Below are 83,217 nucleotides of genomic sequence, written 5' to 3' on the forward strand. Positions count from 1 at the left end.
GCGTGGGCCGCGCGCGGCCCAGGTAGCAGGGGCGCGGGCCGCAGGGGCACGGGGGTCACCGGCTGGCTCTTCGTGTCCCCGGCGGTCGTCGTCCTGACGGTCTTCATGCTCCTGCCGGTGCTCATGGCCCTGTGGGTGAGCGTGTCGGACTGGAGCGGGGTCGGCTCCCCCCTGTCGGGGGAGGTGGGATTCGTGGGGGCCAGCAACTACACCGACCTCGTCGGCGGGGGTCTGGCCGAGCGCGACCTCGGCATCGCCCTGCGCAACAACCTGTGGTACGTCCTGCTCGTCGTGCCGTTGCAGACCCTCCTGGCGCTGACGCTGGCAGTCCTGGTCAACCAGCGGGTCATCGCCCGCGGGGTCTTCCGCACCGCCTTCTACTTCCCCTCCGTCACGAGCTCGGTGGCGATCACCGTGCTGTGGCTGTTCCTCTTCAGCGCCTCGGGCGCCGTCAACACGCTGCTGTCGATCATCGGGATCCACGGCCCGAACTGGTTCAACGACCCGCGCGGCATCGTGGCGAGCCTGCTGGGTCTGGTGGGGATCGACGGCTCGGACACCCTGACCGCCGAGCTGCTGGGCGTCAGCGCCTGGGAGTGGCTGTCCGGCCCGTCCTTCGCGATGACCGCCTTCATCGTCATGGCGGTCTTCACGACCTCGGGGACCTTCATGCTCATCTTCCTGTCGGCGCTGCAGTCCCTCAACCCGTCGGTCGACGAGGCCGCCATGATCGACGGGGCGGGGACATGGACCCGGTTCTGGCGGGTGACCGTCCCCCAGCTCAAGCCGACGCTGTTCACCGTCATCACCCTGGGCCTCGTGGGCTGCTGGCAGGTCTTCGACCAGATCTACACCGGCACGCAGGGCGACCCGGGCAAGACGACGCTGACACCCGCCTACCTGTCCTATGACGCCGCCTTCCTCAAGCAGGACTGGGGGCGGGGCTCGGCCATCGCCTTCGTCCTGTTCGGGATCATCGTCCTGATGACCCTGCTCCAGCGCTGGGTCCTGCGCGACCGCGACGCCTCGCGCCGTGCGGGCCGCCGCCGCACCCCGGCCCGTGTGGGGGTGGCCCGGTGAGCGCCACGACCACCCCCTCGCCCCGCCGTGGCGGGGCGCCGGGAGGGCGGCGCCGCCGGCCCCGCCCCGGCACGATCGCCCTCCACGTCGTTCTCGTCGTTCTCGCGCTGGGCTACGTCCTGCCCTTCCTCATCAACGTCGCCACCTCCTTCAAGACCGAGGCCGAGGCCACGGCCGACCCGCTCGGGCTCATCCCGCAGACCTGGTCGACGGCGGCCTACACGACGCTCTTCGGGGCATCGGACTTCCCCCTGTGGATGCGCAACTCGGTCCTCGTCACCGTCGTCGTGACCCTCGGCAGGGTCCTGTTCGACTCGATGGCCGGCTACGCCCTGGCGCGCATCCCCTTCCGGGGCCGCGGCCTCGTCTACGCCCTGCTCGTGGCGATCATGGCCGTGCCCGGGGTGGTCCTGCTCATCCCCAAGTTCCTCGTCATCAACCAGCTGGGGATGTACGACTCCTGGGCGGGCCTCATCGTGCCGCTGCTGTGCGACGCGGCGGGAATCTTCATCATGAAGGGCTTCTTCGAGTCCGTGCCGACCAGCATCGAGGAGCAGGCTCGAGTCGACGGCGCGGGCACCTGGCGGATCTTCGTCTCCATCGTCCTGCCAATGAGTGTGCCGAGCATCGTGACGATCACGATCCTGTCCTTCCAGGGCTCGTGGAACGAGCTGAGCCACTTCATCGTCGCCTCCCGCTCCCCCGAGCTCGTCACCCTCACCAAGGGGGTCGCCCAACTGAGCGCCGGCAGCCTCGGCCAGGGCAACCAGTACCCGCTCAAGCTGGGCGCGGCGCTCATCATGACGATCCCGGTGGCCCTGCTGTTCTTCGTCTTCCAGCGCCGGATCATGGACTCGACCTCCGGGTCGGTCAAGGAGTAGGCCCCGGGGCGCTCCAACGGGCCGGGGCCGGGCCGAGGCGGGGCCAGCGACACGATCCCCCGACTCACGTCACCGCCCCCGGGAACACCCCCTCGCCGAGATCGGGACATATGGCACCTCGAGATCGGTAGATATGACACGTCGGGGCGCAGGAGCTTCCCAGATGACTGATTCCAAAGGGGGTCGGCGGTTGTGTGCGGTCGGTGAGCGGCTGGTGGAGGCGCCGACGGGGCCGGCCGGTGAGACGGCGGTGGGCCTGGCGGCATGTCGCGCGGGACCTCGTCGTCGTTGGTGGGTGACTCCGGGGCTCGGTCAGTGAGTCCGGGGCTGGGTGAGTCATTCCGGGGCTCGGTGGGTGAGTCCGGGGCCGACACCCCCGGAATCACCGCAGATCCCCGCTTTGACCGACCCAGCCCCGGACCCACGCCGTCGACCCTTGGAATCAAACATCTCAGTGCCATTGAGCCAGTCTCACCAGGGTGTGAAGGTTGCAGGGCATGGATCGTTGGAGTGGTGCGGGAAGGCGGGCGTGTCGTAGGCGGGGCTCCACTGCGCCCCAGTCGAGGACCGGCGTGTGGGACCTCGCGTTCGTACCTTGTGCCTCCAGGTCGCACGATCAACCTCCGGTCTGGAGGCAAAAGGTACGAACCCGGCGGGGAACGTCCCGGCGAAGGTACGGTCCGACGACGCAAGGTACGAACCCGGCGGCCGAGCGCCTGGTGCGAACGGCTCGATGCACCGAACTCGAGGTGCCATATGTCCCGATCTCGGGGTGTCATATGTCCCGATCTCGGCGACGGAGCGGGCCCGGGCTCAAGCACCGGTCCCGGACCTGTGCGCCCAGCCCGTGCCTCCCACCCGAGCCCTTGGATCTCCTCATCTAGGCTCACCCCATGAGCCCGCACACCGACGCACGTTCCGTCGCAGCCCTGGTCAGCGTGGCAATGGATGAGGAGGCCCGGCCCTTCCTCGAGGCGCTTCCCCCGGCTCGGCGGCAGAATCCACCCGCCCTTGCCGGCGGCGCCGAGGCCTGGTCGCTCGGGCTGCCGGACCCGGCCACAGTCTCAGGCACCTCCGTGACGGCGGCCCCGCGCGAGCTGATCCTCGTGCGCACGGGCATCGGACTGGTGGCGGCGGCCAGCGCGCTGGCGACGGTCCTGGCCCGTGTGCGCCCCGGGCTCGTCGTCTCGGCGGGGACCACCGGGGGGCTGGGCCGGCAAGTGGCGGTCGGGGACGTGTGCGCCTCGACGACCCTGGCCCTGACCGACGCCGACGCGACGGCCTTCGGTTACGCCCTGGGGCAGACGCCGGGGCAGCCCGAGCGCTTCGAGGCCGATGCCGCTGCGCTTGAGCGCCTCTCGCGCCTGGGGGCCGGGGCGCTGCAGGCCGCGACGCCCTCCTCGGCACGGGCCCGCCTCCACACCGGCCTCATGCTCGCCGGCAACTCCTTCGTCACCGCCGCCAACGTCGCCGACACCCGCGAGCGCTTCCCGGCCGCGCTGAGCACGGACATGGAGTCCACGGCGCTGGCCCAGGTCTGCGCGGCCGCCGGGATCCCCTTCATCGCGGTCCGCGGGGTCTCCGACCTGTGCGGCCCCGAGGCGGGCCAGGACTTCCACATCGGTGCCGCCGAGGCCGCCGCCCGGTCGGCTGCCGTGGTCCTGGCGCTCCTGGCCGCCTCCTGAGCCGGGGGAGCCGGGGGAGCCGGGGGCGTAGTGTCGCACGTATGCCACCATCGATCCCGTCCGGCGCCGGCTCGGAGGCGACGATGACCGACGAGCAGAAGCACATCCTCTCGCTCCTGCTCATCCCCGCCTTCGCCTCGCTGCTCGCAGTGTCGTCAGTCAACGTCATCCTGCCCGTGCTGCGCGAGGACCTGGCCGCCTCGACCTCGGCGATCCAGTGGGTCGTGTCCGGCTACGCCCTCGTCTTCGGCGTCCTGCTCGTGGCCGCCGGTCGGGCGGGGGACGTCTTCGGGCGCGGGCACCTGTTCGTCGCCGGTCTCATCCTGTTCGGGCTGGGATCGCTGGGCTCGGGCCTGGCCCCGACGATCGCGGGGGTCAATGCGGCCCGCGTGCTCATGGGGGTCGGCTCGGGATTGCTCAACCCGCAGGTCTCTGGGACCATCCAGCAGTACTTCACCGGCAACACCCGCGGCCGCGCCTTCGGCATCTTCGGCGGCATCATCGGGGTGTCGGTGGCCGTGGGACCGGTCATGGCCGGTGCCTTCGTCACCCTCCTGGGCCCCTCGTGGGGGTGGAGGGCATCCTTCCTCGTCAATGTCCCCATCACACTGGTGGTCGTGTGTGCCGCCCGCCGCATCCTGCCCGAGTCCGCCTGGCACGGCACGGCCGGCCGCACCGGAGCGGACCGTCCCGCCGACCCGGGCCGCGAGCGCCCGCACCGCCGGTGGGCCGGGGTCGACCTCGACCCGGTGGGCATAGTCCTCCTGGCCGGCTCGACCCTGCTCGTCATGGCGCCCTTCGTGACGACCGGCACCTCCTCGAGACGCTGGCTCATGCTGCCCGCCGCGGGTCTGACCCTCGCCGCCTGGGCGGTGTGGGAGGCCGTGTACAAGCGGCGCGGGCGTGCGCCGATGGTCGACCTGGCCCTGTTCGCCCACCGCTCCTTCGCCAACGGCTGCCTCATCATCGCCCTGTACTTCCTGGGCTCGGCGGCGGTGTGGCTCATCATCGCCCAGTACCTGCAGGCAGGCCTGGGCGTGTCGGCCATGGCCTCGGGCTCCATCGGGATCCTGGCCGCCCTGACCAGCGCCGTCGTCGCCCCGCTCGTGGGACGCCACGTCCTGCGCGTGGGGCGTGCCATGGTCGTCGTCGGCCTGCTCGTGTCGCTGTCGGGCCTGGCCGCCACGATGCTCATCGTCCACCTCAACGCCACGGCCGGGCTGAGCCACTGGTGGATGATGGGCACGCTCAGCCTCCTGGGCCTCGGTCAGGGCCTCATCGTCTCACCCAACCAGACCCTCACCCTCGTCGAGGTGCCGCTGCGCTACGCGGGCACGGCCGGAGGAGTCGTCCAGACCGGCCAGCGCATCGGCACATCGATCGGCGTGACGGCGATCAGCTCCATCGCCTTCACCGTCTCGGCGCGCTCGGGCTGGGACCGCGCCTTCCAGCTCAGCTTCCTGGCGATCATGCTCACCGTCGTCGCGGCCCTGCTCGTCGCCGTGGTCGACATGCTCGTGGCGCGCCGGGCCGCCCCACCGCCTGCGGGACGCGGGCCGGTACGATCGGGAGGGTGACTGACGCACAGCGCACGACCACGCCCTTCGACGACGGCGCCTCCTCCACCGTCGCCCCCGACCGCGAGATCCTCACCTGGGAGCTGTTCGGCACCGCCGAGCGCGAGCTGTCGGCCCAGATCGTCGCCTCCGGCTGGTTCCCCGACCTCATCATCGCCATCGCCCGCGGCGGCCTCATCCCCGCCGGTGCCATCGGCTACGCCATCGGCGTCAAGGCCATGGGCGCCATGAACGTCGAGTTCTACACCGATATCGGCCAGACCCTCGACGAGCCGGTCATCCTGCCCCCGCTCATGGATGCCTCGGGCCTGCCGGGCAAGCGGGTCCTTGTCGTCGACGACGTGGCCGACTCGGGCAAGACCCTCAAGATGGTCATGGAGCTGCTCGGCCACCAGGGCCTCGAGCTGGGTGGGCGCACGGTGCAGGTCGACGCCCGCTCGGCGGTCATCTACCGCAAGCCCCGCTCGATCGTCGAGCCCGACTACTACTGGAGGGTGACCGACAAGTGGATCAACTTCCCCTGGTCGGTTCTGCCCGTCATCACCCCTGAGCTCCTGGCCGCCGACCGCCCCGCCCACACCCCGGCATGACCGGTGCCGACGCCCGCCCCGGCACCCAGGGCCCCGGCCTCATCCAGACCGGGCGCCGCCCGTCGGGCTCGTCAGGGTCGCCGTCAGGCCGGCCGGTGGACCGGCCGCCGGGCGGCACCCCCGCCCCCAGGCGCGCCGCCCGCCTGGGGGCGGTGACCTGTCTGGTCCTCGTGCTCCTCGCCGTCACCTGGCCGTCGGGCTCCCAGATCGCCGGCCTCAAGGACGGCCTGGGCCCCTGGTTCCTGTCGGAGCAGGACAAGGACGTCGTCCTCAACCTCGTCATGCTCGCGCCCCCGACCTTCCTGGCCACCATCGGCTGGCAGCGCGTGCCCTGGTGGGCGTGGGCGCTGGCGGGCTGCGCCCTGGGCTGCTGCGCCGAACTCGCCCAGCTCCTGGCCCCGCTGGACCGTCGCCCCTCGCTGGACAACGTCGTCCAGAACGCGGTGGGCGCCTGGGCCGGGGCGCTGGCCGCACTGGTCCTCCTGCGCCGGCCGTGGTCGGCGCGCCGCACCGGGGCGGGCGCGGGCCACTGAGCCCCCACCTGCCCCCGGGCGGGTCCGGCTCCCGGCCGCGCCCCAGGCCAGGGGCACCGGCCCACCCGGGCACGCGGCACAGACATGACACAGACATGACACGGCACGGGACTTGACCGGCGCCCCGCCCGGAGGCAGGCCGGAGGCAGGCCGGAGACACGAATCAGGCCCGGACCTGCTGAGCATGTCCGGGCCTGTGCCGTGCGTGGCCGTGTGTACGGCTGCTTGTTCCGTGCGCGGGGGGGGACTCGAACCCCCATGATCGTAAGATCACACGGACCTGAACCGTGCGCGTCTACCAATTCCGCCACTCGCGCGAGAAGCGAGGATGACGATAGCCCTCCGCACACCCCCTCGTCCAATCGATCTCCGCCACCAGATCCGTGAGACCGCTCACCTCGGGTAGCGATCCACACGATCGGCACGCCTGAGGGCCCGATCGGCCTGCCGTGCCGTTACGATGGACGTGGCCACCCCTGGTACCCGCTTCGGGCCGTCCGCCCTGAGCTCCGGTCCCGGGCGTGGCACCACCAGGCTGCTCCGGGTAACCTCCCGGAACACGCAGCCGCCGCGGTCCCCGGGGACCGCCCGACACACGGGGGAGGAAGTCCATGGGCATCCTGGACAGGTTCGAGAAGGGCGTCGAGTCCGTCACCAACCGCGCCATGACCCGCTTCTCGGACGACGTCGAGCCCATCGAGATCGCCTCGAAGCTGCGGGAGACGATGGACAAGCGGGCGGCCTCCTTCGCCCGCGACCGCTCAGTGGTCCCCAACGTCTTCAGGATCCACCTCGCCCCCTCCGACGTCGCACGGGTCGAGGCGTGGGGCAAGGACGAGATGGTCCGCCAGATGGAGGAGGTCGCCTCCGTGCACGCCGCGGAGCAGGGCTACTCCTTCGTCGGACCCATCGAGGTCTCCTTCATCGCCGACCCGGCCCTGACCGCTCCGGCCATCGAGATCGACTCCTCGACGCGCCGGGGCGCGGCCGCGCCGGCGGCGGCCGCGGCGGCCACGCCCTCCCACCCCATTCTCGACATCGACGGCCAGCGCTACCTACTTACCGGCCCGGTCACCGTCATCGGGCGCGGCTCGGACGCCGACATCATCGTCGACGACTCCGGCGTCTCCCGGCGCCACCTGGAGATCCGCCTCACACAGGGGCACACGATCGCCTCGGACATGGGCTCGACCAACGGCACCTTCGTCGAGGGCCACCGGGTCGACGCGGCCACCCTCCTGGACGGCAACACACTGACGATCGGCCGGACCAAGATCATGTTCTGGGACGGCTCGCAGGGCACCGGGGCGAACGGGTGAGCCAGCTCGCCTTCACCCTGGCACGGCTGGGCTTCCTCGTCTTGCTGTGGGTCTTCGTCCTGTTCGTCGTCCGGGCGCTGCGCACCGACATGGCCGACACCTCGGCGCCCTCCTCCCCGCGACGGCGCTCCACCCGCGACCCCGGCTCCTCCTCGTCCGGCCGCCGCCGGGGAGCCACCCGCCTCGTCATCACCGAGGGGCCCCTGGCCGGCTCCATGGTGCCACTGACCCCCACGTCCCTGATGATCGGCCGTGACCAGAACTGCACGCTGGTCCTCAACGACTCCTACGCCTCCTCGAGACACGCCCGCGTCTTCCCCAAGGACGGCACGTGGTGGCTGGAGGACCTCGAGTCGACCAACGGCACGATCCTGGCCGGACGCCCCGTCCACGGGGCCGTCGAGCTGCCGATCGGCGTGCCGGTCAAGATCGGCCAGACCACCCTGGAGCTGCGCCCATGACGACCTCCCTCCGCTACGCCGCCCGCAGTGACGTGGGCATGGTGCGCGCCTCCAACCAGGACTCCGGCTACGCCGGACCGCACCTCATGGTCCTGTGCGACGGCATGGGCGGGCCCGCCGGCGGGGACATCGCCTCGGCGGTCGCGGTGGAGCACCTCATGCCCCTGGACGCCGACTCCCACCAGGCCGGCGAGCTGCTCGGCCTCCTGCGGGACGCCGTCCAGGAGGCCCACACCTCCCTGGTCAGCCTCTCGGCCCAGGACCCCGACCTCGCAGGGCTGGGGACCACCTGCATCGCGGTCATGCGCAGCGGCAACAAGCTCGCCATGGTCCATGTCGGGGACTCGCGCGCCTATCTCCTGCGCGACGGCGAGCTCACCCAGGTCACCACCGACCACACCTTCGTCGAGTACCTCGTCGAGACCGGCCGCCTCACCCGTGAGCAGGCGCGCCGCCACCCCCAGCGCTCCGTGCTCCTGCGGGTCCTGGGCGACGCCGAGGGCGAGGTCCAGCTCGACGAGTCCATCCGCGAGGCCGTCCCCGGTGACCGCTGGCTGCTGTGCTCCGACGGCCTGAGCGGGCCGGTGTCGGCCGAGACCATCGGCGAGGTCCTCGCCGGGGTCGATGACCCCGGCCTGGCCGGGGACCAGCTGGTCGACCTGGCCCTGCGCGCCGGGGGCCCGGACAACGTGACCGCCGTCGTCTTCGATGTCGTCGACGACGACGCCCAGCCCCAGACCGACGCCCAGATCGTGGGCTCGGCAGCCAACCGCCGCAACCGTCTGACCCGGGCGGCCTCCGGGGAGTCGGCGGGCTCGCCCGACTCCCCGGTCGAGGCCCTTGCTGGCCAGACCGCCACGACCCCGGCCGCCAAGGCGGCGGCGCTCGTGGCCGCCCTCGACGAGAACGGGACGCCCCTGAGCACCGACGAGGAGGAGGCGGTGGCCGCCGAGGCCCGCCTCCAGGCCGAGCGTCGTCGGCGCATGCGCCGGCGGTCCCTGGCCTCGGTGATCATCCTCATCGTGGCCGTCGTCGGCGCGGGCTTCCTGGGCTACCACTGGACCCAGACGCAGTACTACGTCACGGTCTCGGAGGGCAAGATCGCCATCTTCCGCGGCATCCCCCAGCAGGTGGGGCCGATCAGCCTGGGCAACCTGGTCGAGACCTACGACGAGCCCGCCGTCGAGGACCTCGACGAGCGCATGCGCACGCGCCTGGCCGCCACTGTCAGCCAGCCCTCCCTCGAGGCGGCCCGGGAGTACGTCGACCGCACCGTCGTGTCCTACGCCGAGCCGACCCCCACACCGAGCCCGGCGCGCACCACCTCCCCGACCGACCCGGCGAGCGCCCCGGCCTCGCCGAGCCAGTGACGGCGGCGCCGTGAGCACCACCCACAGCGCGCCCTCGGCGACCTCCTTCCGACCCACGCCCGCCCGCAGCTCCGGGCGCTGGGCCGAGGCCGGCCTGCTCATCATCGCCCTCCTGCTCGGGCTGGGCGGTTTCGTCCTGACGGCCCTCAACCGCACCGGATCCTCCCCGGCCCAGGTGCTCCAGCTCGGCGGGGCACTCGTGGTCGTGGCCGTCGTCGTCCACCTGTGGGTGCGGCGCACCGCCCCCTGGGCCGACCCCGTGCTCCTGCCGGTGGCGGTCACCCTCAACGGCATCGGCCTGGCGATGATCTACCGCCTCGACATGTCCTACAAGATCCTGGGGCGGACCTCTGACTACGGCCCCAAGCAGGCCCTGTGGACCGGCCTGGGCGTGCTCCTGTTCTGCCTCGTGCTGCTGCTGCGCGACCATCGCCTGCTGCGCCGCTGGGACCGGTGGGCGATGTGGAGCGGGCTGGTGTTCCTCGTCCTGCCCTTTCTGCCCTTCGTGGGCAGGACGGTCAACGGGGCGCGCATCTGGGTCCGGCTGGGTCCGATGAGCCTGCAGCCCGCGGAGTTCACCAAGGTGCTCCTGGCGATCTTCTTCGCCTCTTTCCTCGTGTCCAACCGCGACAACCTCGCCCTGGCCGGCAAGCGCGTCCTGTGGATGAACCTGCCGCGCGCCCGTCACCTGGGCCCGCTGATCATCGTGTGGGTCGTGAGCATTCTCGTGCTCGTCCTCCAGCGCGACCTGGGCTCCTCAGTGCTGCTCTTCGGGCTGTTCGTCGTCACCCTGTACGTGGCCACCGACCGGATCAGCTGGCTGGTCCTGGGCGGCATGCTCTTCCTGCCGGCCGCCTGGCTCGCCGCGACCCACCTGTCCCATGTCCAGCAGCGCATCACCGGCTGGCTCGACGCCATGGACAGCTCGGTCTACAACGCCGAGTACGGCAGCTCCTTCCAGCTGGTCACCGCGCTGTTCGGCATGGCCTCGGGAGGCCTGCTCGGCTCGGGCTGGGGGGAGGGCTACCCCAACCTCGTGCCCTTCGCCAACTCCGACTTCATCTTCTCTTCCCTGGGCGAGGAACTGGGCCTGACGGGGTCCCTGGCGATCCTCATGCTCTACCTCATCCTCGTCCAGCGAGGGCTGCGCACCGCCATGACGCTGCGCGACGGCTTCGGCAAGCTTCTCGCGGTGGGGCTGTCCTTCACCATCGCCCTCCAGGTCTTCGTCGTCGTCGGGGGGGTCACCCGGCTCATCCCGCTGACGGGTCTGACCACGCCGTTCCTGGCCTACGGCGGATCCTCGCTCCTGGCCAACTGGATGATCCTGGCCCTGCTCATCCGGCTCTCCGACGCCGCCAGGCGACCGGCGTCGACGGCGCCGCGCATCATCGACACCGCCGAGCTGCCCGTCGCGCTGCGTCGCCACGTCCAGGACGCGACCACCCCCGACGAGGCCGGGGAGGATCCGCCGCCGCCCCCGCCCACCCCGGGCGCCTCACCCATCCAAGCCGCGCCGCCCACCCCGGGCGCCTCACCCGCCCGGGCCGGCGCCCCCGGCGGGACGCCGGCGCCGGCACCGCCACCCACCCCGCCCGTGGTCCCGGTCGAGCCTTCGAGGGCGCCGGTCGCGCCCGTCAGACCCGAGGAGGGCCGCGCATGAACCGGCAGATCCACCAGGTCACGGTCCTGGTCGTCATCATGATCCTCGCCCTGTCGGCGTCGGTCACCTCGGTGCAGGGCCTGGCCCGTCCGGCGCTGTGGCAGTCCTCCTCGGAGTACGGCACGCTCACCTCCGACCCGCGCAACGCCCGCACGGTCTTCGCCGAGTTCGGCTCGGACCGCGGACAGATCATGGTGGGGGACACCGCTGTCGCCGACTCGGTGCCGATCGAGGACGCCTACGCCTTCCAGCGCACCTACCCGGGCGGGGAGCTCTACGCCCCCCTGACCGGTTACTTCTCGACCTCCTCGGCATCGATGACCGGACTGGAGCTGGCGGAGAACTCCGTGCTCAGCGGCGACGACCCGTCCCTGTTCTCCAGCCGCGTCAAGGCGCTCGTGACCGGCTCGACCCAGCAGGGCGGCGCCGTCGAGCTGACGATCGACCCCGATGTCCAGCAGGCCGCCTGGAACGCCCTGGGAGGGCGGCGCGGTGCGGTCGTGGCCCTCGACCCCTCGACCGGTGCGGTTCTGGCCATGGTCTCCTCACCGTCCTTCGACCCCAACCTCCTGGCCTCCCACGACTCGGCCGCGGCCAGCCAGGCCTGGCAGACCTATGACGCCGACGCCGGCAAGCCCCTCATCAACCGGGCGATCGGCGGCGACCTGTACCCTCCGGGCTCGACCTTCAAGGTCCTGACCGTGGCCGCGGCCATGCGCGCGGGCATGGTCACGCCCGACACCCAGCTCGCGGCGCCCGACACCCTGACGCTGCCGGGCACCAACCACGCCCTGTCCAACTATGCCGGCGAGACCTGCGGCTCGGGCACGGTGACCCTGTCCTACGCCTTCGCCGAGTCCTGCAACACGCCCTTCGCCCAGCTGGCCATCGACGTCGGTGACGCGCGCCTGAGCGAGGAGGCCTCCGCCTGGGGCTTCGACACCGACCTGTCGATCCCCCTGCGGGTGACCCCCTCGGTCTACCCGTCGAACTCCTCGGCGGCCGAGACCGCCATGGCGGGCATCGGCCAGGCCTCTGTGCGCTCGACGCCGCTCATGATGGCGATGGTCGCCTCGACCATCGCCAACGGCGGCGACCAGATGCAGCCCTACCTCGTGGCCCAGACCCTGGACTCCGACCTCAATGTCGTGGCCACGACCTCTCCCTCGGTGCTGCGCACCCCCATCGACTCCTCGACCGCCGACACCCTGTCCCAGCTCATGCAGCAGGCGGTGGCCGAGGGCACGGGCACGACGGCGCAGGTCGCCGGCGTCACCGTGGCCGGCAAGACGGGCACCTCCGAGACCGGCTCCGACGAGGGCGGCCCGGTCACCTGGTTCATCGGTTTCGCCGGCACCGACATCTCCAAGCCCTCGATCGCCCTGGCGGTCGTCCTGGACGGGGGCGAGCAGACCGCCTCCACCGGCACGGGCGGCTCCGAGGCCGGGCCGATCGCAGCGAGCGTCATCGACGCGGCGGTGGACCAGTGAAACCAGAGGTCGGCCTCGACCTGCAGCACCGCTACCGGCTTGTCGAGCGCATCGCCCTGGGCGGCATGGGCGAGGTCTGGCGGGCCACCGACCTGCGCTCGGGCCGCGCCGTGGCCGCCAAGATCCTGCGCCCCGAGCTGGCTGGCGACGAGATCTTCCTGTCGCGCCTGCGCGCCGAGGCGGTCAACTCCCGCGGACTGCGCCACCCCAACCTTGCCGTCGTCCTGGACTCCGGGGAGAAGGAGGGGTCGGGCTGGATCATCATGGAGCTCGTCCAGGGCCGGGCGCTGTCCGACATCCTGGAGGACAAGGGCACGATGAAGCCCGCCGAGATCCTGCCCACCCTGGCCCAGGTCGCCCGCGCCCTCCAGGTGGTCCACGACTCCGGCGTCGTCCACCGCGACGTCAAGCCCTCCAACATCCTCATCAACCGGGAGGGCCTGGCCAAGCTGACCGACTTCGGCATCTCGACCGGCGCCAACCAGCGCCCGATGACCGCCTCCGGCATGGTCATGGGCACCGCCCAGTACCTGGCCCCCGAGCAGGCCATGGGCAACGTGGCCACGGGCGCGGGGGACCTCTACGCCCTGGGCATCATCGCCTACGAGGCACTTGTGGGGCACCGGCCCTTCACCGGGTCGACCCAGGTCGATATCGCCTTCGCCCACGTCAACGAGACCGTCCCGCCCCTGCCCGACACGGTGCCCCCGGAGGTGCGGGAGGTCGTCATGGACCTGCTGGCCAAGCGTCCGGCCGACCGCCCCCGCTCGGCGCGCGAGCTCGCCCGGCGCCTCGACCGGATCGTGGTCAACCTGCCCGCGGACTCCTGGGACCCCGACCAGGCCCCGACCTGGGCGGCCACCGGCCGCCACGCCAGCCCCACCCTGGCCGAGGTCGTCGACCCCGCCGCCCCGCCACGCGAGAGGCGGCGTCGGCAGGGCACCCAGGGCAAGCCCCGCCCCTGGACGCGCCAGCTGCCCGCCGCCCGTGCCGACGGGGAGGCCGGCTCCCGGCGCCACAGGCGCGACCCGGGACAGGCGCCCCTGGCCGGGCCGGGCGGACGCCGGCTCCTCGTCCTGGCCGCGGCGGTCATCGCCGTCATCGTCCTCATCGTCGGCGTAGGTACCCTTGCGTCAGCGCAACCGAGCGCGACCGAGCCCCCCATAGTCGCGGCCGACACCCACAGGAAGGAGGCACCGTGACCACCCAGTCACCTCAGGTCCTCGCTGGTCGTTACGAGATCCGGGACCTCATCGGTCGCGGCGGCATGGCCGAGGTCCACCTCGGCTACGACACCCGCCTGTCCCGGATCATCGCCATCAAGCTGCTGCGCTCCGACATCGCGGGTGACCCCACCTTCCAGGCCCGCTTCCGCCGGGAGGCGCAGTCGGCCGCCGCCCTCAACCACCCCTCGATCGTGGCGGTCTACGACTCGGGCGAGGAGCAGCTGGCCCAGCCCGACGGATCGGTCAAGGTCGTCCCCTTCATCGTCATGGAGTACGTCGAGGGGCACACGGTGCGCGAGCTGCTCGGCGAGGGGGACGCGGTGCCGATCCCCGAGGCCGTCGAGATCACCGCCGGGGTCCTCGACGCCCTCGAGTTCTCCCACCGCTCGGGCATCATCCACCGGGACATCAAGCCCGGAAACATCATGCTCACCTCCACCGGGGTGGTCAAGGTCATGGACTTCGGCATCGCCCGTGCCGTGGAGGACTCGGCGGCCACCGTCACCCAGACCCATGCGGTGGTCGGCACCGCCCAGTACCTGTCGCCCGAGCAGGCGCGCGGGGAGGTCGTCGATGCCCGCTCCGACCTGTACTCCACCGGCTGCCTCCTCTACGAGCTGCTCACCGGCAAGCCGCCCTTCTCCGGTGACTCGGCGGTGGCGATCGCCTACCAGCACGTGCGGGAGATCCCCAAGCCCCCCTCCTCCCTGGCCGCCGACATCCCCGAGTCCGTCGACCGGGTCGTGCTCAAGGCGCTGGCCAAGAACCGCGACGACCGCTATCAGGACGCCGCCCACATGCGCGCCGAGCTGGCCGCCGCCGCCCAGGGCATGTCGGTCTCGGCGCCCGCCCTCGAGGCCTGGCAGTCGACCTCGGTCCTGCCCAGCGCGACGACGCCGACCCCGGCCGCCACCCCCGCCCCGGCCCCGCCGGGCTCGACCTCGGCGGGGGCCGAGGAGGCCGAGCCCGCCAAGCGGCGCCGCTGGTGGGTGTGGGCCCTCATCCTGCTCATGCTCATCGGCCTGGGCATCCTCCTGGGACTCCTGGCCTCGGGCAGCCTGGGTGGCTCCGACCCCGAGCCGACGCCGACACAGACGGTGACCGCCGCCGCCGTGCCCTCCGTGTCGGGGATGACCGAGGCGGAGGCACGGGCCGCCATCGAGTCCGCCGGCCTGGTCTTCGTGCGCGGGGAGGACGTCGCCTCCGACACCGTCAGCTCCGGCCTGGCCGTGTCCTCTGAGCCCGGCGAGGGCACCTCGGCGCTCCTGGGCACCGAGGTCACCGTGCACTTCTCCTCGGGCTCGGCCATGGTCTCGGTCCCCGACGTGTCGGGCATGAGCCAGGCCGACGCCAAGGAGGCGATCGAGGCGGCCGGGCTGACGCTGGGCAGCGCGACGACCGAGGACTCGACGACGGTGACCAAGGACCACGTCATCCGCACCGACCCGGTGTCGGGCACCTCGGTGCAGCGCGGCTCGACGGTCTCCCTCGTCCTGTCCACCGGACAGGCCTCGATCCCGGACACCATCGTCGGCATGACCGAGGACGAGGCGAAGGCCGAGCTCAACGCCCTGGGCCTCAACGTCAACACCGAGCGCCAGACGACGACCGACCAGTCCCAGGACGGGCGGGTCATCTCTACCGATCCCTCCGCCGGGGCCTCGGTGTCCCAGGGCGATTCCGTGACGATCGTCGTGGGCACCTACCAGGCGGCCACCCCGACCCCGACGGCGACCACGACCTCCGTCTCCGGTGTTGTCGGCGACTCGGTGGAGGAGGCCACGGCGGAGCTGGAGGCGGCCGGGTTCAAGGTCTCAGTGGTGCCAGTCCAGGACAGTGACAAGGACCCCGGCACCGTCGTGTCGGTCTCGCCGACTCAGGCCTCGCCCGGCGAGACGATCACGCTGAATGTCGCCCAGTAGACGGGGAGACGGGGCGGCGGGAGGGCGCGACGGCTTGAGGCTGTCGCGCCCTCCCGCCGTCACCGCCCTCGATGAGGACTGTCAGACCGTGGCCTCGCCGGTCAGGTGGAAGGTCTCGTTGGCCCAGGGGAAGACGAACTCGAACAGGCCCAGGACGACCAGTGCCGTCAGGGCGAGGGCCTCGATGAGCTTGAACCACGTGGGCCCGGGCAGGTGGCGCCAGATCCAGCCGTACATCAGTTGACCCCCGGGTCGTTGAGGACAGAGGCGGGGCGGCCCTCGGCGCGGGGCATCCAGTAGGAGAAGGTGGCGTGGGTGATCCACCGGTGGTCATTGCCCCACTCGCCGGTGGTCAGGGAGTGACAGGTGGTCATCGTCAGCATCCTCTCGATCGGGGCGGCCGAGGGGTCACCGGGGACGGGGGCGATGACGTCGACGTCGGTGGGCTCGACGATCTCGTGCCCGGTGACGACGTAGACATACCACGTGTCCTTCGTGGCGATGATCACCTCATCGCCCTCCTCGAGCCGGTCGACGCGCAGGAAGGAGTTGCCGTTCGTGCGCCGGTGCCCGGCGACGGCGAAGTTGCCGAGCTCACCGACCTGCTGCGTCTCCCGGTAGTGGCCGGCGGCCGCCTGGTCGAGGACGTCATTGCCCGTGCCCTCGAGGACCGGCATGTTGTTGTTCGTCACGCCGTACCATGCCGGCACGATGAGCATGCCGATGGTCTCCCCGTATCCCACCGGTGTGAAGGCCGGAGGGTTGTCGGTGTACTTGGGCCCCTCGATCTGGGGGGAGTCGACCTGCGTCTGCTCGAAGGCGCTCGCGTGGACATCGGCCTTGGCGGTCGCGTCGATGCCCGTCCACCACAGCTGCCAGACCAGGAAGAGGGCAACGATGAGCCCGGCCGTGATGAGCAGCTCCCCGACCGAGGTGACGACGACGTCGATGCCGCGTCTGCGCCGTCGACCGCCGACTGCGTGACGGTTTGCCATCGGTCCTCCTGATCGTCACCGGTTGTGCGGGCACCAGTCTAGGGCCCGGTGCGGGCCCGCCGGATGGGGGACCATCGGCCGTGGACGGCCACCCATGCCCTAGGCTAGGCGCAGTGCACGTCAAGTCACGAGTCGGACAGCCCGGCCCGTGCCGACCATGAGGAGTCTCCCGTGGCCCTGTCCAAGAAGTCCGTCAAGCCGGCCTCGTCCGCATCCCGGCGCTCGGGCAACCCGGCGAAGGCCGCCGCGGAGAGGAAGCGCATCGAGGAGTCCCGCGCCTCGGCCAACCGCGTCTCGCGCGTGCCCCGCAAGGTCAAGGCGACCGGCTCCCCCCGCTGGTACGCCCCGAGCATGGTGGCGATCATGGTCATCGGCCTGCTGTGGGTGGTCGTCACCTACCTGTTCAAGGGCGAGTACCCGCTTCCCTACTTTGTGGAGCACCACGCCAGCGACTGGCTCGTCAACGGCAACCTCTACCTCGGTTTCGTCATCATGATGCTCGGCTTCCTGGGGCTGCTGCGCTGGAGGTGACCGGCCGGTCCTCGATGATCGATCCCAAGGGGCGCGTTGGGTGAGACGGGTCCCGGACTCCTGCCGCCCTGCCCGTGTCTCCCACCCCTGGGACTCACTCATCCAGTGTCAGACCCCGCGTTGGACCCGGTCGGGGTGTGATCCGGTCCGCAGGCCCCGGTCCAGGCCGTCCAGCGCGCTCATCGCGGACCGGTCGAGCTCGATGGACCACACCTCGGCGTTGAGGCGCGCCCTGTGGGGGTCGACGGTCTTGGGGATGACGACCAGCCCGTGCTCGATGTGCCAGCGGATGATGACCTGGGCGGGGGTGACCCCGAGATCGGCGGCCACGGCGGCGACGACCGGGTCCGCAAGGAGGCGGCCGCGCCCCAGGGGCGACCAGGACTGCGTGATGATGCCGAGCTCGGCGTGCAGCTCGCGCAGAGGAATCTGGGTGAGGTAGGGGTGGAGCTCGATCTGGTTGACCGCCGGCCGCACGCCCGTGGCGGCGATGATCGTGCGCAGGTGCTCGGCCTGGAAGTTGGACACACCGATGGCCCGCACCCGGCCCGACTCGAGGATCTCGATCATCGTGCGCCACGTGTCGACCAGGTCGATGCCCGGGGAGTCCGCCAGCGGCCAGTGGATGAGGAACAGGTCGAGCACCTCGAGGCCCAAGGCCTCCATCGAGGTCTCGAAACTGCGCAGGGCGTCGTCACGCCGGTGGTTGGGGTTGTCGAGCTTCGAGGTGATCCACAGCTGCTCCCGGGGGATGCCGCTGGCCCTCAGGGCGCGCCCGACTCCGGCCTCGTTGCCGTACATCTGAGCGGTGTCGATGTGCCGGTAGCCGACCTCGAGAGCCTGGCCGACGGCCCGCTCCACCTCGTCATCGCCGATCTTGTAGGTCCCGAATCCGAGCTGCGGGATCGACACGAGGCCGGCGGTTGACGTGCCGTGGGTGATGCGCAGCGCGGGCCAGGGGTGCGGGCTCATGTCCTCAGCCTAAAGGACCGATTCCACGGGGTGGGGCACACGGGCCGGCAACACCGGCCAGCAACATGACCCCGGACCCACTGCCTCGCCGAGATCGGGACATATGACACCCCGAGATCGGTACATACGACACATATGACACGGCGGGGCGCAGAGCCGACCCCGGGGCGCGGCCCGGCAGGCGGTCATGCCGACGGCACCCCGCTCCTGTCCGTGCGGAAGCGGGGTCGCCGACGGGTGTGGCGGCGCGGCGAGGACCGCGCCGCCGTGGCTCACTGAGCGGCGGGGGGCTCGGGGGCGGGGGGGACCCCGTCGACTCCTCGGGGGCGGGGGCCTCCGAGGACTCCTCGGGGGTGTCGGCCCAGTACTCCTCGGCCCACGGGTCCTCCACGGGCTGGCTGCGGCGCCACACGACGTAGGCGGCACCGGCGGCGGCGCCGGCCAGCGTGAGCCAGCCGAGGGTCTTGAGGACGGTGTGCTTCTTCTTCACGGGTACCTCCGGGATCTCGAGCGCCGCGTTCCTCGCGGCGACGGCGATGCGCTGGGCGCGCTCGGTCAGCGTGCCCTCGGTGGTGGCAGCGGCCTGGGCGGCGACGGCGGCGCGCTGCGCGGCGGGGACATAGTCCTCCACGACTCGGCTGCGCGCCTCGTCGACGACCGGCTGAGCGCGCAGCTGGGCCTCCCGGGCCGCCTTGGCGACCTCCTCGCGGGCCCGTACGACACGTGGAGCAGCCCAGTTCGCGGCGCGCTCGGCGCGCACGACGAGGCTGTCGGCGAGGGCTGCGGCCTCGTCGCGGAGCTGCTCCGCGGGAATCGTCTTCTCAAGGGTCTTACAGGACACCATGGCTGTCTCCCTGCTCAGGACGGTGCGTGTGCTTGGGTGCAATGGTCGCACCCCCGACACGATCCCACACACTTGGCGCCGTGCCGTTTTGCCTGGGGTGAACACGGTCGCGCGCCTGAGCGCGTCGCCGACCATTGGCCGATGACGTGCAACGATGACGCCTATGGAAGCCACACTGCACACCACCCTCGGCGACATTCGACTCGAGCTCTACCCCGACCAGGCCCCCGTGACCGTCTCGAACTTCGTGGACCTGGCCACCGGCGCCAAGACCTGGACGGACCCGCGCACGGGTGAGGAGTCCACCGCCCCTCTCTACGACGGCGTCGTCTTCCACCGTGTCATCCCCGGCTTCATGATCCAGGGCGGCGACCCGCTGGGCACCGGCACCGGCGGCCCGGGCTACCAGTTCGACGACGAGATCGACCCGTCCCTGACCTTCACCTCCCCGTACGTCCTGGCCATGGCCAACGCCGGGCGCCGTCTGGGCAAGGGCACGAACGGCTCCCAGTTCTTCATCACGACCTCGCCCACCGAGTGGCTCCAGGGCAAGCACACGATCTTCGGGGCGGTCGCCGACGAGGCCTCGCGCAAGGTCGTCGATGCCATCTCGGCGGTGTCGACCGACCCCCGCGACCGCCCGCTGGAGGATGTCGTCATCACGTCGGTGTCCGTCACGCCCTGAGCCCGGTGCGCCACGCGCGCACGGCCGTCCACCGACGACGGCGGGACACAATGACGCCGTCGGCCGACACGGACCGGCGGCGTCGCCGTCCCGAGAGGAGACCGACATGACCGAGCAGAACGGTTCCGAGCTCCCGGTGTGCCCGCGGCACCCGGAGCGGGTGGCCTACGTGCGCTGCCAACGCTGCTCGCGCCCGACCTGCCCGTCCTGCCAGGTGCCCAGCGCCGTGGGGGTGCACTGCGTCGACTGTGCGGCCTCCGCCCGCGCCCAGCGCCGCGGGGTGCGCACCGTCCTGGGGGGCACGGTCGTCAACGACGCGCTCGTCACCAAGATCCTCGTCGGCGTCTGCGTGGTGTCCTATGTCGTACAGCTCGCGATGCCGGGCCTGGCCGGCAACTTCCACTTCGTGCCGGCGCTGGCGGTCGCCCAGCCCTGGCGCTTCCTGACCACGGCACTGCTCCACGGCTCCCTCATGCACCTGGCTTTCAACATGTGGGCGCTGTGGGTGCTGGGCCACTCCCTGGAGCAGGTGCTGGGCCGGTGGCGCTTCGCCGCTCTGACCGCACTGAGCGCGGTCGGGGGATCGGTGGCGATCTACTGGCTGGCCTCCCCGGCCTCGCCCACCGCGTGGTACGGCGGCACCGTGGGCGCCTCCGGGGCGGTCTTCGGGCTGTTCGCCGCCCTGTTCATCATTGAGCGCCGTCTCGGCCGGGACACCTCGGCGATCGTCGGGCTGGTCGCGGTCAACGTCGTCGTGTCCTTCATCGGCGCCAACATCTCCTGGCAGGGCCACCTCGGGGGACTGCTGACCGGCGGGCTCCTCGCCGCGGTCTACGCCTGGGCCCCCCGCCCACGCCGCACCCTGTACGGCGTCGGCGGCACCGTGGCCGTCGGCGCCGTGCTGCTGGCCCTCATCGCCGTGCGCGCCGCCCTCCTCTGAGGCGCTCGGGCACCCCAAGCCCGTCGGGGCCAAGGACCGGCCATGGAGGGGCGACCCGTGGGTCGCCGATCCATGGCCGGTCTGGTGCGCCTCCGGGGGCGCAGGAGCGTGCCGCCCCACAGCCTCGAACACTTATCCACAGGGTTGTCCCCGCTTGTGGAAGCTGGGGAAGCACAGTGGTGTCATTCCTCCACAGCTGTGCACACACCTGTGGAACAACACCTCTGTCATTCTCCACAGGCCAGTCCACAGGTGGGGACAATCGGCGCGAGAAGCCACATCCTTACCCACAGCTGGGGACACACATGATGGGGACGCCGACCTCCACTGCCTGTGCATGCCCAGGGCGGGCGGCCTGTGGGTTGAGGCCGGTCGCCCGCGCCGGGACTCAGGCGCCGGCGACCTTGTGGAACACCTGGAAGGCCACGGCGATGGCGAAGGCGTTGTAGAAGAATGAGATGACCGAGTGGATGATCGTGATCTGCCGGGCACGGCGGCTGAGGACCGATACGTCGCTGGCCGCGAAGGAGGTACCGATACTCACCGCGAAGTAGAGGTACTTGAGGCTGGTCTCGTCGGGCTCGCCGGGGAAGGCCAGGCTTGTGCCTGCCGAGCGCTGGTCGATGGCCCGGTAGATGTCGGCGAAGCCGGTGTGGATGAGCATCCAGGACAGAATGACGCTGAAGGCCGCCGCGCCCGCCTCCAGGGCGGCCGTCAGGTCGTGGGTGATGTGACGTCCCAGGTCCAGGGCGGCGATGGCCGAGTCCAGACCGATGAACGCGGCCACGAAGGGAAGGATCCACGCCCAGGCGACCCCGCGTCCCAGAAGGCGGGACCTGTCCTGGCAGGGCATCGGCATGATGAGCTCGACGGCGATGTAGAGGATTGTGAAGATCTGCCAGATCAACAGCGAGGCCCAGCTCGCCCCTACGATGTAGTAGCCGACGGACATCCCCAGCGCCATGCCGAGGGCGACCTCAAGGCCGGAGCGTAAACCACGGCGGTCCGGCCATCTCATTCGTCGTGGGTGGCGCGTCATGGATCCCATCCCCCATCGTCGTACGTGGTGGGATGAGCATACTGAGGAGGGCGGAACCAGAGCGGGGCGGTGGAGCACTGGTGCGGGAACGGCCCAGGAGACCGACACTGCCCGCCCTACGGCGGGCACCAGTGGTGGGGGTCAAGTGGTGGAGCCAACGGGACTCGAACCCGTAACCCCCTGCTTGCAAAGCAGGTGCGCTACCAATTGCGCCATGGCCCCTCAAGGGTTGGTCTGCCCGGCGGAGCAGGAGTCCGCGGACCGGATCAGTCGACCGGGTCGGTGACCTCGGCCCACGCGGTCCGCTGCGCACGGGCTGCCTCGATCCTCAGCCATGCGGTGTAACCCGTCACGGCCAGAAACGAGAAAGCCGCGGCTGCGACGATCATCCGGCTCCTCATGAACCCTCCTCACGTCCCACCGCGGACCGTGGGCCTAGCTGGACTCGAACCAGCGACCTCATCCTTATCAGGGATGCGCTCTAACCAACTGAGCTATAGGCCCGGGCGACCCGAAGAGGTTAACCCCTGCGATGACGGCGCACCAAATCGGATCAGTCGTCGGCCAGTGTGAGATGAACCCCACCGACGAGCGCCGCAGTCACGTTGTAGAGGAAGGCCCCGATCGTGGCCAGAGCGGTGGTGAGAATGATGTTGACGACGGCGATGACGGTGGCCATCGAGATGGCCCGCGTGAACTTCATGTACTCGAGCAGCGCCGAGTAGGCGTTGGACTCGGAGTCCATGACGGTGCCGACGAGCTCCTGGATGGTGGAGAACACGTGCATGGCGTCGAGCATGAACCACACGAATGCGGCGGCGACGACGAGCATGATCCCCGCCGCGACGCTCAGCAGGAAGGAGACCTTCATCACCGACCACGGGTCGACACGGGTCAGCGACAGGCGCACGCGCCGCGGGCCGGCGATCGTCTTCTTGGGGGCGCTGCCCGCGGCCGCCTCGGCCGCGGGGGTCTCGCCGCCTGCGTGCGGGAAGGACATCGGCTGGCTCATGCCTGGACCTCACTCTCGTCGTCGCCCGACGATACCGCGTCCGGGAGCGACGGCGCAGCGTCAACGGGACCCTCGTGCACCGGGGAGCCCTCGACCGCGGCCTCCGGGGCACCGCCGCCGGCCGGCTCGTCGCCGTCGAGTTCACGTTCGGCGTTGCGCGCCACGGCAATGATCCGGTCGCCCTCGTCGGGCTTGGCGAAGGTGACCCCCTGGGTCGCGCGCCCGGTGCGGGAGACCTCGGCGACCGAGGAGCGCACCACCTTGCCCGAGGCCATGATGCACAGCACCTCGTCGCTCGAGGCGGTCACGAGGGCGCCGACGAGGTCCCCCCGGGCCTCGACGAGGTTGGCGACCTTGACGCCCAGGCCCCCGCGCCCCTTGACCGGGTAGTCGGCCACGTTGGTGCGCTTGGCGTAGCCGCCCTCGGTGACGACGAACAGGTCGGCGTCGTGCCAGCCGGGGTCGACCACGTCCATGGCCAGCAGGCTGTCGCCGTCGCGGAATCGCATGCCCGTCACGCCGCTGGTTGCCCGGCCGGTGGGGCGCAGGGCCTCGTCGGAGGCGGTGAAGCGCAGCGACTGGCCACGGTGCGACACGAGCAGGAGGTCCTGCCCGGCCGACAGCAGGCGGGCGGAGACGAGCTCGTCGGCCAGGCCCTCCTCGTCCTGCCGCAGGTTGATGGCGATGACGCCGCCGGAGCGGTTGGAGTCGTACTCGCCCAGGCGGGTCTTCTTGACCAGGCCCCGCCGCGTGGCCAGAACGAGGTAGTCGGCCTGCGTGTAGTCCTTGAGCTCCATGACCTGGGCGATCTCCTCACCGGGCTGGAAGGCCAGGAGGTTGGCCACGTGCTGGCCCTTGGCGTCGCGGCCGCCCTCGGGCAACTCGTAGGCCTTGGCGCGGTAGACCCGCCCCAGGTTGGTGAAGAACAGGAGCCAGTGGTGGGTGGTCGTGACGAAGAAGTGGTCGACGATGTCGTCCTCGCGCAGGGCGGCGCCCTTGACCCCCTTGCCGCCGCGGTGCTGGGAGCGGTAGGCGTCGGTGCGGGTCCGCTTGGCGTAGCCCGAGCGGGTGATGGTGACGACGACCTCTTCTTCGGGGATGAGGTCCTCCATGCTCATCTCCCCGTCGAAGGGGACGATGCGGGTGCGGCGCTCGTCGCCGAACTTCTCGACGATCTCGGCCAGCTCCTCGGAGACGATGCTGCGCTGGCGCCCCGGTGAGGCGATGATGTCGCGCAGGTCGGCCACCCGCGCCTCGAGCTCCTCGGCCTCCTTCTGGATCTTGAGCCGCTCGAGGGCCGCCAGGCGGCGTAGCTGGAGGGACAGAATCGCCTCGGCCTGGGCCTCGTCGACGCCGAGCAGCCCCATGAGGCCGCTGCGCGCCTCCTCGGTCGTGGGCGAGCGGCGGATGAGGGCGATGACCGCGTCGAGGGCGTCGATGGCCGCCAGGAGCCCGGCCAGGATGTGCAGTCGCTCCTCGGCCTTGCGCAGCCGGAAGCGCGAGCGGCGCACGATGACCTCGATCTGGTGGTCGACCCAGTGCCGCACGAATCCGTCCAGGCTCAGGGTGCGGGGCACGCCGTCGACCAGGGCGAGCATGTTGGCCGGGAAGTTGTCCTGCAGGGGGGTGCGCTTGTACAGGTTGTTGAGGACCACCTTGGCCACGGCGTCGCGCTTGAGCACGATGACCAGGCGCTGGCCGGTGCGCCCGGAGGTCTCGTCACGGATGTCGGCGATGCCCCCCACCTGTCCGTCGCGGACGAGCTGGGCGATCTTGTCGGCCAGGTTGTCGGGGTTGACCTGGTAGGGCAGCTCGGTGACGACAAGGCACTGACGGCCCTGGATCTCCTCGACGTTGACGACCGCGCGCTGGGTGATCGAGCCGCGCCCGGTGCGGTAGGCCTCCTCGATCCCGCGCCGGCCCAGGATCGTCGCGCCGGTGGGGAAGTCGGGGCCCGGGATGCGCTCGATGAGCGCCTCGAGGAGCTCCTCGCGGCTGGCCTGGGGGTGGTCGAGGAACCACTGGACGCCGGCCGCCACCTCGCGCAGGTTGTGCGGGGGGATGCGGGTGGCCATGCCCACGGCGATGCCCTCGGAGCCGTTGACCAGGAGGTTGGGGAAGCGCGCCGGCAGGATGGTCGGCTCCTGGTTCTTCCCGTCGTAGTTGTCCTGGAAGTCGACCGCGTCCTCGTCGATGTCGCGGACCATCTCCATGGCCAGCGGTGCCATCTTGCACTCGGTGTACCGGGGGGCGGCCGGGCCCAGGTTGCCCGGGGTCCCGAAGTTGCCCTGCCCGGCCACGAGCGGGTAGCGCAGGGACCACCACTGGACGAGCCGGGCGAGGGCGTCGTAAATCGCGTCGTTGCCGTGGGGGTGGTAGTTGCCCATGACGTCGCCGACGATGCGCGAGGACTTGGAGAAGGAGGCCGTGGGCCGGTAGCCCCCGTCGTACATGGCGTACAGGACCCGGCGGTGGACCGGCTTGAGGCCGTCGCGCACGTCGGGCAGGGCGCGCCCGACGATGACGCTCATCGCGTAGTCGAGGTAGGAGCGCTGCATCTCCATCTGGAGATCGACGGGCTGGACGCGGTCGGTGGTGACCACCTCCGTCGCGCCCTGGTCGCCGATCATGTGCTCAACGTCGTCACTCACGGGTGTCCTTCGTCTGCAGAGGTCTGGGAGGTCTTGTCTGGTCGGTGCCGCTCAGATGTCCAGGAAGCGGACGTCGGCGGCGTTGCGCTGGATGAAGGAGCGGCGCTGCTCGACGTCGTCACCCATGAGGATGGCGAAGGTCTCGTCGGCCTCCGCGGCCTCGTCGAGGGTCACCTTCTTGAGGATGCGCGTCGAGGGGTCCATCGTCGTCTCCCACAGCTCGTGGTCGTTCATCTCGCCCAGGCCCTTGTAGCGCTGGATCCCTCCGTCCTTGGGCAGGCGGCGACCCGCCTCGGCCCCGGCGGCGAGCAGCTTGTCGCGCTCGGCGTCGGAGTAGGCGAACTCGTGCTCGGCATTGGACCACTTGAGGCGGTACAGCGGGGGCATGGCGATATAGGTGTGTCCCTGCTCGATGAGGGGCCGCATGTAGCGGAACAGGAGGGTGAGCAGCAGGGTGGCGATGTGCTGGCCGTCGACGTCGGCGTCGGCCATGATGACGATCTTGCCGTAGCGCAGCTTGGAGATGTCGAAGTCCTCGCCGACGCCGGTGCCGAAGGCGGTGATGAGGGAGCGGATCGTGTCCGAGGACAGGGCCCGGTCGAGGCGCGCCTTCTCGACGTTGAGGATCTTGCCGCGGATCGGCATGATCGCCTGGTGCTCGGGGTCGCGGCCGCCGACGGCCGAGCCGCCGGCCGAGTCGCCCTCGACGATGAAGATCTCACAGTCGGCGGCGTTGCGGCTCGAGCAGTCGCGCAGCTTGCCGGGCATCGAGGCCGACTCCAGCACGCCCTTGCGGCGGGTGGCCTCGCGGGCCTTGCGGGCCGCCAGCCGGGCCGCCGCGGCTTGGCCGGCCTTGAGGACGACCGCCTTGGCGTCGGCGGGGTGGGAGTCGAGCCAGTCGCCGAGCTGGGAGTAGACGGTCTGCTGGACGAAGGTGCGCGCCTCGGTGTTGCCCAGCTTGGTCTTGGTCTGCCCCTCGAACTGCGGCTCGGAGAGCTTGACGGAGATGACGGCGGTCAGCCCCTCGCGGATGTCGTCGCCGGTGAGGTTGTCGTCCTTGTCCTTGATGAGGCCCTTCTCGCGGCCGTACTTGTTGACCAGGGTCGTCAGCGCGGTGCGGAATCCCTCCTCGTGGGTGCCGCCCTCGGTCGTGTTGATCGTGTTGGCGTAGGTGTGCACCGACTCGGAGTATGCGCTCGTCCACTGCATGGCGATCTCCAGGCTGATCGAGCGGTTCTCGTCGAGTGACTGCTCGGCCTCGAAGTCGATGATCTCGGGGTGGACGAGCTCGACCTTCTTGGAGCGGTTGAGGAAGGCGACATAGTCGCGCAGCCCGTGGTCGTAGCGGTAGGACACGAAGCGGTGGCCCTTGACCGGGTCGTCGGCCGGACCGGCCTCGTCCCCGGTGATCTCGTCGCCGGCCTCGTTGACACCCTCGCGCTCGTCGACCAGGGTGATGCGCAGGCCCTTGTTGAGGAAGGCCATCTGCTGGAAACGACGGCGCAGGGTCTCGTAGTCGAAGACCACGGTCTCGAAGATGGAGGGGTCGGGGTAGAAGGTCTGGGTCGTACCGGTCTCCTGGGTGGCTTCGCCCTGGACCAGGGGCGTCAGGGGCTTGCCGCCGTCGCCGAAGCTCATGCGCCACACGTGCCCCTGGCGGCGGATCTCGGTGTCGACCCGGGTCGACAGGGCGTTGACCACTGAGATACCCACGCCGTGCAGGCCGCCGGACACGGCGTAGCCGCCGCCACCGAACTTGCCGCCGGCGTGGAGGATGGTCATGACCACCTCGACGGTCGGCTTGTGCTCGGTGGGGTGCTCGTCGACCGGGATCCCGCGGCCGTTGTCAGTGACTGTCAGGCCGCCGTCGGCGCGGATGACGACCTCGATGTGGTCGCAGTAGCCGGCCAGCGCCTCGTCCACGGCGTTGTCGACGACCTCGTAGACGAGGTGGTGCAGGCCGCGCTCGCCGGTGGAGCCGATGTACATCCCCGGGCGCTTGCGCACCGCCTCGAGCCCCTCCAGGACGGTGATGTCAGAGGCGCCGTAGCCCGCCTCGCCCGAGTCCTCAAGGGCCCCGGTGGTGGTCACGGGCAGGTCCTGTCCAGACACGTGTTCGTTGCTCCTCGTCATGTGCACCGTCGGTGCACCATCTATGCGCTCCCATACGCGGTGCGTGTGCGGTTCGCGTACCGCGGTCGACAGGGCCCGCGGGCCCCGTCCTGTGCCCCACGGCCGACGCAGACCCATCACGAACGTGTCACGCCCATGACAGGCCATGAACCCCGGGCGTGTAGGTGGGGTACCTGAACGCGGCCCTGGGCGCACCATGGGCGTTCTCCGTGGCGATTCTACCGTGAACGACCCGGTCAACCACCTCAGGACGCCCGAGTTGGGGAGTGTGCAGCGTCACCCGGGCGCGGACAGGCCCTGCCCGCGCCCGGGGCCGGCTGGGCCCGAGGGGCCCCTACCCGTAGGTGTCGCGGGGCCCGCGCCCCCCTCGGGCGCCGCCGAAGCGGCCGTGGCGCCAGGTCGGGCCGGCGGGGCCGAGCACCCGGATCTCCAGGGCGCCCCCCTCGGGTCCGAGCGCCGCGGCGACCTGGGCCTCGATGGTGGGCAGGAGCAGGCGCAGCTGCTGGGCCCAGGCCGAGGAGGAGGCGCGTAGGGTCAGGCGCCCGGGCTCGAAGGACTCGATGACCGCGTGCTCGGCGATCCGCTCTCCGACGATCTCGCTCCAGCGCACCGACACCGAGGCGACCTCCAGCCGGGAGGCCCAGCCGTGGGTGCGTGCGTAGCGGCGCAAGTCGGCCCCGCCGGTGCGCGGGTCGAAGCGGGTGGGCCCTGGACGGTCCCGTCCGGGGGGCAGGCCCGGGCCCCGGTCGGTGCCGTCCTCGAGGGGCTCGCCGGGTGCCGGGTGCCGACGGCGCTCGTCCCAGGCGGCCACCCCGTCCTCGCCCGGCCCCCGGCGGGGCAGGGCCCGCCGCCCGGTGCCGGCCTCCCAGGCCCGACCCCGCTCCCGGGCCACCGAGCGGCGGGCCAGCTCATCACCGGGCCCCACACCCTCGGGCCCGGTCGGGCGGGTCGGGTCAGGCACGGGTCGCCTCCCCCTGGGAGACGGTGAAGCGCGTCCCGCGCAGCTGGGCGGGGACGTCCTCGTCCACGGCAGCCGACACGAGGACCTGACCGGCCTGCCCGACGAGCTCGGCCAGGGCCTCGCGCCGGCCGGCGTCCAGGGAGGCGAAGACGTCGTCGAGGATGAGCACCGGCTCGCCGTCGCCGCCGTAGGCATCCACGTCGTGGCGCAGCATCTCGTAGGAGGCCAGTCGCAGGGCCAGGGCCAGCGACCACTGCTCGCCGTGCGAGGCGAAGCCCCGCGCCGGCAGGTCTCCCAGGAACAGGCTCATGTCGTCGCGGTGGGCGCCCACGAGGTTGGCTCCCCGCTCGATCTCCCGGCGACGCAGGGCGGCCATGGCCGCCTCGAGACGCGCCGCGGTCGCAGCGGTGTCACCCAGCTCGGCCTGCGCAGCGGGCGGCGGCCGGTCGCCGGGCGCCGGCTCGGGCGCCCCCTCGTGGAGGAGCAGGCTCGAGCGGTAGACCGCCGTGGCCGCGGACTGTCCGCGGCTGACCCGCTCGTAGGACGAGGCGATCCAGGGGCGCAGCCGGTCCAGGACGTCAACCCGTGCGGCGATGAGGCGGGCGGCGGCCGCCGCGAGCTGGGCGTCCCAGACCTCGAGGGTCGACATCATCGACTCCGGCGGCGTCGAGCCGCGCGAGGCGGCCCGGGCGGCCTTGAGCAGGCTGGCCCGCTGGGCGAGGATCTTGTCGTGCTCGGCCCGCACCCCGGCGAGCGCCGGCTTGAGGACGACGACAAGGTCGTCGAGAAAGCGACGGCGCAGGCCCGGCTCCTCACGCACCAGGGCCAGGTCCTCGGGGGCGAAGACGACCGTGCGCAGGACCCCCAGGATCTCGCGGGGGCGCACCTGTCCGCGGTTGAGCCGGGCACGGTTGGCCTTGCCCGCAATGATCTCGACCTCGACGACGCTGGGCCGCTGCCCGTGGACGACCCTGGCCCGCACGACGGCGCCCGAGGGCTGGGGCGTGCCGGGGGCGGCGCGCCGTACGAGGGCGGTGTCTGCCCCCACGCGGTGGCTGGCCAGCGTCGACAGGTAGCCGATGGCCTCGAGCAGGTTGGTCTTGCCCTGCCCGTTGGCGCCGACGAAGGCGTTGGGGCCGGGCTCCAGCGACACGACGAGGTGGTGGTAGGAGCGGAAGTCGTCGAGCGCGAGGTCAGAGACGTGCACCGCTCACCTCCGTCGTGCCCGGTGCCCCCGGGCCTCGTCGGCGCCCGAGCCCGGTGGCCCGGGTCAGGTGATCACGCACCGAAGCGGATCGGCATGATGAGGTAGCGGAAGCTCGTGTCCTCCTCGCCCCCGATGGCGCTCATGCCCGTCAGGACCGCGGGCTTGGAGGGGTGGGTGAAGTCGAGGCGCACGTAGGGGCGGTTGATCGCCCCCAGCCCGTCGAGGAGGTAGCCGGGGTTGAAGGCCGTTGAGATCTCCTCACCCTCGAGGTGGGCGACGAGCTGCTCGGAGGCCTGAGCGTCGTCGCCTGCACCCGCGTCCAGGGCGAGGTTGGACTCGGTGAAGGCCATGTGGATCGGGGTGGCGCGGTCGGCGACGAGACTGACACGCCGCACGGCGGCCATCAGCTCCTCGCGGCCGACGGTGGCGTGGATGGTCGTCGTCTCCGGGAACAGCCGCAGGACCGGCGGGTAGTCGCCGTCGGTGAGCAGGCTCGTGGTGCGCCGGCCGCCGGCCTCGAAGCCGATGAGGCTGGAGGAGGCCGAGCCCGACTCGGTCAGTGCCACGGTCACCTCCCCGGCGGTGGTCAGCGACTTGGCGACGTCGGACAGGGTGCGGGCCTTGAGCAGGGCCCGTGTCGACAGCGAGGTGTCCTGGGGCGACCAGGTCATCTCGCGCACCGCCAGCCGATAGCGGTCGGTGGCCATGAGGGTGAGCGACTCACCGTCGACCTCGATCTGGACACTGGTGAGCAGGGGGAGGGTCTCGTCTCGGGAGGCGGCGATGGAGACCTGCGAGACCGCCTGGGCCAGGTCGTGGGCGTCGACCGTCCCGGCCACACCGGGCATGACCGGCAGCGCCGGGTAGTCCTCGGCCGCCATGGCGGCCAGCGAGAAGCGCGAGGAGCCGCAGGACACGGTCATCTTCGAGCCCTCGACCTCGAGGTCGACGGGCTTGGAGGGCAGGGCCTTGGCGATCTCGGCCAGGAGACGGCCCGAGACGAGGACGAGCCCCTCCTCCTCGATGTCGGCGGCCACCTCGCAGCGGGCTGATACCTCGTAGTCGAAGGAGGCCAGCACGAGGCTGGCGCCCTTGGACTCCAGGCGCACACCGGCCAGGACCGGTACGGGCGGCCGCGCGGGTACGGACCGGGCCGTCCAGGTCACGGCCTCGGCCAGGACGTCGCGATCGACCCTCAGCTTCATGTGCTTCTCCTCGTGTGATCGGGCCAGGGGGCTCGACGCAGTGCTCGTCACTGCTGGTCACTGCTTGTTGTGATGGTCATTGTGGCGGTGTGTCGCACCCCCGCCTGGTCGCGGACAGGGTGATCCACGAGGAGTGTAAATGATGGATTCCTCAGTGGCCCAGAAGCCCAGGCTCACCGCGACCTGCCCACCCGACGCCCCCGCCGGCCCCGGGCGCCCGGGGCCGGCGGCGCCTCGTGCGGTTGAACGATGACACGCGCGAAGAACAGGGAGTGTAGGTGTTGTAGGAGGTGTGGATCCTGTGGATAACCCGGGTCCTGGCCGGAACCGGGCCCGTGGAGGATGTGGAGTCACAGACGTGTGGTTCGGTGGACCACGGTGCCCCGCGGTGGATAAGCACCGGACGGGGGTCCCCTCGTCCCCAGGGGAGGGGCACTGGTCCACATCCTCGCGCCCGTTGTCCTCCCGGGATCCTCAGCGCGGTCCACAGGGCCGCCGGAGCACCCCCGGGGGCTTGTCAGCGCTGGGGGGACTGGGCGGCCTGCTTGATCCGGGCGGTCAGCTCGGCCACGTGGTTGTAGGTCTCGCGCCGCTCGGCCATCTGGGTACGGATCTTCTTGTCGGCGCTCATGACGGTCGTATGGTCGCGTCCGCCGAACTCCTTGCCGATCTTGGGCAGGGACATGTCGGTCAGTTCGCGGCACAGGTACATGGCGATGTGGCGGGAGGACACGATCGTGCGTGAGCGGTTGGCCGAGCACAGGTCCTCAATGGTGATCCCGAAGAAGTCCGCCGTTTGGGCCATGATGAGCGCCGAGGTGATCTCCTCCCCGCCGGTCTCCGAGATGATGTCCTTGAGGACCATCTCGGCCAGGGTCTGGTCGATGGGCTGCTTGTTGAGGGAGGCGAAGGCCGTCACCCGGATGAGTGCCCCTTCGAGCTCGCGGATGTTCGTCGTGACGCGGCCGGCGATGTATTCCAGGACGTCCATGGGCAGGTCGAGGCCGTCGGCGTCGGCCTTGCGCGACAGGATCGCCGTGCGGGTCTCGAGGTCCGGGGGCTGGACGTCGACGAGCAGGCCCCACTCGAAGCGCGAGCGCAGCCTTTCCTCGAAGCCGCCCAGTGCCTTGGGCGGCTGGTCGGAGGTGAGGACCACCTGTTTGTTGGCGGTGTGCAGGGCGTTGAAGGTGTGGAAGAACTCCTCGAGGGTCTGCTCCTTGCCCCCCAGGAACTGGATGTCGTCGACCAGGAGGATATCGACCTCTCGGTAGCGGCGCTTGAAGGTGTCCATGCGTCCCTCGGCCACCGAGGCGATGAAGTCCGAGACGAACTCCTCGGAGCTGACGTACTTGACCTTGATGCCCGGGTAGAGGCTGCGGGCGTAGTGGCCGATGGCGTGGAGCAGGTGGGTCTTGCCCAGGCCGGAGCCGCCGTAGATGAACAGGGGGTTGTAGGCCTTGGCGGGGGCCTCGGCCACGGCCAGGGAGGAGGCGTGCGGCAGCCGGTTGGAGGGCCCCGACACGTAGGTGTCGAAGGTGTAGCGCGGGTTGAGCCGCGAGCCGTCCTCGTCCGGGTCGGCCGGGGCGGCGGCCATCGGGCCGGGGGTGGCCACGTAGCTGGGGGCCAGCGAGTGGAAGCTGGGGACGACGGCGGGCACGGCGGCCGGTCCGAAGCCGTGCTCGTGGAAGCCCGCGGCGCTGGGGACAGAGGGGGCGGTCGGGGTGCGGTCCTCGACCGTGGGGGCGGCGGGTGGGAGGACCGCGGTGGGGAAGGTAGGGCCCGGGGTCGCCGGAGAGGCCTCCAAGGAGGTGTCGACGGTGACCTCGAAGGGGACCTCTCGGCCCCAGACCTGGCTGAGCGCCGAGGCGATGGGGCCCCGGGCGTTGTCGACGATGCCCTTGGCGAAGGCCGAGCCGGCCACGAGGACGAGCGTGCCCTCGACGTCGAGGACGCGCATCATGCGCAGCATCATGACGTTGCCCTGGCCGAGCTCGCCGGAGGTTGCCAGGACCCCCAGGGCGGCTTGCCATCGTGTCGTTGCGTCGTCAGCCACAAGATGCTCCTGATTCACGGAAGAAAACGGGCGCGAGGCGTCGCCGTCGACGCCCTCGCTCCCGAGCGGTGCCGAACCGTCGAGCCCGCGCGTGCCCATCATGGTGTTCTTCCACAAGGTTGTCCACACCTGGGGAGACCCGCCCTCCGGCCCCTGGTGGCCCGTCATGTCAAGGCTTGCGCGGGGTTCGGGGCGATGTTCGCGCCGGACGGACGCACAGGGTGACGGACCTCCTACACACAGGATGTGTACGCGGCTGCGGTGCCCGGAGCGGGCCTGCCGGATGCCTGCCGACGGCGTGTCGGGGTTCTCACCGCGGAGCGGCCCACGACGTTTGACCGTGCCGAATCGCGAAACGTATTGTGGTGCGGACGTTCGCGTGGAGTCACGTCCCGGTCCATGGGGCAGCCGGCGCGAGCGACCGTGCCGCGACCCCGTGACGCACGGTTCCGATCATCCGACCAGGAGTACACCCGTGAGCAAGCGGACCTTTCAGCCGAACAACCGCCGTCGCGCCAAGGTGCACGGCTTCCGCAAGCGCATGAGCACCCGCGCAGGCCGCGCCGTCCTCGCCTCGCGCCGCCGCAAGGGCCGCGCGCGTCTCGCCGCCTGAGGTGCTCCCGGCGTCGCACCGGATGCTGCGGTCTGAGGACTTCTCCGCCGCGGTCAGGCTCGGTGCGCGCAGCGGCAGCCGTCGGCTGGTCGTCCACTACAGCGCCGGCGAGGCCGGGGATGTCTCCCCGGCCCTCGTCGGCGTCGTCGTGCCGAAGAAGCAGGTGCCCCGGGCGACCCGGCGTAACCGCATCAAACGCCGGGTCCGCGCCCTCATGAGTGCGCGGGTCGCCCGGCTCGGTCCGGGCTCGAGGGTGGTCGTGCGGGGTCTGGCGGGCGCCGATGGCGCCACGAGCGCCGAGCTCGGCACCGACCTGGACCGCCTCCTGGGGCGCAGCATCGAGTTGGCCGGGCAGGGACGACGGCGGTGAGGATGCGGTGACACGGGTGGACTCGATGAGCCCTCGGGGCGAGGGCCCCGCAAGGACCAGCGGCGCCGTGCGCGCACTGCTGGCGCCGCTGCGCCTCTACCAGCGTAACATCTCGCCCGCCTTCGGACGCCGCTGCCGCTACTACCCGACCTGCTCTGACTACGCCGGCCAGGCCCTGACCGTGCACGGGGTGCTCAAGGGCGGCCTGCTGGCCACCTGGCGGCTCCTGCGCTGCAACCCGCTGACGCCAGGCGGCGTCGACCACGTGCCCGACCCGGGCAGGTGGCGTTATCACCATCCCCACGACGTTCCCCGTTTCGAGATCGACGCCCTCGGGCGTTGAGGTGACGGGACCCGGCCGGAACCTCCGGCCGGCGGGGCCCGCCGCCCCGCCTGACAGCAAGGAGTGCAATGGACACCATCGTGTGGCCGCTCAAGGTGGCCGTCGCCTGGGTGATGGTCTACATCCACAAGTTCCTCGTCCTCATCGGCTTCCCGGGCGGCCCGGGCGTGGCCTGGGTCCTGTCGATCGTCGGCCTGACGATCTTCATACGGATCCTCATCTTCCCCCTGTTCGTCAAGCAGATCAGGGCCTCGCGCGGCATGCAGCTCATGCAGCCCGAGCTCCAGGCACTCCAGGCGAAGTACAAGGGCAAGAAGGACCCCGCCTCCCAGCAGCGCCAGCAGGAGGAGATGATGGCGCTGTACCGCAAGCACGGGACGAACCCCTTCTCCTCGTGCTTCCCGATCCTGTTGCAGATGCCGATATTCTTCGCGCTGTTCCGGGTGCTGGCATCCCTGGAGGCGGTGGCCACGGGGAGCTACGCGAACCACGACTCGATCGGCCCGCTCACCGCCGAGCTGGCCGAGGACGTCCAGAACTCGACGGTCTTCGGGGCCAACCTGTCGGCCTCCTTCATGAACAGCGACTCGCTGCAGGTCAAGGTCGTCACCGTCGTCCTCATCGTGCTCATGTCCGTGTCCCAGTGGTACACGATGGCCCAGCTGAGCATGAAGAACATGCCGGAGTCGGTCAAGAACTCCGACAACCCGATGATCCGCAGCCAGCGGATCATGATTACGGTCATGCCGATCTTCTTCGCCTTCACCGGTGTGCAGTTCCAGATCGGTGTGCTCGTCTACTGGCTGACGACCAACCTGTGGACGATGGGCCAGCAGTTCTTCACAATCCGCAACATGCCGGCCCCGGGGTCGGACGCCGAGAAGAAGTACCGCGCCCGGGTCAATGCCAAGCGCGCACGCAAGGGTCTTCCCTCTCTCGAGGAGGAGGAGAGGGCCACCAAGGAGACTGAGGGCGGGTCCTCCGGGGGCCAGCGGAACCAGCCGGTGCGCAAGGACCGGCAGAAGAAGGTGGCCGGTGCTCCTTCGTCCGAGGAGTCCGCGGACACGACGGCGCGCTCGGGTGAGAGCGCCGCTCCCGGCGGGCTGACGCCCGAGGAGATCGCCCGTCGGCGCTATGAGCGTCGGGCGCGCGAGCGGAAGCAGGCTGCTGCCAAGCGCAAGGCCCAGAACCGCACGAAGCAGAACCGCAAGAAGTAAGTTAGCAGGAATCATCCCACTGTAGATAGGGGGCACTTATGAGTGAGAATGCTGCGCTGTCGACGACGGTCAAGCGCCTCGAGGAGGAGGGCGAGATCGGCGCCGACTACCTCGAGGAGCTGCTCGACATCGCCGACCTCGGAGGGGACATCGACATCGACATCGACCACGGCCGGGCCTCGGTGGCGATCGTGGCATCGGAGGAGGGAGATGAGCGCGAGCTCGCCGACCTGGTCGGCCGGGGCGGCGAGGTGCTCGAGGCCGTCCAGGAGTTGACCCGCCTGGCGGTCCAGGCCCGCACGGGTAACCGCTCGCGGCTCATGCTCGACATCAACGGATACCGTGCGGCTCGGCGGGCCGAGCTGACCTCGATCGCCCAGGAGGCAGTCGACCGGGTCAGGGACACCGGCGAGACCGTGGCTCTCGACCCGATGAACCCCTTCGAGCGCAAGGTGTGCCACGATGTCGTCGCGGCGGCCGGCCTCGTCTCGGAGTCCGAGGGTGCCGAGCCGCACCGCTACGTCGTCGTCATGCCCGCCTCCGATGAGGAGCCCGGGGCGGACGAGGACCAGGACTGACCCGTGGAGGATCTGCTGGCCCTGGCCGACCCGGCACCGGAGGAGCCCGACGAGGAGGTCCGGGCGCTGTTCGGCCTGGCCTTCGGCGCCGCCGAGCACTTCGCCGAGATGCTCGTCGCCGAGGGCGAGCTGCGGGGGCTCCTCGGCCCGCGCGAGCTGCCCAGGCTGTGGAGCCGGCACCTGGTCAACTCTGCGGCGGTCGTGCCCTTCCTGCCGGCACGTGGCACGGTGGCCGACGTCGGTTCGGGTGCGGGCCTGCCCGGGGTCGTGGTCGCGCTGCTGCGCCCCGACCTCGACGTCACGCTCGTCGAGCCGATGGAGCGACGCGTCGAGTGGCTCGACCACGTTGTTGCCGAGCTCGACCTGGACAACGTGATCGTGCGACGCGCCCGTGCGGAGGAGGTCAAGGACCGCTACGACGCCGTCACGGCGCGGGCGGTGGCCAACCTGTCCAAGCTCGTCCGGCTCACCGCGCCCCTGCTGCGCCAGGGCGGGAGCCTGCTCGCCCTCAAGGGCGCCAGGGCGGAGGCGGAGGTCGAGGAGGCGAAGTACGTCATCAAGAAGGCGAAGCTCGAGCCGGCTGTCGTCCATGAGGTCCTCACCGTGGGCGAGGAGTTGACGAAGGTGGTCGAGGTTCGCCGTCCCAAGCGCGGTTGAGGGCGGTTGGCGGCCCCTCGGCTCGGTCTCGGATCGGCCGGGATCGTGCGCGACGCGCCCGAGGTCACGGGGCACTCCGCCTGGAGGTCCCTGGCCTCGCGTACACTGAAGCATCCGGACGGCACGTGCCGTCGGGACGTCGTTGTCCGAGGAGAAGCAGTTGACGGGATCGTCCATCTTCGATCAGCTCCGGGCTGACCGATCGGCACTGGAGGGACTCGCCGAAGGCGGTTTTCCACGCCCAGACCACACGCGCATCATCGCGGTGGCCAATCAGAAAGGTGGCGTCGGCAAGACCTCGACCGCCGTCAACGTCGCCGCCGCCCTGGCGGACTCGGGGCTGCAGGTCCTCGTCATCGACGCGGACTCGCAGGGCAACGCCTCGACGGCGCTCGGCGTCCCCCATGATGAGGAGCACGCGTCGATTTACGACGTGCTCGTCGAGGGCGCGTCCATCGACGAGGTGGTCGTCCAGACACGTTTCGCCCAGTCCTTGTGGTGCGTGCCCTCGACCATCGATGTCGCGGCCGTGGAGGTCGAGTTGATCGGCTCCAGTGAGCGGGAGTCTCGACTGCGGATCGCCCTGGGCGAGTACATCGCCTCCCGGGAGCGTCAGGGCATGGAGCGGCTGGACTATGTGCTCATCGACTGCCCGCCGTCCCTGGGCATCATGACGATCAATGCCTTCGTCGCCGCCGGTGAGGTGCTCATCCCCATGCAGGCCGAGTACTACGCGCTGGAGGGGCTTGCCCTCCTGTCGAAGTCCGTGGAGCGGATCGCCGCGATTCACAACCCGGGTCTGGCGGTCTCGATGATCGCACTGACGATGTTCGACAAGCGCACGACCCTGGCCCGCGAGGTCGAGGAGGAGGTGCGCGCCTACTTCCCGAGCGCGACGCTGGACACGAAGATCCCGCGTTCCGTGCGCGTGGCGGAGGCGCCATCCTTCGGGGCACCGGTCGTCTTCTGGGACCCGCGCTCGACGGGGGCGGTGGCGTACGCCATGCTCGCACAGGAGATCGCGCTGCGCGGGGTCAGCGACGGGCAGTCCGTCCAGGGCGACGACGTCAACGAGGAGGAGTGAGCATGGCTCAGAAGAAGCGGGGCCTGGGACGAGGGCTCCAGGCGCTCATCCCGGACGCGCAGGTCGAGGCTCCGGTGCGCCGCCCCTCGGACGTGTTCTTCCCGGAGGGCGCTCGTGAGGAGGAGACTGAGGCCGAGGAGACGTCCGCGCCGGCGCGGCGGCGCTCTGATGACGTGGCGGCCACGCTGCTGGCGCCCTCGAAGCGAACGAGGCGGCCCACGCGCAGCGGGACGAGGAAGAAGCCGGAGGCGGCACCCGCCGCGGAGGCGGCAGACTCGGGCGATGGCCAGGACGATGTTTCACGTGAAACACCGGCGCCGTCGGCGGGAGGCGCGGCGTCCGGGTCGGCGCGGCGGCGCACGCCGGCTCGCCGCGAGGCAGGCAGAGGCCAGGAGGAGCGCCGCGAGACCGCCCCGAATTCCCGTCCGGTCGACGAGCCGGTCGAGGAGTCCGTCGAGGATCGGGCTGAGGTGCCGGTGGAGCAGAGCGAGCCGGAGGCGGCCGCGGTGGCCACGGGTTCCACGGAGGCCGCTGAGGAAGCCGCTTCGGCTGCTCAGGACCCGGAGGAGGAGCCCGCTGACGAGACGGTCGAACTCGTGCCGGTTCCCGGTGCGACTTTCGCCGAGTTGCCCGTTGATCTCATCACGCCCAACCCGCAGCAGCCCCGGCAGGTCTTCGACGAGGAGGACATCACCGAGCTGGCGGCCTCGATCCGTGAGGTGGGTCTTCTTCAGCCGATCGTCGTGCGGCGGGCGGATCTCGACGATGACGGCGGCGGCGAACCCCACTACGAGCTCATCATGGGTGAGCGTCGGCTCCGTGCCGCCAAAGAGGCGGGCATGGAGACAATTCCGGCCGTCGTGCGATCGACGGCGGATGAGGACCTGCTTCGCGACGCCCTTCTCGAGAACCTGCACCGCGTCCAGCTCAATCCCCTCGAGGAGGCGGCGGCGTACCAGCAGCTCCTCGAGGACTTCAACTGCACGCATGCCGAGTTGTCCCAGAAGATAGCCCGCTCACGTTCGCAGATCTCCAACACGCTGCGTCTCATGAAGCTGCCTCCCCTGGTGCAGCGACGGTTGGCCGCCGGTGTGCTCTCGGCGGGCCATGCCCGCTCTCTGCTCGGTCTGCCCGACGCTGCGGCAATGGAGAGGCTGGCGCAGCGGATCGTCGCGGAGGGGCTGTCGGTGCGTGCGACGGAGGAGCTCGTCGCGCTTCACGACGAGCCGGCACCGGCGCGTGGAGCCGCCGTGCTGCGTGCGCGCAGCACCCCTCTGCCGGCGCTGTCGACGAGGCTGTCCGACGCTTTTGACACCCGCGTCAAAGTGACGCGGGGTGCGAAGAAGGGCAGGATCACGATCGAGTTCGCAGGCGAGGACGATCTGGCCCGTCTCATTGAGGCCCTCGCGCCGGGGACGTCGCTCGACGAGGACTAGACGACTATCAAGGGCGGGGCCCGCGTCAACGCGGGCCCCGCCCTTGTTTCACGTGAAACATCTGGCGGACGCTCAAGCGATGTAGTCCGCGAGGATCGTCCGTGCCGGGCAACGCATAAGCGACTTGGCTGGTGGGGAGGACGATCGCCGACGCCGAAACACTTGTCGCCTCCATACCAGGCACTCTCCCCGTGGGCGGACGACAAGTTCGGCGCGCGGCCCGTCGTGTGCGACGGCGATGCTCGGGCTCGATAGCTGTTGTCCTCGCGGCACACGCTCACGTAGCCCTGATGCCACACGCTCGTCGGCGGGCGACATGATGGTCGTCGACAACCGCTATCGGAATAGCAAGGTCGCCGGGTGCGTCCAGCGCTCCCGACCGGCCGCCAGGCGCTACCCCGAGTGCCGCAGGGTGGGTGAGCCCATGCCTGGGAGAGCGTTTCATCCGGCTCCGCTCAAGCCTGAACCGCAGGGCGGGCTGTAGGAGCCGCGTCCTCAGTAGACGGATGTCGCCTGATGAGAGACCCGGTCAGTTCGTTGTTCGGACTGTCGTTGTGTGGTCGTCCGTTGACCGCAGGGTGAAGGGCGCGCGCATGATCCGGCTGGTCACCGGGGTAACGTCGTCTCGCGGGCGGCGATGCCCGGTAAGCACGACCGCCCCTGATCGGCGGGTGGAGGCGTGTTTCACGTGAAACACCCACGCGGAAAACCGTCTCCCGGTGCGCCGGTAGTCGTGTAGCGCGGTGTCCGTGGTTGCATCGAATCCGGGCGCGGTCGCCTTGGACTCCTTGAAGCGAACCTCTGACGGTTCTCTCGATCGGAGTCCTCACGTTATAGCCTCTTCTGCTCTGGACCCTCCCGGCTTGCGAGGTGGTGCTTGGCGAGTCCTCTCCCGATCTCGTGCGCAGCGTGCGGTACGAGGCGATCAACACCTTGTCGTCGGTGGACGGAGACGCGGTCGGCAGTGCCGAGTGCGGTCGGTCGGGCTCGGACCGGTTCCCACGCAAAGGTGGTCGCCACCGCGCCCTATACGCGATTATGTTCAAGTCTGTCGCCGCTGACGCCCGGCGCGTACTGACCAGCTTCACCCGTCAGTCGCCCGAAGGACCGTTACACGACTCAACGGGGGTTGACCTTGACCAGCCTCGCTGGCACGTTCAGTAGATAGTTGCGCCGCAGCGCATGCGCGGCGGGGAGGGGCGTGTTTCACGTGAAACACACACCCGGACCGTACCGCCGGTGAGCCGGGAACTGCGCTGATCCTGTGGTGCCGTACGGTCTGCGTCCCCCTCCTCCGGTAGAGACCATGAACGGGTGGCGACGACGGGCGCAACCACCAGTGATGCGGATCCCTGGGATCATCAGGGAGGGCTGTGTTTCACGTGAAACACACACCCGGGACACCGTCTGCTCGCTGTGCCGGTAGTTGGTATGGCGGTCGGCACCGCGCCCAGGACATGACTGTCTTGACGTCTGTTGCTGCCGACGCCCCTACTGCCCGCAAGGCAGGCATTGTGATCAGCGCAGTCGCTACAGTTGCCGACCGAGACGGACACGCAAAGACCTCGGTATACGGGTTGGGACAGGCCACGGGGACGGTGCGGAACAGCTTCCTCGCTGATCTCCTCGTCCGCGGCCGGGCCGGGGTGAGGAGAGCGATCTCCCGCACCCATACCGAGCTCGTGGATGCGATCGCCGCGCACCTGCGCTGTGAGGTCGGACAACTCAACCGAGCGACCGAACGAGGACATCCGCCGCATCGATGCCGTGGGTAGGTTCCCGACTCGCGACGCGACAGTCCGTCTCGTCGGTGCGGTCCTGGCAGGACAGGCCGACGAAGAGGCACGATAACGCAAACATCTCAGCCTCGACGTTCTGAGCCGATGCCACCTTCGCTCCGTCCTCGCTAACGACAACAGAACCACGGTCTATCCCTGCCTGCCCTGGCCTCTTGACCCCAGATCAGCCGACTGACCGTTACACACGCAGAGAGAGTCAACCTTGACCGGACTCGTTAGCCGGTTCGGTTGGCAGCAGCACGCCCGTATCCGCGCGACGGGGAGAAGCGTGTTTCACGTGAAACACCGTCCCTGAAACCGCATTGCTGGTGAGCAGAGAACTGCGCTGATCCTGTGGTGCCGTACGGTCTGCGTCCCCCTCCTTCAGTCGGGACGAAGAACGCGGGCGACGACGGGTGCGGCCGTCACCAACGCCGGTGAAGCAGCCGACGGATCAGGAACGGGCTCGCCTGCGGAAGAACGTGCTGGACGATATAGGGTCGGTGATGAAGCCCGCAGCCATCGCGGCGTACCTGGAGAACAGCCGGGAAGGAGGCCTCGAAGGACTCGACCGGCTGCCCGTTTTGCAGGACACGTCCCGCCACCGTGCACGCCTCCCCGTTCCAGGGCACTCCTACCTCGGAAAGGGGGCGTCGTCGAAGCAGTTTCGAATCCGGCCGTCAGCGGCCGCGCAGGTGTTTGAGGACAGCCCAGGCCATCACCGGGACCTGCGGAGGGAGCTCGCCACACGCGCCGCCGGCGCAGCGAGTGTTCCGCTCGACCGCAGCCTGCACTGTCGAGAAGACCGTGCTTCACGTGAAACATACGGGATCGAGGACATGGCGCCGCCCCGCCTCCACCGCGGCCGCCTCCGTCTGCGGGGACTCATGTTTCACGTGCAACACGGGCTCCCCTCCGGTCGAAGGGGAGCCCGTGTCGCTTCAAGAATCACGGAGTGACGAATGGCGAATGGACGAGTGCGTCGTACAGGGCCGGCAGGTCACCGTCTGCCTCTGCGGCGAGCGGTAGGAGCGAAGTCTCCGTCATCCCGGGAACGACGTTGACGTCGATGAACCACGGTGTTCCCTGGTCGTCAAGGATGAGATCGGTCCGGGAGATATTGCCCAGACCGAGGGTGGTGTGGACTGTCAGGGCGGTGTCCTGGACCCGCGCCAAAGCCCCCTGCGGCAGCCGCGCCGGCACAAAGTACTCCGAGCGGCCGGGGTTGTAGCGGGCGTCGAAGTCGTACTGGCCCTCCGTGACAACCTCGACCGGCGGCAGCGCCCGGGGACCCTCTCCCGTGTCGACCACCGAGATGGCGAGCTCGGTCCCGCTGACGTACTTCTCAATGAGAGCGCGCTCGTCATAGGAGAAGCAGGCCACCATAGCGCGGCGGAGCTCGTCGGCGTCGGTCACGTAGGACACGCCGAGCCCCGAGCCGCCCTGGTTGGGCTTGACGATGACCGGCAGGTCGAGGTGGGAGGCGACGACGCCGAGGACATCCTGCGCTCCGAGCTGGCTGAAGTAGGCCTTGGGCAGCGTGACCGAGTCGGGTGTGAGCACGCCCCCGGTGCGCACGGTGGCCTTGGCGGTCGGCTTGAACGACGCACGCTGACAACCATCGGAGTGGGTGCCGACGTAGGGCAGCCCAAGGGCGATGAGGACGTTCTGCAGGCCACCATCCTCACCGTCACCACCGTGGACAAGAGGCCACACGACATCCGGTCCGAATGCGCGCAGTGAGGCGATGGTGCGGGCGTCCACGTCGAGGACGATGACGGTGTGACCCAGGTGCTTGAGGACACCGGCCACCCGGTTCCCCGACCGGAGGGAGACATCGCGCTCATGGCTGAGGCCTCCGGCAAGGATGGCGATGCGGAGCGGGTCGCTCGTCTCGTGGAGCGGAGCAGAGGTCGTCATGTCATGTCCTCAGATCTGGTCGGGTGCCGGCGCAACAACGCCGTCTGACGGCAAGGAACGGGTCGGGCCGAAGAGGGACACGAGCTCCAGGTCCTGGTTGACGACCTCGGACAGGCGCCGCACGCCCTCTCTGATCTCGACGGGTTCCGGGTAGCAGAAGGACAGGCGCATGTGATCCTGCCCGGAGACTCCTCCGGGGAAGAACGCCGTACCGGACACGTACGCAACGAGGTTGGTCACCGCGCGCGGGAGCATGTCCTTGGCGTCCAGACCCTGGGGAAGCCTCACCCACACGTAGAAACCGCCGTCGGGGACGTTCCACGTGCACATGGGCATGAACTCCTCGAGCGCGGCGATCATGGCGTCCCGGCGACCACGGTACATGCCGCGGAACTCCTCGATCTGCTGCCTCCAGTCGAAGTGGTCGAGGTACATCGAGATCGAGTACTGGCCGACCGAGCTCGGGCACAGGATCGCCGCCTCGGAGGCGAGCTTCATCTTCTCGCGTACAGCCGCCGGGGCAACCGCCCACCCTACGCGGTACCCGGGAGCGAAGATCTTGGAGAAGGAGCCGAGGTAGACGACGTCCTCGGGGGCCAGCGTCTTCAGCGCCGTGTATGTCTGCCCGTCGAAGCCGAGGAGTCCGTAGGGGTTGTCCTCGACGATGAGAATATGATGCCTCCGGCAGATCTCGATGATCTGAGGACGCCTCTCCTCCGAGAGGGTGACCCCGGCCGGATTGTGGAAGTTCGGCAGGCAGTAGAAGAACTTGATGGGACGCCCGGCCTTCTCCAGCCGGATGATCCTGTCCTCCAAGGCCTCGGGGATGACGCCTTCGGCATCGATGGGGACCTGCTGGACATCGGCCTGGTAGGTCGCGAAGATCGACAACGAGCCGACATAGGTCGGCGCCTCGGCGAGAATGACGTCGCCGGGGTCGATGAAGAGCTCGGTGACAATATCGACCGCCTGCTGCGACCCGGTAGTGATGATGACGTCCTCGGGATCGGCCGAGATCCCTTCCAGCGCCATGATCTCGGGGATCTGCTCGCGCAGCCGGGGAAGCCCCTGCCCGTTGCCGTACTGAAGGGCGCGGCCCCCGTCCTTGCGGATCATCTGCGCCGTGGCGTCGGCCAGGCGGTCAAGGGGAAGATCCTTGAGGTTGGGCATCCCCCCCGCCAGCGAGACGACCTCCGGACGGGCGGCGACGGCGAATAGTGAGCGTGTCTCGGAGGCCCGCAGGCCATGAGCTCGAGCGGCGTAGCTGTCCAGCCACGGGTCGAGCCGATTGCCTTTCACCTGATGAGTCTCGCTCACGTCCTGCTCCTTCCTCGGCGCGTCCGGGGCGTCGATGAGCCATAGTCTCTCACGGGAGGCCGATATCGATATCCCGGCCGAGACCAGAACCACGCGGCCACCACAGTGGAGCGCCTCCGAGGCCGCCCTGTTTCACGTGAAACATCTGCGCCACGGCCGGCGGGCCCGGTGGGGCCCCTCAGGCAGGCCGGGCCCCGCGGGCGACGATCTCGCGCAGCGCGTCGAGATCGTTGGGGATCTCCGTGACGTGTTGCTCGCGGGCGAGAAGCTCGGTGATGACCGGTGGGACCGGCGGTGCGCTCCCCAGAGCCTCGGTGACGGTCTCGGGGAACTTGTCGGCGGCAGCGGTCTCCAGAACCAGTGTCGGAAAACCGGGCTCCATGAGTCGCAGCGCGACAGTGACGCCGTCGGCGGTGTGCGGGTCGATGAGGACACCGCTGCGTTCTTGGACAAGGCGGATCGACGCCAGCCGGTCCTCGTGGGTCGAGGTGCCCGAGACGAAGCCGAACTCCTCGCGCAGACGATCGAGCTGATCAGACAGGTCGAGCAGACCCGCGCGCTCGAGCTCGGGCCACCGGCGGGCGAAGTCCTGCGGGCCGAGGAGCTCGGCGATGAAGCGCTCCAGGTTCGATGCCTTGGAGATGTCCATGGACGGGCTCGATGTCGCCAGCGTCTCCCCCCGGGAGCGGGGCCGATAGACCCCGGTGGAGAAGAACTCGTCGAGCACGTTGTTCTCATTGGTGGCCAGGATGAGCCGACGGATGGGGACACCCATCCTCCGAGCAAGATGACCGGCGTAGATGTTGCCGAAGTTGCCTGAGGGTACGACGACGTCGATCGCTACTCCGTGACGCTGTTCCGGCGCCGTTGCGTCTGAGGCACGCAGCCAGGCCCAGACGTAGTAGACGATCTGGGCGGCGATCCGGCCGATGTTGATCGAGTTGACGGCACCCAGGGAATGCTCGGCCTTGAAGGCGGCATCGCTGTTGAGCGCCTTGACCAGGTTCTGGCAGTCGTCGAAGACTCCGTCGACCGCGATGTTGTGGATATTGGGGTCGCTCAGCGAATACATCTGGGCACGCTGCACATCGCTCATCCGGCCCTGCGGGGAAAGCATGAAGACGGCAACGCCGTCCTGACCGCGGAAGGCGTGCTCGGCGGCCGACCCCGTGTCCCCGCTCGTGGCCCCCACGATGGTGAGCACGCGGCCCGTGCGCTCCAAGACATAGGGAATTGCCTGGCCGAGGAACTGCATGGCGAGGTCCTTGAAGGCCATGGTCGGCCCATGTGACAGGCCGACGAGCGCCAGGCCGGCGGCCACCTCCTCCACCTCCCGCAGCGGCACGACCGGCGCGGGGAACCTCGCGAGGCCGTAAGCGGCCGAGGTCATCGCGGCCAGGTCCGCACGGGGCAGGTCCGAGGCGTAGAGGCCGATCACTTCGGTCGCCAGCTCGGGGTAGCTCAGCCGGCGCCAGGACTCCAGGGTGTCCGGCGTGAGCGCCGGGACCGCCGCGGGCACCGCCAGCCCGCCGTCTGGCGCCAGGCCGGAGATGAGGACCTCGGTGAAGCCCGCGGGGTCCATCCCGCCGCGTGTCGAGATGTAGTGCATGTGTCCGCTTTCGCTCGCTGAGGGCGCAGTCGAAACTATGCTACCAGCGCCCACTATATGGGACAGAGGCGACCGCGATGCGGCACGGTAGTGGCCTGGGTCACTGCCTGCGTGTCAGGCGAGCACCCGCTCGACCTCGGCCTTAAAGGCGGCCTTGGGGCGTGAGCCGGAGAACTGGTGGAACACCTCGCCCTCGCGCACCACCGCGAAGGTCGGGATCGAGCGCACACCGAAGGAGCGGGCGGTCGCCGGGTTGGCGTCGACGTCGATGGACACGAACTTGACCGCGTCACCGAGCTCCTTGGCGACCTCCTCGACCACCGGCGCCATCTGGCGGCAGGGGCCGCACCACTCGGCCCAGAAGTCGACGACGACGGGGACCTCGGAGGCCAGGACCTCCGACTCGAAGGTGGAGTCAGTGACCTCGGTGCTGTGGGACATGGTTCTTCTCCTCAGGTGGGGCGCTCAGGAGCGCAGGGTCTCGAGATAGTGCTCAGCGTCCAGGGCGGCGCGGCAGCCGGAGCCGGCCGCCGTGATCGCCTGCTGGTACAGGGGGTCGGCCACGTCGCCGCAGGCGAAGACACCGGGGATGCCGGTGCGCTGGGAGGGCGAGTCGACGACGATGTAGCCGGCCTCGTCCAGCGTGAGGACCTCGGCGACGAGCTCGGTGCGGGGGGTCTGGCCGATGGCCACGAACAGGCCGGCGGCTGGCAGCTCCCTGCGCTCACCGGTCACTGTGTCCTCCAGGACCACCGACTCCAGGACGTCCTGGCCGTTGAGGCCGACGACCACGGAGTTCCACGCGAAGTCGATCTTCGGGTGCTCCAGGGCGCGCTTGGCCATGACGGCGCTGGCGCGCAGCTCGTCGCGGCGGTGGACCACCGTGACCGAGGAGCCGAAACGGGTGAGGAACAGGGCCTCCTCCATCGCCGAGTCGCCCCCGCCAACCACGACGATCGGCTTGTCCTTGAAGAAGAAGCCGTCGCAGGTGGCGCAGTAGGACACCCCGTGACCGGACAGCCGCGCCTCATCGGGCAGCCCGAGGGTCCGGTACTCCGAACCGGTGGAGATGATGACGGTGCGCGCCTCGTAGACGGCCTCCTCGGTGCTCACCCGCTTGACCTCCCCCTCGAGCTCGAGGGAGACGACATCCTCGTAGCGGATGTCGGTGCCGAAGCGCTCGGCCTGCTCCTGCATGTGGGTCATCAGCTCGGGCCCGAGGATCCCGTCGGTGAAACCGGGGTAGTTCTCGACCTCCGTCGTGTTCATGAGGGCGCCGCCTGCGGTCACCGAGCCCGCGAGCAGCACCGGCTCGAGCTGGGCGCGGGCCGCGTAGATGGCGGCCGTGTAACCGGCGGGGCCGGAACCGACGATGACGACGTCGTGGATCATGACACTCCTGGGTCTGTCGTGTGCGGGGCGCACCCGGAGGGTGGCACCGGTGGTGGAACCCGCAACCGGCGGGGATTGTTCCCCCGGTCCGGCGTGGTGCGGGTCAACGCAGCGTGATCTCGCTGATGGTGGCCTTCCAGTCGCCGTCGGAGGCCCGCGGAAGGCTCGTCACCCACACGACGATCGACTGGGTGGTCGTCGGGGCGGAGAAGGTGAGGCTGGTCGTCCCCGAGCTGAAGGAGCCCTCGGCGAGCAGGGTGCCACCCGCGGGGTCCTCCGGGGTCGTCGCACGGATCTGGACATGACCGCCCTCGCCGGTGCCCTGGATCTCGATGCCCGAGACCGTCGCCGCCTGCTCTAGAGAGAGCGCGACTCCCAGCCCGTTCTTGATGTTGCCGAAGGCGGAGGTCGAGTAGTACTGCGACATCCACTGCGTCGACGGGTCGCCGTCGAAGACATTGGCGACCTCATAGGCGTGCTCGTCGCTCACCCCGTCGGGGTCCACCGGCTGGGCCTGGACGACGACGATCGGGACTGCCTGCGCGGCCGGGTCCTGCGGCGGGGCCGGTGCGGCGGCGGCCGTGGTCGGAACGGTGGAGGCGGCCGGGATGTCCTCCTCGGAGATCCGCACCCCGGCGAGCTGGAGGAGGTTGCCCACCGCGAGCACGAGACCGAGCAGAATGGCGAGCACGAGGCCGGTGATGACGACCTTGGAGGTGCGACTCACCGAGCGCTTCTCCTCGTCCCCCTGCCACTGGCCCTCCTCGGCCGAGAAGGTCTCGAGCCCACCGACCGGCAGCCCCTGGGGACCCGCCGCAGCAGGCTGTTGCGCGGCCGTTGTCGGCGGCGCGGCGGGTGCTTGCGGCGTGGCCGGAGCGCTCGCTGCCGGCGCACCTGCCGCCGGGGCCTCGGCCGGTGCCGGCGTGGCGGGTGCCGGCGTGGCGGAGGCGCCCGTGTTGGTGGGCAGCGTGACCGTCGGCGCCGAGGCGCTTGTCCGGGGTGCGGGACGCGCGGTCGACAGCCGACGCAGGCGGGACAGGACACCACGGGTGGCCTCGGCCACGCCGTCGGCCAGAGAGGTCGTCGTTGACTCCGGAGCCGCAGCCTCCTGGACCTGGGCCGGCGGCTGGGCGACCGGTGCGGATGCCACGGGCAGGCTGGACTTGTCCCACGGTGCCAGGGCGCGTGCGACGACCGAGGCCGACGCGGGCGGCTCGGGTCCCCAGGCGCTCTTGACCAGTGCATCGAGGTCGGCGTCGGAGGCGACCATCTCGGAGGCCAGGCGTGAGGGCGGCACCGGTGCCCCACCGGTGGTGGTCGGTGCCGAGGCGATGCCCGAGCGCTTGCCCGGCCAGCGGTTGGTCAGCCCGTAGTAGAGCAGCTCGACCAGGGCGTGGGCGTCCTTGCGGTCCGCTGCCAGTGGGTCGGCGGAGGTCATCACGTCCAGGCCGAGCGCGGCGGCCTCGACCCCGACCCCCGAGAGCTGGACGGTGCCGTCGGGGCGCAGGCGCACGGAGTCCGGGGACAGGTTGAGGTGGTGCAGGCCGCGGCGTGAGCAGGCCTCGAGCGCCTCGGCGAGCTCACCGACGATGGCACGCACCTGGGCGGGGCTCAGCCCGTCGGCAACGAGCGTCGACAGGGTTGCTCCGGTGGTCGGCTCGGTGACGATGAAGGCCTTGCCGGAGGTCTCGACGTCGTAGACCCGCTGGATCCGGGCGTCGTCGACCAGGACCGCACGTGAGGCGGCCTCGAGCACCTCCTGGCGGTGGGGAGTGGCGGCCGTGAGGACCAGGACCGTCACCTCGCGGTCCAAGATGGTGTCCCGCCCGACGTGCCGCACGATGCGCGGCAGCGTGGCGGGCAGCGGGGACACGAGCTCGTAGCGTCCGGAGCCGATCGGCGTCGCGTTCGTCAAGAGGCTCATCCTTCCCGGGCCCCAGGGTCCCTGTACGTGTGGCGAGAGTGTACCGGGCGCAGCGCTGCGTACGGCCTCGGAGACCGCAGCGAGATCGGCCAGGGTCGGTGCGGGAGCGGGGCGGAAGGGTCGCGAGGGGCGCGGTGCCGGGACATCGGCGGTCAGCGAGTACGGCAGGGGGACGGCGCTGCCCGGTGGTACCGAGCGCGGCAGCACGAGGGGCTCCTCGCCGTCGCCCTCCGCCTCGGCCGGCGCCGGGCGGATAGCCTGGGACATGCGGGTCAGGGCGGTTCCGACCGGGCCCGGCAGCATCCGGCCCAGGCGGCCGATGATCGAGGACAGCGGGCCCGACAGGACCCTCAGCTCCTCGACCCGCAGGGCCGTGGCCACGACCAGGTACACGACGGTCATGACCAGGGCGGACACGAGCAGTGTGACCGCGGCGTCGGTCGGGCGCGACCCGGTGATCGTGCCGTCGGCCGGCCCCAGGAGCCTGCGGATCGCCAGCCCGGTGAGCACCGTCGGCAGCGCTGCGACGACCAGGCGCGCATAGGTCAGGGTGATCCGGCGCCCGTCGAGGCTGGGCAGGTGCCGGCGCATGAGCGGGATGATGACGACGCAGCCCACGACCTGGCTGAGCACCGAGCCGACCGCCGCCCAGGCCATCCAGTGGTTGGCAGGCGCCAGGAAGTAGGCGCCCAGGCAGATGACGACCGGCACGATCCCCACGGGGACGTCGGCCCACAGCAGCCGCTTGGTGTCGGCGTAGGCGAGCATGACCCGCTGCGTGGTGAACCAGATCCCCTGGAAGATGATCCCCACCGCCAGGATCGTCAGGATGGGCGCCGAGGCCGCGGCCTGCGCCAGGGAGATGGAGGGGAAGAAGAGCTGGAGGGCGGGGGTGGCCAGCGTGCCGATCCCGGCGGCGAACAGGACGGTGAACACGGCGACGCTGCGCAGGCCCAGGGACAGGTCGTCGCGCACGCCCCGGGCGTCGTCGGCCGCCGCCTTCTCACTCATCCGGGTGAACAGCGCGGTGATGATCGAGGTCGTCACCAGGGACTGCGGCAGCATATAGATCATCTGGGCGTTGGAGTACATCGTCGTCGAGGGGACGATGACGTCGGCGTACTGCGCCGTCTCCGCGGCGGTCACCGCGCGCGAGCCCAGGTTGGTGGTCGCCCACGTGCCCAGCTCGGCGGCTCCCACACCCAGCAGCGCCCACAGCGCCACCTTCGACATGCCCCCCAGACCCATGCCGCGGATGCCGAAGACGAGCCGCGGGCGGAAGCCCGATCGCACGAGGGGGATGTAGAGGACGAGGGCCTGGACGGCGATGCCCAGCGTCGTCGTGCCCCCGATGAGCGCGATGCGCTCGAAGGTCCACAGGGAGGGGTCCTGCCCGGAGGTGTAGCCGCCATAGATGCGCAGGTAGGCGATGAGGGACAGGATCGAGATGATGTTGTTGAGGACCGGGGACCACATGTACGGCCCGAAGTTCGACCGGGCGTTGAGTACCTGGCCCCACAGGGCGTACAGGCCGTAGAAGAAGACCTGCGGCATGCACCAGAAGGCGAAGGCGAAGGCCAGGGGCTGCCAGCGGCCCAGGCCGGATGCGGTGAGCATGACGACCAGGGGCGCGGCCACCGTGAGGAGCCCCGCGACGGCGGCGATCGTCAGGGAGGCGGCGGTGAGCAGGCGGTTGACCAGCTCCTCCCCGTTGTGCTGGCGCATCGCCCGCACGATCTGCGGCACGAGGATGGCGTTGAGGATGCCGCCGATGAGCAGGCCGTAGAGCTGGGTGGGCAGGGCGTTGGCGATGTTGAAGGCGTCGGCCGCCCCGGAGGCGGTGGCCCCCAGGGCGGCGATGACCAGGGCCGTGCGCACCAGTCCCAGGATGCGGCTGGCCAGGGTGCCGATGGCCATGACGGCGCTGGAGCGGGCGATCGAGCTGGTCTTCCTCGAGGCGGCGGGCGCCGTGGACTGGGTCACCATGGTGCCTCCCGTGGAACGGTGACGATGGTGCGCCGGCCCCGGCGCACCGTGCGCACGATGCCAACGACGAGCATGAGGACGAGCCCTCCCCCCAACACGGCGGTGCCGATCGACTCCCAGTCGGCCCGCACCCGCATGTGGACCGAGGCGGGCACGCCCACGGTCGTGCCCTGCGGGGTCTTGAGCACGATGGCCACGTCGACGTCACCGGACCCCACCGCCTTGACCGGAACCGAGGCGATCGCCTCCCCGTGGGCGGGCACGGTGACCGTCACCGCCCGGGGGGCCTGCAACCGCGGCGAGCTGGGCCGGAGCTGGACGGTGACGGTGGTGGCCTGGTCCAGGGAGGAGGTGATGCGGATCGGCAGGTCGGCGGTGGCGGCGATGAGGTTGACGGTGCGCGACGGCGCTGGGGTCAGACCCGCCGACAGGTCCTCGCCGCGCCCGCGGGCGGCCGAGACCGCCGTCCCGCGGGCCGTGGGATCCGAGCGCCAGGAGCAGGACGCGATCTGGGCGACCAGGTCGGCGTCGGACCCCAGTGCGGCACCGGGGTCGGCCATCATCGAGGTCACCGACCCCAGGTAGGTGAAGGTCGAACGGGCCTGGGCCAGGTCGGAGGCGGTCAGCTCGTCATCGGCGGTCTGGGTCTCGGACAGATCGGTGCGCTCGACCTCGGAGCCGTCCTCGGCCGCCGTCGCGGCGGCAGCGACGAGCTCGGCCAGACCCGCGCCCTGGGTCCATGAGCTGGTGGTCAGGGCGTTGACCTGGGCGGCGACCTCCTGAGGATCGGCGCCCGCCGCGGTCGCCCGGTCCAGGACGACGACGATGTCGCGGCTCAGGCTGGGGGCCTGGCGGGTGAGGATCGCGGTCTGGGCCCGCAGGAGCTGGATCGTGTCGAGGGAGGACAGCTCGGTGGTCTCCTCGCCCAGGACGAGCTGTCCTCTCAGCGCGGCCGACAGCGCCCCGTCGGGCAGCAGGACCGTACGCGCTCCCAGGGTCGTGTGGCCCGAGGGCGTGTAGGACAGGTCCTCGGCCACGTCCATGTCCTCGGTGTCGGCCACAACCGTGGTCACCGAGTCCGGCAGGGCGTTGAGCGTCGTCGTGTCGAGGGGGCCCGCGCTCCACACGAGGGAGGTCCCGGCGCCGGCCCCGGCCACGGCGGACTCCTGGGAGCGGCTGAGGGCCGAGGCGATGAGGTCGCTCTGGCCCAGGTGGGCCAGGGCCGACATGTCGGCGTCGGCCCAGGGCAGGGCGACGACGTCGCCGGCGCTTGCTGCACGGGCCAGCGCCTCGGACAGGGCCGTGGCGTCCGGGGAGTCCTGGGTGGCGCCAGCGGTCGGTGCGGGCGAGGCGCTGGGCGCGCTGGTCGCCGGGGATGAGGCCGTGGAGCCATCGGCGCCCACCCCCAGGGCGGCGAGGATGGCGGGGTCGACGGCCAGGACGACACCCCGGCCGGCCAGGTCGAGCAGGCCGCGGATGCGTTCGGCCAGGGCGGAGTCGGTGGTGTCGGCGGCCTGATCCTGGTCCGTGCTCGCCGTGGCCTGGTCGGCGGCGGTTCCCGCGGCCTCCTCGGAGGACAGCAGGGCCAGGAGCTCCTCGGGTGAGGCGGTCACGGGGATGATGGTGGTCACCCGGGTGGGGCTGACGGTGACGCCCGCGTCCCACAGCATGATCGTGCGGTCGGAGGCCACCGTCTGTGCGCCCTCGTTGACCGAGACCTCCACGCCTCGCGGACCCCACTCCTCGGTGTCGCTCAGGGGCAGGTCCTCGGCGGGGACCGTCACGGAGAAGGGAAGGCTCTGCCCGGCTGGGATCTCGGTGTCCAGGGCGAGGGTGGCCGCCTCGGCCAGGGTGGTGTTCCGCTCCTCGGCGAGCCATGAGCCCAGGCCGTCCCGGGTGATCTCCGTGCTGCGCTGGATCGCGACGAGCAGCTCGGGGTCCGCGATGGCCTCATCGGTGCCGTTGGCGATCGTGCCGGTGATGGTGAGGTCCTCGTCGTCGCGCACGACCTCGGGGGCGAGTGTCTCGACCATGAGGGTCACCTCGCCGTCGACGGGCGTGTCCTGGGCGGGCACGGCCGGTGCCGCCGGTTGGGCTCCGGTGGCCGGCGTCGTCCCGACCACGGCCCGAGCGGTGGCGGCAGGGGCCACCGGCGAGGCGAGGCACGCCAGGGCGCAGCTCGTAATCAGCAGCACGGTGAGCAGCGCCGCGAGCCCTGTGGGGAGCTCGCGCGCGCCGGAGCGGCGTCGTCGAGGGCGCCGTGCTGCCCCGCGGGGAGTCATCCGTCCCCCACGAGGATCTCCTTGGCGGCCGCGACGATACGCCGCTCATTGGGGTAGGCCAGGCGCCGTGCGACCTCGTCCAGGGGAACCCACTCGACGTCCTCGGCCTCGTGGTCGGGGTCGTTGGCTGTGGTGAGGTCGCCGTCGAGAGCCTCGAGGAGAAAGTGGTGGACGACCTTGTGGACGCGGTGCTCCTCCCCGGCGAACCAGTAGTCGATAGTGGCCAGGTGGCGCAGGACGCGGCCGGTGATGCCGGTCTCCTCGGCGATCTCGCGCACCGCGGCCTCCTCGGGGGTCTCCGCCCCCTCGAGGTGCCCCTTGGGCAGGCACCACTCGAGGCGGCCGCCCCGGTTCCGGCGGGCGATGACGGCGGTGTAGGCCTGGCCGTCCCTGACCGACACGACCAGGCCGCCGGCACTCGTTTCGTCGACGACAGGAAGTGCCCGTGCACTCGTCCGGCGCGCCTGGGATCCGGCGCGGGGCTTGCGAGTGCGATGCGTGGGCATGAGGACACTCTAGGCGGTCGAGTCCCGGCCGGTCAGAAGACGACCGCCCCGCGTGGCAGGCTTGGGATGATGAACGCCCCCCGCCCCGCCGATGCCCCCCGGTCCTGCCCGCCCGCCCCCCGCGTGGGGCGGGCCCCTGAGCCCACCGAGGAGGTCGACGCCCAGGGGCTGACGCCCACGGCGCGCACCGCCCTGGCCGGCCTGCCCCCGTCCCTGGCGGCCCTCGGGCACCGCTTCGCCCGCGCCGGCCACGAGCTGGCCCTGGTCGGCGGGCCGGTGCGCGACGCCTTTCTGGGCGCCGTGCCCCATGACCTGGACTGCACCACCTCGGCGCCTCCGGAGGTCACCGAGGAGATCCTGACGGCCTGGGCGGACGCCTGCTGGGACATCGGCAAGGACTTCGGCACGATCGGTGCGCGCAAGGGCGATGACGTGGTCGAGGTCACGACCTATCGCACAGAGGCCTACGAGGTCGGGTCGCGCAAGCCGGCGGTGGCCTACGGCGAGACCCTCGTCGGTGACCTGAGCCGACGGGACTTCACCGTCAACGCCATGGCCCTGCGCCTGCCCGACCTCGAGCTCGTTGACCCCCACGGGGGCCTGGACGACCTGCGTGCCGGCGTGCTGCGCACGCCGGCCAGCGCCGTGCAGTCCTTCGACGACGACCCGCTGCGCATCATGCGGGCCGCCCGTTTCTCCGCCCAGCTGGGCTTCGACGTCGAGCCCGACGTCATGGCGGCGATGGAGGCGATGGCCGGGCGCCTCGAGATCGTCTCGGCCGAGCGGGTGCGCGCCGAGCTCGAGCGGCTCCTGCTGTCCCCCTGGCCGCGGCGGGGCCTGGAGATCATGGTGCACACGGGTGTGGCCGACGTCGTCCTGCCCGAGGTCTCGGCGCTGCGCGAGACGGTGGACGAGCACCGGCGCCACAAGGACGTCTACGAGCACACCCTGACCGTCCTGGACCAGGCCATCGCCCTGGAGACCGGCCCTGAGGGGCCCGTGCCGGCGCCCGACCTGCGGCTGCGGTTGGCGGCGCTCCTGCACGACATCGGCAAGCCGGCGACCCGGAGGTTCATGCCGGGGGGCACGGTCACCTTCCACGGGCACGACCACGTCGGTGCGCGGATGACCTCCCGGCGGATGAGGGCGCTGCGCTTCGACAAGCAGACGACCAAGGACGTCGCCCGGCTCGTCGAGCTGCATCTGCGCTTTCACGGCTACGCCGACGCCGGATGGTCGGACTCGGCGGTGCGGCGCTACGTCACCGATGCCGGGCCGCTGCTCGAACGGCTCCACCGGCTGACCCGGGCGGACGTGACGACCCGCAACAAGCGCAAGGCCCGGATGCTTGACGCCGCCTATGACGACCTGGAGGAGCGGATCGCCGCGCTGCGCCAGGCCGAGGAGCTCGCCGCCATCCGCCCCGAGCTCGACGGTAGCCAGATCATGGCCGAGCTCGGCCTGGCGCCCGGTCCGGTCGTCGGTGAGGCCTACCGCTTCCTGCTTGACCTGCGCATGGAGAAGGGGCCGATGGGCCAGGAGATGGCGCGCGAGGCGCTGCGCTCCTGGTGGGCCGCCCGCGGGGAGTAGGCCCCGGCCCCGAGGCGGGACACTCCCGCCGACACCCTCACTCGTCTCAAGGGGGGTCGTGGCCGGCTCGGCTCAGGCCGTACCGGAGGCCACCTTCTTGTCCAGGCGTGCCCGAAGGTGGGTGCGGACCTGTGGCCACTCCTCGCGCAGGATCGAGTACACGGCCGTGTCCCGCCAGGAGCCGTCGGCCCGGCGCTGGGTGTGGCGCATGATCCCCTCAGGGACGGCGCCGATGGCCTCGATGGCGTGGCGCGAGCGGCTGTTGAGCACGTCGGCCTGGAACTGGACCCGTTCGAAGCCGTGGTCGAAAACGGCTCCCAGGAGCGTGAGCTTCACGTCAGTGTTGACCGTCGTGCCCCACAGGCGCGGTGCATAGGCGGTCCAGCCGATGTGAGCAGCGCCGTGCTCGAGGTGGAAGTCGGCCAGTGTCGTCGTGCCGACGACCTCCTGGCCCGAGTCGCGCGGCAGGCATACGGCGTAGACGTTGCCGACGCCCCAGCGCAGGTAGCCGTCGATGTGCCGCGCCCATCCCGCGTAGTCGGCCCGGTACGCCGCGCTTCCCCCGCCCCAGCCCCCGGCGAAGACCTCGGGGTGCCCGATGGCGGTGTGGAGGGCGGGCAGGTCCTCGGCGGTGAGAGCGCGCAGCGCGACGGCGCGTCCGGTCAGCACCAGCTCGGGCGCAGGTCGGGTGGCGGTCACTGCGCCAGTATGTCAGCCGCGGTGCCCTGCAACCGCGCAGCCTCCCAGCCACAGCCGGCAACCTCGTCGAGCAGCTGCCGCGGGGACGCGCCGGATTGTGTGTCTGGACCGGACGCTGATCCGTACCAACAGGGTCGCCGCCCGCAACCCCGAGACCGTCTACCACCTGTGGTACGCACGTCTTGCACAAGGCCTTCGGGGGCAACGTCCAGGTCCTGACCGATCACACCGGCCTCCCGGTGTGGGTCTGGCCGGTGGCGCCCGGCTCGACCCATGACATCACTGCGGCCAGGGCCCATGTGCTGCCTGCCCTGTACAAGGCCGCTGCTGACGGGATGCCCACCTTGGCAGACACGGGCTACACCGGTTCTGGGGCCGGTGTGCTGACCCCGGTCAAGGGCACCAGGCCCTGTCCCGATGACGCCACCTTCAACCACCTCCACACCGCCCTGCGCGCCCCGGCCGCCAGAGCCAACGCCATGCTCAAGCACTTCAAGGCCCTGCGCCACGTCAGCCTCGACCCATTGACCATCACCACCATTACCGCCGCAGTCCTGGCCATCATGCTCGGTGCCGCTCGCTCGGCAGCCCCCGGGCGCACCGTCTCGCCCCCCAATGCCCGCCCGGCGTCTTGGAACCCCACACTCCCCACCCCATGGTGTGAGACGAAGTTGCCCGGCCACTGAGAAGCGACGACGATGAGGCGTATGCGCGTGCACAACTTCTCCGCCGGCCCCGCCCAGCTGCCCCTGCCCGTCCTGGAGCAGGCGGCCTCCGAGCTGACCGACTGGCGCGGCTCCGGCATGAGCGTGCTCGAGGACTCCCACCGGGCGAAGAACTTCGTCGCCTGCGCCGCCGACGCCGAAGCCACCCTGCGTGCCGTGGTCGACGTGCCGCAGGACTACCGCGTCCTGTTCCTCGCCGGCGGCGCCACCGGACAGTTCTCCGCCATCCCCCTCAACCTCACCGCACCCGGGGACACCGTCGCCTACCTCAACACCGGCCAGTGGTCGGCCAAGGCCATCAAGGAGGCGCGCCGCCAGGGCGTCGCCGTCGAGGTCCTGGCCGACGAGGCCGCCTCGTCCTACACGACCACCCCGGCCCCCGGCTCCTACACCGTCCCCGCCGAGGCCGCCTACCTCCACTACACCCCCAACGAGACCATCGGCGGGGTGGAGTTCCCCGAGGTCCCCGAGGCCGGAGACGTCCCCCTCGTGGCCGACTTCTCCTCGACCTACCTCTCGCGCCCGCTGGACGTGCGGCGCTACGGCGTCATCTACGGCGGCGCCCAGAAGAACCTCGGCCCCGCAGGCCTGGCTGTCCTCATCGTGCGCGAGGACCTGCTCGACCGCGCCCGCCCCGACGTCCCGGCCATCTGGGACTGGAAGGTCATGGCCGGCAGCGACTCGATGCTCAACACCCCGCCCACCTTCTCCATCTACCTCCTGGGACTCATCCTGCACTGGATCCAGGACACCGGCGGCCTGGCCGCCATGGGCGAGCGCAACGAGGCCAAGGCCGCCCGGCTCTACGCCGCCATCGACGCCTCGGACTTCTACGCCAACCCCGTCGAGCCGCGCTCGCGGTCCTGGATGAACATCCCCTTCACCCTGGCCGACTCCGCCCTCGACGCCGACTTCCTCGCCGGCGCCCAGGAGGCCGGCCTGACCAATCTCAAGGGGCACCGGTCCGTCGGCGGCATGCGCGCCTCCCTCTACAACGCGATGACCGACGAGGGTGTCAACGCCCTCATCGACTACATGACCGACTTTGAGCGCACCCGGGCCTGACCGGGCCGTACCCCACCACGCAGGAGACACCTCATCCCATGACCGCCAAGCAGTTCCGCGTCCAGACCCTCAACGCCATCTCGGGCGCCGGCCTGTCCCGCTTCCCCGACGAGCTCTACGACATCGGCACCTCCCAGGCCGACCCCCACGCCCTGCTCCTGCGCTCGGCCAAGCTCCACGACACCCCGATCCCCGACTCGGTCATGGCCGTCGCCCGCGCGGGTGCCGGCACGAACAACATCCCCGTCGAGGCCCTGACCGAGCGCGGCATCCCGGTGTTCAACACCCCCGGCGCCAATGCCAACGCCGTCAAGGAGCTCGTCCTGGCCGGCCTGTTCCTGGCCTCCCGCAACCTCTTCCACGCCGCACTCTTCGCCCGCGACCTGCCCGGCGAGGACGCTGAGATCGCCAAGGCGGTCGAGGCCGGCAAGAAGCAGTTCGTCGGCTTCGAGCTGCCAGGCCGCACCCTGGGCGTCATCGGCCTGGGCGCCATCGGCGTCAAGGTCGCCAACGCCGCCCTGGGGCTCGGGCTCAAGGTCGTCGGCTACGACCCGGCCATCAGCGTCGAGCACGCCTGGCACCTGTCGGCCGACGTCGAGCGCGCCGACTCGATGGAGGACGTCTTCCGCCGCGCGGACATCCTGACCGTCCACGTCCCCCTCATCGAGGCGACCCGGGGGCTGGCCTCCACCCAGAGACTGGCCCTCATGAAGGACACGGCGGTGCTGCTCAACTTCGCCCGCTCCGAGATCGTCGACACCGAGGCCGTCGTGGCTGCCCTCGACGAGGGCACCCTGGGGGGCTACGTCTGCGACTTCCCCTCCACCCTCGTCGACCGCCACCCCAAGTGCATGGCGCTGCCCCACCTGGGCGCCTCGACCAAGGAGGCCGAGCGCAACTGCGCCATCATGGCCGTTGACGAGCTGCGCGGCTTCCTTGAGGACGGCCAGGTCCACAACTCGGTCAACTTCCCCGAGGCGGTCATGGCCCGAACCCCCGGCACCCACCGCTTCGTCATCGTCAACCGCAACGTCCCCAACATGGTCGGGCAGGTCTCCACCATCGTGGCCCAGCACGGTCAGAACATCGCCGGCCTGCTCAACAAGTCGCGCGGGGACCTGGCGGTCACGCTGGTCGACGTCGAGGGCGAGATCTCCCAGACCGTCCTCGACGAGCTGCGCGCCATCGACGGGGTCCTGTCGGCCCGCGGCATCTGAGCGCGGCTCCTCACCGTCTGTCCGCCACTGCCCGGGGCGCCGCCCGGGCACCCCGCCCCGGGGCACCCGGGTGTGTCTCCACTGCGGCCCCGGGCGTCCGGGACCATGAACCGACAAGCACAGGAGCGCCATGATCCGCACCCTCGAGCTGCCGGGGCGCACCCTGGCCATTTCCTGCCACCCCGACGACCGCCTCAGCCTTGAGGACGGTGCGGCCGTGCTGACCTCGGCGCGCTTCGCCGTCCTGCACGACATGCCGCACGGCGAGTTCTACCGCCACGGGCACAACTCCTGGTCGCCCTGCGGCTGGCGTCCCCTGGACGCCCCGCCGCTGCGCATCGAGGACCCCGTGCGCCGACGCACCGCCGACGACAGCGGCTGGGACGACCCGGTGCGCCACCACTCCTCGTGGGTCGGTGTGGTCGAGGATGCCGGCCAGGGGCTCCTTGTGGGGGCCCTGACCGGGGACACGCCCCGGCTGCGCGCCGACACCGCCGCCCTGGAGGCCTTCACCGAGACCGGCCGACCGGGACGGTGGCGGATCGCGGTCGGAGCGCCCACCGAGCTGCTCAGCGACTACGCCCGCGCCGTCGCCGCGGTGGCCGGCCGCCGGCCCGTGCACCCCCAGTCGGTGTGGTGCTCTTGGTACTCCTACTACGAGACCGTCACTGAGGAGGCCATCGCGGCCGAGGTCGCGGGGCTGGCCGGGCTCGGGGTGCGCACGGTCCAGATCGATGACGGATGGGAGCGCAGCGTCGGCGACTGGCAGGCGGGTGAGCGCTTCGGCTCGGGCATGGCGCACACCGCCCGGACCATCCGCGACGCCGGCTTCCAGCCGGGCCTGTGGATCGCCCCCTTCATCGCCGTGCCGGGGTCGAGGACCGCCGTCGACCGCCCCGAGCTCTTCGTCACCGACCCCACGGGCCGCCCCGCGGTGGCCGGCACGAACTGGGGCGTGGACTACCACACCCTCGACCTGACCAGGGCCGACGCCCAGGAGCACGTCGCAGGCATCGTGCGCCGGGCCGTCCACGACTGGGGCTACACCTACCTCAAGCTCGACTTCATCTACGCCGCTGCCGTCCCGGGGGTGCGCTCGGCCCCAGTGGACCGCGAGCGGGCCTACCGGATCGGCCTGGAGGTCGTGCGCGAGGCGGCCGGCCAGGACGCCTACCTCCTGGGCTGCGGCGCTCTCCCCCTGCCCTCCCTCGGCCTGCTCGACGCGATCAGGATCGGGCCGGACGTGGCGCCGCTGTGGGACAACTACGCCAGCTCCGACCCCTCCGACGCCACCGCCCGCAACGCCCTGAGCACCTCGGTCGACCGCCTGTGGCTCGGCGAGGTCATCGGCATCGACCCCGACGTCGCCTTCTTCCGGCACCGCCGCAACCTCCTGAGCGAGGAGCAGATGGGCTGGCTGCGCGACCTGGCCGCTGCCTGCCGCTTCCGCTGCCTGTCGGACCCCACCGCCTGGCTCGATGAGGCCGAGCGACAGGCGGTGCGCGACTTCCTGGCCGGCAGCGAGCGGGTCGAGCTGACCGGCCGCCACCGCTTCCGGCTCGACGGTCGCGAGGTCGACCTCTCCCCGGCCCTTGGAGCCGCGGTCGCCGCCTACCCCCTGTGAACGACCCGGTCGAGGTGGCCGGCCGATGCATCCGACCGCGCGGAGGATTCCGACCGATCGGTGGAATGGCGCGCGATCGGTGACCGAGGGCGAGGCCGAGGCCTCGATGTCCGTCGCGAGCACCTCAGCCCCTTCCCTTCTGGCTCCCCAGTGGCTACTATCTAGTAACCACTAGATAAGCGGCGAGGGAGCCGCTCAGGAGGGTCATATGACGCACACCGACCGCCTCATCTTCGGCGCCGCCTACTACGACGAGTACACCCCCGCCTCCGCCGGCCCCGACCGTCTCGAGCGCGACATGGCGATGATGGTCGAAGCAGGATTCACCACGATCCGCATCGCCGAGTTCACCTGGGGGACGTGGAACCCGGCCCCCGGGACCTTCGACTTCACCCACATCGACCGCGCCCTCGACGCGGCCGAGGCCCACGGCCTGGACGTCATCATCGGCACCCCCACCGCCGCGGTCCCCACCTGGCTGGCCTCCCTCCACCCCGAGGTCCTGGGCGTCACCGCCGCCGGCCCGAACACCTACGGGCCCCGGCAGAACATGAACATCCTGTCCCCGGCCTACCGCCACTACGCCGAGGCGGCGATCCGGGCGCTCGTGGCGCGCACGGCACCGCGGCCCGGCGTCATCGGCTTCCAGCTCGACAACGAGACGAAGTACTACGACGCGGCCAACGATGACATCCAGCGGGCCTTCCAGGCCAGCCTCAAGGAGCGTTTCGCGGGAGACCTCGACGCCCTCAACGCCGCCTACGGCCTCAACTACTGGGCCAACCGGATCAACGCCTGGGAGGACTTCCCGGACGTGACTGGCACGATCAACGCCTCGCTGGCCGCCGCCTTCGACTCCTTCCGGCGCGGCCTGGTCACCGAGTTCCTCGCCTGGCAGCGCGGCATCGTCGACGACTACCGCCTGCCCCACCAGTTCGTCACGCAGAACTTCGACTACGAGTGGCGTGGACACTCCTTCGGCATCCAGCCGGCGGTCGACCACTTCGCTGCGGCCGAGGCGGTCACCCTGGCGGGTGTCGACATCTACCACCCCGGCGAGGACGAGCTGACCGGCAAGGAGATCGGCTTCGGCGGGGACGTGTCCCGCAGTCTCAAGGATGGCGAGCCCTACCTCGTCGTCGAGACCCAGGCGCAGGGCCAGATGGGGTGGCTGCCCTACCCCGGCCAGCTGCGCCTCCAGGGGTACTCCCACCTGGCGGGCGGCGCGATGGGTGTCATGTACTGGCACTGGGGCTCCCTCCACAACTCCTTCGAGACCTACTGGAAGGGCCTGGTCTCCCAGGACTACTCCGCCAACCCCACCTACCTCGAGGCGGCCGTCCTCGGCCGTGAGATGGCTGAGCACGCCGACGCGCTGGCCGGCCTGCGCAAGCGCAACCGCGTCGCCGTCATGGTGTCCAACGAGGCCCTGACCGCCCTGGAGTGGTTCGGCCTGGACAGCGGCTTCCCCCGCGCCTACTCCGGTGGGGGCGCCAACTACAACGACGTCTTCCGCTGGGTCTACGACGCCCTGTTCGAGCTCAACGTCGAGGTGGACATCGTCCCGGCCGGTGCGACGGCGCAGTGCTTGTCGCGCTACGACCTGCTCGTGGTGCCCGCCCTCTACGCCGCCACGGAGGGGACTGTCGAGGCGCTGCGCGCCTATGTGGCCGACGGCGGGCGGCTCGTGACGACCTTCCGCACGGGCGTGGCCGACGAGAACCTCCAGGTCGTCACCGACCGGCAGCCCCACGGGCTGTCGGGGCTGCTGGGCCTGGGCACCGACCAGTTCACCCGCCCCCGGGGCGTGCGTCTGGCCCCGGCCGGAGCCCTGGCCGAACGCCTCGGCGATGCCGCCGGGGCCCAGCGGGCCGGCGAGGTGGACCTGGGCCTGCGCACCTACATGGAGCTGCTCACCCCCGTGGAGGACCCCCAGGGCGACGCCGAGGTCGAGGTCCTGGCCAGTTATGAGCACCACGCCTGGTCCGGTCCCGCCATCGCCCGGCGCGCGGTGGGCTCCGGCTCACTGACCCATGTCGCCGCGTGGACGAGCGCCGAGGTCCTCAAGGAGGTGCTCGCCGTCGTCCTCGACGAGGCGGGGCTGCGGGACTGGCCCATGGACCTGGCCGGAACGGTGACCGTCCGCCGTGGCGTCAACGCCCGGGGCCGGGACCTGACCTACTTCCTCAACTACTCCGCCGACCCGGTCTCCTTCGACCTGCCGGCGGCGGGGACTGATGTCCTGGGCACGACCGGGCAGCCGGGCGCCGCGCTTGGTCGGGGCACCGCCGTCACGCTCCCCGGCTGGGGCGTGCTCATCGTCGAGGGGCAGGCGCGCTGAGACCCGCCGGCTCCTGTCTGTGCCCGCACCCGCGGTCCACCGTTCCTCCAACCGTTACCGACAGCGGATCAACCCCACACCGACCCATACCGACCCTGCACCGACCTCATACCGACACCACGCTGACCTGCACCGACCCGCACTGACATGCACTGACCCGTACCGACACTGCTTCCGCACCGACGCATGAGGAGCTCACGATGTCCGCCGCCACTGCTGCCTCCACTACCGCCACTGCCGCTACGACTGGCCGACCCACCTGGGTCGTCACCACCGAGAACCATCCCTGGCACACCCCCGAGGCCGAGGTCGAGGTGGTGCCCGCCGACGTCTTCCCCGAGGTCCTTGTCCGCCTCGATGCCCCCGCCCAGGAGGTCGAGGGCTTCGGGGTGTGCTTCAACGAGCTGGGCTGGACCTCCCTGTCCCGCGTGACCGAGGACGAGCGCGCCGAGGTGCTGCGCGAGGTCTTCAGCCCCGAGGGTGCCAACGCCTCGGTGTGCCGCATGCCGATCGGTGCCAACGACTTCTCCGTCGACTGGTACTCCTACGACGAGACCGATGGCGACCACGCGCTGGCCGACTTCAGCATCGCCCACGACGAGGCCACCCTCGTGCCCTTCATCAAGGCCGCCCAGGCCGTCCGCCCCGACCTGCGTCTGTGGGCCTCGCCGTGGTGCCCGCCGACCTGGATGAAGACCAACCGGCACTACGCCTGCGGGGTGCCCAACCCCGCCGCCGTCCAGACGCGCTTCGATAACGGGCTCACCCCCGACCGGGCCATCCCCGAGGGCACCGACGGCTTCGTGCTGACCGAGGAGAATCTCGACACCTACGCCCGCTACTTCGGGGCCTTCATCGACGCCTACCGTGAGCGAGGCATCGACATCTCGATGGTCATGCCGCAGAACGAGTTCAACTCCGACCAGGTCTTCCCCTCATGCACGTGGACCCCCGCGGGACTCGTGTCCTTCCTGCGCCACCTCGTCCCCGAGATGGAGGCCCGCGGCGTCGAGGTCTTCCTGGGGACCATGGAGCGGCCCGACCCCCGGCTCGTCGAGGAGGTCCTGGCCGACCCCGTCATCGGTCACCGGCTGGGCGGCGTCGGCTTCCAGTGGGCGGGCAAGGCCGCACTGCCCTTCGTCCACCGGGACCACCCCGGCCTGAAGATCTACCAGTCCGAGCAGGAGTGCGGCGACGGGCAGAACGACTGGCGCTACGCCCGCTACGCCTGGTCGATGATGCGCCACTACTTCACCCACGGCGCCACCGTGTACGACTACTGGAACCTGTCCCTGGACGCCGGCGGGGTCTCCCGCTGGGGCTGGAGCCAGAACTCACTGGTCACCGTCGACCCGCAGACCGGGGAGTTCTCCTTCAACCACGAGTACTACGTCCTCAAGCACCTGTCGCACTTCGTCCAGCCCGGTGCCCGCGCGGTGCCGACCCTGTCCTACACGGGTCACGAGAATGTGCTCGCCTTCGCCAACCCCGACGGGTCGGTGGTGCTGGCTGCGCAGAACGACATGGGCTCGCCGATGCCGATCTCCTTCGGGCTGGGAGACCGGCTCGTGCGCCTGACCCTGCCGGCGGACTCGGTCTCCACAGTGCTGCTGCCCGCGGCGTGAATCCCGGCCCCGCGCCTCGCCTCCGTGGGTGAGGCGCGGGGTGCGCAGGCGCATGCGCACAAGGCCGGGCGCGTCCGGGGTCGGGCGCGTCCGGAGTCAGGCGCGCCCGGGGTCAGCGGTAGCCGTCCCAGGTCGGGGAGGGGAAGAGCAGCGGCTCCCAGCGGGCCCACTCCTCGCTCAGGCAGATCGCGGGGCGGCGGAAGTAGCGGATCTGGACGCCGTCCATCGCCTCGAGCGCCATCTCGACCAGGGGCCGCATGGTGGGCCAGCCGCCCGCCTCGACCACCTGGGGAGGCAGCCGCCACGTGAACTGCGAGTAGTAGTCCCACGCCTGGTCGGGGCGCTCGATGAAGTAGTCGTAGGCGGGGTGGGATGAGTCGGTCGCCTCGGCGCCCAGGGTCATGTAGAGGCCCATGAGCTGGGGGCGCGCCTCGTTGAAGGCCACGAGGTAGCGGAAGTAGGCGGGCAGGCTCATGCCCTCGGGGTGGGTGGCTGCGGGGTCGCCCGAGTCGATGAAGTCCTGAGGCGTGCCCTGACGGTCGTAGCGCTTGTCCAGGAGGAGCTTGAGGAGCCCCTCCTTGGTGCCGATGTAGTGCAGGAGGCCCGCCTGGGTGATGCCGACCCCGTCGGCGACCTTCTGCAGGGACAGGCCGTTGAAGCCGTGAGCGGCCACAAGCGCGGTGGCGACCTCGACGATCTGCTCGCGGCGCTCATCGGCGCTCAGGCGAGTGCGTGACGTCCGAGAGGGCATGCTCCGAGCCTAGATGATCGGCGTCCAGATGCCGGTATGCCGGTATGCCGGGATCGCGGCGGCGTGGGCGGCGTGGGCGGCGTGGGTCAAGTCCCGGGTAGTGGTGTGAGCGCGGTGTCCTGCCGCGCCGGATCCCTGGCGGCACAAGCGCGGCCCGGCACCGGTGTCCGGTGCCGGGCCGCGGGTGGCGGTCATGATCTGCTCAGCGGACGCGCCGGATCGCCATGATGGCGATGCAGCCCAGGACGGCGAAGGTGATCGAGATGGGGAAGACGAGCGTGTAGCTGTCGGTGGCCCGCACGACGTTGGCGGTGATGATCGGGCCGGACATCTGGCCGAGGGTCGTCGACATGTTGAGGATGCCCAGGTCCTTGCCGGCCTTCTCGGGGTTGGGCAGGACATCGACGTTGAGGGCCTGGTCGACGGCGTTGTAGACGGCGTAGCCGAAGCCGGCGATGCAGGCGAACAGGTACATGCCCGTGGTTGTCGGCATGATCCAGGGCATCGTCACCCCGACCGCGAAGCACAGGGAGGCCAGCACGACGGGCACCTTGCGGCGGCGCAGCAGGTCGGACAGCGGCCCGGAGATGAATCCGCCGACGAGCCCGGCCACCATGATGATCGTGTTCGTCAGGGTGACGGTGGCCGCGACCTGAGCCGCAGACAGCGGCTCGCCGGCCTCCTTGAGGTGGTCCTGGATGATGTAGAGCTGGTAGGCGTTGATCATCTGGTAGGACAGCAGCATCGTGAAGCGGCCGATGAAGGCCTTGTAGAAGTCTCCCGCGTTGCGCGTGGGCGGGATGAAGGAGCGCAGCAGGTCGCCCAGGGAGCCGCTCGTGGCCTCGAGGTCGACAGCCGAGCGCTCCTTGGGCCACAGGGCGACGGCGACGATGCCGGAGACGCCCATGAGGATGCCGCCGAGCACGAAGCCCGGGGTCGATGCCTCGCCGGTGGTGATGAAGCGGGCTCCGATGATCGCGCCCAGCGGGTACCCGATGGCGGCGCCCACCCCCCAGAAGGTCGACATCGTGCCGCGGATGTTCTCCGGAACGCGGTCGGACAGGACGGCGATCGCCGGGGCGAGCATCATGTTGAGGCCGACCATGCACAGGCAGTAGTCGATGGTCAGCAGCGTGATGTTGCCGATGACCCCGACGCCGAAGAGGGTGACGCCGCCCAGCGCGCCGCCGGCGACCACCCACGGCGTGCGTCGGCCCAGGCGCGAGCGGGTGCGGTCGGAGAAGTTGCCGAAGACGAGGTTGGAGACCAGCGAGACGATCGCGGTCACGGCGCTGATGGTGGCCAGCAGCGAGTCGGGGTCGTCCACGCCGAGGTCCTTGAGGCGCTGGGGCAGCAGCACGGTGGCGACCGAGCTGAGGCCGAGCGCCCACAGCACGGAGATCGCCATGAAGCCGGCGCCGAAGCGGACCATGGTGGACCCGGAGATCGGCCGGCCTGTGTCGGGGGCGAGGTTGGACAGTGTGGTCGAGGCCGGGGATTCCTCGGTGGGTGTCGGTGCCATGGTGGCCCTTTCATCGAACGACGATGTCCGTCAGGGGACTTACTGAGTGCTTAGTAAGTTCGTTGGTGAGCCTAATTGATCGGTGGTCCAGCCGTCAACGGGTCAGGTGGCCGAGTTCGTACCTTCTGTCTCGGGGGCGGTCGCTCAGGGTGCGTCCGGGGAACGCAGGGTAGGAACCCGGCGAGGGCGAGGCACGTCCGGGGAACGCTGAGTACGAACCCGGGAGCGCGAGTGACGGCATAGGCTTGGTGGGGAGGAAGGAGAGCCATGGGTCGAACCCAGTGCGCCGGGCGGCCAAGCCCGCGGGGCGCGCCGGCCACACCTGCGGGGGCCGCCCCGCTGTCCACAGAGGGTGTGCCGGCCGGCCCGGTGGCGTCGGGATCGACGACGCGGGGAGCAGCAGCGGCCGAGTCCGCGACGTCGGCCGGAGTGACCGGAGCCCACCGGTGCGCCTGACCTCGGACCTGGCCGGGCTGGCCACGACTCGCGACTTCCGCGCTCTGCTCGCGGTCAGGCTGATCTCCCAGACCGGCGACGGCCTGGTCCAGGTGGGTCTGGCCTCGTTGTTCTTCTTCCAGCCCCAGAACATGACGACCGCGGCGGGCGTGGCGGCGGCCGTCGTCGTCATGCTCCTACCCTTTTCGGTCGTCGGGCCCCTGACCGGGCCCTTCATCGACAGGTGGCGACGCCGCCAGACCCTTGTCGTGGGCAACCTGCTGCGAGCGGCCATCATCGGCGCCACGGCCGCCGCGCTGGAGGCGGTGGGTATCGGATCGGTCGTCTACGGTCTTGTCCTCGTGGCGCTGGGCATCAACCGTTTCCTGCTGTCCGTGCTGTCCGCCGGGCTCCCCGAGGTCGTTGACCGCGACCGGCTGCTCGTGGCCAACTCGATCGTGCCGACCCTGGGAGGGGCAGCGGCCGCGCTGGGGGCGGTCATCGGATTATGCCTGCGGGTGGTCCTGCCCGACGGCGCCGCCCAGGACACCGCCAGCCTCGTGGTGGCGGCGGGCCTGTACTGCCTGGCCGCCGTCGTGGTCCTGCGGATCGGGGTCGAGCGGCTCGGCCCGGACAGGGTCGACCGCGCTGTCGGTCCGGCCGAGGCGCTCGCGGCCGCCGTGTCCGACCTGGGCGAGGCCGTGCGCTACCTCGTGGCGCGTGGCACTCCGGGGCTGGCACTGTCCACGATGGCGGCGCACCGCTTCGCGTACGGCATGGAGCTCATCACGATGATCCTGACGGCCCGTAACCTCATGGCTGACCCCCGGGACGCGACGACGGGGCTGGCGGTGTTCGGGATGCTCATGGGGGCGATGGTCACCGGGCACGGGGTGGCGGTCGTGCTCACCCCGGTGGCCCACGAGCGGGTGCGGCCCTCGACGTGGGTGGTCATGTGCCTCATCGGCGGGACGGCCGGCCAGCTCCTCATCGTGGTCGGCCACGAGCAGGTGCCCATGGCCGTGGGGATCTTCGTGTTCGGCGTCGGCGTCCAGGGGGCCAAGATCGCGGTGGACACGATCGTCCAGTCCGACACGGCCGATGCGTTCCGGGGGCGGGCCTTCTCCATCTACGACGTCCTGTTCAACACCGCCGAGTGCGTGGCGGCGGGGGTGGCGGTGCTTGTGCTGCCCGACGTCGGTTGGTCCCGTCCGGTCCAGGTGGCACTCGTCGCCCTCGTATGGGTGGTGGCCCTCGTCTACCGGTGGCGGGTGGGTGTGCTGGGCGACCGCCCGCGCGAGGTCGTCTGGGCCCGCCCGGCGCTGATGGCGCAGCCGAGTCCCTGTGCCGAGTCTGACTATCGGGCGGCGAACGGTGTCAGCGAAGCCTCGACCTCGCGAACAGGGCGATCCCGGCGGCGACGGACACGTTGAGCGACTCGGCGCCCTCGATCATGGGGATCGTCGCCGTCAGGTCGACGGCTGCGCCGACACCGGGCGACATGCCCCTCAGCTCGCTGCCGAAGACGAGCCCCAACGGCTCGTCGAGCTCACTGACCCGGCTCATCGTCGTGTCGCCGTCGGCCGCCAAACCAACGAGCCTGCACCGGGGTCGCGCCCAGGCCAGCACCTCATCAGCCTCGGCCAGCACGACTGGCAGTGAGAAGACGTAGCCGCGGCTTGCCCGCACGAGACGGCGGTCCATGACCGTGTCGAGCTCGCTGTCGCACAGCACCACCCCGGCAGCGCCCAGGGCGAAGGCCGAGCGCACGATCGCACCGATGTTCCCCACGATCCGCACGCCGTCGAGAATGACGACATCGCCGGAGCCCAGGTCGATCTCCTTGAGGCGGGCCGGGCGCGGTGTCGTGGCCACGGCGACGACGTCGGGGCGGCGCCCGGACTTGAAGATCGCCGACATGAGCGGGGAGGCGATGAGCCGGAAGGGCACGCCGTAGGACGCGCACAGGCGCACCAGCTCCTCGGGCACGCGGGACTCATCGGCGTAGACCTCGACCAGCCGCACCCCGCTGCGGATCGCCTCGGCCACCGGCAGCTCGTCCTCAAGGAACATGACCGAGCCCGGCTTGAAGCGCGGCTTGGAGATGTCGACGATCCGCTGGACCGCCGGGTCGGAGCGCCGGGTGATCGTCTCGAGGCCGTGAGGTGTCATCGCCGGTACCCTACACAGGTAGACCGCGGAGCGTCGCCGTGAGAGGACCCCGGTGCTGATGGGCGCGGATGCACCGCGTCAGTGGCGTCGTCCACGAGCCCGGCCGCAGCGGGCCGTGGTGCGAGGCGCCCGACCTCGCACCACGGCCTCAGGCGCGGGCTCGCGCAATTGCCTTGCGGATCTCGTCGATCCACAGGACGAGTGAGGCCATGGCGACGACCACCACCCAGTGCATGGCGTCCAGGGGCGCGGTTGAGAAGGCGGCCTGGAGGAAGGGCACCTCGACCACGGCGATCTGGAGGACGATCGCCAGGGCGATCGAGCCCCACAGCCAACGGTTGACGAACAGGTGGCTGAAGGCCGAGACCGTCTCGGAGCGGGAGTTGAGGGTGTTGAACAGCTGGGCGAAGACCAGCGTCGTGAAGGCCGCAGTGCGCGCGGTGTCGAGGTCGTCCACCGAGACGCCGGCGATCTCAATGACCCCGCCGGGCAGGAACAGGTCGAGGGTCGTCAGGGTCGCGATGGCCATGACGGCGCCGACCAGCAGCACCCCGCCCCACATCCGGGCGTCGACGACCCGGTCCTCGGGCTTGCGCGGGCTGCGGGCCATGACGTCCTCGACGCTGGGGTCCACACCCATGGCCAGGGCCGGCCCGGAGTCGGTAACGAGGTTGATCCACAGGATCTGGGTGGCCACGAGCGGCAGGACCACCCCGGAGGTCGAGTGGTCGCTCAGCCCGATGACGCCGGCCAGCACGACGCCGGTGAAGACGGTGAGGACCTCACCCATGTTGGACGACAGGAGGAAGCGCAGGAACTTCTTGATGTTGTCGAAGATGCGCCGTCCCTCGCGCACGGCGGCCACGATGGTGGCGAAGTTGTCGTCCGCCAGGACCATCGTGGCGGCCTCCTTGGTCACCTGGGTGCCGGTGATGCCCATGGCCACCCCGATGTCTGCGGCGCGCAGGGCGGGGGCGTCGTTGACGCCGTCACCGGTCATCGACACCGTGTGCCCCTGAGACTTCAGAGCCTCGACGATCCGCATCTTGTGCTCGGGGGCCACGCGCGCGTACACATTGGCCTCCGCCACGGCCGCCGACAGTTCGGCGTCGTCCATGGCGGACAGCTCCCGGCCGGTCACGACGCGCGCCCCGCGCTCGGCGATGCCCAGGTCGGCGGCGATCCGTCCGGCCGTGGCCGGGTGGTCGCCGGTGATCATGAGCACCCGGATGCCCGCGCGGTGGGCCTCGGCGACCGCCACGGCCGCCTCGGGGCGCGGCGGGTCGATGATGCCGACGACCCCGGCCAGGACGAGGTCCTTCTCCAGGTGGGAGAAGTCGGCGTCCCCGCCCTGGGCGGCGGCCACCTCCCGCGCCTCGTCCTCGGTCAGGACCCGGTAGCCCACCCCGAGGGTGCGCAGGGCCCGGCCGGACATGTCGGCGATGTGCCCGGTGAAGGCGGCGCGGACCTCATCGGTCAGCGGGGCGGCGTGCCCGCCGGCGTGGTCGACGCCCTCATCGGTGCCCTCGACCGGGTCACCCTCGCGCACCTGGGTGCAGCGCTCGAGGAGCACATCGGGGGCGCCCTTGGACACGAGGATCGTCGTGGAGTGCTTGGCGTCGGTGTACAGCACGCTCATCAGCTTGCGCTCGGAGGTGAAGGGGACCTCGCCCACCCGGGCGAAGCGCCCCTCGCGCGAGCCCTCGGTGCCCAGCTTGCGCTCGGCCACGAGGAAGGCGCCCTCGGTGGGGTCGCCCACGACGCTCCACACGCCGTCGTCGACGGTCAGCTCGGCGTCGGAGGCCATGGCGCCGCCGGACAGGACGACCGTCACCTCATCGCGCAGGGAGCCGGCCAGGGGCTCGGCGTCGGGCTGACCGTCCCGGTCGGCGTCGGGGGCGACATTGCCCTCCGGGCGGTAGCCGATGCCGGTGACGACGGTGGTGCCGGCCGCGGTGACGACCTCCTGGATCGTCATCTCGCTGCGGGTGAGCGTGCCGGTCTTGTCCGAGCAGATGACCGAGGCCGAGCCGAGGGTCTCCACGCTCGTCAGCTTCTTGACCACCGCCTTGTGCAGCGCCATGCGCTGGACGCCCAGGGCCAGGACCACCGAGAGGATCGCAGGCAGGCCCTCGGGTACCGCCGCCACGGCGAGGGACACCCCGAGCAGGAGGGCGTGGATGAAGGTGTCCGAGCTGCGGTCCTCGGCCAGGAGCAGCAGGGTGCCCACGACGACGAGCGCGATGACGACCACGATGATGCCCAGCATCTTGGAGATCTGGTGGATCTCCTCCTGCAGGGGCGTGGCCTCCTCCTCGACGGCGTCGAGCATCGTGGCGATCGCCCCCATCTCGGTGCCCGCGCCGGTGGCCGTGACGACCGCCCGACCGGTGCCCTGAGCCACAGAGGTGCCGCGGTAGACCATCGAGGTGCGGTCGGCCAGGTCGGCGTCGGCGGCGGTGGCCTCGACCGTCTTGGTCACGGCATCGGCCTCCCCGGTCAGGGAGGACTCGACCACTCGCAGAGAGGCGGCGCTCAGCAGCCGGGCGTCGGCCCCCACCTGGTCGCCCTCGCCCAGGACGAGGATGTCGCCGACCACGAGCTCGGCGGAGGGCACGACGACGCGGTTGCCGTCGCGCAGGACCGTGGAGGAGGCCTTCGTCATGGCCGACAGCGCGGCGACCGCGTCAGCGGCCTTGGACTCCTGGGCGAAGCCCAGGATGGCGTTGAGGGTGATGACCGCCAGGATGACGAGGCTGTCCACCGGGACCCCGTGGGCGCCCTCGAGGACCCAGGCGACCGCCGAGATGGCGATGGCCAGGATGAGCAGGTAGACCAGCGGGTCGTTGAACTGGGCGAGGAAGCGCTTCCAGGCCGGCGGCGGTGGTGTGCTCGGCAGCTCGTTGGGGCCGTCGGCGGCCAGGCGCTCGGCCGCAGACGCGGCGCTCAGGCCGGTGGTGGTGTCGGTGCCCAGGTCGGCGGCCACCGAGTCGGCGGGATGGGACCACGGTGCGTCGGGGCGTGCCGCCGCAGGGGCGGTCGTGCTCGTCGAAGGTGTCACGGGCCCATCACACCAGGTGCGCCGTGCCCGGGCGAGGAGAGTTCGCCCCTGGAGGCTGTGGGCTTGGCCGCAAGGTGCCGCTTCCGGGGCTGCGGGGCCCCGCAGCCCCGGTTCAGCCCAGCAGCAGGCGCGCCAGCGCGGTGCCCACGAGGCAGGAGGTGGCCACCCCGATGAGGCCGGGCACGAGGAAGGAGTGATTGACGATGTACTTGCCGATGCGGGTCGTCCCCGTGGGGTCGAAGCCGATCGCGGCCAGGTCCGAGGGGTAGGTCGGCAGGATGAAGTACCCGTAGGAGGCCCCGATGAAGCCGACGACGACCACCGGGTCGACCCCCAGCTGGAGGGCCATGGGGGCGACGATGAGCAGGCCGGCGGCCTGGGAGTTGACGAGCTTGCCGATGATGAACAGCACGATCGCGTAGGCCCACACATGGTCGGCGAGCATCCCCGCCAGGCCGGACTCCAGGGAGTCGAGGTGGGCGGACACGACCGTCTCGGTCATCCAGGCCACGCCGAAGATGGAGAACATGGCGGTGGCCCCCGACTTGAACACGGCGGTCGAGGCGATCCGGCCGGCGTCGACCCGGCAGGTCAGCAGGATGAGCGCCCCGGCGGCCAGCATGACCATCTGGATGACGAGGTTCATCGACAGTGGTTCGAGCTCGCCGGCGTCCCCGGTGGGGAACAGCGGGCGCAGCTTCTCGATGGCGCCCAGGACGACGACCACGGCGATCGCGCCCAGGAAGATCGCCGTGGCCCGGTAGGCCTCGCGCGGGAAGACCTTGCCGATGAGGGTCTCGGAGCCGGAGTAGACGTTGGCGCGGAACTCGGGGTCGGCCAGCCGGGCCTGGAACTCCTCGTCCTTGTCCAGGTCCTTGCCCCGACGCATCGACCACAGGGCGGCGAGCAGGACCCCCGACAGTGACGCGGGCACCGAGACCATGAGGATCTGCGGGACCGACCATCCCACCCCCGTGTTGTCCGCCAGGATCGAGACGACGGACACGGTGGCCACCGAGACCGGGGAGGCGGTCACGCCCATCTGCGCGGCCACCGAGGAGGCGGCCATCGGGCGCTCGGGGCGGATGTCCTTCTTGATGGAGATGTCGGCGATGATCGGCAGCATCGTGTAGACGACGTGGCCGGTGCCGCACAGGACGGTCAGGGTCCAGGTGACCAGCGGGCCCAGCAGCGTGACCTGCTCGGGGTGCCTGCGCAGCAGCTTCTCGGCGAACTGCATCATGACGTCCAGTCCCCCGGATTGTTGGAGGGTGGCGGCACAGCCGATGACGGCCAGGATCGTCAGGATGACGGAGACGGGCGGCTCGCCGGGCTCGAGCCGGAAGCCGAAGACGAGGACGACCAGGCCGATGCCGGAGATGAGCCCCAGGGCGATGCCGCCCTTGTGGGCGCCCACGAGCAGGCAGGCCAGGATGATGACGATTTCGAGGACAATGACGACGGCGGACACGGGCACCTCCGGGGCGCAGCGGATGGTGTGGTCCCCACGACGGTACGCTTGTCTCGCCTCCGATGTGATTGACATCGCGGAGCAAATGGCCTTCGTGGGGCGTCGCGCAGCCGAGCCCGCCCCATAAGCGGGACCTGGGTCCCGACCGGCGACGGGGTGCCGGCCCCGGGGCCGGCACCCCGTCGCCTCAGGCAAGCTCGGGCTGGAGGCCCAGGGTGCCCACGAGGGAGGCGCGGTAGGCCGGCGAGGAGTACTCCTCGACCCGGGCGCGGGCGGCCTCGAGGCGCTCGGCGATGCCCAGGCGCCCGGTGACCTCCTCGTTGCCCTCGGTGCTCACGAAGGTCGTCAGCGCGGTCACGGAGCGCTCGGCGTGAGCCACGTCGCGGCGGACCTTGGCGTCGAGGCGCTCGGCGTACCAGTCCGAGGCGAGGATGGACTCGCGGGTGAACAGCGCGCGCAGCTCCGGGTCGGACAGGGTCCAGCCCTCGGCGCTGCGCCCCTCGACCATGATCTCGAGCAGGGCGCGCAGCGGTGGGACCGCCTGGGCGATGGAGCCGTCGTCGACGTAGTGCTGGGCGACCGCCCGGTGCGTGGCCACGATGACGTCGACCGACTCGGCGAAGACCTCCGGGTCCTGCAGCTCGGGCCGGAGCATCTCCTCGGTGAAGATGACGTCGGGGTGGAGGAAGATCCGGCCGAAGTAGGTCGCCGCGAAGTCCTCGTTCATCCGGTAACCCAGGCGGGAGGCCTCGATCCGGCGGCCCTCGTGCTCGATGTCCTCGATCCGCTCGAGGTAGCCGCCCTCGATGAGGGCCCGGGCGTCGCGCTCCGAGGCGTCCATCCGGGAGAAAATCTCCGGGATGAGCAGCGAGATGTCGTGGGCCACCGTCACCTTCGGGCCGATGCACCCGGCGCTGGACAGCCACCCGTCGTAACCGCCCAGGGCGTAGGACAGCAGGGCGGCGTTGAGGTCGTAGACCGCCGGCAGGGCGTTGAAGGGTGCCTTGGTCAGCGCCCCCTCGCTGCCGGCCCCCGTGGTCGAGGGGGACTTGCCCGTCATCGAGGAGATGAACTCCATGAACAGCTCGGGCAGCTCCATGTAGTGCAGCGGGTTGTAGGCGCACAGCGGGGGGACCGTGCCCTCGGGCGGGTTGTTGCGCCGCCCGGCCGCCACGACGTCGACGCCGTGGGACAGCGGCTCACTCAGCGGCACCTGCTCCCACAGGTGGCTGGACAGGTCGGCCAGGCGCGCCTCCTCGGGACGGGCCAGGTCCGGACGGACCTGGAGGTAGCGCGGGTTCTTCGACGGAACCCCGCCCACGAGGCGCGGGTTGGCCGAGGACACGAAGAAGGTCCGCCGGGCCTCAGCGTCAGGACCCGCGGGGTCCTGGACTCCGGCGGCCCGCTCGACGAGCTCGCGCATGGGCGCGGTGAAGCGCGACAGGCCCGGAGCGTCATCGACCATGGCGCGGGCGTCGTCTGGGGTCAGCGGCTCGAAGTTGGAGATGAAGGTGCCCGGGCGGGACATGTCGAGCTCGGTCTGCTTGTCGTAGCCGCGCACGATGGCGTCGTCGGGGCGCTGGAAGAGCAGGCGCTCACAGTTGGTGACGTACTTGCGCGAGGGGGCGCCCTCGGGGCCGGGCGCGACCGTCGAGGCGGTGATGTCGTCCTCGGTCTGGACCTTGGCGGCCGGGGAGAAGTCGGGTCGCAGCGAGAACAGGCGCCACGCGCCGTCGGCCTCGAAGCCCACGCGCAGCATGTTGACCTTGACCACCTCCCCGTCCAGGCGCAGCGAGCTGCCCGTGCGGCCGTTGATGACCCCCACCGTGAAGTGGCTGCGCCAGTTGGAGCCCCACTCGGGCCGGTAGAAGCGCTTGACGGTGAAGACGAGCTCCTTGACATGGGGCGGGATGGAGGCGAGCAGCGCGTTGTGCTCCTCGTTGTACTCCTCGCGCGGGGTGAGCAGCTTGATGACCGAGCCGAGGCTGCGGTCCGCGGACAGGATCGGGCGGTGGTCGATGCCGTTGGACCGCTCCTCGGCGAAGCGCCCGGAGAAGTCGTGGTCGAGCAGGTCCTGGACGGCGTCGAGGTCGGCCTCGACGTCCTTGATGTAGGCCTCACCGAAGACGAAGGCGTCGAGGAGGGACTTGGAGATCTCCGACTTGCCCCCGCCCGAGACCGTGGCCGGCTTGTGGGCGTGGGTCGACCAGGGCGCGGTACCCACGAGGTGCCACTGAGTGGGGTCGCCCACCCGGTGCTTGGCGTGGATCCGGTAGCCGTTGGGGGCCACGTAGGTCCTTCCGGCCAGCAGGGGCACCGAGCTCGTCGTGCCGTCCGGTCGGGCCCAGCTGACGGTCTGGCTGCGCATCGAGTAGGTGGCCCCGCCGGGCACGAGCACGACCGAAGCGTCGGTCAGGTCGACGGCGCTGCCATCGCCCTGGGGGGCGAAGCGCCCCGGGTTGGCCTCGATGACGCGCTCGACCGTGCGGTTGGGCGGGGTGCGGTGGTCGACGTACTCCTGGCCCAGGTTGTAGCGGGGGTAGGCGATCGCGCCCCCGGCGTGCTCCTCCTCGACGTTGCCGAAGAGGTTGGCGGAGTAGCCGATCTGGGTCTTGACCTCCTTCTTGCAGTAGCCGAAGTAGTTGTCGGCGATAACCGTGACGATGACCCCGCGCTCGTCGCGCGCGCAGCACTTGAAGGCCTTGCCGTCGTTGTACAGCTCCCCGGGGACCCTCCAGCACTGGCCGTCGCGCCGCTGGCGCTCCGTGGCCCGGTCCCAGTGGGGCAGGCCCAGCTCCTCCTTGGTCAGCCCGGTCAGGTGGGGGGCGAGGATGACGCAGCCGGTGTGGCCGGTCCAGGACTCCGGCGCCAGGGAGGCGTCGTGCTCGGGCAGGTAGGGGTCCCCGCCGTTGCCGAAGATCCCCTCGACGAAATCGAGGTTGGACACGAGCCCGCCGGGCACGATGAAGCGGATCTCCATGCTCCGCTCCCCAGAGAAGCCGGGAACGGCGGGCACGACCACGGGGCGCAGGAGCAGGGACACGAAGCAGCGGGCGGGCTGGTCGGTCCTGGCCGACCACGGCAGGGTCATGAGGTCGGCGGGCGGACGGACCGCGGCGTCGAGCAGGCGCGCGAAGACGTCCCTGTCGACGGAGATCTTGTCGTCGGGCACGGGCAGGCCGCCCTGGGCGACGTGGAACACCCCGGCGGTCGTGCGCCGGTCGTTGACCGGGTTGTGCAGGACGCCGTTGAGCGCCTTGTAGGAGCGCACGTAGGCGGACTCGAAGGACGTGGCGTCCACGGGCAGGGACAGCTCGCGGGCCAGTCCCGGCTGGTCCAGGACGAAAGTCGAGCGCGGCAGCTGCGGAGCCACCGGGGCGCCCTCGAGGTAGGAGTCGAGGAAGCTCTGGATCCGGGAGTCGGCGGCGCACAGTCGGTGCGACAGGCGGCGCGACATCTCGCGCTGGCGGGCCAGGAGTGGGGACATGAGCCTCTCCGCTGCCTCGTCGGCGATGCCCGGTGAGGTCGGGATGCCCAGGAGCTCCAGGCGCAGGCTGATGGCCGAGGTGGTCGCGGCGGTGATGTCATCCATGCGTCCCAGGGTAGTGAAGCCCGGGGGGACGGGCGCGCCGGGGCCCGCCCCGTGGACCGGTGCCCCGGTGCTCCCCGCGGTGGGAGCGCCGGGGCACCGGCCGTCGAGCCTTGACCGGGGCGGGCCCCGGGCTCCCGCCGGCTCAGCGCTCGCGGGCTCCGGTGATGAACTCCTCGACGCTGGCGCGCGCCTCGGCGTCGGGGCGCTGCTCCATGGGGGACTTCATGAAGTAGGAGGCGGCGCTGAGCAGCTCCCCGCCCACACCCCGGTCCAGGGCGATCCTGGCGGCGCGCACGGCGTCGATGACGATGCCGGCGGAGTTCGGTGAGTCCCACACCTCCAGCTTGTACTCCAGGGAGATGGGGGCGTCCCCGAAGTTGCGGCCCTCGAGGCGCACGTAGGCCCACTTGCGGTCATCGAGCCAGGCGACGTGGTCGGAGGGGCCGATGTGGACGTCGTGCTCGTCGAGCCGGGTGGCGAGGTTGGACTGGACGGCGTTGGTCTTCGAGATCTTCTTGGACTCCAGGCGGGAGCGCTGGAGCATGTTCTTGAAGTCCATGTTGCCGCCGACATTGAGCTGGTAGGTGCGGTCCAGGACGCAGCCGCGCTCCTCGAAGAGGCGGGCCAGCACCCGGTGGGTGATCGTTGCGCCGAGCTGGCTCTTGATGTCGTCCCCGATGACCGGCACCCCGGCGGCGGCGAAGCGGTCGGACCACTCGGTGGTCGAGCCGATGAACACCGGCATGCAGTTGACGAAGGCGCAGTGGGCGTCGATGGCGCACTGGGCGTAGAAGCGGGCCGCCTCCTCGCTGCCCACCGGCAGGTAGCACACGAGCACCTCGGCGCGGGCCCGGCGCAGCGCTGCGACGACGTCGACCTCCGGCTCCGGGGACTCCTCGACGGTGGCCCGGTAGTACTCGCCGAGGCCGTCGAGGGTCGGCCCGCGCAGCACGGTGGTCCCGGTGGCCTCAACGTCGGCAATGTGGATGGTGTTGTTCACACCGGCGTTGATCGCCTCGGCCAGGTCGAGCCCCACCTTGGCGGCGTCGACGTCGAAGGCGGCGACGAACTCGAGGTCCCGCACGTGGTAGCCGCCGAAGTCGACGTGCATGAGGCCCGGGACCCTCTCCTGAGGGCTGGCGTCGCGGTAGTAGGTGACCCCCTGGACGAGGGAGGAGGCGCAGTTGCCGACGCCGACGATCGCGACGCGGATGGGTGAGGAAACGGGCATATGCGGGCTGCTCCTGGTGTGGTGGGTGCTTCGGCGTCCGGGTGACGCGAGCACACCCTAGATCGATCTAGGCGCATGATCCAAGCCCTCGGGCCGAGATGACCGGAACGGGGTAGTCTGTCCGAACGCGCTCGGCGGCATATGAGGGGCTGCCCGGTCGCCTCCCGGCGGTCGCACAGCAGGTTCCTGCTATCGCTCGGCAGCGACCTCGCGCCATACTTGCGTCACTTCCCGACGGATGGGTTCCTCTCATCCACCCGTCCAGAGAAACGAGGTTCGCGTGGCTGGATCCACAGGCAAGGGAGCCCGCCCCAAGGGCACGAAGCTGTCCCAGGCGGCGGGTGCGTCCAGGACACCCTCGAAGGGGCTGCCCGCCTCCATCCCGCCGGCGGGCCGGGCGGGGGCGGCCGAGCCGCCGGCCCCCGCAGCCGCGACGACGGCGGCCGGTAAGGCCAGCAAGACAGGCAAGGCCGAGAGGTCGGCGCAGGCCGGCTCGAGTGAGGCGGTCAAGGCCGGCAAGGCCGGGCGCAAGCGCCGTTTCCTCAACTATCCGCGTGCTGGCAAGGGCCGGGTCATGCGCTGGCTGCCGAGCTGGCGCTTCGTGCTCGGCAGCTTCCTGCTGCTCATCCTGGCGGCCGTCGGGGGCTTCGTCCTGGCCTACTCCATGGTCAAGGTCCCCGAGCCCAGTGAGTTCGCCCAGGCGCAGACGACGACCGTCTACTACTCCGACGGCACGACGGTCATGGGCGAGTTCGCCGAGATCGACCGCACGATCGTCGACACGACGGCCGTGCCCGACTACGTGGGCAACGCCGTCGTGGCCAGTGAGGACCGCACCTTCTACACCAACAGCGGCGTGGACCCCAAGGGCATCGTGCGCGCGCTGGTCAACAACCTGCGCGGCGGGGCGACCCAGGGCGCCTCGACCCTGACCCAGCAGTACATCAAGAACTACTACGTCGACACGACCAGCTCCTACGTCGGCAAGTTCAAACAGGCGATCATGGCGATCAAGATCGACCGCGAGCTGTCCAAGGAGGAGATCCTCGACTCCTACCTCAACACGGTCTACTACGGGCGCGGCGCCTACGGCATCGAGGCGGCCGCCCAGGCCTACTTCGGGCACTCGGCCGCCGAGCTGACCGTCTCCGAGGCCGCCCTCATCGCGGGCATCCTGCCGGCGCCCAGCAGCTGGGACCCCGCCATCGACCCGGCCAAGGCCGAGGAGCGGTGGGGGCGCGTCCTGGACTACATGCTCGAGGACGGCTACATCACCCAAGAGCAGTACGACTCGGCCACCTTCCCCGAGACGATCGCCTCCCAGAACGCGGAGACCTACGCGGGGACCAACGGCTACCTGCTCCAGCTCGTGCGCGCCGAGCTGGAGTCCGACGCCGGACTGACCGCCCAGCAGATCGACACCGGCGGCTACCACATCGTCACGACGATCGACCAGCAGAACCAGGAGGCCGCGGTGGCGGCGGTCCAGAACCTCCCCGAGGGGGCCTCACCCGACCTACGTGTGGGCCTGGTGTCCATCGACGCCACAACGGGAGGGATCGTCGCCCTGTATGGCGGGAGCGACTACCTGACCAACCAGGTCAACTCCTCGACCGATGCCGTCGCCCAGGCGGGGTCGACCTATAAACCCTTCGCCCTCGTGGCGGCCCTCGAGGAGGGGGCGAGCCTGTCGGACGGCTACACCTCGGACTCGCCCATGACGATCGAGGGCGACCAGTACGTCAACTTCCGGGGCGTGTCCTACGGCTGGTCCAACCTCATCAAGGCGACCCAGTACTCGATCAACACGGCCTACGTCCAGCTCAACCGGGACGTCGGCCCGGACCTGACCAATGACGCGGCGGTGCGTGCGGGCTACCCGCAGGACACGATCGGCATGAACGACTACGTCCAGAACGTCCTGGGCTCGGCCTCGCCGCACACCATCGACATCGCCACCGCCTACGCGACCTTCGCCTCGCAGGGCACGCGGCACGACACCCACATCGTCCATTCGGTCAACAACGCCGACGGGTCGGTGGTCTACACGGGCAACACCGAGGGGGAGAAGGTCTTCTCCGACGACGTCATGGCCGATGCCACCTACGCCATGGAGCAGGTGGTCCAGTACGGCTCGGGGGAGACGGCGCTGGCCCTCGACCGTCCGGTGGCCGCCAAGACCGGGTCCTCCACCGACAACAAGTCGGCCCAGTTCGCCGGCTACACCCCGCAGATCGCCACCGCGGTCACGCTCTACCAGACGGGGGCGGACGGCTCGGAGGAGTCGATCACCCCGTGGGGCGAGTACGACGAGATCACCGGCTCGACCTATCCGGCCGACATCTTCACCGACTACATGGCGGTGGCCCTGGCGGACCTGCCGGTCGAGGAGTTCCCCGAGCGGACCTCGGCCTCCTACGGGCGCGGGTCCCTGGGGGAGGCGACCCCCGAGCCGAGTTACGAGCCGACCCAGGCGCCGGTCGAGGAGACTCAGGCCCCGGTCGAGGAGAGCCCGGCGCCGGTCGAGACTCAGTCGGCGGACCAGGACCGGGATCAGCCAACGCAGGGAAACGGTGGCACCGGCGGTGGAGGTGTTGATTCCGGAGATGGCACCGACACCCAGGACCAGCAATCGGGATCCGGCAATCAGAACAACGCCGGGGGCGGATAACCGCAGAGCCCGGGGCAGTGGCGCACCGCACGCCACCGCCCCGGGCCCTCGCCTTCCGGGGGTTGCCAACTCTCCGGTAGGGTCGTGACCCGGTTGCGCCGTCGGGCGCCCGCCCCTCGCCGCGACCGCACGCATCACCCTCCTGTCACGGAAAGACCGTGACCGCCACAGACCAGAGGAGGTGGGTACCAAGCATGCGTCACTACGAGATCATGATCATTCTCGACCCCGAGACCGACGAGCGCACCGTCGCCAACTCGCTCGAGAAGCTGCTGCAGGTCGTCCCCAGCAACGGGGGAACCGTGGACAAGGTCGATGTCTGGGGCAAGCGCCGCCTCGCCTACGACATCAAGAAGAAGTCCGAGGGCTTCTACGTCGTCGTCGACCTGACCACCACGCCCGCCATCGCGCAGGAGCTCGACCGGCAGCTCGGCCTCAACGAGACCGTCCTGCGCACCAAGTTGCTGCGCCCCGAGGCCTAAGTCCGCGATCGGAACGGAGGACAAGCATGGCCGGTGACACGATCATCACGATCGTCGGGAACCTCACCGCCGACCCCGAGATGCGCTACACGCCATCGGGTGCGGCGGTCACGTCGTTCACGATCGCCTCGACGCCGCGCACCTTCGACCGCGCCTCCGGGGAGTGGAAGGACGGGGAGACCCTGTTCATGCGCTGCTCGATCTGGCGCGACGCGGCCGAGAACGTCTCGGAGTCCCTGACCAAGGGCATGCGCGTCATCGCCCAGGGCAGGCTGAACCAGCGCTCCTTCACCACCCGCGAGGGCGAGCAGCGCACGGTCATGGAGATGCAGGTCGACGAGATCGGCCCCTCTCTGCGTTACGCCCGCGCCCAGGTCACCCGCATCGGACGGGGCCAGGGCGGACAGGGCGGCTTCGGCCAGCAGGGCCCCTCCGGACAGGGCGGTTATCAGCCCCAGGGAGGTCAGGGCGGCTACCAGCCTCAGGGTGGACAGGGCGGCTTCGGCCAGCAGGGTCAGGGCGGATACAACGCCCCGGCCGGCGGCGCCGCCGACGACCCGTGGGCCACCGGAGGCGCGACGTCCTTCGGTGACGAGCCCCCGTTCTGATCCTCCTCGATCCTCTCCGTGCGGCGGCCCTCTGTGCCGCGCACACCACATCATCTCGTCTGAGCGCCACCTGCGCTCGAAGCAAGGAGTACCACCATGGCGAAGCCTCAGCTTCGTAAGCCGAAGAAGAAGGTCGGCCCGGTCAAGGCCATCAGGGTCGGCACCATCGACTACAAGGACACCGCGACCCTGCGGAAGTTCATCTCCGACCGCGGCAAGATCCGCGCCCGTCGGGTCACCGGCGTCTCCGTCCAGGAGCAGCGCAAGATCGCCAAGGCCGTGAAGAACGCCCGCGAGA

64 protein-coding genes, 3 tRNA genes and 2 pseudogenes (1 of these 69 only partly in view) are annotated in these 83,217 nt (G+C 70.6%); 37 read left to right on the forward strand and 32 right to left on the reverse strand.

Annotated features, from left to right (window positions below):
• The 6 genes from Q4C85_RS03195 to Q4C85_RS03220 form a co-directional block, all read left to right on the forward strand.
• Positions 1–1,080: the 3' portion of a carbohydrate ABC transporter permease gene (locus Q4C85_RS03195; RefSeq protein ID WP_303139475.1), read on the forward strand. 30 nt of this gene lie to the left of the window's left edge; only the last 1,080 of its 1,110 coding nucleotides appear in the window; its start codon lies off the left edge, out of view; its stop codon occupies positions 1,078–1,080.
• On the forward strand, positions 1,077–1,961 hold the full coding sequence (locus tag Q4C85_RS03200; protein ID WP_303139478.1) for a carbohydrate ABC transporter permease: 885 nt from the start codon (positions 1,077–1,079) through the stop codon (positions 1,959–1,961). The genes Q4C85_RS03195 and Q4C85_RS03200 overlap by 4 nt, the downstream gene beginning before the upstream one ends.
• An 893-nt stretch (positions 1,962–2,854) precedes the next feature.
• The gene (gene mtnN, locus Q4C85_RS03205; protein ID WP_303139480.1) at positions 2,855–3,646 is read left to right on the forward strand and encodes a 5'-methylthioadenosine/S-adenosylhomocysteine nucleosidase; all 792 of its coding nucleotides are present in this window, start codon (positions 2,855–2,857) and stop codon (positions 3,644–3,646) included.
• A gap of 41 nt (positions 3,647–3,687) precedes the next feature.
• Positions 3,688–5,223, forward strand: a complete 1,536-nt coding sequence (locus Q4C85_RS03210) for an MFS transporter (RefSeq protein ID WP_303139482.1) — start codon at positions 3,688–3,690, stop codon at positions 5,221–5,223.
• On the forward strand, positions 5,220–5,813 hold the full coding sequence (locus Q4C85_RS03215; RefSeq protein WP_303139484.1) for a phosphoribosyltransferase: 594 nt from the start codon (positions 5,220–5,222) through the stop codon (positions 5,811–5,813). Before Q4C85_RS03210 ends, Q4C85_RS03215 begins: the two co-directional genes overlap by 4 nt.
• Positions 5,810–6,346: a VanZ family protein gene (locus Q4C85_RS03220; RefSeq protein ID WP_303139486.1), complete on the forward strand. Its 537-nt coding sequence runs from the start codon at positions 5,810–5,812 to the stop codon at positions 6,344–6,346. The genes Q4C85_RS03215 and Q4C85_RS03220 overlap by 4 nt, the downstream gene beginning before the upstream one ends.
• A 233-nt stretch (positions 6,347–6,579) precedes the next feature.
• On the opposite strand, the gene Q4C85_RS03225 is transcribed toward Q4C85_RS03220, so the two are convergent.
• Positions 6,580–6,663 (reverse strand) — tRNA-Leu (locus tag Q4C85_RS03225).
• A 294-nt stretch (positions 6,664–6,957) separates the two neighbouring features.
• On the opposite strand from Q4C85_RS03225, the gene Q4C85_RS03230 reads away from it, so the two are divergent.
• The 7 genes from Q4C85_RS03230 to pknB are packed head-to-tail and all read left to right on the forward strand — an operon-like array spanning position 6,958 to position 15,797.
• Positions 6,958–7,665, forward strand: coding sequence for a DUF3662 and FHA domain-containing protein (locus tag Q4C85_RS03230; RefSeq protein WP_303139488.1), 708 nt, complete (start codon positions 6,958–6,960; stop codon positions 7,663–7,665).
• The gene (locus tag Q4C85_RS03235) at positions 7,662–8,126 is read left to right on the forward strand and encodes an FHA domain-containing protein (protein ID WP_303139491.1); all 465 of its coding nucleotides are present in this window, start codon (positions 7,662–7,664) and stop codon (positions 8,124–8,126) included. Before Q4C85_RS03230 ends, Q4C85_RS03235 begins: the two co-directional genes overlap by 4 nt.
• Positions 8,123–9,496 (forward strand): PP2C family serine/threonine-protein phosphatase, encoded by a 1,374-nt coding sequence (locus tag Q4C85_RS03240; protein ID WP_303139493.1) that lies wholly within the window; start codon positions 8,123–8,125, stop codon positions 9,494–9,496. Before Q4C85_RS03235 ends, Q4C85_RS03240 begins: the two co-directional genes overlap by 4 nt.
• Positions 9,497–9,506: 10 nt before the next feature.
• Positions 9,507–11,159: an FtsW/RodA/SpoVE family cell cycle protein gene (locus Q4C85_RS03245; protein ID WP_303139495.1), complete on the forward strand. Its 1,653-nt coding sequence runs from the start codon at positions 9,507–9,509 to the stop codon at positions 11,157–11,159.
• Positions 11,156–12,649: a penicillin-binding protein 2 gene (locus Q4C85_RS03250; protein WP_303139497.1), complete on the forward strand. Its 1,494-nt coding sequence runs from the start codon at positions 11,156–11,158 to the stop codon at positions 12,647–12,649. Before Q4C85_RS03245 ends, Q4C85_RS03250 begins: the two co-directional genes overlap by 4 nt.
• Positions 12,646–13,851, forward strand: a complete 1,206-nt coding sequence (locus Q4C85_RS03255; RefSeq protein ID WP_303139499.1) for a serine/threonine-protein kinase — start codon at positions 12,646–12,648, stop codon at positions 13,849–13,851. The genes Q4C85_RS03250 and Q4C85_RS03255 overlap by 4 nt, the downstream gene beginning before the upstream one ends.
• Positions 13,848–15,797, forward strand: coding sequence for a Stk1 family PASTA domain-containing Ser/Thr kinase (gene pknB, locus Q4C85_RS03260; RefSeq protein ID WP_303139501.1), 1,950 nt, complete (start codon positions 13,848–13,850; stop codon positions 15,795–15,797). The genes Q4C85_RS03255 and pknB overlap by 4 nt, the downstream gene beginning before the upstream one ends.
• Before the next feature lie 81 nt (positions 15,798–15,878).
• On the opposite strand, the gene Q4C85_RS03265 is transcribed toward pknB, so the two are convergent.
• A complete protein-coding gene (locus tag Q4C85_RS03265; protein WP_303139503.1) occupies positions 15,879–16,034 on the reverse strand; it encodes a hypothetical protein in 156 nt (51 codons plus the stop codon).
• Positions 16,034–16,792: a class E sortase gene (locus Q4C85_RS03270; protein ID WP_303139505.1), complete on the reverse strand. Its 759-nt coding sequence runs from the start codon at positions 16,790–16,792 to the stop codon at positions 16,034–16,036. Before Q4C85_RS03270 ends, Q4C85_RS03265 begins: the two co-directional genes overlap by 1 nt.
• Before the next feature lie 171 nt (positions 16,793–16,963).
• Between Q4C85_RS03270 and Q4C85_RS03275 the strand changes: the two genes are divergently transcribed.
• Positions 16,964–17,323 carry a cell division protein CrgA gene (locus tag Q4C85_RS03275; RefSeq protein ID WP_303139507.1) on the forward strand — a complete coding sequence of 120 codons (360 nt, stop codon included), beginning with the start codon at positions 16,964–16,966 and terminating at the stop codon, positions 17,321–17,323.
• Between the two features lie 108 nt (positions 17,324–17,431).
• On the opposite strand, the gene Q4C85_RS03280 is transcribed toward Q4C85_RS03275, so the two are convergent.
• Complete coding sequence (locus Q4C85_RS03280) at positions 17,432–18,295, reverse strand: aldo/keto reductase (protein WP_303139509.1); 864 nt, start codon at positions 18,293–18,295, stop codon at positions 17,432–17,434.
• A 313-nt stretch (positions 18,296–18,608) separates the two neighbouring features.
• Positions 18,609–19,139, reverse strand: a pseudogene (locus tag Q4C85_RS03285) (hypothetical protein); the annotation flags it as partial.
• 163 nt (positions 19,140–19,302) lie between these two features.
• On the opposite strand from Q4C85_RS03285, the gene Q4C85_RS03290 reads away from it, so the two are divergent.
• Complete coding sequence (locus Q4C85_RS03290) at positions 19,303–19,824, forward strand: peptidylprolyl isomerase (RefSeq protein WP_303139511.1); 522 nt, start codon at positions 19,303–19,305, stop codon at positions 19,822–19,824.
• 106 nt (positions 19,825–19,930) lie between these two features.
• A complete protein-coding gene (locus Q4C85_RS03295) occupies positions 19,931–20,764 on the forward strand; it encodes a rhomboid family intramembrane serine protease (RefSeq protein ID WP_303139513.1) in 834 nt (277 codons plus the stop codon).
• A gap of 388 nt (positions 20,765–21,152) precedes the next feature.
• Here Q4C85_RS03295 and Q4C85_RS03300 read toward each other — a convergent pair whose 3' ends face one another.
• The 11 genes from Q4C85_RS03300 to dnaA form a co-directional block, all read right to left on the reverse strand.
• Positions 21,153–21,782 (reverse strand): DUF1345 domain-containing protein, encoded by a 630-nt coding sequence (locus Q4C85_RS03300; RefSeq protein ID WP_303139516.1) that lies wholly within the window; start codon positions 21,780–21,782, stop codon positions 21,153–21,155.
• A 167-nt stretch (positions 21,783–21,949) separates the two neighbouring features.
• Positions 21,950–22,025 (reverse strand) — tRNA-Ala (locus Q4C85_RS03305).
• A 44-nt stretch (positions 22,026–22,069) separates the two neighbouring features.
• Positions 22,070–22,192 (reverse strand): hypothetical protein, encoded by a 123-nt coding sequence (locus Q4C85_RS03310; RefSeq protein ID WP_303139518.1) that lies wholly within the window; start codon positions 22,190–22,192, stop codon positions 22,070–22,072.
• A 41-nt stretch (positions 22,193–22,233) separates the two neighbouring features.
• A tRNA-Ile gene (locus tag Q4C85_RS03315) sits at positions 22,234–22,307 on the reverse strand.
• Between the two features lie 49 nt (positions 22,308–22,356).
• Positions 22,357–22,815 (reverse strand): DUF3566 domain-containing protein, encoded by a 459-nt coding sequence (locus tag Q4C85_RS03320; protein ID WP_303139520.1) that lies wholly within the window; start codon positions 22,813–22,815, stop codon positions 22,357–22,359.
• Positions 22,812–25,466 carry a DNA gyrase subunit A gene (gene gyrA / locus Q4C85_RS03325; RefSeq protein ID WP_303139522.1) on the reverse strand — a complete coding sequence of 885 codons (2,655 nt, stop codon included), beginning with the start codon at positions 25,464–25,466 and terminating at the stop codon, positions 22,812–22,814. The genes Q4C85_RS03320 and gyrA overlap by 4 nt, the downstream gene beginning before the upstream one ends.
• 51 nt (positions 25,467–25,517) lie before the next feature.
• Entirely contained in the window at positions 25,518–27,557 is a 2,040-nt protein-coding gene (gyrB, locus tag Q4C85_RS03330; protein ID WP_303139525.1) for a DNA topoisomerase (ATP-hydrolyzing) subunit B, read from the reverse strand.
• 376 nt (positions 27,558–27,933) lie between these two features.
• Positions 27,934–28,560: a DUF721 domain-containing protein gene (locus tag Q4C85_RS03335; RefSeq protein WP_303139527.1), complete on the reverse strand. Its 627-nt coding sequence runs from the start codon at positions 28,558–28,560 to the stop codon at positions 27,934–27,936.
• Positions 28,553–29,767 (reverse strand): DNA replication/repair protein RecF, encoded by a 1,215-nt coding sequence (recF, locus tag Q4C85_RS03340; RefSeq protein ID WP_303139529.1) that lies wholly within the window; start codon positions 29,765–29,767, stop codon positions 28,553–28,555. The genes Q4C85_RS03335 and recF overlap by 8 nt, the downstream gene beginning before the upstream one ends.
• 71 nt (positions 29,768–29,838) lie before the next feature.
• The gene (dnaN, locus tag Q4C85_RS03345) at positions 29,839–30,972 is read right to left on the reverse strand and encodes a DNA polymerase III subunit beta (RefSeq protein ID WP_303139531.1); all 1,134 of its coding nucleotides are present in this window, start codon (positions 30,970–30,972) and stop codon (positions 29,839–29,841) included.
• Positions 30,973–31,489: 517 nt separating this feature from the next.
• A complete protein-coding gene (gene dnaA / locus Q4C85_RS03350; protein ID WP_303139533.1) occupies positions 31,490–33,025 on the reverse strand; it encodes a chromosomal replication initiator protein DnaA in 1,536 nt (511 codons plus the stop codon).
• Positions 33,026–33,500: 475 nt separating this feature from the next.
• Between dnaA and rpmH the strand changes: the two genes are divergently transcribed.
• From rpmH to Q4C85_RS03395, 9 genes and pseudogenes are all read left to right on the forward strand, one after another.
• Positions 33,501–33,638, forward strand: coding sequence for a 50S ribosomal protein L34 (gene rpmH / locus Q4C85_RS03355; RefSeq protein WP_017177846.1), 138 nt, complete (start codon positions 33,501–33,503; stop codon positions 33,636–33,638).
• Position 33,639: 1 nt separating this feature from the next.
• Entirely contained in the window at positions 33,640–34,008 is a 369-nt protein-coding gene (gene rnpA, locus Q4C85_RS03360; protein WP_303139538.1) for a ribonuclease P protein component, read from the forward strand.
• A gap of 25 nt (positions 34,009–34,033) precedes the next feature.
• Positions 34,034–34,351, forward strand: a complete 318-nt coding sequence (gene yidD, locus Q4C85_RS03365) for a membrane protein insertion efficiency factor YidD (RefSeq protein ID WP_303139603.1) — start codon at positions 34,034–34,036, stop codon at positions 34,349–34,351.
• Positions 34,352–34,419: 68 nt separating this feature from the next.
• Entirely contained in the window at positions 34,420–35,568 is a 1,149-nt protein-coding gene (gene yidC / locus Q4C85_RS03370) for a membrane protein insertase YidC (RefSeq protein WP_303139541.1), read from the forward strand.
• Positions 35,569–35,606: 38 nt separating this feature from the next.
• On the forward strand, positions 35,607–36,146 hold the full coding sequence (locus Q4C85_RS03375) for a R3H domain-containing nucleic acid-binding protein (RefSeq protein ID WP_303139543.1): 540 nt from the start codon (positions 35,607–35,609) through the stop codon (positions 36,144–36,146).
• Between the two features lie 12 nt (positions 36,147–36,158).
• Positions 36,159–36,803 carry a 16S rRNA (guanine(527)-N(7))-methyltransferase RsmG gene (rsmG, locus tag Q4C85_RS03380; protein WP_303139606.1) on the forward strand — a complete coding sequence of 215 codons (645 nt, stop codon included), beginning with the start codon at positions 36,159–36,161 and terminating at the stop codon, positions 36,801–36,803.
• 160 nt (positions 36,804–36,963) lie between these two features.
• The gene (locus Q4C85_RS03385; RefSeq protein ID WP_303139545.1) at positions 36,964–37,887 is read left to right on the forward strand and encodes a ParA family protein; all 924 of its coding nucleotides are present in this window, start codon (positions 36,964–36,966) and stop codon (positions 37,885–37,887) included.
• A 2-nt stretch (positions 37,888–37,889) separates the two neighbouring features.
• Positions 37,890–39,323: a ParB/RepB/Spo0J family partition protein gene (locus tag Q4C85_RS03390; RefSeq protein WP_303139547.1), complete on the forward strand. Its 1,434-nt coding sequence runs from the start codon at positions 37,890–37,892 to the stop codon at positions 39,321–39,323.
• Positions 39,324–41,033: 1,710 nt separating this feature from the next.
• A pseudogene (locus tag Q4C85_RS03395) lies at positions 41,034–41,171 on the forward strand (transposase); the annotation flags it as partial.
• A gap of 878 nt (positions 41,172–42,049) precedes the next feature.
• Here the strand turns inward: Q4C85_RS03395 and Q4C85_RS03400 are convergent.
• From Q4C85_RS03400 to Q4C85_RS03435, 8 genes are all read right to left on the reverse strand, one after another.
• Complete coding sequence (locus Q4C85_RS03400) at positions 42,050–43,021, reverse strand: D-alanine--D-alanine ligase (protein ID WP_303139550.1); 972 nt, start codon at positions 43,019–43,021, stop codon at positions 42,050–42,052.
• 9 nt (positions 43,022–43,030) lie between these two features.
• A complete protein-coding gene (locus Q4C85_RS03405; protein WP_303139551.1) occupies positions 43,031–44,338 on the reverse strand; it encodes a PLP-dependent aminotransferase family protein in 1,308 nt (435 codons plus the stop codon).
• Between the two features lie 178 nt (positions 44,339–44,516).
• A complete protein-coding gene (gene thrC, locus Q4C85_RS03410; RefSeq protein ID WP_303139552.1) occupies positions 44,517–45,947 on the reverse strand; it encodes a threonine synthase in 1,431 nt (476 codons plus the stop codon).
• 114 nt (positions 45,948–46,061) lie between these two features.
• Positions 46,062–46,388, reverse strand: coding sequence for a thioredoxin (trxA, locus tag Q4C85_RS03415; protein WP_303139555.1), 327 nt, complete (start codon positions 46,386–46,388; stop codon positions 46,062–46,064).
• 24 nt (positions 46,389–46,412) lie between these two features.
• Positions 46,413–47,339, reverse strand: a complete 927-nt coding sequence (gene trxB, locus Q4C85_RS03420; protein WP_303139556.1) for a thioredoxin-disulfide reductase — start codon at positions 47,337–47,339, stop codon at positions 46,413–46,415.
• Between the two features lie 103 nt (positions 47,340–47,442).
• Positions 47,443–51,249, reverse strand: a complete 3,807-nt coding sequence (locus Q4C85_RS03425; RefSeq protein WP_303139558.1) for a lipid II flippase MurJ — start codon at positions 51,247–51,249, stop codon at positions 47,443–47,445.
• The gene (locus tag Q4C85_RS03430) at positions 51,243–53,531 is read right to left on the reverse strand and encodes a DUF6049 family protein (protein WP_303139561.1); all 2,289 of its coding nucleotides are present in this window, start codon (positions 53,529–53,531) and stop codon (positions 51,243–51,245) included. Before Q4C85_RS03430 ends, Q4C85_RS03425 begins: the two co-directional genes overlap by 7 nt.
• Positions 53,528–54,037, reverse strand: a complete 510-nt coding sequence (locus Q4C85_RS03435; RefSeq protein WP_303139564.1) for an NUDIX hydrolase — start codon at positions 54,035–54,037, stop codon at positions 53,528–53,530. Before Q4C85_RS03435 ends, Q4C85_RS03430 begins: the two co-directional genes overlap by 4 nt.
• A 66-nt stretch (positions 54,038–54,103) precedes the next feature.
• Here Q4C85_RS03435 and Q4C85_RS03440 point away from each other — a divergent pair, with 66 nt between their 5' ends.
• A complete protein-coding gene (locus Q4C85_RS03440; protein WP_303139566.1) occupies positions 54,104–55,627 on the forward strand; it encodes a CCA tRNA nucleotidyltransferase in 1,524 nt (507 codons plus the stop codon).
• A 72-nt stretch (positions 55,628–55,699) separates the two neighbouring features.
• On the opposite strand, the gene Q4C85_RS03445 is transcribed toward Q4C85_RS03440, so the two are convergent.
• Entirely contained in the window at positions 55,700–56,326 is a 627-nt protein-coding gene (locus tag Q4C85_RS03445) for a GNAT family N-acetyltransferase (protein WP_303139569.1), read from the reverse strand.
• 182 nt (positions 56,327–56,508) lie between these two features.
• Here Q4C85_RS03445 and Q4C85_RS03450 point away from each other — a divergent pair, with 182 nt between their 5' ends.
• The 6 genes from Q4C85_RS03450 to Q4C85_RS03475 all read left to right on the forward strand — a co-directional run bounded on the left by Q4C85_RS03450 (position 56,509) and on the right by Q4C85_RS03475 (position 64,923).
• Positions 56,509–57,012 carry a transposase family protein gene (locus Q4C85_RS03450; protein ID WP_303139572.1) on the forward strand — a complete coding sequence of 168 codons (504 nt, stop codon included), beginning with the start codon at positions 56,509–56,511 and terminating at the stop codon, positions 57,010–57,012.
• Between the two features lie 21 nt (positions 57,013–57,033).
• The gene (serC, locus tag Q4C85_RS03455) at positions 57,034–58,116 is read left to right on the forward strand and encodes a 3-phosphoserine/phosphohydroxythreonine transaminase (RefSeq protein WP_303139574.1); all 1,083 of its coding nucleotides are present in this window, start codon (positions 57,034–57,036) and stop codon (positions 58,114–58,116) included.
• A 38-nt stretch (positions 58,117–58,154) separates the two neighbouring features.
• Positions 58,155–59,333 carry a phosphoglycerate dehydrogenase gene (locus Q4C85_RS03460; RefSeq protein WP_303139576.1) on the forward strand — a complete coding sequence of 393 codons (1,179 nt, stop codon included), beginning with the start codon at positions 58,155–58,157 and terminating at the stop codon, positions 59,331–59,333.
• Between the two features lie 130 nt (positions 59,334–59,463).
• Positions 59,464–60,957, forward strand: coding sequence for a glycoside hydrolase family 36 protein (locus tag Q4C85_RS03465; RefSeq protein WP_303139578.1), 1,494 nt, complete (start codon positions 59,464–59,466; stop codon positions 60,955–60,957).
• A 208-nt stretch (positions 60,958–61,165) separates the two neighbouring features.
• Complete coding sequence (locus Q4C85_RS03470) at positions 61,166–63,298, forward strand: beta-galactosidase (protein ID WP_303139580.1); 2,133 nt, start codon at positions 61,166–61,168, stop codon at positions 63,296–63,298.
• 200 nt (positions 63,299–63,498) lie between these two features.
• On the forward strand, positions 63,499–64,923 hold the full coding sequence (locus tag Q4C85_RS03475) for a glycoside hydrolase family 30 beta sandwich domain-containing protein (protein WP_303139582.1): 1,425 nt from the start codon (positions 63,499–63,501) through the stop codon (positions 64,921–64,923).
• Positions 64,924–65,035: 112 nt separating this feature from the next.
• On the opposite strand, the gene Q4C85_RS03480 is transcribed toward Q4C85_RS03475, so the two are convergent.
• Together Q4C85_RS03480 and Q4C85_RS03485 are read right to left on the reverse strand one after the other, a co-directional pair.
• The gene (locus Q4C85_RS03480; RefSeq protein ID WP_303139584.1) at positions 65,036–65,674 is read right to left on the reverse strand and encodes a TetR/AcrR family transcriptional regulator; all 639 of its coding nucleotides are present in this window, start codon (positions 65,672–65,674) and stop codon (positions 65,036–65,038) included.
• A 202-nt stretch (positions 65,675–65,876) separates the two neighbouring features.
• Positions 65,877–67,196, reverse strand: a complete 1,320-nt coding sequence (locus Q4C85_RS03485) for an MFS transporter (protein WP_303139585.1) — start codon at positions 67,194–67,196, stop codon at positions 65,877–65,879.
• Positions 67,197–67,642: 446 nt separating this feature from the next.
• On the opposite strand from Q4C85_RS03485, the gene Q4C85_RS03490 reads away from it, so the two are divergent.
• Positions 67,643–69,064: an MFS transporter gene (locus Q4C85_RS03490; RefSeq protein WP_303139587.1), complete on the forward strand. Its 1,422-nt coding sequence runs from the start codon at positions 67,643–67,645 to the stop codon at positions 69,062–69,064.
• Here the strand turns inward: Q4C85_RS03490 and Q4C85_RS03495 are convergent.
• The 5 genes from Q4C85_RS03495 to Q4C85_RS03515 form a co-directional block, all read right to left on the reverse strand.
• Entirely contained in the window at positions 69,009–69,803 is a 795-nt protein-coding gene (locus Q4C85_RS03495; RefSeq protein WP_303139589.1) for a TrmH family RNA methyltransferase, read from the reverse strand. The two genes, Q4C85_RS03490 and Q4C85_RS03495, sit on opposite strands and share 56 nt — an antisense overlap.
• A gap of 148 nt (positions 69,804–69,951) precedes the next feature.
• On the reverse strand, positions 69,952–72,864 hold the full coding sequence (locus tag Q4C85_RS03500) for a cation-translocating P-type ATPase (protein ID WP_303139590.1): 2,913 nt from the start codon (positions 72,862–72,864) through the stop codon (positions 69,952–69,954).
• A gap of 112 nt (positions 72,865–72,976) precedes the next feature.
• A complete protein-coding gene (locus Q4C85_RS03505) occupies positions 72,977–74,335 on the reverse strand; it encodes an anaerobic C4-dicarboxylate transporter (protein WP_303139592.1) in 1,359 nt (452 codons plus the stop codon).
• 187 nt (positions 74,336–74,522) lie between these two features.
• The gene (locus Q4C85_RS03510; RefSeq protein ID WP_303139593.1) at positions 74,523–77,927 is read right to left on the reverse strand and encodes a hypothetical protein; all 3,405 of its coding nucleotides are present in this window, start codon (positions 77,925–77,927) and stop codon (positions 74,523–74,525) included.
• Positions 77,928–78,069: 142 nt separating this feature from the next.
• Positions 78,070–79,158, reverse strand: a complete 1,089-nt coding sequence (locus tag Q4C85_RS03515) for an inositol-3-phosphate synthase (RefSeq protein WP_303139594.1) — start codon at positions 79,156–79,158, stop codon at positions 78,070–78,072.
• Between the two features lie 238 nt (positions 79,159–79,396).
• On the opposite strand from Q4C85_RS03515, the gene Q4C85_RS03520 reads away from it, so the two are divergent.
• From Q4C85_RS03520 to rpsR, 4 genes are all read left to right on the forward strand, one after another.
• Positions 79,397–81,829, forward strand: a complete 2,433-nt coding sequence (locus Q4C85_RS03520; RefSeq protein WP_303139595.1) for a transglycosylase domain-containing protein — start codon at positions 79,397–79,399, stop codon at positions 81,827–81,829.
• A gap of 194 nt (positions 81,830–82,023) precedes the next feature.
• Positions 82,024–82,311, forward strand: coding sequence for a 30S ribosomal protein S6 (gene rpsF, locus Q4C85_RS03525; RefSeq protein ID WP_303139596.1), 288 nt, complete (start codon positions 82,024–82,026; stop codon positions 82,309–82,311).
• 26 nt (positions 82,312–82,337) lie between these two features.
• On the forward strand, positions 82,338–82,919 hold the full coding sequence (locus Q4C85_RS03530) for a single-stranded DNA-binding protein (protein ID WP_303139598.1): 582 nt from the start codon (positions 82,338–82,340) through the stop codon (positions 82,917–82,919).
• Between the two features lie 96 nt (positions 82,920–83,015).
• On the forward strand, positions 83,016–83,217 hold a 202-nt coding region (rpsR, locus tag Q4C85_RS03535), incomplete at its 3' end, for a 30S ribosomal protein S18 (RefSeq protein ID WP_303139599.1).

The sequence above is a fragment of the Actinomyces sp. genome (assembly GCF_030524025.1).
Taxonomy (GTDB): domain Bacteria; phylum Actinomycetota; class Actinomycetes; order Actinomycetales; family Actinomycetaceae; genus Actinomyces.

What these genes read in the sequence shown, in the direction of transcription:
- mtnN (WP_303139480.1), top strand. Translation starts at nt 2,855, where the DNA reads ATGAGCCCGCACACCGACGCACGTTCCGTCGCAGCCCTGGTCAGCGTG.
- Q4C85_RS03210 (WP_303139482.1), top strand. Translation starts at nt 3,688, where the DNA reads ATGCCACCATCGATCCCGTCCGGCGCCGGCTCGGAGGCGACGATGACC.
- Q4C85_RS03220 (WP_303139486.1), top strand. Translation starts at nt 5,810, where the DNA reads ATGACCGGTGCCGACGCCCGCCCCGGCACCCAGGGCCCCGGCCTCATC.
- Q4C85_RS03230 (WP_303139488.1), top strand. Translation starts at nt 6,958, where the DNA reads ATGGGCATCCTGGACAGGTTCGAGAAGGGCGTCGAGTCCGTCACCAAC.
- Q4C85_RS03240 (WP_303139493.1), top strand. Translation starts at nt 8,123, where the DNA reads ATGACGACCTCCCTCCGCTACGCCGCCCGCAGTGACGTGGGCATGGTG.
- Q4C85_RS03250 (WP_303139497.1), top strand. Translation starts at nt 11,156, where the DNA reads ATGAACCGGCAGATCCACCAGGTCACGGTCCTGGTCGTCATCATGATC.
- Q4C85_RS03265 (WP_303139503.1), bottom strand. Translation starts at nt 16,034, where the DNA reads ATGTACGGCTGGATCTGGCGCCACCTGCCCGGGCCCACGTGGTTCAAG.
- Q4C85_RS03270 (WP_303139505.1), bottom strand. Translation starts at nt 16,792, where the DNA reads ATGGCAAACCGTCACGCAGTCGGCGGTCGACGGCGCAGACGCGGCATC.
- Q4C85_RS03280 (WP_303139509.1), bottom strand. Translation starts at nt 18,295, where the DNA reads ATGAGCCCGCACCCCTGGCCCGCGCTGCGCATCACCCACGGCACGTCA.
- Q4C85_RS03290 (WP_303139511.1), top strand. Translation starts at nt 19,303, where the DNA reads ATGGAAGCCACACTGCACACCACCCTCGGCGACATTCGACTCGAGCTC.
- Q4C85_RS03295 (WP_303139513.1), top strand. Translation starts at nt 19,931, where the DNA reads ATGACCGAGCAGAACGGTTCCGAGCTCCCGGTGTGCCCGCGGCACCCG.
- Q4C85_RS03300 (WP_303139516.1), bottom strand. Translation starts at nt 21,782, where the DNA reads ATGAGATGGCCGGACCGCCGTGGTTTACGCTCCGGCCTTGAGGTCGCC.
- Q4C85_RS03310 (WP_303139518.1), bottom strand. Translation starts at nt 22,192, where the DNA reads ATGATCGTCGCAGCCGCGGCTTTCTCGTTTCTGGCCGTGACGGGTTAC.
- Q4C85_RS03320 (WP_303139520.1), bottom strand. Translation starts at nt 22,815, where the DNA reads ATGAGCCAGCCGATGTCCTTCCCGCACGCAGGCGGCGAGACCCCCGCG.
- dnaN (WP_303139531.1), bottom strand. Translation starts at nt 30,972, where the DNA reads ATGAAGCTGAGGGTCGATCGCGACGTCCTGGCCGAGGCCGTGACCTGG.
- yidD (WP_303139603.1), top strand. Translation starts at nt 34,034, where the DNA reads ATGAGCCCTCGGGGCGAGGGCCCCGCAAGGACCAGCGGCGCCGTGCGC.
- yidC (WP_303139541.1), top strand. Translation starts at nt 34,420, where the DNA reads ATGGACACCATCGTGTGGCCGCTCAAGGTGGCCGTCGCCTGGGTGATG.
- Q4C85_RS03375 (WP_303139543.1), top strand. Translation starts at nt 35,607, where the DNA reads ATGAGTGAGAATGCTGCGCTGTCGACGACGGTCAAGCGCCTCGAGGAG.
- Q4C85_RS03390 (WP_303139547.1), top strand. Translation starts at nt 37,890, where the DNA reads ATGGCTCAGAAGAAGCGGGGCCTGGGACGAGGGCTCCAGGCGCTCATC.
- Q4C85_RS03400 (WP_303139550.1), bottom strand. Translation starts at nt 43,021, where the DNA reads ATGACGACCTCTGCTCCGCTCCACGAGACGAGCGACCCGCTCCGCATC.
- thrC (WP_303139552.1), bottom strand. Translation starts at nt 45,947, where the DNA reads ATGCACTACATCTCGACACGCGGCGGGATGGACCCCGCGGGCTTCACC.
- trxA (WP_303139555.1), bottom strand. Translation starts at nt 46,388, where the DNA reads ATGTCCCACAGCACCGAGGTCACTGACTCCACCTTCGAGTCGGAGGTC.
- trxB (WP_303139556.1), bottom strand. Translation starts at nt 47,339, where the DNA reads ATGATCCACGACGTCGTCATCGTCGGTTCCGGCCCCGCCGGTTACACG.
- Q4C85_RS03425 (WP_303139558.1), bottom strand. Translation starts at nt 51,249, where the DNA reads ATGGTGACCCAGTCCACGGCGCCCGCCGCCTCGAGGAAGACCAGCTCG.
- Q4C85_RS03430 (WP_303139561.1), bottom strand. Translation starts at nt 53,531, where the DNA reads ATGACTCCCCGCGGGGCAGCACGGCGCCCTCGACGACGCCGCTCCGGC.
- Q4C85_RS03435 (WP_303139564.1), bottom strand. Translation starts at nt 54,037, where the DNA reads ATGCCCACGCATCGCACTCGCAAGCCCCGCGCCGGATCCCAGGCGCGC.
- Q4C85_RS03440 (WP_303139566.1), top strand. Translation starts at nt 54,104, where the DNA reads ATGATGAACGCCCCCCGCCCCGCCGATGCCCCCCGGTCCTGCCCGCCC.
- serC (WP_303139574.1), top strand. Translation starts at nt 57,034, where the DNA reads ATGCGCGTGCACAACTTCTCCGCCGGCCCCGCCCAGCTGCCCCTGCCC.
- Q4C85_RS03460 (WP_303139576.1), top strand. Translation starts at nt 58,155, where the DNA reads ATGACCGCCAAGCAGTTCCGCGTCCAGACCCTCAACGCCATCTCGGGC.
- Q4C85_RS03465 (WP_303139578.1), top strand. Translation starts at nt 59,464, where the DNA reads ATGATCCGCACCCTCGAGCTGCCGGGGCGCACCCTGGCCATTTCCTGC.
- Q4C85_RS03470 (WP_303139580.1), top strand. Translation starts at nt 61,166, where the DNA reads ATGACGCACACCGACCGCCTCATCTTCGGCGCCGCCTACTACGACGAG.
- Q4C85_RS03475 (WP_303139582.1), top strand. Translation starts at nt 63,499, where the DNA reads ATGTCCGCCGCCACTGCTGCCTCCACTACCGCCACTGCCGCTACGACT.
- Q4C85_RS03480 (WP_303139584.1), bottom strand. Translation starts at nt 65,674, where the DNA reads ATGCCCTCTCGGACGTCACGCACTCGCCTGAGCGCCGATGAGCGCCGC.
- Q4C85_RS03485 (WP_303139585.1), bottom strand. Translation starts at nt 67,196, where the DNA reads ATGGCACCGACACCCACCGAGGAATCCCCGGCCTCGACCACACTGTCC.
- Q4C85_RS03495 (WP_303139589.1), bottom strand. Translation starts at nt 69,803, where the DNA reads ATGACACCTCACGGCCTCGAGACGATCACCCGGCGCTCCGACCCGGCG.
- Q4C85_RS03510 (WP_303139593.1), bottom strand. Translation starts at nt 77,927, where the DNA reads ATGGATGACATCACCGCCGCGACCACCTCGGCCATCAGCCTGCGCCTG.
- Q4C85_RS03515 (WP_303139594.1), bottom strand. Translation starts at nt 79,158, where the DNA reads ATGCCCGTTTCCTCACCCATCCGCGTCGCGATCGTCGGCGTCGGCAAC.
- Q4C85_RS03520 (WP_303139595.1), top strand. Translation starts at nt 79,397, where the DNA reads ATGGGTTCCTCTCATCCACCCGTCCAGAGAAACGAGGTTCGCGTGGCT.
- rpsF (WP_303139596.1), top strand. Translation starts at nt 82,024, where the DNA reads ATGCGTCACTACGAGATCATGATCATTCTCGACCCCGAGACCGACGAG.
- Q4C85_RS03530 (WP_303139598.1), top strand. Translation starts at nt 82,338, where the DNA reads ATGGCCGGTGACACGATCATCACGATCGTCGGGAACCTCACCGCCGAC.